This window comes from Actinobacillus vicugnae (assembly GCF_901687125.1).
GTDB classification, from domain to species: domain Bacteria; phylum Pseudomonadota; class Gammaproteobacteria; order Enterobacterales; family Pasteurellaceae; genus Actinobacillus; species Actinobacillus vicugnae.
In genome coordinates, this window is the sequence record NZ_CABFJY010000046.1 from 1 (window position 1) to 115,343 (window position 115,343).

The 115,343-nt window shown below is 40.3% G+C and carries 115 protein-coding genes and 5 pseudogenes (1 of these 120 running past the window's edge); 38 read left to right on the forward strand and 82 right to left on the reverse strand.

The window, feature by feature from the left end; genetic code table 11:
• The first annotated feature begins 430 nt into the window (after positions 1-430).
• The gene (gene tal, locus F8M47_RS09045; RefSeq protein ID WP_150539779.1) at positions 431-1,378 is read left to right on the forward strand and encodes a transaldolase; all 948 of its coding nucleotides are present in this window, start codon (positions 431-433) and stop codon (positions 1,376-1,378) included.
• A 142-nt stretch (positions 1,379-1,520) separates the two neighbouring features.
• Here tal and trmL read toward each other — a convergent pair whose 3' ends face one another.
• On the reverse strand, positions 1,521-2,000 hold the full coding sequence (gene trmL / locus F8M47_RS09050) for a tRNA (uridine(34)/cytosine(34)/5-carboxymethylaminomethyluridine(34)-2'-O)-methyltransferase TrmL (protein WP_150539780.1): 480 nt from the start codon (positions 1,998-2,000) through the stop codon (positions 1,521-1,523).
• A 58-nt stretch (positions 2,001-2,058) separates the two neighbouring features.
• Positions 2,059-4,197 (reverse strand): bifunctional 23S rRNA (guanine(2069)-N(7))-methyltransferase RlmK/23S rRNA (guanine(2445)-N(2))-methyltransferase RlmL, encoded by a 2,139-nt coding sequence (gene rlmKL, locus F8M47_RS09055; protein WP_150539781.1) that lies wholly within the window; start codon positions 4,195-4,197, stop codon positions 2,059-2,061.
• 205 nt (positions 4,198-4,402) lie between these two features.
• On the opposite strand from rlmKL, the gene narL reads away from it, so the two are divergent.
• Positions 4,403-5,032: a two-component system response regulator NarL gene (narL, locus tag F8M47_RS09060; protein ID WP_150539782.1), complete on the forward strand. Its 630-nt coding sequence runs from the start codon at positions 4,403-4,405 to the stop codon at positions 5,030-5,032.
• A 45-nt stretch (positions 5,033-5,077) separates the two neighbouring features.
• Here the strand turns inward: narL and treC are convergent, their stop codons facing one another.
• A complete protein-coding gene (gene treC, locus F8M47_RS09065) occupies positions 5,078-6,700 on the reverse strand; it encodes an alpha,alpha-phosphotrehalase (protein WP_150539783.1) in 1,623 nt (540 codons plus the stop codon).
• 123 nt (positions 6,701-6,823) lie between these two features.
• Positions 6,824-8,248: a PTS trehalose transporter subunit IIBC gene (gene treB / locus F8M47_RS09070; RefSeq protein WP_150539784.1), complete on the reverse strand. Its 1,425-nt coding sequence runs from the start codon at positions 8,246-8,248 to the stop codon at positions 6,824-6,826.
• 209 nt (positions 8,249-8,457) lie between these two features.
• Between treB and F8M47_RS09075 the strand changes: the two genes are divergently transcribed.
• On the forward strand, positions 8,458-8,718 hold the full coding sequence (locus F8M47_RS09075; RefSeq protein ID WP_150539785.1) for a YfhL family 4Fe-4S dicluster ferredoxin: 261 nt from the start codon (positions 8,458-8,460) through the stop codon (positions 8,716-8,718).
• Positions 8,719-8,753: 35 nt separating this feature from the next.
• On the opposite strand, the gene ygfZ is transcribed toward F8M47_RS09075, so the two are convergent.
• Positions 8,754-9,641 (reverse strand): CAF17-like 4Fe-4S cluster assembly/insertion protein YgfZ, encoded by an 888-nt coding sequence (ygfZ, locus tag F8M47_RS09080; RefSeq protein ID WP_150539786.1) that lies wholly within the window; start codon positions 9,639-9,641, stop codon positions 8,754-8,756.
• Positions 9,642-9,649: 8 nt separating this feature from the next.
• Positions 9,650-10,513 carry a YicC/YloC family endoribonuclease gene (locus F8M47_RS09085; protein ID WP_150539787.1) on the reverse strand — a complete coding sequence of 288 codons (864 nt, stop codon included), beginning with the start codon at positions 10,511-10,513 and terminating at the stop codon, positions 9,650-9,652.
• A 206-nt stretch (positions 10,514-10,719) separates the two neighbouring features.
• Here F8M47_RS09085 and rph point away from each other — a divergent pair, with 206 nt between their 5' ends.
• Positions 10,720-11,436 (forward strand): ribonuclease PH, encoded by a 717-nt coding sequence (rph, locus tag F8M47_RS09090; protein ID WP_150539788.1) that lies wholly within the window; start codon positions 10,720-10,722, stop codon positions 11,434-11,436.
• 55 nt (positions 11,437-11,491) lie between these two features.
• Here rph and F8M47_RS09095 read toward each other — a convergent pair whose 3' ends face one another.
• From F8M47_RS09095 to F8M47_RS09105, 3 genes are all read right to left on the reverse strand, one after another.
• Complete coding sequence (locus tag F8M47_RS09095; RefSeq protein WP_150539789.1) at positions 11,492-11,755, reverse strand: GrxA family glutaredoxin; 264 nt, start codon at positions 11,753-11,755, stop codon at positions 11,492-11,494.
• Positions 11,756-11,910: 155 nt separating this feature from the next.
• A complete protein-coding gene (typA, locus tag F8M47_RS09100; RefSeq protein WP_150539790.1) occupies positions 11,911-13,758 on the reverse strand; it encodes a translational GTPase TypA in 1,848 nt (615 codons plus the stop codon).
• Between the two features lie 170 nt (positions 13,759-13,928).
• On the reverse strand, positions 13,929-14,639 hold the full coding sequence (locus tag F8M47_RS09105; RefSeq protein ID WP_150539791.1) for a YggS family pyridoxal phosphate-dependent enzyme: 711 nt from the start codon (positions 14,637-14,639) through the stop codon (positions 13,929-13,931).
• 58 nt (positions 14,640-14,697) lie between these two features.
• On the opposite strand from F8M47_RS09105, the gene F8M47_RS09110 reads away from it, so the two are divergent.
• Positions 14,698-15,234 carry a KdsC family phosphatase gene (locus tag F8M47_RS09110; protein ID WP_150539792.1) on the forward strand — a complete coding sequence of 179 codons (537 nt, stop codon included), beginning with the start codon at positions 14,698-14,700 and terminating at the stop codon, positions 15,232-15,234.
• A gap of 64 nt (positions 15,235-15,298) precedes the next feature.
• Here the strand turns inward: F8M47_RS09110 and F8M47_RS12155 are convergent.
• The 8 genes and pseudogenes from F8M47_RS12155 to F8M47_RS09150 form a co-directional block, all read right to left on the reverse strand.
• Positions 15,299-16,345, reverse strand: a pseudogene (locus F8M47_RS12155) (aldo/keto reductase).
• Between the two features lie 10 nt (positions 16,346-16,355).
• On the reverse strand, positions 16,356-16,967 hold the full coding sequence (locus tag F8M47_RS09120) for an NAD(P)H-dependent oxidoreductase (RefSeq protein WP_150539793.1): 612 nt from the start codon (positions 16,965-16,967) through the stop codon (positions 16,356-16,358).
• 118 nt (positions 16,968-17,085) lie between these two features.
• Positions 17,086-18,033, reverse strand: coding sequence for an aldo/keto reductase (locus tag F8M47_RS09125; RefSeq protein WP_150539794.1), 948 nt, complete (start codon positions 18,031-18,033; stop codon positions 17,086-17,088).
• A gap of 26 nt (positions 18,034-18,059) precedes the next feature.
• The gene (locus F8M47_RS09130; protein ID WP_150539795.1) at positions 18,060-18,776 is read right to left on the reverse strand and encodes a putative quinol monooxygenase; all 717 of its coding nucleotides are present in this window, start codon (positions 18,774-18,776) and stop codon (positions 18,060-18,062) included.
• A gap of 16 nt (positions 18,777-18,792) precedes the next feature.
• Positions 18,793-19,539: pseudogene (locus tag F8M47_RS09135) on the reverse strand (SDR family NAD(P)-dependent oxidoreductase).
• 44 nt (positions 19,540-19,583) lie between these two features.
• Complete coding sequence (locus F8M47_RS09140; protein ID WP_150539796.1) at positions 19,584-20,717, reverse strand: amidohydrolase family protein; 1,134 nt, start codon at positions 20,715-20,717, stop codon at positions 19,584-19,586.
• A 59-nt stretch (positions 20,718-20,776) separates the two neighbouring features.
• Positions 20,777-21,061, reverse strand: a complete 285-nt coding sequence (locus tag F8M47_RS09145) for a YciI family protein (RefSeq protein ID WP_150539797.1) — start codon at positions 21,059-21,061, stop codon at positions 20,777-20,779.
• 9 nt (positions 21,062-21,070) lie between these two features.
• Positions 21,071-21,649 carry an NAD(P)H-dependent oxidoreductase gene (locus tag F8M47_RS09150; RefSeq protein ID WP_150539798.1) on the reverse strand — a complete coding sequence of 193 codons (579 nt, stop codon included), beginning with the start codon at positions 21,647-21,649 and terminating at the stop codon, positions 21,071-21,073.
• Between the two features lie 131 nt (positions 21,650-21,780).
• Between F8M47_RS09150 and F8M47_RS09155 the strand changes: the two genes are divergently transcribed.
• Positions 21,781-22,668, forward strand: a complete 888-nt coding sequence (locus F8M47_RS09155) for a LysR family transcriptional regulator (RefSeq protein WP_150539799.1) — start codon at positions 21,781-21,783, stop codon at positions 22,666-22,668.
• A 121-nt stretch (positions 22,669-22,789) separates the two neighbouring features.
• On the opposite strand, the gene F8M47_RS09160 is transcribed toward F8M47_RS09155, so the two are convergent.
• Positions 22,790-23,818, reverse strand: a complete 1,029-nt coding sequence (locus tag F8M47_RS09160) for an aldo/keto reductase (protein ID WP_150539800.1) — start codon at positions 23,816-23,818, stop codon at positions 22,790-22,792.
• A gap of 284 nt (positions 23,819-24,102) precedes the next feature.
• Here F8M47_RS09160 and F8M47_RS09165 point away from each other — a divergent pair.
• A pseudogene (locus F8M47_RS09165) lies at positions 24,103-24,573 on the forward strand (virulence RhuM family protein); the annotation flags it as partial.
• An 82-nt stretch (positions 24,574-24,655) separates the two neighbouring features.
• Here F8M47_RS09165 and F8M47_RS09170 read toward each other — a convergent pair.
• The 9 genes from F8M47_RS09170 to F8M47_RS09210 all read right to left on the reverse strand — a co-directional run bounded on the left by F8M47_RS09170 (position 24,656) and on the right by F8M47_RS09210 (position 36,811).
• Complete coding sequence (locus tag F8M47_RS09170; RefSeq protein ID WP_150539801.1) at positions 24,656-25,504, reverse strand: DNA adenine methylase; 849 nt, start codon at positions 25,502-25,504, stop codon at positions 24,656-24,658.
• A 182-nt stretch (positions 25,505-25,686) separates the two neighbouring features.
• The gene (locus F8M47_RS09175) at positions 25,687-28,473 is read right to left on the reverse strand and encodes a phage tail protein (RefSeq protein ID WP_150539923.1); all 2,787 of its coding nucleotides are present in this window, start codon (positions 28,471-28,473) and stop codon (positions 25,687-25,689) included.
• Positions 28,470-28,673, reverse strand: coding sequence for a hypothetical protein (locus tag F8M47_RS09180; protein ID WP_150539802.1), 204 nt, complete (start codon positions 28,671-28,673; stop codon positions 28,470-28,472). Before F8M47_RS09180 ends, F8M47_RS09175 begins: the two co-directional genes overlap by 4 nt.
• Before the next feature lie 4 nt (positions 28,674-28,677).
• Positions 28,678-28,929: a hypothetical protein gene (locus F8M47_RS09185; protein ID WP_005597545.1), complete on the reverse strand. Its 252-nt coding sequence runs from the start codon at positions 28,927-28,929 to the stop codon at positions 28,678-28,680.
• 17 nt (positions 28,930-28,946) lie between these two features.
• Entirely contained in the window at positions 28,947-29,756 is an 810-nt protein-coding gene (locus F8M47_RS09190) for a phage BR0599 family protein (protein WP_150539803.1), read from the reverse strand.
• Positions 29,757-29,800: 44 nt separating this feature from the next.
• Positions 29,801-31,483 (reverse strand): phage tail protein, encoded by a 1,683-nt coding sequence (locus F8M47_RS09195; protein ID WP_150539804.1) that lies wholly within the window; start codon positions 31,481-31,483, stop codon positions 29,801-29,803.
• 2 nt (positions 31,484-31,485) lie between these two features.
• The gene (locus F8M47_RS09200) at positions 31,486-32,451 is read right to left on the reverse strand and encodes a hypothetical protein (RefSeq protein ID WP_150539805.1); all 966 of its coding nucleotides are present in this window, start codon (positions 32,449-32,451) and stop codon (positions 31,486-31,488) included.
• A gap of 2 nt (positions 32,452-32,453) precedes the next feature.
• Complete coding sequence (locus tag F8M47_RS09205; protein ID WP_150539806.1) at positions 32,454-33,452, reverse strand: hypothetical protein; 999 nt, start codon at positions 33,450-33,452, stop codon at positions 32,454-32,456.
• Complete coding sequence (locus F8M47_RS09210) at positions 33,452-36,811, reverse strand: tape measure protein (protein ID WP_150539807.1); 3,360 nt, start codon at positions 36,809-36,811, stop codon at positions 33,452-33,454. The genes F8M47_RS09205 and F8M47_RS09210 overlap by 1 nt, the downstream gene beginning before the upstream one ends.
• A 14-nt stretch (positions 36,812-36,825) precedes the next feature.
• On the opposite strand from F8M47_RS09210, the gene F8M47_RS09215 reads away from it, so the two are divergent.
• Positions 36,826-37,080 (forward strand): hypothetical protein, encoded by a 255-nt coding sequence (locus tag F8M47_RS09215; protein WP_150539808.1) that lies wholly within the window; start codon positions 36,826-36,828, stop codon positions 37,078-37,080.
• A gap of 176 nt (positions 37,081-37,256) precedes the next feature.
• On the opposite strand, the gene F8M47_RS09225 is transcribed toward F8M47_RS09215, so the two are convergent.
• The 18 genes from F8M47_RS09225 to F8M47_RS09310 all read right to left on the reverse strand — a co-directional run bounded on the left by F8M47_RS09225 (position 37,257) and on the right by F8M47_RS09310 (position 49,957).
• Positions 37,257-37,667, reverse strand: a complete 411-nt coding sequence (locus F8M47_RS09225; RefSeq protein WP_150539809.1) for a DUF6631 family protein — start codon at positions 37,665-37,667, stop codon at positions 37,257-37,259.
• Between the two features lie 57 nt (positions 37,668-37,724).
• Positions 37,725-38,468 (reverse strand): phage tail tube protein, encoded by a 744-nt coding sequence (locus F8M47_RS09230; protein WP_117374158.1) that lies wholly within the window; start codon positions 38,466-38,468, stop codon positions 37,725-37,727.
• Entirely contained in the window at positions 38,468-38,725 is a 258-nt protein-coding gene (locus F8M47_RS09235; protein WP_005597522.1) for a DUF7210 family protein, read from the reverse strand. Before F8M47_RS09235 ends, F8M47_RS09230 begins: the two co-directional genes overlap by 1 nt.
• A complete protein-coding gene (locus F8M47_RS09240) occupies positions 38,722-39,174 on the reverse strand; it encodes a phage tail terminator protein (protein WP_150539810.1) in 453 nt (150 codons plus the stop codon). The genes F8M47_RS09235 and F8M47_RS09240 overlap by 4 nt, the downstream gene beginning before the upstream one ends.
• Positions 39,167-39,676, reverse strand: a complete 510-nt coding sequence (locus F8M47_RS09245; RefSeq protein WP_010945390.1) for a gp436 family protein — start codon at positions 39,674-39,676, stop codon at positions 39,167-39,169. The genes F8M47_RS09240 and F8M47_RS09245 overlap by 8 nt, the downstream gene beginning before the upstream one ends.
• An 8-nt stretch (positions 39,677-39,684) precedes the next feature.
• The gene (locus tag F8M47_RS09250; protein ID WP_010945389.1) at positions 39,685-40,611 is read right to left on the reverse strand and encodes a major capsid protein; all 927 of its coding nucleotides are present in this window, start codon (positions 40,609-40,611) and stop codon (positions 39,685-39,687) included.
• A gap of 50 nt (positions 40,612-40,661) precedes the next feature.
• Positions 40,662-41,030 (reverse strand): capsid cement protein, encoded by a 369-nt coding sequence (locus F8M47_RS09255; RefSeq protein WP_005597515.1) that lies wholly within the window; start codon positions 41,028-41,030, stop codon positions 40,662-40,664.
• Positions 41,027-42,043, reverse strand: a complete 1,017-nt coding sequence (locus F8M47_RS09260; protein ID WP_010945387.1) for a hypothetical protein — start codon at positions 42,041-42,043, stop codon at positions 41,027-41,029. The genes F8M47_RS09255 and F8M47_RS09260 overlap by 4 nt, the downstream gene beginning before the upstream one ends.
• 222 nt (positions 42,044-42,265) lie before the next feature.
• The gene (locus tag F8M47_RS09265; protein WP_010945386.1) at positions 42,266-42,757 is read right to left on the reverse strand and encodes a phage virion morphogenesis protein; all 492 of its coding nucleotides are present in this window, start codon (positions 42,755-42,757) and stop codon (positions 42,266-42,268) included.
• Between the two features lie 104 nt (positions 42,758-42,861).
• A complete protein-coding gene (locus tag F8M47_RS09270; RefSeq protein WP_150539811.1) occupies positions 42,862-44,112 on the reverse strand; it encodes a PBECR2 nuclease fold domain-containing protein in 1,251 nt (416 codons plus the stop codon).
• Positions 44,105-45,616, reverse strand: a complete 1,512-nt coding sequence (locus F8M47_RS09275; RefSeq protein WP_150539812.1) for a DUF935 domain-containing protein — start codon at positions 45,614-45,616, stop codon at positions 44,105-44,107. Before F8M47_RS09275 ends, F8M47_RS09270 begins: the two co-directional genes overlap by 8 nt.
• A gap of 2 nt (positions 45,617-45,618) precedes the next feature.
• The gene (locus F8M47_RS09280) at positions 45,619-47,238 is read right to left on the reverse strand and encodes a terminase large subunit domain-containing protein (protein WP_150539813.1); all 1,620 of its coding nucleotides are present in this window, start codon (positions 47,236-47,238) and stop codon (positions 45,619-45,621) included.
• Positions 47,238-47,777, reverse strand: a complete 540-nt coding sequence (locus tag F8M47_RS09285; RefSeq protein ID WP_150539814.1) for a DUF3486 family protein — start codon at positions 47,775-47,777, stop codon at positions 47,238-47,240. Before F8M47_RS09285 ends, F8M47_RS09280 begins: the two co-directional genes overlap by 1 nt.
• 9 nt (positions 47,778-47,786) lie before the next feature.
• Complete coding sequence (locus F8M47_RS09290; RefSeq protein WP_010945381.1) at positions 47,787-48,092, reverse strand: hypothetical protein; 306 nt, start codon at positions 48,090-48,092, stop codon at positions 47,787-47,789.
• Position 48,093: 1 nt separating this feature from the next.
• On the reverse strand, positions 48,094-48,444 hold the full coding sequence (locus F8M47_RS09295; RefSeq protein ID WP_010945380.1) for a hypothetical protein: 351 nt from the start codon (positions 48,442-48,444) through the stop codon (positions 48,094-48,096).
• A 102-nt stretch (positions 48,445-48,546) separates the two neighbouring features.
• Positions 48,547-48,987: a hypothetical protein gene (locus F8M47_RS12305; RefSeq protein WP_244298111.1), complete on the reverse strand. Its 441-nt coding sequence runs from the start codon at positions 48,985-48,987 to the stop codon at positions 48,547-48,549.
• Complete coding sequence (locus F8M47_RS09305) at positions 48,972-49,580, reverse strand: transglycosylase SLT domain-containing protein (RefSeq protein ID WP_150539815.1); 609 nt, start codon at positions 49,578-49,580, stop codon at positions 48,972-48,974. The genes F8M47_RS12305 and F8M47_RS09305 overlap by 16 nt, the downstream gene beginning before the upstream one ends.
• Before the next feature lie 2 nt (positions 49,581-49,582).
• The gene (locus tag F8M47_RS09310; protein ID WP_150539816.1) at positions 49,583-49,957 is read right to left on the reverse strand and encodes a putative holin; all 375 of its coding nucleotides are present in this window, start codon (positions 49,955-49,957) and stop codon (positions 49,583-49,585) included.
• A 217-nt stretch (positions 49,958-50,174) separates the two neighbouring features.
• Here F8M47_RS09310 and F8M47_RS09315 point away from each other — a divergent pair, with 217 nt between their 5' ends.
• Positions 50,175-50,429 (forward strand): Gp49 family protein, encoded by a 255-nt coding sequence (locus F8M47_RS09315; protein WP_150539817.1) that lies wholly within the window; start codon positions 50,175-50,177, stop codon positions 50,427-50,429.
• A 119-nt stretch (positions 50,430-50,548) separates the two neighbouring features.
• On the opposite strand, the gene F8M47_RS09320 is transcribed toward F8M47_RS09315, so the two are convergent.
• Genes F8M47_RS09320 through F8M47_RS09340 form a run of 5 tightly spaced genes read right to left on the reverse strand, consistent with a single transcriptional unit; the run spans position 50,549 to position 53,128 of the window.
• Positions 50,549-50,968 (reverse strand): hypothetical protein, encoded by a 420-nt coding sequence (locus F8M47_RS09320; RefSeq protein ID WP_150539818.1) that lies wholly within the window; start codon positions 50,966-50,968, stop codon positions 50,549-50,551.
• Positions 50,968-51,213, reverse strand: a complete 246-nt coding sequence (locus F8M47_RS09325; protein ID WP_150539819.1) for a hypothetical protein — start codon at positions 51,211-51,213, stop codon at positions 50,968-50,970. The genes F8M47_RS09320 and F8M47_RS09325 overlap by 1 nt, the downstream gene beginning before the upstream one ends.
• A 9-nt stretch (positions 51,214-51,222) precedes the next feature.
• Entirely contained in the window at positions 51,223-52,200 is a 978-nt protein-coding gene (locus F8M47_RS09330; protein WP_150539820.1) for an LAPAL motif-containing putative phage structural protein, read from the reverse strand.
• 55 nt (positions 52,201-52,255) lie between these two features.
• A complete protein-coding gene (locus tag F8M47_RS09335) occupies positions 52,256-52,675 on the reverse strand; it encodes a hypothetical protein (RefSeq protein ID WP_150539821.1) in 420 nt (139 codons plus the stop codon).
• The gene (locus F8M47_RS09340) at positions 52,676-53,128 is read right to left on the reverse strand and encodes a helix-turn-helix domain-containing protein (protein WP_018652959.1); all 453 of its coding nucleotides are present in this window, start codon (positions 53,126-53,128) and stop codon (positions 52,676-52,678) included.
• Between the two features lie 96 nt (positions 53,129-53,224).
• Between F8M47_RS09340 and F8M47_RS09345 the strand changes: the two genes are divergently transcribed.
• From F8M47_RS09345 to F8M47_RS09410, 16 genes and pseudogenes are all read left to right on the forward strand, one after another.
• Positions 53,225-53,419 carry a DNA-binding protein gene (locus tag F8M47_RS09345; protein ID WP_005597478.1) on the forward strand — a complete coding sequence of 65 codons (195 nt, stop codon included), beginning with the start codon at positions 53,225-53,227 and terminating at the stop codon, positions 53,417-53,419.
• Positions 53,420-53,519: 100 nt separating this feature from the next.
• Positions 53,520-53,642, forward strand: coding sequence for a hypothetical protein (locus F8M47_RS12370; protein WP_280177530.1), 123 nt, complete (start codon positions 53,520-53,522; stop codon positions 53,640-53,642).
• Position 53,643: 1 nt separating this feature from the next.
• Positions 53,644-53,946, forward strand: a complete 303-nt coding sequence (locus F8M47_RS09350; RefSeq protein ID WP_150539822.1) for a helix-turn-helix domain-containing protein — start codon at positions 53,644-53,646, stop codon at positions 53,944-53,946.
• 10 nt (positions 53,947-53,956) lie between these two features.
• On the forward strand, positions 53,957-54,379 hold the full coding sequence (locus F8M47_RS09355) for a hypothetical protein (RefSeq protein ID WP_244298112.1): 423 nt from the start codon (positions 53,957-53,959) through the stop codon (positions 54,377-54,379).
• A pseudogene (locus F8M47_RS09360) lies at positions 54,339-55,319 on the forward strand (transposase); the annotation flags it as partial. The gene F8M47_RS09355 and the pseudogene F8M47_RS09360, both read left to right, overlap by 41 nt.
• 22 nt (positions 55,320-55,341) lie before the next feature.
• Positions 55,342-56,514: an AAA family ATPase gene (locus tag F8M47_RS09365; protein WP_018652965.1), complete on the forward strand. Its 1,173-nt coding sequence runs from the start codon at positions 55,342-55,344 to the stop codon at positions 56,512-56,514.
• Entirely contained in the window at positions 56,507-56,755 is a 249-nt protein-coding gene (locus F8M47_RS09370) for a hypothetical protein (protein ID WP_150539823.1), read from the forward strand. Before F8M47_RS09365 ends, F8M47_RS09370 begins: the two co-directional genes overlap by 8 nt.
• Positions 56,748-57,272: a host-nuclease inhibitor Gam family protein gene (locus tag F8M47_RS09375; protein WP_018652967.1), complete on the forward strand. Its 525-nt coding sequence runs from the start codon at positions 56,748-56,750 to the stop codon at positions 57,270-57,272. The genes F8M47_RS09370 and F8M47_RS09375 overlap by 8 nt, the downstream gene beginning before the upstream one ends.
• Positions 57,269-57,481 (forward strand): ANR family transcriptional regulator, encoded by a 213-nt coding sequence (locus F8M47_RS09380; protein ID WP_150539824.1) that lies wholly within the window; start codon positions 57,269-57,271, stop codon positions 57,479-57,481. The genes F8M47_RS09375 and F8M47_RS09380 overlap by 4 nt, the downstream gene beginning before the upstream one ends.
• Positions 57,478-57,639 (forward strand): hypothetical protein, encoded by a 162-nt coding sequence (locus tag F8M47_RS12105; RefSeq protein WP_010945357.1) that lies wholly within the window; start codon positions 57,478-57,480, stop codon positions 57,637-57,639. Before F8M47_RS09380 ends, F8M47_RS12105 begins: the two co-directional genes overlap by 4 nt.
• Before the next feature lie 45 nt (positions 57,640-57,684).
• Positions 57,685-58,161: a hypothetical protein gene (locus F8M47_RS09385; protein WP_010945355.1), complete on the forward strand. Its 477-nt coding sequence runs from the start codon at positions 57,685-57,687 to the stop codon at positions 58,159-58,161.
• Positions 58,143-58,517, forward strand: coding sequence for a hypothetical protein (locus F8M47_RS09390; RefSeq protein WP_005601425.1), 375 nt, complete (start codon positions 58,143-58,145; stop codon positions 58,515-58,517). The genes F8M47_RS09385 and F8M47_RS09390 overlap by 19 nt, the downstream gene beginning before the upstream one ends.
• On the forward strand, positions 58,507-58,908 hold the full coding sequence (locus F8M47_RS09395; protein WP_150539825.1) for a regulatory protein GemA: 402 nt from the start codon (positions 58,507-58,509) through the stop codon (positions 58,906-58,908). The genes F8M47_RS09390 and F8M47_RS09395 overlap by 11 nt, the downstream gene beginning before the upstream one ends.
• A 108-nt stretch (positions 58,909-59,016) precedes the next feature.
• Positions 59,017-59,367: a Mor transcription activator family protein gene (locus tag F8M47_RS09400; protein ID WP_150539826.1), complete on the forward strand. Its 351-nt coding sequence runs from the start codon at positions 59,017-59,019 to the stop codon at positions 59,365-59,367.
• Positions 59,368-59,538: 171 nt separating this feature from the next.
• Positions 59,539-60,075 (forward strand): annotated as a pseudogene (gene rhuM / locus F8M47_RS09405) (RhuM family protein); the annotation flags it as partial.
• Between the two features lie 45 nt (positions 60,076-60,120).
• Complete coding sequence (locus F8M47_RS09410; RefSeq protein WP_150539827.1) at positions 60,121-61,890, forward strand: DUF4209 domain-containing protein; 1,770 nt, start codon at positions 60,121-60,123, stop codon at positions 61,888-61,890.
• A gap of 145 nt (positions 61,891-62,035) precedes the next feature.
• On the opposite strand, the gene F8M47_RS09415 is transcribed toward F8M47_RS09410, so the two are convergent.
• Positions 62,036-63,112: an SDR family NAD(P)-dependent oxidoreductase gene (locus tag F8M47_RS09415; RefSeq protein WP_150539828.1), complete on the reverse strand. Its 1,077-nt coding sequence runs from the start codon at positions 63,110-63,112 to the stop codon at positions 62,036-62,038.
• Positions 63,113-63,248: 136 nt separating this feature from the next.
• On the opposite strand from F8M47_RS09415, the gene F8M47_RS09420 reads away from it, so the two are divergent.
• Positions 63,249-63,878, forward strand: coding sequence for an ACP phosphodiesterase (locus F8M47_RS09420; RefSeq protein WP_208790046.1), 630 nt, complete (start codon positions 63,249-63,251; stop codon positions 63,876-63,878).
• A gap of 372 nt (positions 63,879-64,250) precedes the next feature.
• On the opposite strand, the gene F8M47_RS09425 is transcribed toward F8M47_RS09420, so the two are convergent.
• The 4 genes from F8M47_RS09425 to nadR form a co-directional block, all read right to left on the reverse strand.
• The gene (locus F8M47_RS09425; protein ID WP_150539829.1) at positions 64,251-64,769 is read right to left on the reverse strand and encodes a porin family protein; all 519 of its coding nucleotides are present in this window, start codon (positions 64,767-64,769) and stop codon (positions 64,251-64,253) included.
• 77 nt (positions 64,770-64,846) lie between these two features.
• Positions 64,847-65,563 carry a two-component system response regulator ArcA gene (arcA, locus tag F8M47_RS09430; protein ID WP_150539830.1) on the reverse strand — a complete coding sequence of 239 codons (717 nt, stop codon included), beginning with the start codon at positions 65,561-65,563 and terminating at the stop codon, positions 64,847-64,849.
• A gap of 187 nt (positions 65,564-65,750) precedes the next feature.
• Entirely contained in the window at positions 65,751-66,449 is a 699-nt protein-coding gene (locus tag F8M47_RS09435; protein ID WP_150539831.1) for a metallophosphoesterase family protein, read from the reverse strand.
• The gene (gene nadR, locus F8M47_RS09440; RefSeq protein ID WP_150539832.1) at positions 66,446-67,729 is read right to left on the reverse strand and encodes a multifunctional transcriptional regulator/nicotinamide-nucleotide adenylyltransferase/ribosylnicotinamide kinase NadR; all 1,284 of its coding nucleotides are present in this window, start codon (positions 67,727-67,729) and stop codon (positions 66,446-66,448) included. The genes F8M47_RS09435 and nadR overlap by 4 nt, the downstream gene beginning before the upstream one ends.
• Positions 67,730-68,022: 293 nt before the next feature.
• Here nadR and ribF point away from each other — a divergent pair, with 293 nt between their 5' ends.
• The 4 genes from ribF to rlmB all read left to right on the forward strand — a co-directional run bounded on the left by ribF (position 68,023) and on the right by rlmB (position 74,354).
• On the forward strand, positions 68,023-68,985 hold the full coding sequence (gene ribF / locus F8M47_RS09445) for a bifunctional riboflavin kinase/FAD synthetase (RefSeq protein ID WP_150539833.1): 963 nt from the start codon (positions 68,023-68,025) through the stop codon (positions 68,983-68,985).
• A gap of 167 nt (positions 68,986-69,152) precedes the next feature.
• The gene (ileS, locus tag F8M47_RS09450; RefSeq protein WP_150539834.1) at positions 69,153-71,966 is read left to right on the forward strand and encodes an isoleucine--tRNA ligase; all 2,814 of its coding nucleotides are present in this window, start codon (positions 69,153-69,155) and stop codon (positions 71,964-71,966) included.
• A gap of 209 nt (positions 71,967-72,175) precedes the next feature.
• Entirely contained in the window at positions 72,176-73,540 is a 1,365-nt protein-coding gene (pssA, locus tag F8M47_RS09455) for a CDP-diacylglycerol--serine O-phosphatidyltransferase (protein WP_150539835.1), read from the forward strand.
• A 70-nt stretch (positions 73,541-73,610) separates the two neighbouring features.
• Positions 73,611-74,354, forward strand: a complete 744-nt coding sequence (gene rlmB, locus F8M47_RS09460) for a 23S rRNA (guanosine(2251)-2'-O)-methyltransferase RlmB (protein WP_150539836.1) — start codon at positions 73,611-73,613, stop codon at positions 74,352-74,354.
• A gap of 84 nt (positions 74,355-74,438) precedes the next feature.
• Here the strand turns inward: rlmB and F8M47_RS09465 are convergent, their stop codons facing one another.
• From F8M47_RS09465 to argS, 3 genes are all read right to left on the reverse strand, one after another.
• Entirely contained in the window at positions 74,439-75,053 is a 615-nt protein-coding gene (locus F8M47_RS09465) for an HI_0552 family protein (protein WP_150539837.1), read from the reverse strand.
• Positions 75,054-75,130: 77 nt separating this feature from the next.
• Positions 75,131-76,309 carry an Obg family GTPase CgtA gene (gene cgtA, locus F8M47_RS09470; RefSeq protein ID WP_150539838.1) on the reverse strand — a complete coding sequence of 393 codons (1,179 nt, stop codon included), beginning with the start codon at positions 76,307-76,309 and terminating at the stop codon, positions 75,131-75,133.
• Between the two features lie 80 nt (positions 76,310-76,389).
• Complete coding sequence (gene argS / locus F8M47_RS09475; protein ID WP_150539839.1) at positions 76,390-78,117, reverse strand: arginine--tRNA ligase; 1,728 nt, start codon at positions 78,115-78,117, stop codon at positions 76,390-76,392.
• Positions 78,118-78,213: 96 nt separating this feature from the next.
• Between argS and F8M47_RS09480 the strand changes: the two genes are divergently transcribed.
• Genes F8M47_RS09480 through F8M47_RS09490 form a run of 3 tightly spaced genes read left to right on the forward strand, consistent with a single transcriptional unit; the run spans position 78,214 to position 79,603 of the window.
• Complete coding sequence (locus F8M47_RS09480; protein WP_150539840.1) at positions 78,214-78,810, forward strand: VOC family protein; 597 nt, start codon at positions 78,214-78,216, stop codon at positions 78,808-78,810.
• Positions 78,811-78,833: 23 nt separating this feature from the next.
• Positions 78,834-79,298 (forward strand): outer membrane lipoprotein, encoded by a 465-nt coding sequence (locus tag F8M47_RS09485; RefSeq protein WP_150539841.1) that lies wholly within the window; start codon positions 78,834-78,836, stop codon positions 79,296-79,298.
• A 29-nt stretch (positions 79,299-79,327) separates the two neighbouring features.
• Positions 79,328-79,603, forward strand: a complete 276-nt coding sequence (locus F8M47_RS09490; protein ID WP_150539842.1) for a deoxyribose-phosphate aldolase — start codon at positions 79,328-79,330, stop codon at positions 79,601-79,603.
• 49 nt (positions 79,604-79,652) lie between these two features.
• Here the strand turns inward: F8M47_RS09490 and F8M47_RS09495 are convergent, their stop codons facing one another.
• The 6 genes from F8M47_RS09495 to F8M47_RS09520 form a co-directional block, all read right to left on the reverse strand.
• Positions 79,653-80,099: a methyltransferase family protein gene (locus tag F8M47_RS09495; RefSeq protein ID WP_150539843.1), complete on the reverse strand. Its 447-nt coding sequence runs from the start codon at positions 80,097-80,099 to the stop codon at positions 79,653-79,655.
• A gap of 75 nt (positions 80,100-80,174) precedes the next feature.
• Positions 80,175-81,266 (reverse strand): redox-regulated ATPase YchF, encoded by a 1,092-nt coding sequence (gene ychF, locus F8M47_RS09500; RefSeq protein ID WP_039197748.1) that lies wholly within the window; start codon positions 81,264-81,266, stop codon positions 80,175-80,177.
• A 79-nt stretch (positions 81,267-81,345) separates the two neighbouring features.
• Positions 81,346-81,864: a hypothetical protein gene (locus F8M47_RS09505; RefSeq protein ID WP_150539844.1), complete on the reverse strand. Its 519-nt coding sequence runs from the start codon at positions 81,862-81,864 to the stop codon at positions 81,346-81,348.
• A 79-nt stretch (positions 81,865-81,943) separates the two neighbouring features.
• The gene (gene pth / locus F8M47_RS09510; RefSeq protein ID WP_150539845.1) at positions 81,944-82,528 is read right to left on the reverse strand and encodes an aminoacyl-tRNA hydrolase; all 585 of its coding nucleotides are present in this window, start codon (positions 82,526-82,528) and stop codon (positions 81,944-81,946) included.
• A gap of 103 nt (positions 82,529-82,631) precedes the next feature.
• The gene (locus F8M47_RS09515; protein WP_150539846.1) at positions 82,632-83,147 is read right to left on the reverse strand and encodes a DUF805 domain-containing protein; all 516 of its coding nucleotides are present in this window, start codon (positions 83,145-83,147) and stop codon (positions 82,632-82,634) included.
• Positions 83,148-83,162: 15 nt separating this feature from the next.
• Positions 83,163-83,639, reverse strand: a complete 477-nt coding sequence (locus F8M47_RS09520; RefSeq protein WP_167509615.1) for a DUF805 domain-containing protein — start codon at positions 83,637-83,639, stop codon at positions 83,163-83,165.
• A gap of 209 nt (positions 83,640-83,848) precedes the next feature.
• Between F8M47_RS09520 and prfC the strand changes: the two genes are divergently transcribed.
• Positions 83,849-85,429: a peptide chain release factor 3 gene (gene prfC, locus F8M47_RS09525; RefSeq protein ID WP_150539848.1), complete on the forward strand. Its 1,581-nt coding sequence runs from the start codon at positions 83,849-83,851 to the stop codon at positions 85,427-85,429.
• A gap of 114 nt (positions 85,430-85,543) precedes the next feature.
• Here the strand turns inward: prfC and F8M47_RS09530 are convergent, their stop codons facing one another.
• The gene (locus tag F8M47_RS09530; RefSeq protein ID WP_244298113.1) at positions 85,544-88,396 is read right to left on the reverse strand and encodes a YadA family autotransporter adhesin; all 2,853 of its coding nucleotides are present in this window, start codon (positions 88,394-88,396) and stop codon (positions 85,544-85,546) included.
• Positions 88,397-88,718: 322 nt separating this feature from the next.
• On the opposite strand from F8M47_RS09530, the gene F8M47_RS09535 reads away from it, so the two are divergent.
• From F8M47_RS09535 to F8M47_RS09550, 4 genes are all read left to right on the forward strand, one after another.
• Positions 88,719-90,293 (forward strand): ABC transporter substrate-binding protein, encoded by a 1,575-nt coding sequence (locus tag F8M47_RS09535; protein ID WP_150539850.1) that lies wholly within the window; start codon positions 88,719-88,721, stop codon positions 90,291-90,293.
• Between the two features lie 101 nt (positions 90,294-90,394).
• Positions 90,395-91,333 (forward strand): ABC transporter permease, encoded by a 939-nt coding sequence (locus F8M47_RS09540; protein ID WP_150539851.1) that lies wholly within the window; start codon positions 90,395-90,397, stop codon positions 91,331-91,333.
• Between the two features lie 11 nt (positions 91,334-91,344).
• A complete protein-coding gene (locus tag F8M47_RS09545) occupies positions 91,345-92,130 on the forward strand; it encodes an ABC transporter permease (RefSeq protein WP_150539852.1) in 786 nt (261 codons plus the stop codon).
• Complete coding sequence (locus F8M47_RS09550) at positions 92,130-93,536, forward strand: ABC transporter ATP-binding protein (protein WP_150539853.1); 1,407 nt, start codon at positions 92,130-92,132, stop codon at positions 93,534-93,536. Before F8M47_RS09545 ends, F8M47_RS09550 begins: the two co-directional genes overlap by 1 nt.
• Before the next feature lie 144 nt (positions 93,537-93,680).
• On the opposite strand, the gene recN is transcribed toward F8M47_RS09550, so the two are convergent.
• From recN to F8M47_RS09635, 17 genes are all read right to left on the reverse strand, one after another.
• A complete protein-coding gene (recN, locus tag F8M47_RS09555; RefSeq protein ID WP_150539854.1) occupies positions 93,681-95,354 on the reverse strand; it encodes a DNA repair protein RecN in 1,674 nt (557 codons plus the stop codon).
• Positions 95,355-95,510: 156 nt separating this feature from the next.
• Positions 95,511-96,431, reverse strand: a complete 921-nt coding sequence (gene lpxC, locus F8M47_RS09560; protein WP_150539855.1) for a UDP-3-O-acyl-N-acetylglucosamine deacetylase — start codon at positions 96,429-96,431, stop codon at positions 95,511-95,513.
• 33 nt (positions 96,432-96,464) lie between these two features.
• Complete coding sequence (gene ftsZ / locus F8M47_RS09565) at positions 96,465-97,679, reverse strand: cell division protein FtsZ (RefSeq protein WP_150539856.1); 1,215 nt, start codon at positions 97,677-97,679, stop codon at positions 96,465-96,467.
• A 39-nt stretch (positions 97,680-97,718) separates the two neighbouring features.
• Complete coding sequence (ftsA, locus tag F8M47_RS09570; RefSeq protein ID WP_150539857.1) at positions 97,719-98,996, reverse strand: cell division protein FtsA; 1,278 nt, start codon at positions 98,994-98,996, stop codon at positions 97,719-97,721.
• A 31-nt stretch (positions 98,997-99,027) separates the two neighbouring features.
• Positions 99,028-99,822: a cell division protein FtsQ/DivIB gene (locus F8M47_RS09575; protein ID WP_150539858.1), complete on the reverse strand. Its 795-nt coding sequence runs from the start codon at positions 99,820-99,822 to the stop codon at positions 99,028-99,030.
• Positions 99,822-100,733, reverse strand: a complete 912-nt coding sequence (locus tag F8M47_RS09580) for a D-alanine--D-alanine ligase (RefSeq protein ID WP_150539859.1) — start codon at positions 100,731-100,733, stop codon at positions 99,822-99,824. Before F8M47_RS09580 ends, F8M47_RS09575 begins: the two co-directional genes overlap by 1 nt.
• A 157-nt stretch (positions 100,734-100,890) precedes the next feature.
• Entirely contained in the window at positions 100,891-102,318 is a 1,428-nt protein-coding gene (murC, locus tag F8M47_RS09585) for a UDP-N-acetylmuramate--L-alanine ligase (protein WP_150539860.1), read from the reverse strand.
• 101 nt (positions 102,319-102,419) lie between these two features.
• Positions 102,420-103,484 (reverse strand): undecaprenyldiphospho-muramoylpentapeptide beta-N-acetylglucosaminyltransferase, encoded by a 1,065-nt coding sequence (gene murG / locus F8M47_RS09590; RefSeq protein ID WP_150539861.1) that lies wholly within the window; start codon positions 103,482-103,484, stop codon positions 102,420-102,422.
• A gap of 152 nt (positions 103,485-103,636) precedes the next feature.
• Positions 103,637-104,815 (reverse strand): putative lipid II flippase FtsW, encoded by a 1,179-nt coding sequence (ftsW, locus tag F8M47_RS09595; protein ID WP_150539862.1) that lies wholly within the window; start codon positions 104,813-104,815, stop codon positions 103,637-103,639.
• Between the two features lies 1 nt (position 104,816).
• Positions 104,817-106,127 (reverse strand): UDP-N-acetylmuramoyl-L-alanine--D-glutamate ligase, encoded by a 1,311-nt coding sequence (murD, locus tag F8M47_RS09600; RefSeq protein WP_150539863.1) that lies wholly within the window; start codon positions 106,125-106,127, stop codon positions 104,817-104,819.
• Between the two features lie 85 nt (positions 106,128-106,212).
• On the reverse strand, positions 106,213-107,295 hold the full coding sequence (mraY, locus tag F8M47_RS09605) for a phospho-N-acetylmuramoyl-pentapeptide-transferase (RefSeq protein WP_150539864.1): 1,083 nt from the start codon (positions 107,293-107,295) through the stop codon (positions 106,213-106,215).
• 155 nt (positions 107,296-107,450) lie between these two features.
• Complete coding sequence (gene murF / locus F8M47_RS09610; RefSeq protein ID WP_150539865.1) at positions 107,451-108,842, reverse strand: UDP-N-acetylmuramoyl-tripeptide--D-alanyl-D-alanine ligase; 1,392 nt, start codon at positions 108,840-108,842, stop codon at positions 107,451-107,453.
• Between the two features lie 52 nt (positions 108,843-108,894).
• Positions 108,895-110,397 carry a UDP-N-acetylmuramoyl-L-alanyl-D-glutamate--2,6-diaminopimelate ligase gene (gene murE / locus F8M47_RS09615; RefSeq protein ID WP_150539866.1) on the reverse strand — a complete coding sequence of 501 codons (1,503 nt, stop codon included), beginning with the start codon at positions 110,395-110,397 and terminating at the stop codon, positions 108,895-108,897.
• 9 nt (positions 110,398-110,406) lie between these two features.
• On the reverse strand, positions 110,407-112,467 hold the full coding sequence (locus tag F8M47_RS09620) for a penicillin-binding transpeptidase domain-containing protein (RefSeq protein ID WP_150539867.1): 2,061 nt from the start codon (positions 112,465-112,467) through the stop codon (positions 110,407-110,409).
• A 3-nt stretch (positions 112,468-112,470) separates the two neighbouring features.
• On the reverse strand, positions 112,471-112,785 hold the full coding sequence (ftsL, locus tag F8M47_RS09625) for a cell division protein FtsL (protein WP_150539868.1): 315 nt from the start codon (positions 112,783-112,785) through the stop codon (positions 112,471-112,473).
• A 12-nt stretch (positions 112,786-112,797) separates the two neighbouring features.
• Positions 112,798-113,739 (reverse strand): 16S rRNA (cytosine(1402)-N(4))-methyltransferase RsmH, encoded by a 942-nt coding sequence (gene rsmH / locus F8M47_RS09630; RefSeq protein WP_150539869.1) that lies wholly within the window; start codon positions 113,737-113,739, stop codon positions 112,798-112,800.
• A gap of 342 nt (positions 113,740-114,081) precedes the next feature.
• On the reverse strand, positions 114,082-115,343 hold the 3' portion of the coding sequence (locus F8M47_RS09635) for an anaerobic C4-dicarboxylate transporter (protein WP_150539870.1). Its footprint extends 73 nt past the window's final position; only the last 1,262 of its 1,335 coding nucleotides appear in the window; its start codon lies beyond the right edge, outside the window — the gene reads right to left on this strand; it ends in the stop codon at positions 114,082-114,084.

The window sequence follows — 115,343 nt, forward strand, 5'->3', positions numbered from 1 at the left end:
AAAAGTAAAAATGAATTTCTAGTTTAAGCACCTATTAAGACTTCAAAATTAAAAAATATTTTCAATCAAGTCAATCAACAAGTGCCCACACAGATTGTCTGATAGATTGTTAAAGAACAAAAAGAAACGACGCACTGGATAACTTAACTTCGTTCACAACAGTGCGTCGTTGTGTGTGGTGCATTATAGAGATTTTCTAAGCCTATGCAAGTGTTTTTTGCAAAAAATTTTAAATAATTTACCTTTCGAATACTTATTCTACAATCTGAACAAAACAAGAGCATTTTTGAGCGATTTTATGATAACTTTTGACTATATATCTGATTTTGTGATCTTCCTCACAAAATTATTGGTACTTTTTCGATAAGTTATTGTTATTATATAGGTCACTATCCTTATTCATCTATTTATATATAAAGAGGAACCTTTTATGAGCCAATTAGATGCTTTACGTGAAATGACTGTTGTTGTTGCTGATACAGGTGATATTGAAGCAATCAGACAATACCAACCACAAGATGCGACAACTAACCCATCTTTAATTTTAAGTGCTTCAGCATTACCACAATATGCTTCATTAATTGATGATGCAGTTGCATATGCAAAAACAAAAAGTGATGATAAAGCACAACAGCTTATTGATGCAGAAGATAAATTAGCCGTAAACATTGGTTTAGAGATTCTAAAAATTGTCCCAGGACGTATCTCAACAGAAGTTGATGCTCGTCTTTCTTATGATACAGAAGCAACCATTGAAAAAGCTCGCCAAATTATGAAGCTTTATAACGAGGCTGGCATTAGCAATGACCGTATTCTGATCAAAATCGCTTCAACATGGCAAGGTATCCGCGCTGCGGAAGTTTTAGAAAAAGAAGGTATTAACTGTAACTTAACTTTATTATTCTCTCAGGCTCAAGCTCGTGCGTGTGCAGAAGCTGGCGTTTACTTAATTTCTCCGTTCGTTGGTCGTATCTTAGATTGGTACAAAACAACCGAGAAAAAAGAATATGCGCCTGCAGAAGATCCAGGTGTAATTTCGGTAACAAATATCTATAACTACTACAAGCAATACGGTTATCAAACTGTAGTAATGGGCGCAAGTTTCCGTAATGTCGGAGAAATTACAGAAATCGCAGGCTGTGACCGTTTAACTATCGCACCAACATTATTAAAAGAATTAGCAGAAAGCAATGCGCCACTTGTGCGTAAATTAGAATACAAAGGTGAGATTAAAGCTCGTCCTGCACCATTAACAGAAGCTGAATTCTACTGGCAACATAACCAAGATCCAATGGCTGTTGAAAAATTAGCGGAAGGTATTCGTAAATTTGCGGTCGATATTGAGAAATTAGAAGCAATGCTTGCGACAAAACTCTAATTTACACCTATAAAAAATCCTAAGCATATTGCTTAGGATTTTTTTATTACTGATGATGCACTCATACTAAAAATATGCAAGCGGTCGTTTTTCTGGAATTATTTGCACAAATTATTTTAGAAATTTGACCGCTTGTTTTCGTTTAAATCGGTTGTCTAGCCACTGCACCTTGATAGCCACATTGGCGCCATGCTTCATACACCACAACCGCAACCGTATTAGATAAATTCATACTGCGACTGTCTTTGCACATTGGCACTCGAATTTTTTGGGACATCGGTAAGCTATCTAAAATTGACATTGGGATACCGCGACTTTCTGGACCAAACATCAAGAAATCACCTAATTCATAGCTCACTTCACTATGATTCGGCTCACCTTTAGTCGTTAGCGCAAATAATCGCTTCGGTTTTGCACGCGCTAAGAAATCTTCAAAATCCTTATATTTTTGAATATCAACAAACTCATGGTAATCCAAGCCAGAACGGCGTAACTTTTTATCATCCCATGCAAAACCTAGCGGTTCAATCATATGTAATCTAAAACCACAATTTGCGCAAAGGCGAATAATATTACCGCTGTTTTGTGGAATTTCTGGTTCGTATAAAACAATATCTAACATTTTTATTTACCCAAAAAGCAGAATACACGAAGCTGTCTATTCGTGTATTCCATCGTAATTAATTTTCAATATGGCGAATGATCCAACAATTGTGAATCTGCGGATTACGTTCAAAATCAAGCGGTAAGGTCTTGTGTGAAATATTTTCCGCTTGTAAACCTAATTCGGCTAATCTATCAAAATCCATTTTAAAACAGCGCTTATTATTTGAGAACACAATTGTTCCATCTGTAGTTAAAATGCGTTTTAACTGACTCATTAATTTAATGTGATCACGCTGTACATCCCAGCTGTCTTCCATACGTTTAGAATTAGAGAATGTTGGAGGATCAACGAAAATCAGTTCAAAACGCTCACGACAGTCTGCCAACCATTGTAAACAATCCGCTTGGAATAAACGGTGATTACGTAATGGTAAATTATTTAACTCTAAATTTTGCTCCGCCCAATTTAGATAAGTATTTGACATATCCACCGTTGTGGTAGATTTTGCACCATTTAATGCTGCATGAATAGTGGCTGAACCTGTATAAGCAAATAAATTGAGGAAAGTTTTGCCCTTCGCCATTTGTCCCACCATTTTACGGGTTAAGCGATGATCGAGGAATAAACCTGTATCCAGATAATCGGTTAAATTTACCCACAATTTTGCGCCATATTCAGTTACGTAAAAATAATCGCCTTTATTCGCTAATTTTTCGTATTGGTTCGTACCTTTTTGTTTTTGGCGTACTTTGAGCACAAGTTTATTGGTTTCAACACCTGTTACATATAAAGCCGCAGATACTGCATCTAATAAACGCTGACGAGCTTTTTGTTCGTCAATGTTTTTAGGTGCGGCATATTCTTGTACCACAATGTGGTCATCATAACGATCGACTGCCAAATTATATTCAGGTAAATCTGCATCATATAAACGGTAAGCGTTAATTCCTTGCTGTTTTGCCCATTTTTCAATTTTTTTGATATTTTTCGCTAAACGATTTGCAAAATCGGGGGCTACTTGGGCATTTTGTTCAAATTTAAGATTATCCGTTTGTTGATCCGCTAACGTTCGTTCACTGATTTGATAATTTTTTTGCAAACAAGCTAACGGGCCATTCTTCGCTTTAAATTGGCGATGCGAACGTAAGCGTAAGCAGTTTAGTAGCTCTGGCTCACCGCTAAAAATAGAAGCATTCCAACCGCCAAACTGCTGTTTTAAACGTTGCCCAAATACTGAATAAAGCGCAATTAATGCAGGAGTTGTGCCTAGACGTTCACCATACGGCGGGTTACAAACAACTGTCCCTACCCGCTCTGGACAAGGATTTTTAAGGGCTGCGACATCACCCTGCTGCCATTGGATTAAATGTGCTACTCCTGCATTTTTAGCATTCTGTTTTGCTTTAACAAGTACACGGTGGTCAAGGTCAAAGCCAAAGAAAAGCGGTTGAATTTCTTCATTTTTTTGCAAATACGCTTGTTCTAACACTTCTTTCCAGACTGCTTGTTGATGCCCTTTCCACGCATTGAAGCCCCAATATTTACGGTGCAATTGTGGCGCAATCCCCGCCTGCATTTGTGCAGCTTCAATCAGTAACGTACCTGAACCACACATTGGATCGACAAGAGGCGTACCTTTTTGCCAACCAGAACGTAAAATAATCGCAGCTGCAAGTGTTTCACGCAATGGCGCTTTACCTGTATCTTCACGATAACCACGCATATGTAGCGCATCACCACTTAAATCAAGCGATACCACCATATTTTCTCGATCAAGATAAACGTGAATACGAATATCCGCGTGATCTTTATCAACTGTTGGGCGCGCAAAGCCTTTACGCTCAAAATAGTCCACCACCCCATCTTTTACGCGCATTGCACCAAATTGCGTGTTGCGAATTTCTCGGTTTGTGCCGTTAAAATCAACGAAAAAGGTATCACGGGGATCAAAAATATCTGCCCAATTAATACCGACAATGGTGGCATATAAATCCAAATCACTAAAAATTTTAGTAGTGACTAACGGTAATAAAATACGAGAAGCCAAGCGGCTATTTAATAACGCTTGGTATGCGCCACGTTGGGTCGTAGTAAAATGTACCCCACCTTGAGCCACCTTGCATTCAGCTTGGCAAATCTGCTCTAATTCAGTTTTTAACATTTCTTCAAAGCCACGAGCAGCGGTGGCGAAATAAGTTGTTTGAGTTGTCATTGTTATCATTCTTTATTAGCAAAAAATTGGTGTTATTATAGCGGATCAAGCGGTCTAATAGTGGAAAAGTTTTACCAGCCCATCGGAAATTAAACTAGACAATAAATTGGTTAAGATCAAAAATGTCACAAATTACCCAAAATGGGTAACTTGTTTTAGGTAATTATAACCGTCAGAATTTACGCTATTTTTATCGGAGGAATACATGACCGAACCTTATAAAATATTGTTAATTGACGATCATCCGCTCATGCGTCAAGGGATGCGCCAAATTCTTGAATTAGAAGATAATTTTGTTGTTGTCGGTGAAGCAAGTAACGGCACTGATGGTATTGCGTTAGCATTAGATAAAGATCCTGACTTGATTATTTTAGATTTAAACATGAAAGGAATATCTGGCTTGGATACGTTGCGTTCTTTGCGTAATCATGGTGTAGATAGCCGCATTATCGTTTTGACTGTATCAGACGAGCAATCGGATATTTTTGCATTAATAGATGCTGGTGTGGACGGCTACTTATTGAAAGATAGCGATACGGCAGATTTAGTTGAAAATATCCGTAAAGCGGCAAAAGGTGAAATGGTGTTGAGTGAAGCGGTACAACAACATTTACTAGATCGCCGCCCAGAAAACGATCCATTAAGTGTTTTAACCGACCGTGAACGCGATGTTTTACAATGGATCGCAACTGGTATGTCTAACAAGCAAATTGCTGGCCAATTATTTATTTCAGAAGAAACCGTGAAAGTGCATATTCGTAATTTATTACGCAAGTTAAATGTGCATTCACGTGTTGCCGCTACTGTACTCTATTTAGAGCAACAAAAAGGCTAATATTTAATATAAAAATAGGAGCAAATCATGCTCCTATTTTTTATCTTATTCAATTAAATAAATCCCCTGATAAGGCTCAAGCCAAAAGCCCTGTTCATTTTGAATCACTTGTTGGTAATTATTCATTAAAATCTGACCGCTTGTTTCAAGTTGAACCCACTGCTTTTCCGCACTTAAATTCGCAACAACAGTGAATTTTTCTTGTGCTGTTTGACGGCGATATGCCCACACAGATGGATGCTCAGGTAATAAATCAGTGTAATCCCCTTCCGTTAATACCGCCAAATTTTTACGTAACGCAATCAAAGATTGGTAGGTATAAAAAACCGAATTTTTATCTGCTAACGCTTGCTCAACATTGATTTCACGGTAATTTTTGGCAACATCAATCCACGGTGTTCCATTACTGAAACCAGCATTGTTAGACGTATCCCACTGCACTGGGGTACGAGCATTATCTCGAGATTTTTGCGCTAGAATTTTCAAAATAAGCGGTTCATTTTCGCCTTTTTCTTGCAATTGTGCATACGCATTCAGGCTTTCCACATCTCGATATTCCGCAATCGTACTGAAGCTCGGATTTGTCATACCAATTTCTTCGCCTTGATAAATGTATGGTGTGCCTTGCATACCGTGTAATAACATCGCTAACATTTTAGCTGAAGTGGTACGAAGCTCCCCTTCATCACCAAAACGAGAAACAATACGAGGCTGGTCATGATTACACCAAAACAATGCATTCCACGCTTTGCCATGCATACCTTGCTGCCAATAGTTGAAAATTGATTTCAGTTCGACATAATCAGGCTGGGCATAAGTCCATTTTTCACCATTTGGATAATCTACTTTCAAATGGTGGAAATTAAAGGTCATCGAAAGCTCAGTCCCTGCTAAATTTGCATATTGCTGACAATGCTCCAGCTTAGTGGAAGACATTTCTCCCACCGTCATCAATCCATAAGGCGTAAGCGCTTTTTGGTTGAGCTCTTGTAAATATTGATGAATTTTATGTCCATCCGTATAAAAACGACGTCCATCGCCTTCAAGATCATCTTCATACTGTTCGGGTTTTGAAATCAGATTCACCACATCTAAGCGCAGACCATCGATGCCTTTCTCTGCCCAAAAACGGCAAATATCAAATAATTCCGCTCGCAAGCGAGGATTTTCCCAGTTTAAATCAGCTTGCTCGGTTGCAAATAAATGCAGATAGTATTTTTGTGCTTTATCCGACCATTTCCATGCCGAACCGCCAAATTTGGATTTCCAGTTAGTGGGCTCATCTCGCCAAATATAGAAATCGTGATATTCCGAATTTGGATCTTCGCCTTGCTGAAACCACTCATGGAAGGTTGAACTATGATTAAACACCATATCCATTACAATACGAATATTGCGTTTATGTGCTTCTGCAATCAGCTTTTCAAAGTCTGCCATGCTACCATAGCTCGGATCGATTTCACGATAATTTGCGATATCGTAGCCGTTATCAATTTGCGGTGAAACGTACATTGGAGTAATCCAAATGCCATCCACTCCGAGGGTTTGCAAATAGTCCAGACGCTTGATAATACCTTGAATATCGCCCGTACCTGAGCCTGTTGTATCTTGGAAAGATTTCGGGTAAATCTGATAAATTACTCCGTTTTTCCACCAATTATTGTTCATGCTGCTTTCCTAAACTAAGAACACAATAGTTCGTGCCCTATTTCATCACATAATAGACGCCAAACGTGGCGTCCCTGTCATTTGTTGTTGCAAAATTTCTAAGAATTTTGACCGCTTGTATGATTATTCTAAAGTACCCGCTTTCTCTTTACGTTTATAAACCATCATGGTTAGAAACAGTGGTACAATAATAGCCACTAACATCGCGAGTGCGAATGTTCCCCAGTAAATATGTTGAATAGATAAAATACCTGGTAAGCCGCCCACGCCAATGCCGTTTGCTAACACGCCTGCCAATCCACAAATTAAACCTGCTAGCGCTGCACCAGTCATGGCACACAACATTGGGAAGCGATATTTTAAGTTGATACCATACATTGCAGGCTCAGTTACGCCTAAATAAGCTGAAAGTGCAGCTGGCACCGAGACTTCACGTTCGTTCACTTTTTTGCTGACAAAAACAATCGCCAATACCGCAGAGGCTTGCGCAATATTCGAAAGTGCGATAATAGGCCAAACAGGCGTACCGCCAATGCTTTGGATCATTTGCATATCAATCGCAAGTGTGGTTTGGTGTACTCCTGTTACCACAAGCGGTGCATAAAGGAAACCAAATAACGCCGCACCAATTGGTGCAAAATCGCCTGTCATTACATGTTTCACCACAAATGCAATGCCGTTACCAATTTCACGCCCGATTGGGCCGATAATAGTATGCGCAAGGAATACTGCCACAATAATCGACACCACAGGCACAATGATCAGATTGAGATAATTCGGTACAATTTTTGTCATAAAACGTTCAATATACGCCAACGCAAGTCCTGCAAGAATGGCTGGAATCACTTGCGCTTGATAACCGACTTTCTCAATTGCTAAAACACCAAAATCCCATACTTCTGGAATTTGTGAACCTAAACCATAAGAATTCATTAATTGTGGCGAAACTAAGGTAATCCCTAACACAATCCCAAGAATCGGCGAAGTCCCCATTTTACGAGCAATCGACCAACAGATTCCCACAGGTAAGAAATGGAAAATCGCCTCGCCAATTAGCCATAAGAAGCTATGTACGCTCGCCCAAAATGCCGACACTTGTACCAATGTTTTGGTACCGTTTTCAAACATGGCTATATCACCAATTACATTGCGGAAACCTAAAATCAAACCTCCACTAATTAATGCAGGCAGAAGCGGGGTAAAAATTTCCGCCATATGCGAAATTAACCGTTCGTAGCCTTTCTGGTTTTGGCGTGCTGCTTGTTTTACTTGCTCTTTATCTACATTTGCCAAGCCCGTTTTTTCTAGCACAATTTTGTAGTAATCACCCACTTCTTGTCCGATTACTACTTGATATTGGCCACCAACAGAAAAGTTAGCTTTAACCATGGGTAGCGCTTCTAACGCTTTGCTATCAACTTTGGTGTCATCATTTAAGACAAAACGTAGCCGAGTAATACAGTGAGTCACGGTGGCGATATTGTCACGCCCGCCAATAAATTCGATTAATTGATCCACATATTGTGGATTGATGTTTGCTTTAGCCATAGGAAATACTCCTGTTATTAAAATTAAGCGAATTATAAATAGCGGTTATTTTTTGTAAATGGGAACGTTCCCTAGCACAATTATAAATTTGCATATTGAGAGCTAGATCACAAAAATTTTGTGTTTTAGCGTAAAATATCTGTAAATCTAAATTTATCTTTTTATTTTTAGCTGTATAATCGCTCACTTTTTAGAATACACTCAAATTTATGGCTCTACTGATTACCCACAAATGTACTAACTGCGATATGTGCTTACCAGAATGCCCGAATGAAGCGATTTCAATCGGGGATGATGTGTATGTGATCGATCCTGTGTTATGTACCGAATGTGTTGGGCATTATGAAAAACCAACCTGCCAAAAAGTTTGCCCAATTAGCAACTGTATTATTGCTGATCCTGAACATCAAGAAACACAAGAAGAATTGTGGGAAAGATTTGTGATGATTCATCATGCAGATAAGCTATAAAAAACGGAGAATGAGTTAATCATTCTCCGTTTTTGTTATGCGTCTTTAAAGCTGTAAGGTAAATCACAAATGGATAATGAAATACCGTTGATTCTAAATGCCGTATCAGCTTCCACATCGTTATTCATCACCACTTGTAGCCAAAGTCGGTTTTGGCATGTGACATGGCTTAAAATTGTACCCGTTGAGCGCCAGTTTTCACCGAGCTGCATCTCAACTGCCCCGCCAATCTCAGGTAGATTAATTTCGCCTTCAGTCATCCCCACTAAAGTAAACATTGCACGTTTGTTTGCGCCACGGTATTTCGCACGAGCTACCGTTTCTTGCCCAATGTAACAGCCTTTGGTAAAAGAAATCGCATTTTCGACCGCTTGTAAATTCGTTGCTTGCGGAATCAATTCAAATTGATTTGCCTTGAGTAAAATCGGTAACCCATCTTGAATATCCATTAAATCCCATAATTGGCTATCCGCATTGATTTCGAGTGTTTCACCCCACACAATCGCACGCTTTTGCCCCTGAGGAAGCACTAAAACAGTCGAGTTTTCGTCAACCTTTGCCAAAACTTCACCGCTTGTTACCCCATAAATTGGGGTATCTAATTCCGTGAAAGTTACTTTGGAAAATACCGCATATTTTTTCAATTGGCTAAGCGCTTCAGGTAATAAGTCAGCGTGGATCATTGCGATAAATTTATCTACAGACTGACGATATAAGCGAATCACTGCGCTCATTTTTCCTTTTGGATCACAGTGGCATGTTAAAGTGTGCTCACCGTCGGTTAGCTTGGCTACATCGCAGGTTAATTGTCCTTGAAGATATTTCTCAGCATCTACACCTGCAATTTCAATTAAACGATACTGAGAAAGCTGCACGCAGAGATCTGGGTGGCTATTGCTAATTTTGCTGCATTCACACATCATAAAAACACCTACTCTAAATTCTGAATTTGCTCACGCATTTGTTCAATTAATACTTTTAATTCAACCGCTGAATTGGTCACGTCCGCATTAATCGATTTTGATGCTAATGTATTTGATTCACGGTTTAGCTCTTGCATCATAAAATCTAATTTACGTCCGACTGCACCGCCTTTTTTCAACACATTTGTCGTTTCTTTAACGTGTAGCTGTAAGCGGTCTAATTCTTCCGCCACATCTACACGCTGTGCGGTTAACACCATTTCTTGCTCTAAACGTTGTGGATCAAGCTGTAAATTCAACTCATCAAAACGTTGTTGCAATTTATCTTTTTGCCATTGCAAAATTTCTGGCATTTGCGTCTGAACTTTCGTTGCAATTTGTGCAATTGTGTCTAAACGTTGTTGAATAAGCGCTTGTACATTTGCCCCTTCACGCGCACGCATTGCGATAAAGTCCGCTAAAATCTGTTCAAAGCCTGCCAATAAATCTTGCCCAATTTGGTCAAGATCTTGGTTTTGCGTATCTACCACACCTGGGTAACGTAAAATATCGACTAAATTAATTTCACCTTCACCCGCCATACTACGTAATATTTGTAATGAGCTGATTACCTGTTGTGCATAATCCTTATTGAGTGCTAATTCGCTGTTTTGGCTATGGCTTAATTCAATACGCAAACTACATTCCACTTTGCCTCGGGTTAATGTCGCACGCAGACGCTCACGCAAAGTCATCTCTAAATTGCGGAATTGTTCGGGTAAACGAAAATAGGTTTCTAAAAAACGCTGATTAACCGAGCGGATTTCCCACACGGCATTGCCCCATTCTTTTTTAATTTCTAAATGGGCAAAAGCAGTCATACTATAAATCATAATTATTCCTTCTTACTTATTTACTCATTACGATAAAATACACAGAAAAACACGAAAAAATTTTGCAAAAAATTCAACAAATTTGACCGCTTGTCACCAGTCTGAAAACCTTTACGTGTATTTCCGAGTATCATCGGCAATAAAAATCACATTGTACTGTTTTATTTGTTAAAATGGCGAAAATTTTTTAGTAAAAGGAAGAAATCATGCGCCCAAATAATCGTGAACTTAATCAAGTTCGTCCTGTAAAAATTACTCGTCACTATACTCGTTATGCAGAAGGTTCTGTTTTAGTTGAATTTGGTGAAACTAAAGTGTTATGTAATGCCACCATTGAAGAAAGTGTGCCTCGCTTTTTAAAAGGTCAGCAACAAGGCTGGGTTACCGCAGAATATGGTATGTTGCCACGTTCCACCCATAGCCGTATGCAACGCGAAGCGGCAAAAGGCAAACAAGGTGGCAGAACCATGGAAATTCAACGTTTAATCGCTCGTTCATTACGTGCCGTGGTTGATTTAAAAGCGCTTGGAGAGCGTACCATTACCTTAGATTGTGATGTGATTCAAGCAGACGGTGGCACTCGTACGGCAGCAATTACAGGTGCGTGTGTAGCATTACACGATGCAATAAATAAATTAGTGGCTGACGGTGTATTAAAAGAAAGCCCAATGACAGGTTTGGTTGCTGCAATTTCTGTTGGTATTGTGGATGGCAATGCCGTGTGTGACTTGGAATATGTAGAAGATTCAAATGCCGAAACAGATATGAATGTGGTGATGGTCGAAGACGGTCGATTAGTTGAAGTGCAAGGCACTGCAGAGGGGGAACCATTCTCACATATGGAGTTATTACAATTACTCGATCTTGCTCATCAAGGAATTAATCAGTTATTAGATGCTCAACGTAAAGCCTTAGCACTATAAAAAATAAATGGCACAGGTAAAAACTTGTGCCATTTTTCTTTCTGATTATCTGTAATTAAACTTCAATACCAAATTTTTCTTTTACTAACGCTTGGAAATCGGTACAACCACCCACGTGAACATTATCTAAGAAAATTTGTGGAACGGTTGCAACTGGTTTACCTACTCGTGGTTCAAGATCTTCTTTTGAAATGCCTTCAGCGATCATATCAATAAATTTAAAATCAAAATCAGCTAATTCTGTTTTCATTTTTTCCGCTAATGCTTTCGCACGTGTGCAGTATGGGCAAGTCATACGACCGTAAATTTCTACGAACATTATTCATTCCTTATAAAATCAAGATAATTTCTTATGCTAACTGCTAATTCCAAAACGAATAAGCGGTCGAATTTTAGCAGTTTTTTGCAAAAAGTTCTTAAAAAATGCCCGCTTATGAATAATTCAAAGCAGGCATTTTATCAAACTAATTTTGTTTATCTCGTGCTAGTACTTGTTGTTGTACGGCTTGCACGTTTACGATCGTTTTCGGTTAATAAACGTTTACGAACGCGAATCGATTGTGGCGTTACTTCTACTAACTCGTCGTCATCAATAAATTCTAACGCTTGCTCTAATGTCATACGTACTGGGGTCGTTAATACGATTGCATCATCTTTACCTGAAGCACGCATATTAGTTAATTTTTTACCTTGTAAACAGTTTACAGTTAAGTCGTTACCACGGCTGTGAATACCGATAATCTGACCTTCATAAACATCCACACCGTGATCAATCATCAATTTACCACGTTCTTGTAAACCGAATAATGCATAAGCAAGGGCTTTACCTGTTGCGTTAGAAATTAATACGCCGTTTTTACGCTGACCAATTTCACCAGGTTTCACATCATCGTAGTGGCTGAAGCTTGAGTAAAGTAAACCCGTACCTGAAGTCATCGTCATAAATTCATTACGGAAGCCAATTAAACCACGGCTTGGGATCACATATTCTAAACGTGTACGACCTTTACCGTCTGGAATCATATCTTTCACTTCACCTTTACGGATACCTAATGCTTCCATTACTGAACCTTGGTGTTGTTCTTCAATATCGATAGTTACTTGTTCAAACGGCTCTTGTTTTTTACCATTTTCTTCTTTGTAGATTACTTTTGGACGAGATACCGCTAACTCATAACCTTCACGACGCATATTTTCGATTAATACCGATAAGTGTAATTCACCACGACCAGATACACGGAATTCATCAGGGTTAGGTGTTTCTTCCACACGCAATGCTACGTTGTGTACCAGTTCTTTATTTAAGCGCTCAAGAATTTGACGTGAAGTCACGAACTTACCTTCTTGACCACAGAATGGTGAAGTATTTACGCAGAAAAACATCGTTACTGTTGGTTCATCAACGGTTAATGCTGGTAATGCTTCCACGTTGTTAATATCACAAATCGTATCTGAGATATTTAACTCACCTAAACCTGTGATCGCGATAATATCGCCAGCAAATGCTTCTGTTGCTTCATAACGTTGTAAACCTAAGTGCCCTAATACTTGCCCCACTTTGCCGTTACGTGTTTTGCCTTCAGAGTCAATCACCGTTACGGTTTGGTTTGGCTTAATTGAGCCACGTTTGATACGACCAATACCAATTACGCCCACATAGTTGTTGTAATCTAATTGTGAAATCTGCATTTGGAACGGTGCGTTTAATTCCACTTTTGGTGGTTCAACGTGTTCTACGATCGCTTGGAATAACGGGGTCATATCTTCAGCAAGATCTTCGTGATCTAAACCTGCTACTCCCATTAATGCTGATGCGTAAATAATAGGGAAATCTAATTGTTCGTCAGTTGCACCTAAGTTTACGAATAAATCGAATACTTGGTCTACAACCCAGTCAGGACGTGCACCTGGACGGTCAACTTTGTTGATCACTACGATTGGTTTTAAGCCGTGCGCAAATGCTTTTTGGGTTACGAAACGAGTTTGTGGCATTGGACCATCAAACGCATCCACCACTAATAACACAGAATCAACCATTGAAAGTACACGTTCTACTTCGCCACCGAAGTCCGCGTGTCCAGGGGTATCTACGATATTGATGCGGTAATCGTTCCAGTTAATTGCAGTATTTTTTGCAAGAATAGTAATACCACGTTCTTTTTCAAGATCGTTTGAGTCCATTACACGCTCATCTGCATCACCACGAGTTTCACCTAATGTGCCTGATTGTTGTAAAAGTTTATCTACGAGGGTGGTTTTACCGTGGTCAACGTGTGCGATAATTGCGATATTACGCAATTTATTAATATCTAAATTTTGCATTGATATGTCTTTATTGAGTTGAATATAGAGTGCGTTTACACGCACAGTGGAAATCTTTAATTGGGGAGTCGCCCCTTTTGTATAGCTAATACGCTATTTGTTATTGTGATCAAGATCACAATTCACGAAAGGGCGAGATTATACAGAATTTTTTATTTATTGGCTATGATTTAAGCGGCTGAATTTGCTAAATTTTTTGTAGGATAATCACGGGTACCAAAAATTGCAGTGCCAATACGAACCATCGTTGAACCACATTCAATTGCGCTTTGCATATCATCACTCATTCCCATTGAAAGCGTATCGATTCCGTCAAATTCAGCCTGCAAGCGGTCGAAAAGTTGTTGCATTTTACTTAACGCAATTTTTTGCTGTTGAGGATCTGATTCTGGCTTCGGAATCGCCATTAAACCACGCAAACGTAAATGTGGTAGTTGATAAATTTGTTTTGCAAGCGATAACATTTGCTCGGGAGCAATACCCGATTTAGAGTCTTCATCACTGATATTAATTTGAATTAGCACATTGAGTGGAGCTTTATCCACTGGACGTTGTACACTGAGCCGCTCAGCAATTTTGAGCCTATCAACCGTTTGAATCCAGTCAAAATGCTCTGCTACCAAACGGGTTTTATTCGATTGTAACGGACCGATAAAATGCCATTCCAAATCAGGCGTCTTAGCAAAATAAGCGATTTTTTCCACGCCTTCTTGTACATAATTTTCCCCAAAGGCTCGCTGTCCTGCATAAATGGCTTGTTCAATCATTTCAACAGGCTTAGTTTTCGATACCGCCAATAAACGCACGTTATCTCTGCCCGTTTGCTGAGCAAATTGTTGAATTTGTTGAGAAATACGGGCAAGATTTTCTGAAATCGACATTTTAGGCTCCAAAATTTATAATAGGGTGCATAATATCAAATACGCAAAGGAAAAGGAAATGGACTTAACACAGATTAAATTAATCATCACCGATGTAGACGGCGTACTGACTGACGGTGGCTTGTACTACTCGGCAGAAGGCGAAGCGATGAAACGCTTTCACGTACACGACGGCTTAGGGATTAAAATGTTGATGGCGTGTGGCATTCAAGTTGCGGCACTTTCTGGCGGTGATCATCCACTGTTACGTAGCCGCTTAGCAGAACTGAAAATTAAACTGGTTAAACTAGGTAAGATGGAAAAACGCTCAGCCTGTTTTGAGCTGATGAAAGAAGCGGGCGTCACACCTGAACAAACCGCCTTTATTGGTGATGACAGCCTTGATTTACCTGCGTTTGAAGTATGTGGACTGGCAATCGCCACCGCCAACGCCCGTGACTATGTGAAAAAACAAGCTGATTGGGTACTCGATTGTGCAGGCGGACACGGCGCCTTTCGTGAAGTATCTGATAGAGTGCTTGAAGCACAAGGCTTTAGCGAAATTTTCAGCAGTGCTGATGGTTTTTTAAAAGTGGCTAACAAAATGGCACAGTAATACACTCAAAGCGGTCGTAAATTTTTTGCTAAAAACGACCGCTTGTTTCAACATCAACTCAATTCTATTCTTTCACCAACTTCTCAATTTCCACAATTTGCTTATTGGTTAGCCCATTGTGTTTGCCAATGTTTTTATGCCCGTTATATTGTGGGGCGAGTAGCGGATCCGCGCCCAATGCACCGAGGGTTAACACTTCCCGCTCCTGCCAGTTGAGCAGGTCGCTGGCGAATACGTCGCCGAACAAGTGGGCTTGCAAATAGCGGTTGATTTCGGGGGCAAAGTCAAAAATGCTGATATTTTCTTTAATATGATCAGGATTGCTGGAACCCGGAATGGCGATATTGCCTGCCTGCAACTGCCAACGCAGTAAAATTTGCGCCGGCGTTTTGTTGTGCGCTTTGGCAATTGCCGCGATTACCGGGTCGGCAAATAAGGTTTCCTTGCCGCCTTCGCCGTAACTATTACGCCCGCCGAGCGGATACCAGGCTTCCATTTGCGTGCCAAATTTGGCAAGGTAGGCTTTGGTGTGGTTGTCCTGGTTGTAGGGGTGAACCTCGTTTTGCACCAAAACCAGCGTAATGGTGGCGATTTTCATAATTTCGTCGAAGGTTTTTTGTTGATAATTCGACAAGCCGATTGAGCGCACTTTGCCGGCTTTCACCGCTTTTTCCAACGCCTACCACGCCTGTTTGTCGTGTGCGCCCGGGGCGTGCAATAAAATCAAGTCGATATAATCCACGTCAAGCGCTTTTAAGCGTTCTTCAACGGCTTGTTCTGCGTTGGCATATTGGCTTGTCCATAGTTTGGTGGTGATAAAAATTTCACCTCTCGGCACGCCCGATTTTTTCACTGCGCGCCCGACCGCTTCTTCGTTATGATACATATAGGCGGTATCAATCAGGCGGTAGCCGTTTTGCAACGCCGACAGCACGGAACGCTCCGCCTGTTCGGGCGTAAGCTGCCACATCCCGATACCGATAATCGGCATTTCAATGCCGTTATTCAGCTCCACCGTGCGTTTTTCAAAATCAAAAGCGTGGAGATTTTCTGCGTAGCAACTAAGGCTTATCAGCCCCGCAAGGACAGTCATTAAAAGGGATTTTTTCATCTGATGCGCCTTATTGAGTCAAACGCTCAATCAGTTGTTTTTGGTTGCTTGGAATTTGCGAACGGCTGGCGTTTTCAAAGGCAAGTGGTTCTAAATAGGTCATTCCACAATGTAATGCACTGGCTTTAAGCGGCAGGAATACATCTTTCAGTTCCACGCCGATTCGCCCGTTTTTGCCGTAAGTGGAACGACCGCCAGCAGCTTGAGTAACGGCGAGAAATTCTTTGCCCTGCCACAAGCCCGGTCCGACGCTGCCCCAGGTATCGTTCATATAGGCTTTCATCATCGGGGTGATGTTAAACCAGTGGGTCGGGAAGATAAACACGATACGCTCGTGTTCGCGCGTGATTTGGCGTTCTTTATCGCCATCAATTGAGCGGGTATCGAAGCCGTAAATCGTTTCTAAATTGCGCACGGTTACGTTATCCACCGTTTCCGCCGCCTGTTGCAACGCTTTGGTGAACGTGGATTGTTCAGGGTATGGGTGAGAAACAATCACTAAGGTTTTCTTCACCGCTTTATTTCTTGTTTGGCTTGCCTCGCTGATTTTGCTGAAAAAAAGACCGCTCGTCAGTGCCACCGCTGCGGTAGCTTGAATGAACTCTCTGCGTGTTTTTGCCATTTTAGCTCTCCTTGTTTGCTTGCTTTTTCTTCACTATACGCCTGCTAATAATGAAGAAAAAACGAATAAAAATTACCCTTAATAGCAAAATTCACATACCATTGAGGGCAATAAATCCTTAAATCATCGGATTTTCCCACGCCCCTTTGGTATTCACACTTGCATCGTTCGCGAGTTTTTCCAAAACCTCGATTTCATCGGCATGCAATACGATTTTCGCTGCGTTTGCCGAATCTAAAACGTGGTGTGGTTTGGTTGCGCCGATTAATGGCAACGTGCCTTTGGCGATTGCCCACGCGATAGCGATTTGTGCCGGGTTGGCGTTATCATAATGTTTGCCGATTTCAGTCATTTTATCCGTAAGTGCGGTCAGTTTTGGCAGAATTTTATTGTAAGTTTCTGCACGCCCTGAACCTTCAGGCAATGGATTTTGTGCGTTGTAACGCCCTGTTAATGCGCCTTGTTCCAACACCATATAAGCGTAAAAGATCAGGTTATTTTCACGGCAATAATCCCAAATGCCTGACTCTTCGGAAGAACGATAAAGCAAACTGTAATGATTTTGCACCGCACTTAATTTATACCCTGCGCTACCGAGGATTTCTTGTACGCGTTTGATTTGTGCAAGATTGTGGTTCGATACACCGAGCTGTTTGATTTTGCCTGTGTTGAGAGCATCAATCATATACGGAGTCATTTTTTCCACATCAAACGGATTGTGAATCCAATAGACATCAATGTAATCCGTACCTAAACGGGCAAGACTGTCTTCCAGCATTTTCACCGCAGGCTGATCCACATCTTCAACAATTTGTGGGGTGAATTTAGTGGACAGGATCAACTCCTCACGAGCATAACGACGAACTTGCGCCCCCAATGCGTTTTCAGACGATCCCATTCCATACACGGCAGCGGTGTCCCATAAGTTCAACCCTGCTTGCATTGCGGTGTCGAACACGTCTGCCATTTGTTCATCGGTTAAATGATTGCCGAATACTTGATCCCCGCCTGCAAAGCCTGCGCCCCAAGACCAAGTGCCTAATGCGATTTTTGGAAATTGTTTCATTTTGTTGTCCTCTTATTTAGCTTTGGTTACTTTGTATTCTCTAACACATCAAACCACACGCCACCTTTATTGCCGAGTTTGACGGGCGTGATGTTGTAGAACACCTTATTCTTACTTAGCATTTCTGCTGTTTGGTTTAAATAGGTTTGAAAATGTGGCGTGTTACGATGTTGCTGATACGCCTGTTCGTTTCGATAAATCTCAAAGAAATACCAACGGTTTGGATTGTCTTTTTCAGTGGCGGCATAAATAGCCAGTACGCCTTCTTCCACTTTGAGCGATTGCACCATTTCGTCACGCACGATTTGGTGGAATGCGCTATTGTGTTCGGGTTTTACTTCCACCATTACCAGATTGGTTTTGGTGTCGGCTTGTTGCGTCACTTTTTTATCGCCCAGGAATTTCGGTTCAAGCGCGATACGCTTTTTATGTTCCGTTAGAATCTCGGGCGAGGCTTCTATAAACGCCTTATATTGCGGCGATTGCAAATGCGTTTGATAGGCTTGCTCATCTGCATAAAGCTCGACCATATAGTGAAATTCATCAGATTTCACCGAATACATCGCCAATGTCCCCGTTTCATTTTGAATGGAAGCGTTGATGTTGTTTTCGCCGATTTGGTTATAACGTTCGGTTTGGGTTGGTTGCACACCCAATTCAAACAGGTTGAAAATCGGGGCGGCGTGCACGGAAAGTGCGGTAGAAAATGCCAGGGTTGTGGCAAGGGTTTTAAATAATTTCATTGGTATCTCCTTTAATTTATAAGCTAAATCCGCCGTCAACGGCATAGTTTGCCCCTGTAACATATCGTGCTTCATCAGACACGATAAATGCCACCACATTGGCAATTTCCTCGGGTCGTGCAAATCGCTCCAAGGGAATAACTTGATTTACGGCTTGTTTATAGGCTTGTAATTCTTCAGCGGTTTGCGTGGTTTTCTCGTAAAGCGGTGTGTCTGTTGCACCAGCTGCAACGGTATTTACGCGAATACCCAAAGGTGCAAGTTCTTTCGCCCAGCTCACTGTCAAACTTTGAATAGTGGCTTTGCTTGCGGTATAAAGTGAAATGCCCGCTTGCGGATTGCCTACCAAGCCTGATGAAATAGTAACAATGTTGCCTTTACTTGTTTTGAGCAAAGGTAATGCTTGTTTGGTGCAATCCAGCACGGCTCGCACATTGAGTGTGAAAATATCATCAAATAATGCCAGCGTGCTGTCTTCCAAGGTTGCCGTTGGGGCTATACCCGCATTGTTAATTAAAATATCTAATTAACCAAAGCGACTTTGCACGGCGTCAATCATCTTGCTAACTTCTTCTGTTTGGCAAATATTAGCTACAACATACTCAATTTGAGGGTGAAGTGCGGTCGTTTTTTGCAGATTTTTCTCATTTCTCCCTGCAATTAACACCTTTGCTCCTTTTTCAGCTAAACGTAAAGCAATAGCTTGCCCGATACCCGAGCCACCGCCTGTAACAAGGGCGGTTTTGTTTGTTAATGTGGTCATTTTTTCTCCTTTACCGTTTTTAAAATCAGAGTCCAGTGGTGGTATTAAATGGTTAGCCCTAACAGTTTCACCGCATTTTGATAGGCGAATTTTGCTTTATCTTCCGCAGAAATCGGCAGATTTTCCACCCACGCTCTTGCACCATTGAGGGAAAGATAAGGGTAATCCACGGAAAATAACATATTGTCTATTCCCACCGTTTCCCGCACAAAATTGAAATGGGCAAGGTTGGTCATGCCGCTGTTGGTAACGAATACCTGATCACGATAGGTTTGTGCAATGGTGCGTGTTAAGCCCGTCGCCTGTTGCGGAATACTGTCGTCCAGCCGTTCCAAATAATAGGGAACCAGTTCGCCCCAATGTCCGCTAACCAATTTCAGCTGCGGAAATTCGTCTAGCACACCGGCGAGAATCAGGCGGATCACCTGAATGCCCGCTTCGTTATGCCACCCCCACGCAAACATTGATAATCTAGCCGTTACTTCATTGTTAAAACCGCCATAATAGGCTTGTTGCACCTCGGGCAATGGCACACCAGGGTGAATAAATAACGGCAGATTCAATTCATTCAATTTCGCTAAAATCGGGCGATAGCGTGGGTGATCAAGAAAATCGCCACTCGGTCTGCCATTAATTAATACCCCTTTGAAACCCAATTTAGCACAGCGTTCAGCCTCTTTTACCGCAGCCGTTACATCTTGCCACGGCAAACTGGCAAAGCCAGCAAAACGTGAAGGATATTGCAATGCTGTTAGCATTAAGCCATCGTTCGATTTAGCAATTAATTCCACCGCACTTTCACCTTGAATAAATTGCGGTGCAGCGGCGTGCAACAGCACTTGCATCGTAATGCCGTGGCGATTCATTTCCTGCAAACGCCCCTGCCCTTGGTCGAGCAGTTTTTGCATAGAATCTTTTGCTTTAATTACACGCGGACGGGTTAAATCTAATTCCCCCAAATCATCCACTTGCTTGCCCCAATCCGCAAGATAAGGGAAATTTGCCAATATCGCCTTGCCACTTGCCTGAGCCAAAGCAGAATCATTAGCGTGTTCTTCAATAGCAATTAATGCAAGCGGTTGATTTTGGCGATTTTTTTGCGATTCACTTGCAAAGCTTAGCCTCGGCATTACTGCTGATATTGCCCCAGCAAGTAAAAAATGTCGTCTTGATAGCATAAAACTTCCTAAAAAATCACCGCACTTTAATGCGGTGAAATAGCTTATTTTCCTTGGAACTATTCTACATTTTCCGCCACCATCGTGGCTTTAAATTCACGTACGATATAGCGAGCCAAATCAGGGTAATACACATCTTCGGCAAGAATGCGATCAAGCTCGGCACGGTCTGTACATTGGGCGATAATCACGCCAGCAGCGGCTTGATCTAAATATGGACCTAACATTAAAAAATTGCCTGATTGAAAGTATTTAGCAAACCATTGGCGGTGAGCGTTTAACATTGTTTCCGCTTGTTCGCCTGCTACTTTGTTTTGGTCAATCACGATGTCGATTAAATACATTTTTCCCCCTTATGCAGGCATTCTGCGAGTGGATTTTGATTTCACATTCGTGCCTAATGGTGAACCTAAACGAGCCAATACTTGATTTTGCCAGTCAGCAAGCAGTTCATCACTCACACCAGCTCCCACGCCCATAAAGACCATTGGCGTATTATAGGTCATTCCCGTATAGTAAGCAGACGCCTCGATTGAACTTAAAATATCCTCGCCTGTGCATTGTACTAAGCCATTGGGTTGATACACTTCTTCACGAGCCCCAGCCGAACAAATCACTTGTAACTCTTTGCCAGCAATAGCATAACCGCCTTCGCCAAACGCCCAGCCGTATGACCATACCGCATTCATATAGGCTTTCAGCATTGGGGTTAAGTTGAACCAATGCACGGGGAATAAGAATACAATGCGATCCGCCGCTTCAAAGGCTTTTTGTTCTTCTTCCACATTGATTGCGGTGAAATCCGTGCCGTAAAGTTCGTCAATGTTGCGTATGGTAACATCATTGCCTAAAGTTAAAATCGAACGTACAAAAGCTTTGGTAATTTCTGAACGTTCATAATATGGGTGAGAAACAATCACTAATGTTTTCATTGTTAAATTCCTTTATTGTTTGAAAGTGCGGTTATTTTATCGCTTGAATTTATGAAGAAAAAGAAGTTAAATGGCATAATAGTTGTGAGAAAAAGTTATTAATTAAGAATAATCAATGAAAGAAGAACCCTATGCAAAAAAACATCAAACATTTGATTGCCTTTGTGCAAACCGCACAATCGGGCAGTTTTACGGAAGCCGCTGTAGCCCTTGACATCACGCCGCCTGCGGTGAGTAAAAGCATTGCTATTTTGGAAAAATCCCTCGGGGTGCGGTTGTTTAATCGCACTACACGAAGCCTGAGTTTAACCCTTGAAGGGGAAGATTTTTTAAAGCAAATTCGCCCTGCATTGGAAATGTTGGAACACGCCACTGATAGCCTAAAAGCCAGCCAAAATTCGCCCGTTGGCAAGGTGCGAATCTCTTTACTGAGTGCCATTGGTCGTCATTTGATTTTGCCGTTGTTGCCTGAATTGCAACGCCTTTATCCGCAAATTCAGTTGGAATTGGATTTTAATGATCGGGTGATTGATTTTGTCAAAGACGGTTATGATTTGGTGATTCGTGGCGGTACGATTGAGGAATCTTCCATGATCGCCCGCCCTTTGATGACGATGACCACTACGCTGGTGGCAAGCCCTGAATATCTCGCCCAATTTGGCGAGCCGAAAACCATGGCGGATTTAACGCAACATCGCTTGATTGCACGGCGTTTTCTCAGTGGTAAATTGCAACTCTGGCATTTTCAAGAACAGCCTTTTGAGCCACACCAAGCGGTGCTGACTTTCTCCGATCCTGAAGCGGTGCTTGAGGCGACATTACAGCATTTAGGTATTGCTGAAGTGGCGGATTACCTCGCCAAGCCTTATTTGACACAAAAACGACTTAAGCCGATTTTACCCAAAATCTATGAAAAAAATCACTTCCCCCTTGTGTTGGAATACCCTCACCGCTCGCAACTTGCGCCACGGGTAAAAGCAATGGTGGATTTTTTGTTGGCAAAGGCGACTGATTGGTAGCGTGAAAATACCCTAAAACTTCACATTTTTGCACCGCACTTTTCCATAAAAATTAAAAGTGCGGTCGTAAATTTTTGAGAAAATTCGACCGCTTGCCGTATTTCAATTTACGGCTTACCTATTACGGCTTACCCAACGACCAAATTGGTTTTTCCGTCATATTCGGTTTGTTCACCGCCATTACGCCTACTAATTTATGTGGCACATAACATTCTTCCAAATACGCAATGTCTTCTGCATTTAAGCTGAAATCGACCGCTTTGGCGGCTTCTTCGATGTGCTGCAGTTTGGTTGCACCCACCACAGGGGAATGCACTTTGGTGAGCAACCACGCCAGTGAAATTTGAGTCATCGACACCTGATATTTTTCCGCCAGTTCCATTACTCGGGCGATAATCAGGTTGTCTTGTTCCACCGTGTTGCCGTATTTCAGTTTGGCGATTTGATCTTCCTCGTTGCGTTTGGAACTTTCGCCCAACGGACGGGAAAGACGACCCGCCGCCAACGCACTATAAGGCGTTAAGGCGATATTATTTTCATTGCAGAACGGCAGCATTTCTCGCTCTTCTTCACGGAACAGTAAATTGCGATGCCCTTGCACGGACACAAATTTCTGCCAGCCGTTTTGTTCGGCGATAAAATTCGCCTGTGCCAGTTGGTAGGCAAAGCAGTTGGAAATGCCGATAGCCCGCACCTTGCCACTTTCCACCGCCTTGTTCATCGCCTCCAAATACTCGGCAATGGGCGTGTTGTAATCCCAAATGTGGTTGATATAGAGATCGATATAATCCGTGCCGAGATTTTCAAGGCTTTGGTTAAGCATTCGCTCAACGTGCTGTTGCCCCGTAATGCCCGCTTGAATGTCCTCAGGCGTGCGAGGCAGGAATTTAGTGGCGATCACCACCTTATCACGGCTGGTTAATTCCTTGATCGCTCGCCCGACAAACTGCTCGCTCGTGCCGCCTTGATAAGCAATCGCCGTATCAAAAAAATTAATACCCAAATCCAAACTTCTAGCGATAATCTCGCGGGATTGCGTATAATCCAACGTCCACGAATGCTGCCCGCTCGCCGCCTCGCCAAAGCCCATACAGCCCAAACAAATGCGTGAAACCGTTAAATCGCTATTGCCAAGTTGTGTGTATTGCATTGTTTACTCCTTATTTTGCCCTTTTTTAACAGTATACATTTCAACCTGTTAAAAGTACATTCGTGTTTTTTATGTCAGTATTAATTTAGATTATAGTGAGAAAAAGGATGCCTTCTAAAAAGGATTTTCGGTTTTGACAAGCGGTCGTTGTTATAAAATTTTTGACGAAAACAGCCGAAAACCGACCGCACTTTTTGCTTTTATCCAGTAACAAATACACGCAGAAAATGCTAAAATTATCTGCAAAATCAGCGGTTATTTTATCAGTTTGGAAAGGGGAAAGAATGGCGAATAACGAGTTAATCCGTGCTTCTGCGGTGGAATATCTCACCTTTATCGCCGCCACAGGCGAAGGCGGAGTGAATGCGGTGTATGCCGACGAAAATATCTGGCTGTCGCAAAAAATGATGGCAGCGTTGTATGATATTGATGTTCGCACGGTAAATTATCATTTAAAACAAATCTTTGCAGATAATGAATTAGATGAAAATTCAGTTATCCGAAAATTTCGGATAACTGCCGACGACGGCAAAAACTACCAAACCAACCACTACAACTTATCCGCCATTATCGCCGTCGGCTACAAAACCAATTCCGAACGTTCCGTGCAATTTCGCAAATGGGCAACGCAAATCATTCAATCCTTTACCATTAAAGGCTTTGCAATGGACGATGAACGGCTGAAAAATGACGGCACGATTCTGGGCAAAAAATACTTTGAAGAACAACTTGCCCGCATTCGTGAAATTCGTTTAAAGCCGCTCGATATAACTGCAACAAAAAAAGCGAGATAAGTATTTCTCGCTTTTTTTACTCATAGTGTAATAACGTTACATTTTAAAACTTAAACACCATATTATCTTCATACTTACCTGAATAACTTGCTGAAGTATTAATGGAAATTTTGCCGTAATTTTCAAAAGCCTGCCAGTTATCCCATTTATCTTCTACCATAGCATCAATAAATCGTACAAACTCCGATTTACTCGAACTAAAAAAGATATAAGGCGGTCGAGTTAAATGAATCAATCGTAAAAAGTCAATTAAATCAAAATAACTCGCTTGTCTGTAGCTCTCTTGTCTAGTACACAGGTATGGTGGATCAAGTACAAAGAGAGTATTTGGTTCATCTCTGAATTTTGGTAATAGTTGATGAAATGATTCTTGAATAATCTCAATCCCATCTAAATAGCCATCTGCACGTGGATAATCAGATTGACGAACACAATGCCAAAAATCCTTATTGAATAAGTCTTCTAATGAGCCTACTTGATTTCCACTAAATAATAACCAACTCGCTAAGCAGTTTAAATCTTTATATCCTTGAAATGATTGGATTGCATTAATGACTTTTGACTTTACATCTGGCGTAAGTTTTTTATTTTTGGGTATTGCATTTCCTATCGTATCAGAAATCTTTAGCCGTAATTCATTTATTTCATCAATATGGAGTAACCGTTCTGCATAATTATCAAAGTCGTTATAAATTACCCGAGCAGCTGGTTTTATACGTTTAGCTACATGACTAAGTAACCCTGAACCACCAAATGCATCAATAATTGTCCAACCTTGACCATCACCTGGAATATATTGATTGAGAATCTCCGTATAATGTGTCAAGAATTGACGTTTTTGTCCAATAAATGGTAATGGGGCGTTTTTATAAATGGTTACATCTTTTTTCATATTTTGTAAGACCTTTTCATATAGTGAAAAAATTATGCTAAACTTACGTTTGTCTTGGCTAAGACCACGGGTCTAGCAATAGTTATTGCTCACAGGTTAGGTCTGTGGGTGATGAGGTCAGTACGCTCTGCCAAGCATACTGACTACCCGTGCTTTTGTTCCTAATAAGTGACTTCTTGCTATTAACCTCCCACTCGTAAAACAATATCTTTAAATGCAATCACATTGTTTGATATTGAGCCAACCACATTAATCTTAAATCTAATTTCTGTTGTTTCTGCCGGTAAGATTTCTGCCACTTGTTGGCTATGCCAATCATTTTTTTGCCAGTTGCCAAGTTGTTCTGAAACATATTCTTTAAGCAGCTCAGTACCTTTATAAAGTTGTACGGTAACGGTACAAAGTCCGTTGCGCTGATTATATGTACCGACTTTGTACGAGAGCGCAAAGCGTTTATATTTATTGGCTTCAATTGGATATGATTGATAAATCACATTCTCGCTTGCGCTTGAAGAGAGCATGATGTATTTACCTTCCGGCATATCATTATCATCATAACGATTCAGGTAATTATTACCTTGTGTAAATGCGTGTTGATAATCCCAATCACTTAATAATTGCATTGCGCCTTGTACGGTAAACTCATAGCGATACAGGCTTGTTAGTTGCTTATCTTTTACCGTATAGAAAGCCAGTTTGCTAAATTGCTCATCCTCAATTTTGCCCTCGTCCGGATAAACAAACTCTGTAGAATCGGTTGTAATTGACCGCACTATGTTATTGCCGTCCATTAAATCAATTTTATAACTGACACCTTGCCCCAGCGCTGTACTGTCTTCCGTATGCGTAATGAGTTGGTCAGCTTGAATATCTCTATCTCGATGCGCCCATGTAAGCGTAAACGCTGAACCGTCTGCAATCTTATCGACAAATGCACCATCTACTTTGACATTCGCCGGAGGATAAGGGCGAACTTGTCGCTGTTGTGTGGTTAGTGTTAATACACTAGCCGCATCTTCAGAGAGCGTTTCAATCTGTGTACGTGTGAGTAATTTCGCTTTGATTTGCTCATTTACGGTATATTTGGTGTCAGTATCCGATGTTGCAAACAAATAACACCATGCAATAGCACCTTGTTTATGCGCTTGCGGGATAGTGTCCGCACAACCACGACCGATAGTCATTATTGAGTTTTTAAAATCGACTGACTCAATTTTCACAATCTCGTCATCAATCATTAATGCGCCAGCGTTAGCCAAATCCACAAACTCTTCGCCTGCAGTAAAACTGACCGTAGTTTGATACGGTGTAATATCTGAACTTAATGTCACTGAAGGCGTGAAAGAACACTCTGCCACTGGAGTAAACCCTGCACCAACATCTGTGAGTAAGTCATAACCGACCGCTAATGGACTTGGTGTGCTTGCAAGCGACCAAACAAAGCAATCAGTCGGCTGAATAAATGCAAGTTCCGCTTCACTGAAAACTAATGGATAAACATGGTAAGGCAGTTCAAATAATCTGCTATTTTGAATTGCTTTCGCCGTGTAATCGGGCTGAATATAGAGCGACTCTGACTGTTGTGTTGAGTAATTCGCAGCTGGTAAACCGAACACATCTTGCATACAAGTCACAATAAATTCGCCCTCGTTGCCATTCTCAATTCCGGTGACTCGGAAAATCACACTTTCAATCCCTCGGTCAGGCAAATGTACTTTGAAAACATCACCATGTTTTAACTCGCTGGCACGCATATCAAACACAATTTTAAGACGAGTTAAACTACTGGCGACCATCTCTAAATCACGTTGTGCAAGGCGAGCTGCTAAATCAAAAGTTGGCACACCTTTATATTCAACGGTTTTTGCAATCACGCCATGCATTTGCACAGACGCAATATTATTGGCGATAGCTTGGTCTTCACGGTTAGTCACCGGGTCGCGCCATTTCACAACAATTTGATTTGCCGTTGTGTCAGTTGCAGAACTATCATCATCTTGCACATTTAAAATCCCGTTATCATAGTGAAATGTTGGCAAATCGTCGGGATTATAGTCATTACGCAATAATTTAATCGCTTGTTTACCTGTTTCTACGTTGTCGTATTGCACTGCGCCGATGTGGTCAATCACTTGTTGCATAAACTCTTTAATTGAGCCTTGACGGTTGTAACGCAAGCATAGTCCAAAGCCTTCTTCATAGAGTGTGTCGGCGGCTTTTTTGTAGCTATCTAAATCAAGATCACTTAAGTCTTTTTTACCGCCCCAGCTTTTATTTGTTGCACACTCAACAAGGATGTGTGCAGGATTCATCGCATGAATCTGACGCGCATTTTCTTCTTGTTCTTTTGTCAGTCCTGAAATTTTTAACGTATCATTGCGTAAAATAATTTTGCATTTCTCCGGATACCACACCGCACCGTTAAACCAGCCTTTTAATGCACGGCGCACACGGTAACTATGCTTTTTCGGGTAAGCGTTATAGCAACTAATCAGTCCGCTAAACACGGTAGAGACAATACCGCGAAAACCGGGAATCAAATCATCTTTTGCAAGATTGCCTTCAGTCACATTGCCTGCGGAGAAAAACGCTTGCTCGTCTTGTTGTTTTTTACGCTTATTTTTACGCAGCAATGCGTGTGTATTCTCACGTGGTGCAGGGTTATGCTTACCTTTTAATAAATTAATCAACATTTGGGTTGGCTTTTGGTCAGGTTCTCCCATTAAGATTTCAAGACGACCTTGAATACCGCCTTCGCCCCCAGTGTTTTCGCCACCAAATAAATTCGGTTTATTAATATAAATCGCTTGTGATTGCGTGAGTTCGCCCGGTTTGCCTAAGTATGCGGTTTTATCATCAATGCGTAACTCAACGATTTCATCCACCGGTCCGCGCCCTAAGCCGGAATGAATATCCCAGTAGTAACGATAACCGACCGTCACCGAACGACGTTTACGTCTACCCATTATTTTTCCCCTTCTGCTTGTCGTGCTTGTTTTGCAGCAGCGACACATTTACGCGCAAACACGCTACCGGTAGCTAAGAATTTTTCGGCATCAATCCCATTTTGCAAAAAGTCGTTAAAATCCCAGCCTTGACGCTCAAAGAACGCTTGTACACCCGCTGCACAAAAATGTACACGGCGCATATCTTGCATTGTGATGATCATCTTTTTATCCTTTTTTAATTTCTGTAGTACGATAGTTACCGTACGCCAACACTTGCCAATCTTCCGTCCAGCAGTCGCCAAAGAATACGCACTGCGGTGTACCTTCAGCTGCTTGCGGAAAATTCCACTCGTCGCTTGAAACCGCTTCCGGTCCTTGCCCACTACGTTGTTTTGGAGCAAGGGCTTGATTTAATAGATAGCTGACTGCAAGTACGGCAACGTATTTCACAATTGCCCAGCCAATGGCTGCAAACATAATGTTCTCCTTTTAAATTAAAACACCCGTGACCCGTCATAAGGCGATTTATTCGGCATGTGCGGAATGCCACCGAAATTCAGCATATTGTTAAACTTGTTAAGGCAAGTTGTTGCCCGTCCATCACAGCCGGGATACACATTGATAGTTGTGCCAACAGATAGTTTTTGCGTGCCACCCATCAGCGTAATTTGATTATTTTTATGCACTGTGACCGCCCGCACTTCACGTACGCCATCGCTATCCGTCCATTCAATAAAGCCCGCATTAAACCAGCCTTCCGGTAAATTTTCAGGCACATCTACCGTGATGGTTGTCCCGTTTAACGCTTTAATCACTAAACCGGCAACCGCAAAATTTTTCGGATTGACTCTACAATCATAGTCATAAAGCGTATAAGGGCAGTTACGTCCCCATGTCAAACGCAAGCCCGCACTTTGCATTGTGGAGGATAACCCCGCAGAAACTAATTCCGTCTTATGCACATCAGGGCGTTTCGCTTCAATAATCGTGCCAATCCACACCACGCGTAACTCTTGTTCTTGATAATGCAATCGCATAATCATTACTTTAACTGTTTGGCTCGGTGGCATGCCACGATAAAGCAATGCGACAGGGTTATTACTTGGCAGTACAATATTGATATTTTCACCGGTGCGACGACCGCTATCACTGATTGCGGTTGCCAGCCATTTTTCATTGTTTACAACAATGTCTTTGTCAGCATCACAAAAACGCCAAATCTTTTCGTCATCACCTCTGCTAAACTGATAAAGGGTAACAGGCTGACCGTCGGCGACAGAATGGGTTTTCTCTAAATAACTCACGTTTTAAATCCTTTTTAAATATCATTTAAATACCGTTTAAATTATTAAACTTCGAGTTCGTCACGTAATCCCCGAAAGCTGACCATCACACTTGCTACGGTGTCTGTATGATGTTTCCAGTCAATTGTGTCACTCTCTAAGCGTGATAGTGTTAAAAATGAAATCTTAGCCACGTGTTCACGCTTAAGATTTAACGCCTCGCCATCAAGAGAGAGTCGTTCGGTTTGGTTATCGCTTATCGTTGCCGCTAAAATTCGGCGGTAATGCACGCTGCCGTCGGTACACTCAATGCGAATATCTTGTCGTCCTGCTTGTTTCAACAAACAAGTCGTGTAATAGACCAACTCAATATTGATGCTTTTGCCGACAATATCGCTTGTAAGTGTTAAATCGTTAGTTGAACTTGCCACCCAAATTGCTTTTTGTCTGCCACGTAGAGCATAAAACAGTTGGCGAAGTTGGTGCTGTTCTGCAATCCCATTTAATAAGAAACGATGATTAGTTAGCTGGAACGCATTTTTTGCCGTGTCTAGGTAATGCGGTAATGCCGTACCGTTATCCAGTTGCTTAATCAAACGCAAGTATTGTGCGGTAATATCTTCCGACCATTCACTGGTTGGTTCTAAAACCGGATGCTGACGATAAGTCGGTAAGTGACTAATATCCGAGGCATAGCCGTTATGTTCGTGAATTTGTAACCGGATTTGTGCGGTTGCCATGCCATCACTTAAACGGGTAAGCTGTGGCATATCGGTCAGCACTGCGGAGCGCAACGGATAAACTAACGTGTTGGTATCAAAGCTATTCAGTAACGGACGCTTAACGTCGAGTTTATCCGCTGAAATACCCGTAATATCAACCATTTCACGTTTATTCCCGTTCATCAAAACCGCACGCCCACCGATATAAAAGTCAAAGCCCGTAGTTGCAAGTGAAAGGGTTTTATCGCCTTGTTGAGTCGGCTTATCTAAATAAACTTGATGGGTAAAAATCGGCATTGCCCACACTCTTGCACCGTAAGCGTAGAGCATATTTTCTAAACGCTGACGTTCTGTTCCGGTTGTTGAGACTTTAAATTCAAAAGTTCGACGAGGTGATAAGCGTTTGGCAATACGTTGTTCCGCTCCCGTAATAGACTGATGTACGGTCGTCAAAAATTCCAATTTTTCCGTTACGTCTTCCGACCAATCTGGGAAAAATTCCCAGTCGGTGGAGCGTGAACCCGTGATGCGCAACGTAACCGGATTTTTGCCGGCAATAGTAAAAGTTACCGTACAATCAATTTCCGCTGGACCATTCATTCCAACTTTAACAGTCCACTTTTTAAGCGCCAGAGCGCGCAGCGTGAGTGGCGTTTGACTACCGGTTAGCGTAATGCCTTCACCATCTTGAATATCTACTTTGGTTAAATTGACAGTGTGTCGGTTCGCATTCCAGACATGGACATCAAACACTTGCTCTGTCGAGATTGAGCCTAGATTGACGGTATGCGGAATCACAAGCACGCGGCTGTACAAATCACAGTAGTAGTTCGGCACAATATAAGCTTGCGCTGGCTGAGCTAAATCTAACAACTTGCCTTGGGCTAGCGTGCCAGCTGTTACAGGCAGTAAGTTCGGGGCAATACGTGCGCCCCCTTTGTAAATCGGTAAGCGGTCTAAATAGCCCGTATCTTTACACGAAATGCTTTTACCGCTTGTTGCAATATAACCGTTAATATTTGCCATTTTTATTCCACCATGCGGTATGCCACGGCTTGTGTCCCCGAATTATTTTTTCCTTCTTCGATGGAGCTTTGATTGCGCACATCATATTGCGCACTCGGAATAATCATCCATTTCTCCCCATTGATAGTCAGAATTTGACGGGGCGAGAGACCAACCATCGTACATTCGTAGCGGTCGGGGAGAATGCCAATGCGACGAAAAATTCCATCAATCCCATGTGCGATTAAGCTGTGCGGACAGGGTATTAACGACTGCCCGAATTTAGATTGACTGTAATAGACTAACAAGGCATCCGGGTGATAAGTATTTTCATCAGTTGTCATCGCCGCTCTGCCAAGCGTAAGCAGATATTTGCCTTTATCTGCATTACTCAAATCTTTATAATCTGAAACATTTGCAGGAGCGAAATACCATGGCGTGCGTTTATCGCCACTAATACCATCGGCACGAACTACCGCTTGATTGCCACGTGCCCCGTTAGAAAAGCCGTAAGCATGATCGCTATTTTGATAATGCGCATAGTTCTTAGTGATATAAGTACCATAGGTATATTGACCGCCGGTATAAGTGCCTTCTTTATTTAACGTACCAATCCCGAAGTGACGGAATTTTTCCGCTTCAATTTGCACGACAACGTGTAAATATTGTTCGCTGCCGAAAAAGTCATAGGACGCATAATTACCTTTTTCTAATTGAGACGTTGCCGTATCGATTTCACGATAAGCGTGCTTTCTTGATGAACCCGGCTGTTCATTGCCTTTCTTGCTTGTATCGAAGCTGGTATTCACATAAGTAAACAATTGATTAACTTCAGGCTTAAACATAAGAGACCAGTAGCCTTGAGAGTTGTGCAAACACAGTAAATTGTCTTCTGCTTTATCAATTACCCACTTTAAGCCTTGAGCAAACTCACTTAATTTTTTGAGCAGTTCATTAACGTTTTTTGCGTTACCCGTTTGATATGCCATACCTAGATCTCCGTTGTTGTCTCAATCACAAAATAATCTTTAGTTGCTACACGATAGCCACCGTTAAAGACCAAGCCTTGGCGATTATCCGCAATTTGTACACGGTCGCCTGCCGCACGCTGAATACCCGGAATCCAGTACACGCCATCGAAAGCTCCCCAGCGGTTGCGACCTTGACTTGAATCTTTAAGGCTAATAAATTCAACAGGAATTAACGGATAAGCACCGCCTTGACTTTCGCCTAGCGAGTCAATACTTCGCGGTTGTTGATATGAGCTGAACATATCGTAATTGCATAACGGATATAATTCTTGGTAACGAGAGTCCGTACGTAAATTCTTATCACTGCTACCGTAAAAATCACGCCAGCTTTGGTCAGGCGTAAAAAGCCAACAGTTGCCGTATTTAGCGTCAATAATAGAAGAGTGAAGCTCGCCTGTTTGAGAGTAGCGCACCCGCACCGCACGGTTGTTTTCATCTACCACGGGAGCGCTACCGGCAACACAAAGCGGATACGGATATTCTGTCGGTGGCACCGTTGGCAAGATAAAGCCTAGGTACGCACTTGAACACACTTGCGAAATGCGCGTGATAATTTTGCAACAACGCCCATTTGCGACAATGTGATACTCAATCGGGCGGTTATCTGCAAATAATACGACACCGGGAGAAGCATTAATTAAGCCCTTGTGAATTTCAGTCGGCATAACCGCTTTTTCATTGAAAAATGTACCACCCCAGAAGTTAAGGTTATACGTATCAGCCGAAATCAAGTTATCTGTTGAAGCGACAAGATAAATATCTTGTTCAACGCTGGTACCAGTTGATTTCCATGCGATTTGACGGATTTCTTTTTGAGTTGCGGTTTCATTTAATTTTCGGTCAAGTAATACTGTCCACGTTTGTCCATCGCGCTTCAGTGTTTCATCTTCCGTTAAAAACTTATTGATTTTATCTAATAAATCACGCTCGTTTTGTGCCGTGCCTGTTGCGTATGCCATTAGCCTAACTCCTGTTTTAATGTTTGCTTATTCGCCCGAATCACGGTCATTACCGCACGTTCGCCCGCTACCGTATTAATACCTGCCGTGAATAACTCAGCACTATCAACCGCTAAGGTTTGCTGAATATTCACGGGGCTTGCTACCGCCTGTTGTCCTGCCGTACCGTTTTGCATTTCGTGAGTCAATTTCGGCTCACTATATGACGGCATTGATGGGGCAGAGACAAGCCCACCGGTGGCATATTTGCGTAAATGACCGCGGTTAATAGCATGTAAAAAGCCCACGCCATATTTCTGCACACTCGCTGCGCGAACGACGAACTCGCCATTAGATAAGCGTGCCGGAATGGAATCCGACGTGCCTGTACCGGGTCCGGAAATAAAACCGCCGGTTGCTGCCGTGACCGCAGCACCCGCACCACCGAAAAAGCCACTAATGGCACTGGTTGCTTGCATAGCAAGTTGTTGTGCGGCAATCTGCGCCATACTGTTTATTACGGTCAGTGCTAATTGTTTTACTGCATCACCTAAGCTCATCGTGCCTTCAGCCAAACCCATTAAGGCACTTTGAATACCTTGAGTTAAACCCTGTTTAAAGGCGTTTTCAAGCTCATTTCCCGTCTGTTTAAGCTCCTGAATTTTCACTTTCATTTGCTCAAGCATTGCGCCTGCCGCTTCGCCTTGTGCGCCCGGCATTTGTGCCAATCTTTCCAGTAACGGTAATTGTTTTTCAATTTCTGCCACCGTTTGAGCATACATATCTTTTAAGCGTTGTTGTCCCTCAAAGTGAGTAATCAAACCTGTCTGGACTTGAGCTTGAATTTGCTGCTCTTTGGCACTTTGTGCCTGCATCACTTTGTTAATTTCAGCTTCAATGCCACTTAATTGAACCTTGGCTTCTTCCAGCGGTAACATTTGCTTAACTAAATTGATACCGTCTTGATTGTTCGCTTTACTAAATAAAGCGAGTAACTGATTGTATTTACTTTGTACATCAAGCAGATCTGCTTTTGCCGTTTGTCCGGTTAAGCGCAAGTAATCACTATTGAGTTCGCGTAGCTTATTTGTGGCTTCTTCTGCCGTGCGTCTTGTATCTTGTGCCGCTTTTTTTGCATCGCTTTCTGCTTTACGTTGTGCTTTATTCGCTTCCGCTTTCGCTTTTCTGTTCGCTTCTGCTTGTTCACGCAGTTTTTTCTGATTCGCATCAATGGTTTGATAAAGGGCTTCGGCTTCTTTTTTCTGTTCCGCAGTCCAATTACTATTGTTGCGAGCATTATCAATGTTTTTTTCAAGCTCAGTCATGCTGGATTGACGCGCGCGCGTACGCAGTTTTTCTAACTCATCGCCACCTTTTTTCTCAGCTTGCTTTTGTTCCAGCTGTTTTTGCAAACCGATAGCTTCATTGATTTTATTAATGAAGCCTTGCACCGCATTGCCGGACATGCCGGCTTGTGCCGCAATCCCTTCAAATTTTGTGCGCATTGCTTCTAAGCGTTCTATTGCCGTCGTAGAGGCTTGACTCAAGTCTTTTTTCAGCTTTTGAGTGAGTTCTTCCACTTCTGTTTTCATCGCAAGTGCTTCGGTTTCACTTGCTTTGATTGCTTCGGTCAGCAATTTCACTGCTTCTGGGTGTTGTGGGTCACCAATTTCCGTCAATTTTTCTGCAAGCGTACCACCGGCTTCAATGGCGGCATCCCAAGCCACAGCCAATTGCGTTTGAGTAATATTGGCTAATTCGCTGCTTGCCGTACTCATTGCGTCAATTTTTTGCTGTAGCTCGTCAATTTGTGTATTAAGCGCATTCACTTCATCGGCATTAATTAATCCGCCCATGACGCTAGTGCGGTTTTGATTAAGCAATTTATCGCGCTCGGCAATCAACGCTTCAATCTTTTGCTTCGCTTCATCTAATGATGCTGTATTGACTTTTAACTGCTCAAGGCGATCACTAAAACCGCCCATTTCGCCTAATTGAGTACGTGCTTCTACTAGAGCTTTCGTTTTCTCAATGTTGGCATCAAGCGTCGTCAAGGTTTGTGCAAATTGGCGTTCTGCTTCTTCTTCCTGACCTTTTAAATAAAAATAAGCGGCGGCTAAACCAGCAATTGCCGTGACTGCAAGCCCCAAAGTACCACCAACAAGTGAGAACAAGCCTGCACCGACATTGACTGCAGCGGCACGGGCTTTAGCAATAGCAAGCGCACTATAAGCTTGTGTTGCGCGACCAACTGAGACTGTCTCACCATTGACTGCCTGCATTAAAACCACGGTCGCTTGTGCTTGGCGTACTGATGCGGTCGCACTGGCATTAATTGCCGCCATATGCGCACTTTCGGCAATTGCCGCTTTACTTTTTACACCAATACTGGTGTACATCGCTGACAGATAGCGGGCGGTGTATACCGTACCGACTAAGAGAGCAACACTAGCTAATGCATCAAGATTATTGGCTAGCGTAGAAATCGCAGTTGAAACAAGGGTAGAAACACTAAATGTTTTATCGGTATTACCAATAAACTCAAGCCAAGCATTAGAGAGTTGCGTGACCGCTTTACCAATTGTCAGCGGCATTTGCTCATATTGCTTCTGAATAGTGTCCGCACCTTCAGCCACAGCGGTCATAATCACTTGCGTGGTTAATTGACCTTCTTCTGCCATTTTGCGTAATTCACCACGGGTTTTACCGAGCGATTTTTGCAAGAGTTCTAAAATAATCGGGGCTTGTTCCGACACGGAATTAAATTCTTCACCGCGCAATGCACCTGCTGCCATACCTTGTGAAAGTTGAATAATCGCGGCTTGCGCTTCCTGTGCGCCAGCACCGCTGACAACTAATGCTTGTGAGACGGTTTTAGTAAAACGTAATACTTCACCGGAATTTGCGGTGTCGCCTAATGAGCGGAAAACACGGGTATAAAGTTCAGCTGTTGCAGCAAATTGTGTGCCAGTATCATTGGCTACTTGCATTAACCCTTGAAAAGTCCCTTTTGCTTCATTATTGGAGCGAGAAACTAATTTGATGCGTGCTTCAAGACTTTTAAATTCGTCACTGGTTTGCACTAAATTGCCAATGGCAACTTTCCCTAAAGTAAAACTTAACGCCTGTGTTTTTAACGCAGCTAATTGCTTACTGATAGATTCAACACCGGCACGGGTTTTACCAAGTTTTGAAGTCGCTTCATCGGCTTTCTTGGCAAGACCATCTAAGCCGCCAGCACCCGCTTGCGCACCTTTGCCTAGCCCTTGGCTTGCAGCAGCGCCGGCTTGCAATTCTTTTTCAAGCGTTTTAAACTTGCTTAATGCGTCGTTTAAATCGGCTTTAATCTTTAACGCTAAATTTAATTCACTGTTTGCCATAGGAATCCGTTGTAATGATTGAAAACAAATCAACCCCAGAAAATACCACCATACCTGCAGAGCTCTTTATTGGCTTAAGTGTGTGCTTGTTGGGCTTTATGGGGCTGTCCTTGTTAGTTATGTGTTTTACCGATTTCAGCTTTTGGCAAAGTGCTAAAGCACTTTTCGGTTTGCTAGCGGTCGTGGCGGTATTAATGACGATGGTTGGCGCACTGAATAAACTTTCGGTTGGCTCACTGCTCGGATTATTCATTGGTAGCCGTTTATAGTGCCGTAAGCTGTTCAAGATAATCTTTAATTTCCTTGCCACCATTCACTCCGAAAGCCACATCCATTGTGCGACTTGCCCTTAAATTCCGTTCCCGTTTAAGGGCTTTTGTATAAAAAAGCTCTGTTTGTCGGGCGGTGTAATGGCAAATTTCCGAGAAAATATGACCGCTTGCAATTAGCTGTTCGACGATTTCTCCCCAACTGATTTCTGCACCATTTTCTCCAACATTGGCTGCACCGCCTGACGGGTAAAAAAATCGCTATTTACCGTCCACCACATCATTAACACCGTTTCTGCATCTTCGCCTGTCAGATTCTGTACCCATTCAAGCGGTTTACCCACCGAAATACTGACTAAATGCAGTATCTCTTGGTAATGTTCTGCAATAAGGTTCATTAAACCATCTAAACCAAACTCCGCTTCAGCTTTGCTTAACGTGCTGCGCAATGCCGTAACAAATGGCATAAACAACGCACGGTGCTGTAATTGTTGGATAAGTGAATATTCTTTGACTTCGATTTCTTCGCCCGCAATAGTGATTTTCTCATTCGGGAACAATACATTTAATTCATCATTTTTTTGCATAATTACGCCTTTATTGGGTTCAAAAAAGCCCCTAGTATTTAGGGGCAGGAGAATGCGTTATTTTTTAATCTTAACAACGCGCCCGAATCGACCGAGCGTGCTATCACCCGTTTTCGTCGTATCAGCTAACACTTTGGCTTTCGCGCTTAACGCATCAAGCGCGTTTTCGTTGTTAATTAAATTCAACGCTTCTGTCGGATTGAAGTTGATTTTGTACAACTCAACAAGGCTCCATTCATTCGTTTCGGCAAGGTTGATTCCCTCGAAACGCAGGAATAAATCTTTCGGGTTGGTCGTTAAAAGCGCAATAACATCAACATCACCATAGCTATAAGCAACGGTTAATTTCTTGCTTTTTTGCTCTTTCAAAAATTCAATTGTCCCGAAAACCGCATCAACAACGAAGTCCGTGTTTTCTTTTAATTCAGCAATTTTTACATCACTCACATTTTGGTGAACTAACGCAATACGGTCTCCAACTTGAATATTCTCTGGTAATGCTTCTTGCTCCACCTTGCCCGCTTTAATTGTGCTGGCTTCGCCCAAAAGCATTAAGCTCAGGTTTTCTTTGCTCATCTCATGGAATTTGATTGAAACTTCACCCGATTTACCCGTGATGATTTTCTTCACTTCTTGACGCTGACCGCTGTAAGATTCTTTGTGTGTAAATTCTTCCACGCTTAAAGACACGGATAATTCCGACACATCACCGACCCAGCGGAATGCGCCAGCTTGTCCGTTAGGCAAACGTTCAGCAAGATAAACCGCACCTTGACCGTAGCTGTAACTTTCTGTTCTCATTAATTTTCTCCTTTATCTTCAAATTGAATGTGGTTATCGGACGGCATTACACTATCTTCAGAAGCAGTGTTCTCTAGTGGAATGGCTGTTGCATTTTTCGTTTCTACTGAAGATTGGAATTCACTACAACCGATTACTAGACCGACTTGTTGCTGTATTAAGAATGCTGCATCAGCATCACTAACTTGTAATTTATCACCAGGAGAATAGGTCACACCGGCGTGAATATGAGTTTTGATTAATTTAATCTCTTTCATCTGCTTTTACCTATAAGCATTTTAGTTTGATAAGTCTCCATCCAGGCGAGATAGCTATTGCTGTAATCCAATACATCTCCACGTACAAAAAAAGTTTGTTTTGCTCCAGAAATAGGGGGAGTCCACCCCATTAATTGTTCACGGATTTTGCCAATTACCGGGTGTGAAAGTGCAAGCTGTGGATTATCCGGGCTATACTGATAAGATTGCACAATCACAATGACCGAAAAACTGACAGTTACCATTTGGCGTACAGCAATATCACTTTGGTGAGCAATTTCACTATTAGGAACCACATATACTGCCGGAGTTGGTAGTCCTGTTTGGCTTAAATTAGACATTGAACGATATTCCGCTGTGCTACCTACATGATGAATATATGTAGGCATCAGGGGCTTTAGTTTTTCAATTACTAGTTTTAAATCAAAAGGTGCGGTCGAATTAAACATAGTCTTTCAAGCTCTCGTCCGTAAATACACGGTCTTTTTTAACAAATTTGGGACGACCAGATTTCAACGTTAAGGTGTCTTCAAGCCCAAGGCTAAATTTCCCTTCTGCAACCAGTTGTAGCATTTTTAATGCATCGCGATAATCACGTACAATCGGATTATTTTTTTCTTCTGAAATTAGGTGCAAATGCAAGTTATAACGAACTATTGCTCTTGCCCATGTCGTTAAAATACGAGGTGTATTTTTAAAAGGTATGCGATAACCACGTTGGCGCAAATAACCATCAATTAATGCACAGCTATCGGCAATGACTTCATTAATCCGAGTAATGATCGTTAATCCGTATTCAACTTCTGTTGTCGGAAACTGCTTAGTTTCATCACCTTGTAACAAAGCATTTAATACCTGATGAGAAACAGGGGCTAAACCGGGTTGAGCCGTAACTTGCGCCAGCTCAACCACACCTGGTTTTTCACATAACTGTTTTAGATTGATGTACATAACAGTGCCTAAGCAATAACATTCTCAAGGAAGAAACCAAGATCAGGAGCCGTGATTAGCTCTTTCACAGATTCACCAACACGGACGTTATAGCCACCACGCATTCCCATATTTTCATCGAAAATATCACGTACTTCACGAGAGCCAAATTGTGCTGTCAGCCCAAAGGTTGTTCCACCATTGGTATCCGCTAAACGATCACGGTAAATCAAGGCACAATGATTTCCCCAAGCCTGCTGAAGGACTGCTTTTTTGGCTTGATTAACAGTATTGATTAACGCCTGACCGACATAGATATCTTCCAGTTCAAATAATTCTTTGAGATATTCAAGCGGAACAAGTCCTTCATCACCTAAAGAGCCGTTATACGCTTTAATAATAGATTTATTGGTACGTAATGCTGTTGCCGCTTTTTGACCTAACACCATAATATTCGGTCGCATAACCGGGGTATCTAATGCACTTAATAGATCTGCGATCGGTTTACTGTCATCATGTGACCATTGGTTATTGCCAGATAACGTTTTTGTTAATCCATTGGCATAGGATTTTTTGTTAAAAACTAGGTTTGCTGTACGTACTTCTCGACCTAATTCAATTAAATTTGTCGTTTGTTCTGTAGCGCGTCCTTTCGGGTTATAGTTTGTCGGCTTATTAGCAATATCTACTAATGGTACTGGGGCATCGAGTGCAAAATCTTCAGTGGATGACGTTAGTTGTGTTGCACCAAACTCCACTTGATTCGGACGTGACGTACGACCAACACGGGCATTCGGTACAGTAAAACCTTCACCGAGGTTATAGTGAAGATACGTAAATTCTTGTTTGGCAACTGGCGTTCGAGGTAACACTTCATCTGCAATCATACGGCGATTTCGATAAGCAATAGCGATTGCAGTGAGTGCGGGATCAGTAGGGAAATTAGCTTTACTCATTGTATTTTTCCTTGTTCAAAATATGTAAAAGCATTTCATTCTTGTAGAGATTACGACGCTACAAAAATACCTGGTGCAATAAATAGTGAACAGATTTCATCTTCTTCACCATCTTCTTCAGCGATACCAATATAGGCTTGTTTATCAGTCGCCTTGACCGCACGCCCTTTATTATCAGTAGTCAAGTAGTCGCCACGTTTGATTTGTTCTCCGTACACTACTGGCGCTAAGCCACTGCGTACGACATCAACGTGTTCACCTGGTTCTTTCGGTACTCGGGTAGAGACACCGAGTAATTTATCTGTAGCAGCTGTGGCTTGTTTGGCTGTTTCTTTTTCTTCACCATGACAAACAATATGGTAGCCTTCGATTTTTCCTTCAGTCAGATAAGCTATGGTTAATTGGGTAACTTGAGTCATTTTTGGGATCCTTGCATAATGTAATCAACTGCATCAGTCATTGAGATATTGATGCCTTTTTTTGCCTGTTCAGCGTGGTATTGTGCTGCTGCCTGAGCAATAGATTCACCATTGGCAAAATCTACGGCTTTACTAGAACCTACTTCCGGTGCGGATTTTTCAGCAAAATCCAATGGTTTTTGTGTAATGATTTCTTTAATCACATCTAAGGCAGATTTCGAGACAGTTTGTGAACCATCCGAAAAAGAAATCGGTTGAGCCGCATTAGCTACTAAGACTTCAATTAATGCCGCTTTTTGCGCTGGAAATACCTTGCCGTCTTTTACCATTTGTTCAGCAAAGTCCGTTGCTTCTTTTTGTTTTATTGCCTTTTCAGCTTTGGCTTTTTCAGCTTCTGCAGCCTTTATTTTTTCTTCACGTTCCTTCAGTGCGGCTTCACGAGCAGCAAAGTCAGCTTCACGTTTTGCGATTTCCTGCGCCTGTTTTTCAGCGGCTTCTTGTTCTTTAGTTTTATCCATTATGTTCTCCTTGATATCAGTTGAATTATTTTTTTCGGATAATTCATCAAAGGCAAAATCCACAAATGCATTTTCGCCTTCAACATTTTGAGCAAAATTCACATCAGCGAGTCCCTTAACTGCAGGTGGTACTGCACCCAAGAAACCTATGTGACGTAAATAATAATGACCGGGCTTCGGATTACCTGGAGTATCAGGTAAAAATATTGAAGCACTACGTTTTTTATAACGACCTTCATTGACCGCTTCAGCAAAGGCTGCATCAACTTGTCCTACGTGGGCGTAAAGAGTGCCGTCCTCCACGCTAGTTTGTTTCACCCAGCCGTATGCTGGAGCGGTCAATGTCGGATGTCCGATAACAATCGGAGATTCGGATAATTGCGGGTCATAACTGCCAGCAATGTCATTAAGCATATCTGTCGTAAAAGAAATCGCACGCCCATCCATTGCTGTATGCGTGCCTAATTTCATAATCGGCATCTTTGTGAGTTTCATTTCGATAATATATTTGTGATTAATTCAATGAAGTCAGTATGACAGGCAGGAACGCATTTGTATTTTGGACGCGTCTAGAATGTATTTGGTAGGAAAAATATAATGAGTAAGTGATGAGATGATTTATTTGAATTTAAGGCGTTTATAAATGTTTATAAACGCCTTAAAAAGTATCTAAGTAATCATTTATAGAATAAACATTAAAATAGCTTTACAAGCGTTTTATGCATTAAATGCGTTTTCAAGGTGATTACGTGCGATTTCAATTAATCGTTGTTCATTGTCTGCAGAAATACCAAGCCATGGACGAGCTGGAATTATGATACTTCGTGCATATAATGTCCCCAGCTTTAATATTTTTTTATTTTTAGGTTTTATCGTGCCACCAAATTGATGAATTGCCGCATAAGGACGGTCGGAACCAAATATCACACCATGATTATCTGCTTGATATCGTAATGTTCCGCGTAGATCACCGTGTAGGGTGAGAATTTTATCTTGATTGTATTTCTTACTATCTCTATACCAATTCGCTAATGGTTGCCAAGGTGTACCGTCAGGTGCTTGCTGTTGCGTAAATCGGATACTATGGATCTCTAATAAAGTTTCCCCCATCTCACCAAACATAGCTTTTGGATTAGCTAAAGTTTGAACTGCTTTATTTAAAATAGTAGTAAGCTGTTGGGTATTGATTTCAACCTTGACGCCACTCATGTTATCTCCTATGATACAATTAGTTCGTATCGGGTGGGCAGTCTCCGCCAAGACCTCCAATCCCACACCCGGCGAAACTCACCTGTGGTGGCGGGTGAGTTTTTTTACTCTTCATCGCGGTAATACAGCATAATGCCTGTGCGTACTTGTTCAAGATATTCGCTATTATCCGGCGCAAAAATCGTAGTACCTTCCCAACCGTCTTTGCCAACATCAAATACTGCCAGCGCAGGTACTTCTTGTTTACCGTCATCTAGCTTAAAACGGGCAATATAACGACGACGTACAATTAATAAATTTAAATGGTGATGATGTTCTGCTCGTACCCAAATTTCATCCGGTGCTTTAAGTGCCTGTGCAAGTATTTTCAAATAAACTTCACGTCCACGCTTTTTCACTTTTGTGTGACCGCTTCGTGAGGTAAATAACGCCTCACTGATCACTAAAGGCTCACCAATAATATCCTGAAAGATCACCGGATTTTCCTTTGTTGCACCAAATTCCGATAGGAACGAGTTAATATAAAATGCGTCATCCTTATCAGCCGGTAAGATTAATTTATGCGAAATCGTACGTAGTTGCGGCATTGGAATCGGCGTATCTTTACGGTGTGGATAAAACGTTACTTTGCGCGGTTGCTCATTATTATCTAGCGGTGGTAGTGTATGAGCATTAAGCCGAGAAGCACCCGGTATATGCTCAAAGCCAGGGTCAATCCCTTTTGGTACTTTAACTAAACGTGGGTTTAGACCTCGTCTACCAATCAACTTTTCTTCCCATTCAATCACTGGTGCGTTATCCGGTTTTAACCCTAATTTATCCATATAGGCTTGACTACGGGCAATGACAGTGCATTGACACCCCCAGGCATTAATAGGGAAATGTGTTTTCCACCATGGATCGTCATGGCGTAAAATCAGACCATCCCAGTGCATATGTTCAACTCTTGGATGGGTGACTACATCACTGTGAACATATTCCCAATAGGGCATGGTTTCTTTTAACTCTTGCAGTTGCGCATAACGCCCAGCTTGATAGCTACTACGTAAATTCGTTTCGTAAATGATTCGACTACGCCAGTTTCTCCCACCGTTATATTGCCAACCGTGTTTTGCCACAATTTTGTCGAAGTCCTTGCGAAAATCTTCCAGTGTTTTACCATTTTCGATGAAGTCTTGGATAGATTTGGCAAAATCTTCAATAATTTCACGGCGATTTGCCCCAGCAACAACGGCAGCATAATCATGTTCTGCATTATAAATATCAGTCCATGTAGCTGTTGGTGTCGGAATTTTACGCCGATAAAATGCAATTTGTTCGTTGAATGGGACACTGCCGTAAATGATATTATCCATTTTGTTTTGCCTCACTTACCACCGCTTCACGCCCGCTTAAATGTGCCGCACTAAGTGCAATTTCCATTGCTTCGATATAACGGGCTAAATCCATTTCAGGCATTAAGGTTAATAATTCATCACGTAACTGTTCAAGAGATTCAACATTATTTGCTAATGCCCGTACTTGGCTTACCCAGTCATCAATTACTGGTGCAAGGGTATTATCTAGCTGGTTTACCATTTGTGCGGGTATATCTTGTTCATCACTTACAATATGTGCAAAATCAACCTTATTTTTGACCGCACTTTTGTTGTTCTCTGTAGAATCGGTTAAACGTTCCGCCTTTTCCCATTCACCACCGTATGAACTTTGAATTTGTTTTAAGGTTGGACGATAACCTGTTGTCTCAAATACTTTTTTGTCTCGTTCGGCTTTTTCGTTTAAATCTTCTGATTCTTCAAACATTCTGAATATACGCGGTGGCTTAGCGTTAGAAAAATTCATTTGCGTAAGCCAGGTTACCGGACCACGGTTAAAGGATTCGCAGATAACGTCAGAGTCGGCTTTAATAATGGATCCCAGCACTTTTTCCTGTAAATCATCATTGCCTAATCTACCTGGAGTACCTCCAGATGATGATGTTTGTCCTAATACGACACGCTGGATAGTCTCATTCATGGTGTCATATAAGGCTTTATAATCACCCGTTCCGCTACGTCCAGCACTGAGTAATTCAATGGGCATATCTGCTGGCACAATAATGCCGCTATCAGATTGGATTGCGTACAAGGATTCCAATAATTTATTTTGTTCTTCAATAGACGCATTTGGTTGATACCGTCCAAGTGCGGTCGGCATACCGAATTTTTCTAAAAAAATTAGCCAAAATTTTACGCCGTTACGTTTAAATTTACTTGCCCAATAAAGCCAGTGCGCAAGCCCAATACCGTAAGGCTCATCATCATGGTCAGAACCTACGCAGAATGTCCAAAAATAGGGTGTCGGACATTCGATACCTTCAGTCTGATTTTCACGTGTTAATAAACGTAATTCACCTTTGGGCGTAAAACGAAAACGACGTCGGTTACGTACTTTAATATCCGCAATATATTTTCCGTCTTCATTGATTCGATACAGTAATTCAGCGACCGCATAACCGTAGAATATGCCGTAATGCATCAGTTTACTAATACGATCAAATCCAATTTGGTTTACCCAATCACGGATAAAATCTGCCGCTGCAATATCTTGCGGTTCATCGCTAGCAGGCTCTACCACCCATTCACGAGCGACTAATGCATCTTGTCGTTGGCTGAAAGTGCGTTTGACTTCTTCATCGCTCAATACATCTTCATATAAACTTAAATCACCGCCTCCACGACCTCGTAATACGCCGTCTTCCGGTTCTGCTAATGCACCAACATAACCTTTAGTAATATCCAATCCATCACCTGTTGCCGCAATTTCACGGTTAAGCTCCGGCTTTTTATTTTTACTTTTAAACCAGTCTTTAACTGACATATTTAATATCCTCTGAAGTCATTACCACCGCGAATTGAACCAAAACCTCGCCCTGTACGAACGCGCTCAAAACTATTGTTATTGAATAATTGAGTGGTTGTTCTTGTACCTGTAGAACGAAAATCGATCTCAAAACTTTGGTCGTTACGGTAAGCATAATGCAGCAATAGATACGCAATCGCCGCATCACCATGGCGTTTGGTTTTATTTTGTCCGACAGTGCGTTTATCCGGCAGGCGTGGAATGCCTTTTACTACTTGAAAAGCACGTAAATCTGCTAATACATCATCATTTTTTACAATATCAAAAAGCGTGTCATCTTCTAAAGCGGCTTTAAACGGGGCGGTGTGTTCGCGATACCAGCTTTCGCTTAGCATTACGCCTTCTACAATTGCGCCATAACGATCAAAAGCTTTTTCTGACAAACTTTGTCCATTGCCTCGAGCATCATTAGCGGCTTTACTAAAACGCGGTAAACGATCACCAATATAGAAATAAATCTGTTCTTGTTGCGCAAACGGTATATTAGAGAGCTCTAATAACAATACATTTTTGAGACGGAGATCAGATTGTTCCTGCCCAATAGCGATAACGGATAAGTCACCGCTACGAGCAAAGTCCATACCTAAAAAATGCCTTTGCTTTTCAGGTAGTGCCGTTAATACCGGATAAAGATTTTCATCACACCACTGTGCAATTTCTCTATTACGAATTGGTTCTGGCTGTAGGGCAAACTCATCTTTTTTCTCCAAGCAAAGTCTAGGCGTATCCGCATTCATACGGCTTTCAATTAGGGCACGTGTAAGCCAAGCACCGCCAGAGTTACGAGGAATACAATCTAATTCTTCTGCGGCTGCATCTCCGTAAGAAGCACGTATTTCAGCCACCCACTCATCTTGTGCTTGCAGTGACCAAGTACGTCCTAATCGCAGGCAAATTCGCTGATATAAACCGTCTTTAATGGCATCATCAAAAGTAATAGTATGCAAGCTGTATGGCTTCTTGCCAGCACGTACTTCATTAACCAATTCATTAAACGGATTATCTACACCGTTATGGGTGCTGATAATATGTACTTGACCGCCCCACATGAGTAATGCCATAGCAGCTTTGAGTAATTCCGGTAGATCGTCATGGAATGCAGCTTCGTCGATAATTACACGACCTTGTTTACCCCTTAAGTTTGATGGGCGAGATGACAGTGCGGTAATTCGCCAACCACTAGAGAATCGGATAACATAGGCAAGAATCGCTTTTTCTTCATCGCCTTCTTTAAAAATTTCTTCTGTTTCTTCAATTTCACCTGCAGCCAATCCATAGGCTTTAGCCCAATCGGCACAATCACGGATAAACTCCTGTGCCATATCTTTGTTATAACCTATGTACCAGGTATCCATACCTTTTTGAGACGCAGCAAACAGTGCAGAATCTGCAGCTTCACCCCATGACAAACCGATACGGCGAGACTTTTCGCACACTTTGACCGGGGTTAAATCTGCACACCATCGCTGTTGATAACCCAGTAACAACATTGGCGTTTTATAGTGTTCCTGTACTTGCAATGACACGGTAGATTGCTTAAATGGAAGCATGCCTATCGCATCTTGGTTTGGCTTAGTCATTACACAATCCCTAAAATTTGTTTTCGGATTTGGTTTGCGGTGTCTTCCGTCAAGCCGTTTTTCTTCACGACTTTCTCCACTTCTTTAGCAGCTGCCTCAGCACGAGCTTTAATTTCTGCCTGGTATTTCTTTAAGTTAATGCTTGCACTAATGAGCGGGCTAATGTTTTTCCCTACAAAAGACAGTGCAGCAAGCCGTTTCATCGGATCATCTTCTTCCTTAATTTCCTGTAAGCTCATTAATGCCTGAAATACTTCACTTTGGATCATTTCTAAAATAGCGTCGCTTTGTGCACTTTTTTCATTGCTAATATTTTCAGAAATCACCTTTGCCGCTTCTGCACTGGCTTTTATTGAAGCAAGACGTTGTTCTAGTTTTTGTCCATAACGGTGTACTGCACTTTTAGAAATATCATAACCACGGGCTTTCAAGGCTTCTTCAAGTTCACGATAGCCACTAAAATTATTTTCCACTAATGCAGCATCAAGCCAGTCTTTGACGGCTTGTGGTAGGTTTTTTACTGTCGAACGTTTCGGCATAATTATTCCTTACCAATATTTTTCAGGACGTGCGATTCCTGGGTTTGCTGGTGACGTATATTCCACAACATCTACGCCATTACTTGTTAGCTTAGCGTGCCAGCGAGCCGTATCTCGTCCCTTAATTTCGATTAATGCTTTACCTGCTAGATAATCTAATTCACGGCGAAGTTCTAATGCAGTTAGCTGCATTGGTACACATTGAATCGTACTTAAAATCAGACTTTCCGCTGCACCAATTGGACGAGCATGGTCGAGAGTAAGCAAAATTAACCAGCGTACGTGTTCACGTTTATTTTTATCAAATTCAATCATGTTAATTTCGTCCATACATTAAAATCACTTTATCTAATTTTTCGTTAATGGTATCGAACCGCGCGGAATTAACAGTTTCACTACGGATGGCATCCTCACGCCGCTGATATTCATTCGGCATCGTTACTTTTAGTTCCATAACGGTTTTATTGGCAGTTTCAGATAATTCTTTTGCTGCTTTAATGTCATCATGTAAGCGACGATAACGTTCTTCGCTAAACTTGAATTTCTCATTGAGTTTCGATTCAAATTGCGCTAGTAAAATTTTACCGAAGCCTATTAGCATACCTATAATGGTGATGACCAATCCCACAAAATAGGTGACAACCTGCCATCCACTAATTTCAATCATAGATTTTCCTTACTTATTGTTTTAATCAGCTCAAAATGCTTGCCGGCGCATTCGCCGTATAAGTCATACATTTGCTTGAGTGCGATAAATATTGCATCAACATTATTTTCTGGAAGTGGTACCGGTGACGGGCAAGTTGTCAGCAAGACCGCCGGTAGTGGCTTTTGCAGCACGATTGCGGGCGGTGTTGAGTTCCCGCATGCTGTTAATATCAAACTGACAATGGCGACGTAAATGCTGTGTTTTTGCCAAAATCTTTTGTAATTCATCGGTGGTTTTATCCCCCAGTCTTTGGTATAGCCCTAAGTTTTCAGTCAAATCTAAATTAACCATATTGGCTCGTTTTATTTGCTCATCCAGTGTTAGTAACTGTGTTTGTACTACTTGGTTTTTAGCAATCTCACATTCCAGTTTGGCAGTTTGATAGCCACTGTTATATGCCTGGTAATAACCAAAAATAGAAACGGCAATAATGGCAATGAAATTAATGAGTTGCTTACTTGTATTGGAACTGAACAAAAACTTTATTAATCGTCCAAACATATTGAATTTCCCCAATGCAAGTAGAGAGGCTGCCAACGGTAAATAATCCGTTTGGGATACCCTCGGTTTTCGATGAAATTAGCACGGCTGCGACCGGAATTAACAGATTCTACGGCATGCCAATAAGACATAGGATCAAGCCCTTGTATACGTGCTTTTCGCTTATCGCGTTGTACCCAACCTAATCTGCCGTTATAGGCGGATAAGGCAAATGCCCAACGGTCGCAGTCCGTTACGGCATGGATACGCTGATAAAGCCAATAATCGTAGCTAACTAACGCCCGCAATGCCCAACTTGGGTTAAAAGGCTGATTAGTTTTAAGTTCAGGGTATTGTGTAGCAATCCAATTTGCAGTTTGTGGCATAAACTGCGCTAAACCTTGCGCACCGACATGAGAAAGTGCGGTTACATTCCATTGAGATTCTTGATGGACTTGGGAGGCAAACATAGCAACCGGTGCATTTAATCCCCCAATAGCATAGCTATTACGGGTAAGTTCCCGTTGATATAGCTTGGCAGCTTGCGGTTCAGCCTGTGCTATAAGTGGACAAATTAAGGCAACTACAAACATCAAACGACGAATAATTTGCATAATTACAGCCCTAGTGTGACACCTAACATAACAGCCCCAACAATCAAAGCACGTCGCAATACGACTAAAGCAAAGATCAACTCATAGCCTTTATGTACAGGATATTCCGGTTTAGTTTGGTCTGAGTTTTTAGTATGTTGATGCTTAAAATAGACTTTCCAGTTTATTGCCAAATAACTCCCCGGACTGGAATAAGGAAACAATGCACGATCTAAGTGATAACCAATAATGGCTGCCATACAAACTAAGGCAAGTTTATACAGCACTACCGGCAACTGTTGTGGGGAAACTAACGCAATGACAATAAGTAATACTAATGAGGACACGACCCAAGATAACAAACGACCTTGTTTTAATGCGTTAAAAAAGCCTTTCATACATACTCCTTTATTAAAAATTGGTTGATTAGGCTTTTTTAGTGTAGCTATCTTGAGTGTATAAGTATTTTGGACACGGCTAGAATAAAGTAGTGTAGTTTTTAACTTATGATTGATGCAGAAATAAGGAGGTATGAGAATGTATCAATCTTTTTCTCATATTAACTCACGTGGCAAGAGATATGATTTGCCACCATTAACCACAACGGAGACAATTATGCAAAAACTTACTTTAGACTACATCAAAAGCCTTATTGTCAATGCTGACTATCAACGTTTCGGTGATACTTTAACGGTATGTGTTTTAACCCTGAAAAATGGATTTACCGTAACGGGAGAAAGTGCCTGTATCAACAAGGCAGATTTTGATGCTGACATCGGGCAAAAAATTGCTTACGACAATGCAGTAGAGAAAATTTGGCAGTTAGAGGGGTATTTAGCTGTACAACGCAAATATGACGCTGTCTTATGATCTAGGTATTATAGAGTTAAGTTTAGATATAAAAACTCCAGTTACTTGATTTGAATAGGTAACTGGAGTTTAGTCAATGGTGAAGCTAGCTGATTTTAAACTGAATTAAAGAAACTCAACTAAGTGTTATGTAAGGATTTACGTCCAATACCGGCTAACATTTTCCGTGTTTCTGCATAATCTTTGTGAAATTCCTCAATTTGTTCTGGAGTATAGCGATGTGGATTATCTCGAATATCATCAAGAATATTCTTCAACTCATCCAGATCTCTTTGTAACTTCCGTGTTTCTGCCATTTCTTCTGGGGTTGCTAAATACCTGTTAGTTATTACAGAAATAAGGTATACAATAAAAGGAACTAAAAAAATCAGCCCTGCGGAAATAAATTCTTGCATCATTTGTCTTTGTGCATAGTCTACTGCGCTTGAATCTCCTAATGGATAGATCAGCTTTGAAAATTGGGGCATCAATGCGCTTAAACTCCCCACAACTGCCGCATTTCTTGTAGTACTAACAGGCTTAGCAATCGTTTCAGACATTATTTTCTACCCTTAGCCATTCTCAACTGGCGAACAAGAGGCTCTTTTGCCGATAAATCCACTGTAACAGGTTCACCAACTAACTTACCATCATGAATGCGACGAATTTCAATTTGATGAATAGGATAAAGCCATCGGCTAATGTAATAGCCAATTATTCTTCCTAAATTGTGGAAAATAGGATAGCTTGCTACTATCCCTATCACTACAAATAGAATGTTTAACAATAATGTCAAATTGCTCATCTTTTTTCATTATGATTGGTCGGAAATAATTTTCCGATCTGCACTTGCCATATGATTTTTTACTTTAACAATGCTATATCGCACCGTTTCACGCTTACCTGTAGTGCGTGTAGTGGTACGTAAAGTTACGTTAAATAAATCACCTTTACGGAAACTCGCCGTGTTTTTGTTAATTTTTTTGATAAAATTTTCATCAAGCAGTTCAACAGCCACATCCGTTTTTCCATTATAGCTCATTTTCCAGCCTTTTTCAGAACCTGTAAAGCTAATTTGTGTGAGAGCAATAGTTGCTTCTTTTTCTTCAGTATGTACTTGTGGCACTAAAGAAATAGTCATTTCTTCAATCATTTTCACTTGTGAGCGTTCAAATGATACTGTCTGCACTTCTTCTGTCGTATCTTCGCTAAATTCAATCGAATCATCTTCAGCAGGTAATTGGTCTAGTAGTTTGATTTTAAATTTAGGGGAAATTTTACCTTCAAGCGGTGTTGCAATCAGTTGCTGAACATTCTCACGAACTTTGGAGTTAGTAACTAATTTTGCCACTTTTTTATCTACAGTGAGTTCTTCGCCATCAAGAATGAGCGTGGCTTCATTTGATTTACTCGTAGTTTGTACTTCAAGAATGCTTTTGCCTTTGGTTTTCTTTAAAACATCAAGCACTCCTTTACCAGTAAAAGCTGTTGCCGCTGCACCCGTAGCAAAACCTAAGTATTCCAGCACTGCCATTGCATTGGTCGCATTTTCCAATAGAAAAGGGACTTCTAATGAGCCCGCCTGCACAGGGGCTTGTAGGTAAAGCTTTACAGTACTCTGACGGCGATGGATAGTTCGGTCAGCACGGTTAATTAGCTCTTTCATATTCGTGACAATTTCGACCAACTGATCTGCATCAATACGATGCTCAGCATATTCATTGTCTTTAGCATCATAAGATACGGTAAAACGGATGCTATCGTCTTTTTTCTTTTGTTGTTTTGCTGTCATTTATTTTTCCTTATTGACCTATTGTTTTACGATTCTAAGATCTCAACATTTGTCCTTACTCAATATTCCTAATTTCTTGTTCAATATGTTGCCCAGCTTTATTAAAAATGAGAGCTAACAAACCTGCGGCAAAGAACAATACATAGCCTAGGGGATATTTACTGCCTAAAAATAGCCCTGATAAGCACAATACAAAGCCAATAATCGTGAATATGACGAGCTTTTGGCTTTGTTTTTGCAAAAGAGCTTTACGGCGTTGTTCTTTCTCCAACCGTTCTTGGTTATCAAAATACGCCTTAATGCCAAAAGTGCATTTCCCGTTATTGCAATATTCATTAAAACGATAGCTTTCTCCACCGCATTGAGGACAGGTTACAACGTGGGGACACGTCTTATCGATTTCCTTTTCGACTTGATGAAAGTGAGCTTCGTTGATGTTATTAAATTGCCCGATTTTATTGATGTGGAATGCCATTTAGTCTCCTTCTTTAAACGTGATACCACCTTCTAAATGTTGAATATTGTTTTGTTGTTTTACTTCGCCGATATGCATTTCGGTATGAGAGCTTGATTGTTTTTTAGTTGTATTTTCACTGCTCTGTAACAGTTTATTTACTGCAGACAATGCTTGTGCTGTTTGTTCAATAGCAGCTTTACCTTGTTCGTTACTTTGTCGGTAATCATCTAAAAGAGATATTTCATTTTCAGTAAGTGGAACTGAACGAGTACCAGAAAATAAGTATCCTATATCTACACCAATCTCAGTTAATGAGAACAAAACTTCACTTCCTGCTAAAGCTACACCACGTTCATATTTTCCCCACATTTCACGAGAAACCCTGCATTTATTGGCAATATCCGCTTGTGTTAAACCTAAACGATTTCGTTCATTTTTTAATCGAACAGCAAAAAGAGAACTATTATTCACAATTTATCCTTGACTTTGAGAACTTTAGTTCTCATAATGCTTTTAAAAGATTGGTTAAAAATTTAATCAATTATAACACAACGAGGAGAAGCAACAATGCAAGAAAAAGTTAAAACGCCAACTGAAGTAAAGGCGGAATTTAGAGCGAAAGGAGAAACTTTTGCTCACTGGGCAAAAGCCAATGGTTATGACCCAACCCATGTTTCAAGAGTGCTAAATGGCACGATTAAAGCAAGCTATGGCAAAAGCCATGAAATTGCCTTGAAACTTGGCTTAAAAGCGGCGGCTTAACGCACTTTGCTCTTTAACAATTTAACAGATCTGAAAAGCGATGCTTTTGTAAAAACATGGCGGAATTTAACCGCTTGTATAAATTGATAGGAGAAATCCCATGAAAAGATTGTTAATTAAGCTGGCAACGGGCTTTTTAAATCGTTGTGGCTATGTGGTGGAGCCAAAGGCAAAGCCAATAGAGAATGTGCCTGCGTTTATTCGACAAATGCGAGGGCTATAAGATGAACCGTGAGAAATTAAACACTACGCAACGGGCATTGCGGATTTTGAAAGCCTTAAAAGGCAGAAGCCTGACCGGGCTGACGAATAAAGAGTTATGTGAAGCGATTGGTGAAACGCCCGTAAATGTCACCCGTGCATTAGCATTACTGGAAACAGAAGGCTTTGTACAAAAGCTGGATACCGGGGCGTATGCGTTAAGCGTGCAGTGTTTGCAGATTGCAGTGACCTATTACCGTGAAATGCAGAAACAACGCGAACATATTGATTTGATTGACCAGCGTGTACAAGCAGGTAGTTGGTAAGGAGTGAATAATGAGCAACGAACATATTTTTAGTGAAGAAGCCGTAGCGGAAATGCAAAAAGTGCAAAATGCGACCGCACTTTCGGCAAAGGCGATGACGCAGGATTTGGCGGAAGCGTATGAAGTAATGGGAACGTTAAAAGCATTTAATTTTGTGCAAAAACTTCTGACGGTCGGAAGTTTGAAGAAATTGCAGGAAATCAAAGAAAACAAGAAATACAAAGGTTTGAGCGTAGTCACAGAAGACGGAAATCTTCTGACGGTCGGAAATTTTGCAGAGTTTTGCAAAGCCTGTGGGTTAAGTGATAAGAAAGTTTATGAAGACTTGCAAAATCTAAATACTTTTGGCGATGAGTTCCTAGAAACCAGCCAACGCCTAGGCTTAGGCTACCGTGAAAGTGGAAATCCCGAAAGCCAAAAACGCCCGAGCTAAAGGGCAAGTGGAAAAAGGCAACGATATTGTAGAGCGACAATTTGAGAGCGGCTTGCGGTTTATGAATGTATCAGGGCTTGATGAGTTAAATCAACTTGCCCATCAATGGATGCGATATTTTAACGGCAAAATGGTGCATTCACGCCACGGTCGGACACGCTATCAAATGTGGCAATTTATTCGCCCCGAGCAATTGATTATGCCTCCGAGCCGAGAAATTTGCCAAGAACTGATGATTACCGCACTTTCCGAGCGTGTAGTTAGCGACAAATTGGAAATTAGCTTTGAAAGCCGCCGTTACGATGTACGTGATGTGCCTGATGCAAAAGTGGGCGAGAAAATCACAGTGGGTAAGAATCCGTATCGCCCTGAATGTGTGCAGGTTCAATGTTTTGAGCGTGTTGTTGATGAAGACGGTTCGGAAAACCTGAAACCTTATTGGGTGGTAGTTGAGCCAGTTGAAGTCAATGAATATGGCTTCCGTGTGGACGCTGCGATGATTGGTGAAGAATATAAGGCTCATAAGAAAACCGAGTTTGAAACCCATAAAGAGCAAGCTGAACAGCTGGCTTACGGTGTAACCAATGAAGATGATTTGAAACGTGCGAAAAAGGTAAATAAACCGTTATTTAACGGCGAAATTAACCCTTACAAGCATATTGAAGAAACGAATTTGAACTGGTTTGTACCGAAAAAAGGACAAGATCATGAACTTACTACCAACGCGAGACGTGTGGAACAGAAACCTGTGAATTTGGTGGAATGTGCAAAACAGTTGAAAGAACGATTCCCTGAATGGAACGGTAAGCATTATAAAAACTTGGCAAAACATTTTTCCGAGGGCGTGCCGATAACTACGCTGGAAGATTGGTTGCAGGGCAATAAATTACCTGAAGTTTTAAACCCTGAAACGAAGATTTTACAGCTGAATGCCGCCTAATTTTGATAAATGGAGGTTCTATGTGTTAAAGCTAAAACAGGTGCTGATTGACAAGGGCGTGAGCCTGCGACAGTTGGCACAACAGATGAACGTTTCACCTGCGACGGTTTCACAGTTGATTAACCATAATCAGCGGGTGAAACAGTGGGTGGAATTTGAGAAGAATTTGGGCAGTGCGTTGCAAAGTTTGGGGATTATTGAACCGCTTGCAAGCCTGCTTGAAATGGAAGGCACTGGGGAAAGTTTGGCGACCGAGCCAGTGCCTTCCGCCCCTAAAACCACAGATGAAATTAAGGACGAGATTATGTTACTCGCAAAACAGGCTTTATTTCCAGCCACAAAGAAACATTTTGGGCTATTTCGTGATCCGTTTGCTGAAGATGTACGCAGTGCGGACGATGTTTTCAGCTCTGCCGACGTGCGTTATGTACGTGAAGCATTATTTCAAACCGCTAAACACGGTGGCTTTATGGCGGTCGTCGGTGAAAGTGGTGCTGGCAAATCCACGCTCCGCCGTGATTTGATTGATCGCATCAACCAAGAAAACGCTCCGATTACGGTGATTGAGCCGTATATCATTGCAATGGAAGACAACGACGTGAAAGGCAAAACATTGAAAGCTGCCCATATCGCCGAAGCGATTATTTCTACTCTTTCACCGCTTGAAAGCGTGAAACGTTCGCCCGAAGCACGCTTCCGCCAGTTGCACAAAGTGCTAAAAGAAAGCGTGAAAAGCGGTTACAGCAATGTGTTAATCATCGAAGAAGCACACGCTTTACCGATTCCAACGTTGAAACATTTGAAACGCTTTTTTGAGCTGGAAGATGGCTTTAAAAAACTGCTTTCTATTGTGTTGATTGGTCAGCCTGAGTTGAAAATCAAACTTTCTGAACGTAATACCGAAGTGCGTGAAGTGGTACAACGTTGTGAAATTGTCGAACTTGCACCGCTTGATGCCGAGCTTGAGCGTTATGTGGAACATAAGCTGGAGCGAGTGGGCAAAAAGCTGAGCGATATTTTTGAAGAAGATGCGTTCTTAGCAGTTCGACAACGTTTAACTGCGGTAGGACGAAACAAAACGAGCCAAAGTTTGCTTTATCCGTTAGCTGTAGGAAATTTACTAACTGCAGCAATGAATTTAGCGGAAAGTTTAGGTATTCCAAAAGTAGACGGACAGGTGGTGATGAATGTGTAACAAAGTATTAAAAACGATTTCTCGTCGAGATAAAAATCAATTTTTGGCGTGTTGCCATGAGTTTGCAGAGCTAATCAAAGATTCGCCTGAGGCTATTGCTGCTGCCTTAGCGCAAGGCATTCAGCAATTTGAATTTATTGAAGATAAAGAGGGGAAATTGAATATTCGAGCTGAACTTTATGATAAAGATGCAGATTTTTATCCCAATGCTAGTGAAATGAAGGAGACAGAAAATGGCTAAGAAAGCAGTGCGAATTAAGGCGGATGTTCACGAATTGAACCTGCAAACGGCTGATGATGTAGCGTTGGCGATTAAGGAAATCGGTGATTTGGAACGTGAACGGGTACGACTTTCTACCCTGCAAGCAGATGAGAAAGCGGCGATTGATGAAAAATATACGGAAAAATTGACCGCACTTAAAGACAAAGTGAAACCGTTGCAAAAGGCGGTACAGGCTTATTGTGAAAGCCGTCGTGATGAATTGACCAATGGAGGTAAACAGAAAACAGCATATTTTCCTACGGGTGAAGTGCAATGGCGAGTAAAACCACCGGCAGTTGTAGCAAAAGGGATTGAAGGTATTTTGGATAGTTTACGCAAGCTAGGGTTGTTCCGCTTTATCCGTACTAAAGAAGAACTTGACAAAGAAGCAATGTTAAAAGAGCCTGAGATTGCTCGTTCAATTTCGGGGATCTCTATTCGGGAAGGTGTGGAAGAGTTTGTAATTAAACCGAATGATGAGGAGGTGCGAAAATGATACCTGCCGCCAAAACTGAACGTCAGTTTATGTATAAAGAAAAAGCGGAAGCTGCAGCACGCTGTGAGCAGTTAGGTAATTATCAACAAGCCTATAATTTGTGGTGTGAAGCAATGAAATTAGCGACAACTGAAAAACAAAAGCAATGGTGTAGCACTAGAGCAAATTATTGTCATACTTGGCAAGGCAAGCGGGAGCGTGTGAGATGATTGATTCATTAGAACAATTAAAAATGCAATTACAGCAGGCAGTTCGTCAGCTTGAGCAAGCAGAAAAAGCTATTGATGAAAATGAGCTACCTTTAGCACAATGCTATGTATTTACTGCCAAGAACCTGATTATGAAATTAGGCTTGAAAATGACTTAATAAAAAACCGCCTTCGGGCGGTTTTGTTGTATTTGGAGAATAAAAATGAAAGTGAAATGTAGTGCCTGTGGTGCGGTACATTCGTTAGATGCGTTAGTGGCAAATCAGGCAGCAAGCGATGCACTTAATGCAGCGTTAATGGTAAATGGTGAACTTGGCAAGGCGTTGATTGGCTATTTAGGGTTATTTCGCCCGGCTAAAAAATCTCTGACCTTTGAGCGTGTAGCAACGATCTTACATGAGCTTACACCAATGATTACTGCTGGCAAAATTCAACGTGATGGGCGTGATTTTCCTGCGCCCGTAGAGAGTTGGATTTATGCCATTAATCAGATGTTGGCAAGTCGGCAGACGTTGAAGTTGCCGATGAAATCCCACGGTTATTTGTTGGAGATTATTGCAAGTTTCAAACCTGCCAATACTACGGTAGTTTTGCATAATTCTGAGCAAAATCGACCGCTTGTGAGTTCAAAAACAGTGAATGCAGTGAATAAGGTGGCAGAATGGATCAACAATGGTTGAAAGCAACATTGGGTAAAGGAGTTGCAATGTTGCTGATATTACGTTTAAAAAACTCTCCTCCCGAAGATTCAATTAGTGCAACTTTAGAAACGTGGTTACGTGTGCTTACTTATAAAAAGCACTATGAGCAAGAACTCGACCAATGGCGATTTGAAGAGGCATTTATGTATTTAGCACAAACTTGTGATTGGTTTCCTAATCCCAAACAGTTACTTGATGCAATGCCTAAACGCAAGATTAAAGAACTACCGCCACCACCGCCAAAAACAGTGGAACAGGAAGAAGCTGAAAGGCTAAAGGCATTGAGAAATTTACAGAAAATTAAAGCGATGTTAAGGGGATGTTATGCGAAATAAACTGTTGCAGTTAGTGCATATTGGAAAAACACAGTTGGGAATGGATGATGAAACTTATCGGAGCCTACTTTCTCAACAATTCTACCAAAATTCTGCAAAAAATATAAGCTATTCAGATCTGATTAAATTAGTAAAATTATTGCAGACAAAAGGGGCTAAAATTCAGCTGCCGAGAAGTAAATCATCTCTCTCGCCTATTCAACGTAAGCTGTGGGCAGTATGGAAACAGATGCACGCTGATAGCGTGATTGATGATGGATCTTCTCATGGACTGAATAGCTTTGTGAAGCGGTCATTAAATGGTGATGTGCAGTGGAATGAGCTGACAAATTCACAAGCCACTTTGATTTTAGAAAATTTGAAACAATGGCAAAAACGAGTAGGTAAATAAATGCGTATCGCCAAATTTGGCAAAAATATACTTTAAATTGTTGTCAAGTTTGGCGAAACATACAACTAGATTAAAGAAATAATAACTATATAAATTAGGAGAAATGTGATGATTACGCAAATGGAAATAGCACGACATGAGCTTTTGCGCGACATTGAAGATAACGTGAACACACTATGCAAAAATTACAACCTTGATACAGAAATTTGCGAACAAATTTCAACAGGTGTTGCTGACTTCTTAGCTGAACATTATGCTGGTCAAGTCATTTCTTTTCCTAAAGATTTTTATTATAAAATTGCTCAACGAGATTTAGATATTTATAATGATTTTACAGGTAATAACTGGTTCTTTTTAGTTAAAAAGTATGGCATGACTGAATCGGGTATTCGTAAAGTCATTAATCGTGTTCGAAAACGTATAGTGAAACATCAGCAACCAGATTTGTTTTGTGAATAAAAAAACAGCTTCACTATTCTAAAATGAAGCTGTTTTACTAAGTTTACTTTCTAATTTCCTTTTTCATATTTTGTAATAGCCTTTCATTTTTCTTGTCCCACTACTACACGTTGCTACCCACCAAGTCCCATTTATCTCAATTAGATTCTATTATTTATATTACTTAGTTTTATTCGTTTGTCGGAACGCAAGTTCTACCAAAAAATCACCGATATTTACGCCACATCTATCGACTACGATCGCAACGCCACCACCAAACGCTTTTTCGCCACCGTGCAAAACAAACTGCACTGGGCAATTCACGGACAAACCGCCGCGGAAGTGGTTTACCACCGAGCCAATGCGGAAAAAGAAAATATGGGCTTAACCAGTTGGAAAGATGCCCCACACGGAAAAATTCAGCAATTTGATGTGATCGTCGCCAAAAATTACTTAACTGAGCAAGAAATGGCACAATTACAACGTTTGGTTTCCGCCTATTTAGACATCGCCGAAGATATGGCAACCCGCCAAATCCCAATGACAATGGCAGACTGGGAAACCCGCCTCAACCGCTTTTTAGAATTCACCGACCGTGAAGTGCTGCAAGACGCAGGCAAAATCACCGCCGAAATCGCCAAAGCCCACGCATTAAGTGAGTTTGAGAAATATCGGGTGGTACAGGATAAGGTGTTTGAGAGTGATTTTGATCGGTTTTTGGGTGAGTAAAAATCCATCTGCTAATTAATAAAGATAACGCTTAAGGATATACTGATGACAAAATATAATTTTATTTCTAAAGAAGAACTTTGTGAAAAATGTAATACTCTCTTTCCTGATAATTTTAAAGAAAATCAGAGCTATGAGATCGCATCTATATTTAAACAAGAAATGGATAATACAAGTAATTTAGAAATAAAGAACACGTTTAATCTTTTACAAAAAATTTTTTCCTGCTGTTTAGATATTGAAAGCAGAGATTTTTTCAAACCTATATTTAGTAACGGAACACAACGTTCATTTGTTCCTGATGATTTGAACCAAAATAAATTAGACTATTTATCTGATATTGTTAACATCATTAACCAACCATTCTTAAAATCAAGAATTTCAGATATATTGTGGTGCTATAAAAAGCCTAAGAATATTCAGCATGCTCGCATAGCAATAGAAAGTTATATGAATAATGATTTTAATAAATTTTCTGTTGACAACTACATTTATTGGCATAGAGCTACTATATTAGCCATATCTACCAATCAAAAAGATCTCTTAGATAAGATTAAAGAAAAATTATTATCGGAAATAAATAGTCCGACTAGTGACTGGCACTTTCATAAACTAAAAATAGCAGAAATTTTTTTAAAAACAGGATTGGACAAAAATTCTTTTGAAAAACTGGCTGACGCAATGCAACAGGAAGGAAAAAAATTTAATGCTAAATCTGAAGACTTTCATGAGGTTGACTCTTATTTGAAACTGGCAATAGAATTATTCAGCAAGTCAGGAAACAGAGATAAAGAAATAGAATGTATTCATTTATTGGCAAAATCTACCGAAGAACATGGGGATTTTAGAGCGAACGATAGTAAACTAGCAGCTAATTGTTTCTATAAGAAATCCTTACAAATTTACCGTAAAATACCTAGCAAGTATCGACAAAAATATAATACAGAACAGCATCTAGCAAATATTGAAAGTAAAATTACTCAATCAGGAACTTTAATGCTTGATGAAATGGAAAGCTTTACTATAGATAAAGATATTTCAGAATTGCAAAACAATAGCATAAATCATGTAAAAGATAAAAAAACATTATGTGAATCACTATGTTATTTTTCAGGTGTCTCTTCTATAGATAGCAAGGCAATTTTACAAGATGCCCAAAAGCATATAGAGCAATCTGTTTTAATGCATATCGCTCCACATACAGCAATTTCACAAGATGGAAGAACAATAGAAAGAATATCACCCTTAGAGTCTGATAGAAGCAATTATGATGAAGTCCTTTTCAAAACAGCAATTCAACATTTTGGTATTAGAATGAATCTTGCTGTTAGTGGTTGTATTTTGCCTGCATTAGAACAAATTCAAAATGAATATATTGTTTCAAAAGAATTTTTGATTTGGTTATGTCACCTCTCGCCTATTGTCCCTCCAAAGAGACAAATTTTAGTTGCAACTGCTTTATATTATGGTTTTGAACGAGATTTTGCGACATCAATTCATTTGCTAGCACCACAAGTTGAGAATATGGTTAGACAGTTATTCAAAGATGAAGGAATAACAACTACTCATACAGATGAAAACGGCATAGAAAATGAAGTTGGCTTATCTTCATTAATTGATAAAGCAGAAGCTAAGGAAATTCTAGGCAAAGATATATGGTTTCAGTTGCAAGCCGTATTTACTAATCCATTGAGTAGTAATTTAAGAAATATGGTTGGGCACGGCTTACTAGATGATGGAACAAGTAATTCACCATTTAACGTATATGCATGGTGGTTGATTTTAAGAATTATTATTCGATCTATCTTAAAATAAGTTATTTATCTCTTAATTACACAAAAACGGTCGCCCCCAACAACGCAAGTTTGCAACTTATTCCTATATCACATTGATTTCTAAGCACAAGTTACAAACTTTCGCCATCTTATGTTAGTAAAATTTTACCAAAACCAACCGCACTTTACTCACCCTGAGGAAACCTCACCCCAGATAACTGCTCACAACGTGCCAACAATTCTTCTTGAAAATCCACATTATAAGCATCAGGGTTGGTGCCACTTTCCCGCATTCGGTTAAACGATTTGCCGCTAACCAATACGGCTTTATCGTCCGAGCCCGCCAACCAGATTTGCGTTGCCGCGCCCTCTTCCACGCTGCCGGGCGCGTAGGCGCCGCCCATTTTGGTACGAACCCAACCGGGATCAACGGTATTTGATAACACGTTTTGCCATTTTCTCGCCACCGCAAAGGCAAGCATTGAGTCGAATAATTTGCTTTCCGAGTAGGCTTGGTTACCGTTATAACGGCGTTTTTCCCATAATAAATCCGCCAATGCCTGTTTGCCCGATACCCCTTGTTGCATACCTGAGGTGATGTAAATCAGTCTGTCGGGGCGTTGGGTAAGGGCGGTGAGCATATAAGGAGCGAGGACGTTTACCATAAAGGTGCGAGGCAAGCCTTGTGGGGTGCGGACAAGCTCGTCTTCCAATATACCCGCATTGTGAATAACGCTGTCGAACTTGCCTAAGGCATTGATTTGTTCTGCCATTTTCGCCACTTGTTCGATGTCGGCAAAATCGCCGAATACCGAACAGATAGCATTCGGTACGGCTTTTAAGGCTTCTTCCGCACGTTTCGGGTTACGACCGTGTACCACTACGCTATGCCCTTGTTTTGCTAAGGTTTGAGCCGCTTCCAAGCCTAAACCTGATGCCGAACCCGTAATTAAAATACGTTTTTTACCCGTTTGATTTGCCATTGCCATTTTGCCTACTCCTAAACTGATTGCCACTGCCCCTGCTAATTGCAGAAACTGACGGCGTGAGATAATGGATTTCATTGAAATTCTCCTTGATGAATGCGTTGTTGCTGTGCTTTGCCAAGCCATAAGCGTAGCCCCAAGCCACACTGCACAAAGCGGCACAGCAAGTACGGCAATATTGCCTAAACTTAAGTCTAACGCCAATAAACCTGCATAGCCCCAACTGCCGATTTGATCCCCCGAGCGGTAGACCACGGTGTCGATAAAACTTTTCAATGTACACCATTTGAATTTATTGTATGCCACTTAACCAGCGAAATATATTTGTTTATTTTTATATCAGTATTCGTTTGAGTTATAGTAAAAAAATAGGCTATGATGTGCCAATGATAAGTAATAACCGAGATCCGCAATGAATTTTCTTGCCCACAGTATGATTTCCTTTGAGCTGAGAAAGATAACCTCGAACCGACCTTCACCTACGGCACATACCTTATTTGGCAATTTTGCGGGGGATTTTTATAAAGGACGTGTTGAAAACTTAGCCGTCGCACGCCCTATTCAAGATGGTGTAATGTTACATCGACTCATCGACAGCACCACTGATAGACGGGAGAATTTCTTGAATCCATTGCTTGCCAAGGAATTCGGGCTATTTAAAGGCATTGTATCGGATATTGTGATTGATCATTTTATCGCTAAAAATTTTAGCCGTTTGTTCAGCCAAGCGCTTAAATCTGTTGAAAGCGACATTTTCGCAACAGTCGGACAATATCAAGCGATCTTTCCGCAAGGATTTCCGTCATTATTTAATTGCTTGGCACAAAACAACGCGTTATCCAATTATGCGGAATTAGATTTTTTAGCCGAGCGTGTGTTTTCAGGAATGGCACGGCGAATCAAACGCGGCGAAGTGTTGCTTTCGGCAGTTGATGTGTTACAAAATCACTATGCAGAACTTGAGGTATTGGCAATACGGGAATTTAGCTACACCCAAGAAGAAAGTATCCGTAAATATTTAGCGTTAAATCCCATCAGCTAAGCAGTTGCGGATAGCGAAAACATCTCAAAATTTGACCGCACTTTTGATCAATACAACCCTATTTTATCCCAGAAATCGCATTGGTGCTGTTTGGCATATTGCCCCTCGCTGATTTCAGCGGTTGGCTGTTTCAGCACGAGATAATTGCCTTTGGCTGGATCGAATTTCTGCCATTTGGTTTGCTCGGCATTGGCTAAGTTTGCCTATAAGCCAATCATTTTGCTGGATAATTTATCTTGCAACGGATTGAGGTTTGTCAGAGAGGTAGGGAATAAAATGTGTGTTTTGTAAAAATTAAGGAAAAACAGCGAGTTAAAAAACAAGCGGTCGTAAATTTTTTATTTTTTACAACCGCTTGTTATTTAGGAAAAATTAGAAACGGTAACCTACATTTGCAGTAAATTCATTACCTTTTAATTTTTCACCGCTTTTCTTCAAGTTACTACGTGTATATTCTGCGCCTACTTCAATATTGCTTGATACCGCATATTTCGCTCCTGCGCCAAAGCCATAGCCACGGAAATTAGTATCACCAACTTTGCTTTGTGCTACATCTACTTTTACATATGGAAGTAAATCTGAGCCTACACGATAACCTTGTTGGTATGCTACTGTATATTTAGTTTTTTGTTTTACATCGCTAAATACTTTGGTGCTACCTGTTTTTACTTTACCTTGCACTACCCCAACCAAGTTATTGCCATAGTCCATACCATAATCAACCACAATTGCAGGGCCTGTAGACTGTTTACCTTTAACACCATCTACTTCGTATTTTACAGTTGTTAAATCTACACTCACACCCACACCAGTAAATGTGTTACCAACTGGCGCAGCAAATGCTGATGCTGAAAATAAACCTGCTAATGCTAATACTGTTAACTTTTTCATAGAATATACCTTTTTTGTTGTATCAGGATCTTTATTATATGCAAAAAGATCTCAGAAAGATAGGCGCTAGAAAATCCTTACTCTAATTCACCGCAGAAGCGATAACCTTCACCATGAATCGTTACTATGATCTCTGGCGTGTTTGGATGATCTTCGAAATGTTTACGAATACGACGGATTGTTACATCCACCGTGCGATCATGCGGTTTTAATTCACGCCCTGTCATCTTAAGCAATAGATCTTCACGAGTTTGAATTTTGCCAGGGTTTTCACAGAAATGTAACAATGCTCGGAATTCACTACGAGGTAGCTTATTCACCACGCCTTCTGGAGTAATTAAACTACGGCTATTAACATCAAGCTCCCAACCATTAAAACGATAGCTTTCAACTGAAACATTTCCCTTCGTTGGTTTCTCTTTTTCGCTCATTGTACGGTGTAATAGATTACGAGCACGAATCGTTAATTCACGAGGATTGAATGGCTTGGTGATATAGTCATCCGCCCCGATTTCTAAACCAAGGATTTTATCGACTTCGTTATCACGCCCCGTTAAAAACATTAATGCGACTTTGGTATTTTCACGTAATTCACGCGCCAACATTAAGCCATTTTTCCCTGGTAGATTAATATCCATAATCACGAGATTAATCGTTTTTTCCGCGAGAATTGCGTTCATTTCAACGCCATCTATTGCTTCAAAAACCTCATAACCTTCTGCTTCAAAAATACTTTTTAGCGTGTTACGAGTCACGAGTTCATCTTCAACAATCAAGATTTGTGGATTTTGCATTGTATAAGCCTTCTAAGTAATTTTAAAAATCTGTTATTGCAATGTGTTGCATTATTGTTGCAAAGTTGTGCTAATTCTAGCGCTGTTCTAACTTACTAAAAAGAGTTAATTCCAATTTTGTTATATTGAGTCAAATTTTTCAGCATAATCAGTTAGAACTCGCTAACAACCGCACAATAAATAAACATTAACGATTATCTCGATCGTCTCTCCCAACGATTAAATAATTGCCATCAATATCCGCTAAACTTCTAAAACCGATATTAAAAATGTCACATGCTTTATTATAGTTAATTGATTTATAGTCAAAATTATCGTGGTGGTGGCCATGGAATATTTTGCTCACCCCCATTTTTTTAGCTAGTTGGTTAATTACAGCAAAACCTTGTGGATGTGGTCGAGGTGCTTCATGTGAAATCAAAATATCTGCACGTTGCTTTTCTAACACTTCAATATCAGAAGGAAAAATAGAAGTACGATGCCTTAACGGCAAACCACCTCGCCAAATACGTTCTTGCGGGCAATATTGACAATAATGAATCGGATCAAAAAACATTGGGCGATTTGGTGGCATCCAAATATGTCCACGGAAAACCCCGCCTAATCCAGCGATTTTCACCCCTTGAATATCTACCACTTTGCCATGAATATTGCGATGTCTCCATTCACTATTCCAGATTGAATCAAATGCCGCCACCGTTTTACTATCATGATTGCCATGAATAAACCAAATATCGCAATACTGCGAAAGTTTATCTAACTCTTCGGGCGTAGTTAGCTGTAAATCGCCTAAAATAACCAATGCAATCTGTTCCCTTTGATGAGCCTGCAAAATGGGATAAAGATGTTGGTAACTTCCATGAGGATCGCCCGCAAAAAGTATCATGAGTTATCTTCCGTGTCTTGCTGATTATATTGTTTAAACTGTAAAGGAATCGGCTCATCTTTTAAGATTGCTTCAACCACTTCTTTAGTCTGATTATAACGATCTAAATAGCTTGGGGATTCAATCTCAATATAAGGTATGTGATGCTTTTCCAGTAATTTTTTTAGTAATTGTTGGAAACGCTGGCGCTGTTTTACCGAGCCGAGGCTACGTAAGCCATCGTCTACCCATTTGGTGTTGTTCGATAATAAAATCGTTACATCAAACGGATATTCTTTGATCATTGAATCTAAGAATGGATGAGCTTTACCTTCATACTGAATACAAAACGCTTGAGTAGTAATGTAGTCTGTATCAATAAATGCCACTTTATGAGCGTGCTTCATTGCATAATCTACATAACGCTGATGCCCTAATGCCATTTGTGGATAATCTGAATACTGCATCGCTTGCTCATCACCGCCAAGCTGTTCAAACACAAATTCACGGCCATATTCCCAAGCAGAAGTGGTATTAAATACATTCGCTAACTTGCTAACCAATACCGATTTACCACTACTTTCTCCACCTAAGATCGCAATAGTTTTCACAAAGAACGGACGCACTTCTTTCGGGATAAAGCGCCAATATTGGAATGGATTATTACGAATACGTGTAGCAGAAACATCAAATAATTCACGTTTGGGATCGACTAAATGAACTTCCAAATTCAGATACTGTTCATAAGGCTCTTTATCTTGAACTTCACTACTAAATACCACACTTGGATTAATGCTCTTTTCACTAAATAATTCTTTCACACGGTTCGCCCAACCAGCCCAACCATTTGGATAGCTTGGAATACCGTCTTCTTTTAAATGATGAATAAAAATTTGTTTTTTCTGATATTTAAAGATCTGTTGCATCCAACGAAGCCTATCTTCATTGGTTGGCATACGTTTCATTTTGCTGTCTCTAAACAGCTGTAAATCACGTTCAGTATCAGTACAAACCACTACATGTAAAACATCCACTTTACTGAATGCTTCATAAATCATATTAATATGCCCTGTATGTACAGGGTAAAATTTACCAAAAATAACCCCAATCCGCAGATTCATATCTTCAACGATATTTAATACTTTGTGTAGCGATTTTAATTTATTCGCACTTGGATTTTTGATCTTGCCGCTAACTAGTTGATTAAAATAAGCTCGTGTTACACCTGCCTGCTCACAAACATCATTCACTTTCATTTTGAGTTGTTTGCGTTTTTGCCGGAGATAAGCGAAATCCGTCATAATTCTTTCCTCAATATAAGTTAGCCTATAATAAAACAAAATGTAGCATTTGAGTATTTATTTATGCACAGGTTCCGCTGTATATGCGGTATTTTTGCAAATTTTTTGGCTAATTTAACCGCTTTTTTATAGAAAAAACGCCTCAAATACGCTTCACAAAAGCAACTAAAAAATAGACTTTTACCAGCCCACTAGAAGAAAATCCGCGAAATAGCCTCCCTTACCTTTCCATTTTTGCCTGATAAACGTTATAATCACAGCAATTTTCTATTTAAATTTTGGCAAAATTCTTAATGCAATTAATTCGAGGCTTTCATAACTTAGAGAGGGTTCACGCTCTACAAAAAGGCTGTGTGCTGACTATTGGGAACTTTGACGGTGTTCATCTTGGACACCAAAATATTTTGGCGCGTTTATGTGATAAATCGCTGGAATTAGGTTTGCCTTCAGTGGTCATGCTGTTTGAACCACAACCTCGTGAATTTTTTGCAAAAAAATCAGAAAATTTGACCGCTTCTCACGTCCCCGCCCGCCTCATGCGCTTGCGAGACAAACTCAAATATTTACAAGAAGCAGGCGTGGATTTTGTGCTTTGCGTGCGCTTTAGCAATAAATTTGCTGCGCTTTCTGCTGATACCTTTATTCGCGAATTACTAGTCAAACGCTTACAAGTACGCTACCTCAGTATTGGAGATGATTTTCGTTTTGGAGCCAAACGAGCGGGTAATTTTGAAATGTTGCATAATGCGGGGTTAAAATACCGTTTTGCCGTAGAAGAAAGCCACACACATAGCTTTGACAGCGAACGCATTAGCAGTTCGCTGATTCGCCAAGCGCTACAAAAAAATGAACTTTCATTAGCCTGTAAACTGTTAGGTAAACCTTATTCAATTGCTGGACGTGTAGCACACGGCAACAAGCTCGGTAGAACCATTGGTTTCCCAACTGCTAACATTATGTTGAATCGCTTAGTGATCCCACTACAAGGGGTTTTTGCTGTACAAATTCAAACCAAAACAGGGAAATATAATGGCATTGCTAATGTGGGTAACCGCCCCACTATCAACGGAACCAAACCTTTACTTGAAGTGCATATCTTTGAATTTAACCATTCAATTTATGGCGAAGCGATAGAAGTTTTCTTTATGCACAAAATTCGAGATGAAGTGAAATTCCCAAGTTTTGAAGCGCTGAAAACACAAATCGCAAAAGACAGAGAACAAGCGGTCGAATTTTTTAAGGAATTTGCAAGTTGATGTAAGCAATATGCTACCAAGCATTGTTGAAAAAGACGTGATTATTCGAATTGGCAGAAAATTATCAAGCTGTACTAAATCAATTAAGAAATGATCGTGCAATTGAAATAAAAGCGCTTCCATTCCAATTCAGTGACTTTACTAAATTTTAATAAACGGAAAACAAAATGACAGACTACAAAAACACTTTAAACCTGCCTGAAACAGGCTTTCCTATGCGTGGGGATCTCGCAAAACGTGAACCTGATATGCTCAAAAATTGGTATGACAAAAACTTATACCAAAAAGTACGTGAAAGCTCGAAAGGGAAAAAATCTTTTATTCTACACGATGGTCCTCCGTATGCGAACGGTAATATTCACATTGGTCACGCAGTTAATAAAATTTTAAAAGATATTATTATGAAATCGAAAACTGCTTTAGGTTTCGATACACCGTATGTACCAGGTTGGGACTGTCACGGTTTGCCAATTGAATTAAAAGTAGAAGGTATTGTTGGTAAACCAAATGAGAAAGTATCAGCGGCAGAATTCCGCCAAGCTTGTCGTAATTATGCTTCAGAGCAAGTTGAAGGGCAAAAAGCCGACTTTATCCGTATGGGTATTTTAGGTGATTGGGAAAATCCATATTTAACCATGAACTTCAATACCGAAGCACATATTATCCGCACTTTAGGTAAAGTGATTGCAAACGGTCATTTATATAAAGGCTCTAAACCCGTTCACTGGTGTTTAGACTGTGGCTCATCATTAGCAGAAGCAGAAGTAGAATACGAAGACAAAGTGTCTCCGTCTATTTACGTACGTTTTAAAGCGGTTGATAGTACTACTGTTGAAGCTGCATTTAATGCTCAAGGCAAAGGAAACGGTCAAATTTCAGCAGTAATTTGGACAACAACACCTTGGACATTGCCTTCAAATAAAGCGATCTCAATTAATCCTGAATTTGACTACCAACTGGTTCAGTTCGGTGACGAGCGTGTCATTTTAGCTAAAGATTTAGTAGAAAGTGTACAAAAAGCGGCTGCGGTAGAATCTATTACTGTATTGGGTGAAGTAAAGGGCGAAGTATTAGAATTAATGCAATTCCGACATCCATTCTATGATTATAGCGTGCCATTAATCCTAGGCGATCACGTGACAACAGATGGCGGTACAGGTTTAGTTCATACTGCGCCAGATCATGGTCAAGACGACTTTGTAGTATCGAAAAAATATAACATCGAAATGGCAGGCTTAGTTGCCAATGACGGTAAGTTTATATCAAGCACGCCATTCTTTGCGGGCTTAGGTGTGTTTGATTCAAACGAAAAAGTATTAGAAAAATTAAAAGAAACAGGTACGCTATTAAAATTAGAGCGTATTAAGCACAGCTACCCGCACTGCTGGCGCCATAAAACTCCAATTATTTTCCGTGCAACTCCACAATGGTTTATCGGCATGGAAACTCAAGGCTTACGTAAACAAGCCTTAGGTGAGATCAAATCAGTACGTTGGATCCCAAGCTGGGGTGAAGCACGTATTGATACCATGGTAGCAAACCGCCCAGACTGGTGTATCTCACGCCAACGAACTTGGGGCGTACCAATGACCATGTTTGTACACAATGAAACCGAAGAGCTACATCCGCGTACATTAGAGATCTTAGAAACTGTTGCAAAACGCGTAGAAGAAAAAGGCATTCAAGCGTGGTGGGATCTCGATCCTGCAGAAGTGTTAGGTGAAGATGCGAAAAACTACCATAAAGTACCAGATACCTTAGACGTATGGTTCGATTCAGGATCAACTTACGCATCAGTGGTAGAAGCTCGCCCAGAATTTAACGGTAAAAGTGCAGATATGTACCTTGAAGGCTCAGACCAACACCGTGGTTGGTTTATGTCATCATTAATGTTATCCACTGCAACCAACGGTAAAGCACCATATAAACAAGTGCTTACTCACGGTTTCGTGGTAGATGAAAAAGGTCGTAAAATGTCAAAATCTTTAGGCAACGTAATCGTGCCTTCAGAAGTTTGGAACAAAAATGGTGCCGATATTTTACGTTTATGGGTTGCTTCAACTGACTACACAGGTGAAATCGCTGTTTCACACAATATCTTAAATAGTGCGGGTGAATCTTATCGCCGTATCCGTAATACGGCACGCTTCTTATTAGCTAACTTAAACGGTTTTGCTCCAAAACGTGATCTCGTGAAACCAGAAGAGATGATCGCATTAGACCGCTGGGCAGTTAGCTGTGCATTAGAAGCGCAAAATGATATTAAAGAAGCATACGACAACTATCAATTCCATGCGGTAGTACAACGTTTAATGCGATTCTGCTCAATCGAAATGGGGTCATTCTATTTAGATATTATTAAAGACCGCCAATACACCACCAAAGCAGATAGTCTTGCTCGCCGTAGCTGTCAAACAGCTTTATGGCATATTGCTGAAGCACTCGTGCGTTGGATAGCACCGATTTTATCATTCACAGCAGATGAAATTTGGGGCTATTTACCACAAGTAGAAGGACGTGCAGAGTTTGTCTTTACTGAAGAATTCTATGAAGGCTTATTCGGCTTAACCGAAGCGGATAAATTAGATGATACATACTGGCAACAAGTATTAAAAGTACGTGCTGAATCAAACCGTGTATTAGAGCAAGCTCGTAAAGACAAAGTAATCGGTTCAGGCTTAGAAGCGAAAATAACCCTTTACGCCAATGATGAAATTCGTGCTATGTTAGAACAACTTGGCAATGAACTTCGTTTTGTACTGATCACATCACAAGCCATTATCAAACCGCTTAGCGAAGCAGATGTTGCAGAAGGTGAAGTAGCTGGCTTAGCGGTGAAAGTTGAACGTGCCGAAGGGGAAAAATGTCCTCGCTGTTGGCACTTCGCCACTGATATTGGCGCACATGCAGAACATAGTTCAATATGTGGTCGCTGTGTAGAAAACGTAGCAGGAAACGGCGAACAACGTTCATTTGCATAAGCAACAAGCGGTCGAATTTTGTAAAAATTCAGCATTATGTAGCTGTTACACAAGCATTTTTGTGTATTGGCTACATAATTTCGAAAAAAATGGCAAAAGTTGACCGCTTGCTAAATTAAAAATAGTAAGACACAACAGCTTGGTCTGTACTTTGAAACAATAAAACAACTTCGCTTTAGTTGTTTCAAAGTGTTAAATGGAGCAATAGAATGCTTATTTTAAACAAACCCAATCATGCCAAAAAATATCTAGAAACCCTCTGCTATCTACCACAAAATGCAGAGAAAGTAGATTTTTTAAGCAGTAGCCGAGCGTTTAAAGACCGCATTTTAACGCTTATCAAAAATGCAAAAAAACGCATTTATTTGACTGCTTTATATTTCGAACAAGATGAAGCGGGGCAAGAAATTTTGAATGCTCTTTATCAAGCAAAATTAGCTAATCCAAATTTAGAAATCAAAGTATTAGTCGATTGGCACCGTGCTCAACGAGGTCGTATTGGCGAGGAAACGCTTAGTTCAAATGCCGATTGGTATGCGCAAACCAAACAGCAATATCATTTGCCAGCCGAGCAAGAAATTGAATTTTGGGGAGTGCCTATTAACGGTAGAGAGATTTTTGGTGTATTACATCTGAAAGGCTTTATCTTTGATAATACTCTACTGTATAGTGGTGCAAGTATTAATAACGTTTATCTACACCAGTTTGAACGTTATCGCTACGATCGCTACCATGTAATTGAGAATCAGCAGTTAGCAGATAGTATCGTTAGCTTTACGCAGCAGCATATTTTAACTAACCCAGCGGTAAATCGCTTAGATCAAACAGAACGTCCTGCAACGGTAAAAATTCGCCCATTAATTAAAGCGTTTCGCAAGCAACTAAGCCAACAAAGCTATCAATTTGCAGGGCAAACGCAAAATGGTGAACTTTGTTTAGCGCCTATTATGGGATTAGGACGTAAAAACCGCTTAAATAAAACTATTGAGGCCCTGTTTTATCAAGTACACAATAAACTGACGATTTGTACACCATACTTTAATTTCCCACGTTCATTACTAACACGTATTGCATGGTTACTTAATAACGGAAAACAGGTGGAAATTATTGTTGGCGATAAAACCGCTAATGACTTTTACACGCCGCCAGAAGAAAAATTCACCATGGCATCAGCGTTGCCTTATTTATATGAAAAAAACTTGCGAGCCTTTACTAAACGCTTTAGCTTTTACATTCAAAATCAGCAACTTACAGTAAGATTATGGAAAGATGGCGATAATACTTACCACTTAAAAGGGGTATGGATTGATGATCGTTATATTCTCCTAACAGGTAACAATTTAAACCCAAGAGCTTGGGGCTTAGACGCAGAAAATGCCGTGTTAATTCACGATCCAAAAGCGGAGCTCGCAAATAAAGCCCAACAAGAGCTAAATCAAATTCGAACCTATACCCAACAGCTTAGCCATTACAGCGATTTAGAAATGATTAAAGATTATCCATATAACGTACAAAAATTACTGAAAAAATTTGGGCGTGTAAAACTGGATAAAATCGTGAAAATGCTGTTATAACGATTTAATTAACTACGGATAACTTGGAGTGAATTCTTTGTTATCCGTCGCTTATTTATAAGGAACAAAAATGAGTGAACAAATTTATGGCATCCATGCCGTAAAAGCTTTCTTAGACAACGCACCAGAGCGACTAATTGAAGTACTGGTACTAAAAGGAAGAGAAGACAAACGTTTAACGCCATTATTAAATGAGCTACAACGTTTAGGCATATCGATTCAACAAGTAAACCGCCAAACGCTAGATAACAAAGCGCAGGGTGAAGTTCATCAAGGAATTATTGCCAAAGTGATTCCGCAAAAAGAATTAAACGAACAAGATCTTGATGCAATTCTGGCACAAAAACAAAATCCATTTTTATTAATTCTGGATGGCGTAACTGATCCTCACAATTTGGGTGCTTGTTTGCGAACCGCAGATGCTGCTGGTGTTGATGCTGTGATTGTGCCAAAAGATAAATCTGCACAGCTGACTTCAACTGCGCGTAAAGTAGCATGTGGTGCAGCTGAAACAGTACCTTTAATTCGTGTAACTAACCTTGCTCGCACCATGCGAGAGCTACAAGAACAACACAATATTTGGATTGTTGGTACAGCTGGCGAAGCAGATTCTGGTATTTATCAAGCAAAATTGACTGGCGCAATTGCGTTAGTGATGGGGGCGGAAGGCGATGGTATGCGTCGTTTAACCCGTGAACATTGCGATCAGCTAATTAGCATTCCAATGGCAGGGTCAGTTTCATCGCTTAATGTTTCAGTGGCGACAGGCGTGTGTTTATTTGAAATTGTACGCCAAAAACTCGCTATGCAATAATAGATTAAAAACGGAAGAAATCAGCGTCTTTTGCAAAATTTTTGCCGAATTTGACCGCTTATCTTTTCCGTTTTCAATAGAAAATCACTCACAATGGCACGCTTCATAAAGCGGTAATAACTGGCGAATAGTTTGGTAAATAAATTCTACAATATCAATCTGTTCGAGATCCGCTTTCTCAATATTCCGCCCGATACACCAAAAATCTTCATCATCTTTAAGCGATAACTCACTGACCTCAGCGAGCTTTTTAACATCAGCATATTCACTCTCTGTACCACGCCACACCTCAAAAGCTTGGTACTGCAAGCGGTCTAATTTTTCTAACCACTGATTATATTGTGCTAACGAAATTTGGGAACGATCCGCACGGTAGCAATGCCAATCCAAACAGACTTGTAAACGACGACGGTTTAAAATCACCGATAAAATCGCCGCCGAGTTTTGATTAAATTCATATTTATAGTAAGCAAAAAAATGCGCCCGCACCTGCCAACCATTACACCATCTCTCTATATGCGGATCAGCAAAAGGTGCGCCTAACTGACGAGCGACCTCTTGATGCAACGCCTTCCACTGCGCCCACTGTGCTTTATAATTCGCTTTAATCAATGGAATATCTTCAGGACAATACTTTTTCATTTGCGCAAATTGGAAAAACGGAATTTCAAATAATTCACAGCTTTTAGCATTAAGCATCTTTTTACTCCTTAAAAAAACAAGCGGTCAAATTCGCAACTTTTTTTGCAAATTCAACCGCTTACCATTAGTAGAATTTAACTACGAGTGTAAACAAATTCCACGCCTTCTTCGTCTTCTTCTGTCCAATCATCATCAAAGTCGTCCCAATCATCTTCTTCGATAGGGTTTTGCATTGCTTGTTGGTGATAATCGTCCCATTTGAATTTCACTTCATCGGCTTCTTTATTTTCTTCTTCGACTTCGCGAGGATTTGCTTCGATAAAGTCCATAATATCACGGGTAAGATTCTGGACGTTTTGACCAGTTACTGCAGAAATTAAATAGTAATCACCTTCCCAACCGATCTGCTCTACAATTTCTTGCGCGCGAGCTTGTGCTTCTTCTTCGCCAATCGTATCGATTTTATTAAACACTAACCATGTTGGTTTTTCTGATAATTTTTCGCTGTATTGGTAAAGCTCACTTTCGATTACTGAAATATTGTGTGCAGGATCGCTTTCATCAATCGGCATAATATCGACTAAATGAATTAGCACTCGGCAACGTTCAAGGTGTTTTAAGAAACGGATACCTAAGCCCGCACCGTCTGCTGCACCTTCGATCAAACCTGGAATATCCGCTACCACAAAGCTACGATCTGCGCCCACACGAGCCACACCTAAACTTGGCACTAAGGTAGTAAACGGATAATCTGCTACTTTCGGTTTTGCTGCCGATACGGCACGAATAAAGGTTGATTTACCTGCATTCGGTAAACCAAGCATTCCTACGTCTGCAAGTAACATTAGCTCAAGTAATAAATCACGTTTTTCACCTAGTGTACCATTCGTTTTCTGGCGTGGCGCGCGGTTTACTGAAGATTTAAAACGCGTATTACCTAAACCATGATAGCCACCTTTTGCCACCAGCATTTTCATACCGTGTTTGGTTAAATCACCAATCACTTCTTGAGTGTCATTGTCAATCGCACGAGTACCAACAGGCACTCGCAATGTAATATCATTACCACGGTGTCCTGTACAGCCTGCACTACGACCATTTTCACCACGACCTGCGGCATAACGCTTTTCAAAACGGTAGTCGATAAGGGTATTTAAGTTCTCATCAGCGATAAGATATACATCACCACCATCGCCACCATCTCCTCCGTCAGGACCACCTTTCGGGATATATTTTTCACGGCGGAAACTTACACAACCGTTACCGCCATCACCTGCTTCTACACGAATCAGGGCTTCATCAATAAATTTCATTTTATTTCCTTTATATTTTTCCCCTCTTTTTACTCTCTCCCACAAAGGAGGAGAAAGTTATCTAAAAGAGAGGAAACGTGTTACATTTTTTCTACCGTTTTAATACCTAATAAATCTAAACCTTGCTTTAAGGTTTTTGCGGTTAAAGCAGCTAAATTTAAACGGCTGTTTTTCACACTGTCTTCAGCATTTAACATTGGACAAGCCTCATAGAAACTTGAGAATGTGCCTGCTAATTCATAGAGATATTGGCAAAGAATATGTGGCATACCGTCTTTTACCACACCATTTAACGCTTCTTCAAATTGCAATAACTTCACAGCTAATGCACGTTCTTTATCTTCGGTTAAGTGAATTTCACCGTTTAAGCTATTTGCATCAATACCTGCACGGTTGAAGATTGAACGAATACGAGTGTAAGCATACTGCATATACGGCGCAGTGTTGCCTTCAAAAGTCAGCATATTATCCCAATCGAACACGTAATCTGTGGTACGATTTTTCGAAAGATCCGAATATTTCACCGAGCCAATTGCGACTGCTTCTACTACCGCTGCTTTTTCTTCTGCGGTCAAATCGGTTGAACGTGCTGAAATTAATTTATTTGCACGCTCTACTGCTTCATCTAGCAAATCTTTTAGTTTAACGGTTCCACCTGAACGGGTTTTAAATGGTTTGCCATCTTTACCTAACATCATACCGAAGAACGGGTGTTCAAGGCTGAAACTGTCTGGCACATAACCTGCTTTACGAGTGATAAGCCACGCTTGTTGCATATGCTGTGCTTGGCGAGAATCTGAGAATACCAGCGCGCGATCTCCCTTCAAGGTTTCATAACGATATTTCGCTGCAGCAATGTCAGTTGTAGTATATAAGAAACCACCGTCTTTTTTCTGTACAATAACGCCCATTGGATCGCCATCTTTGTTCTTAAATTCATCTAAAAACACCACTAATGCACCGTCATCTTCTACCGCTAAACCTTTTGCTTTTAAGTCTGCCACGATTTCAGGCAACATTGGGTTGTACAGGCTTTCACCCATCACATCTCTTTCGGAAAGGGTTACATTTAAGCGGTCGTAATTTTCTTGGTTGTGGTGCATGGTAATATCGACCAATTTTTTCCACATTGTGAGGCAATATTCATCACCACTTTGTAATTTCACCACGTAATTACGTGCTTTTTCGGCAAAGGCTTCATCACTATCATAATGCTCTTTTGCGGCACGGTAGAAGGCTTCTAAATCACTTAATTCCATCGCACTTGCGTGTTCATTTTCCATTTTTTCTAGGTAGGCGATTAACATACCGAATTGTGTGCCCCAGTCGCCCACGTGATTCGCTCGGATTACGTTATTACCTAAAAATTCTAAGGTACGCACCACGGCATCACCAATAATCGTTGAACGTAAATGACCAACGTGCATTTCTTTTGCTACGTTTGGCGAAGAATAGTCGATAACAATCGTTTGTGGATTTGCAGTTTTAATCCCAAAATTAACCGCTTGTAATGCTTCGCTGGCTTGAGCTGCTAACCAAGTTTGGTTTAAGAAAATATTAATAAAACCAGGGCCTGCGATTTCTAATTTATCGGCGATACCACTTAAATCTGCGTTATCTAAAATTTTCTGCGCAAACTCACGCGGGTTCATGCCTAGTTTTTTCGCAGCGCCCATAGCGCCATTTGCTTGATAATCGCCAAATTCGGGTTTGCTTGATTGACGAACGAGCGCTTCCACATTTTTATCTGCGCCTGCTACAATCATTGCTTGTTTGATTTTGTCTGATAAAATTTGTTGAATATTCACGAATATATAACCTTTTTTAACGTGCACTATTTGCACAACTCTAATTTAAGAAATCCGAATAGCGTCTAAAAACGCACCCTAAAGGGAAAACGCTCTATGATACAAGAAAATGCAAAATTTTACGAGAAAATGACCGCTTGTTTTGGCGATTTTTCTGAATTTCAACAAAAAATTCAGCAAATTGCACAACTGGCAATGCTCGATTTAAATCAATTTAAGATCGATCATTTAGCCGTCAGAATGAATGATTGGCAAACCGCAGAAAATTGGAAAGAAATCTTGCTTGAACATGGACAATTACTCAAGCAAAGCGAGGTAAACGGGCGTCCAATTACGCTTATTAAGCTCAATCAGCCAATTTCGTTTTTAGGGCAAGCGGTGTCAATTATCGAATTGCCGTTTCCTAAAGATAAAGTTTATCCGCAGCAAGGCTGGGAACATATTGAAATTGTGCACCCAATGCAACAAAATGAAACGGTTGAGCAATGGGCTCAACGTAGTTTGAAGCAGTTTCATTTGTCAATTAACGCGAATCTTTCGATCAAAATCAGCCAGCCTAAAGTTGAGGGAGAGCAATTACCAAATCCAAGTATTGCAATTACAGTAAAGAATGCAACTTATTGCAATCCTTATTGTCTAAAGCTCCACCCTTATGATATAAATGAGGTTATTCGTTCAGAAAGCAATTTCTGAGCAATTTTTCATTGGAGAATAATATGAAAAAATTTAGTTTCGCAGCAGCTTTAATGGCAAGTTTAACACTTGTTGGTTGTGCAAATACCGATATTTATAGCGGTAGCGTATATAGCTCAAACCAAGCAAAAGAAGCGCGTTCAATTAGTTATGGTACTATCGTTTCTGTGCGTGATGTAAAAATCCAAGCAGATAACCAAGGTGTATTAGGTACAGTTGGTGGTGGCGTACTTGGCGGCGTAGCAGGTTCAACAATCGGTGGTGGTAGCGGTCGTGCCGTTGCAAGTGCAGTAGGTGCAATTGCAGGTGCAGTGATTGGTAGCACGGTTGAAGAAAAAGCGACTCAGGTTTCTTCATTAGAAATGGTGATTCGCAAAGATGACGGCAAGGAAATTGTTGTCGTACAGAAAAAAGAAGAGGGTTTCGTACCAGGTAAACGCGTTCGTATCGTAGGATCAAATGCTGACCTGAATGTATCACTTCTTTAATCTAGCTCTTTTTTAAGGATATTTACATAATGAAAAAATTTTCTCTCGCGCTGTTAGCGACAGTTGCTCTTGCGGCTTGTACACAAGACTTTTATGCAGATAAAGGTAATGCAACTGTATTAAGTTCTAAAGATCTTTCAAAAGATACGGTAGAACTAACTGTTCGTAAAGATAATGGTGAAGTAGTTACCATGACTCGTAAATATGATTCTCATGCTGCTGTTGGTGCAAGAGTAAACGTGTCAGATAATATTGAAAACAAAGATGAAGATGTAAAAACTATTCATCGCTATGAATTTAAATAATTTAAATTAGAATGAAGTGCCAAAGTATTTTGGCACTTTTTTTGTCTTTTTATAGCCAACGGCGTACCTCAGCACAATATTCTACAAACGTTTGCCCAAACTTTTCCTTGAGTATTCGCTCTTCTGGTTTAATTTGAAAACGATTTAAATAGTAAACAAAGCCAATAATTACGAGAGTACCAAAGTAACGATTTAACCAAATCAACCACGCAATCAAACAGAAAAGCAAACTTAGATACATTGGATTACGACTGAAACGATAAATCCCCCTTTGCACTAACACAGATGTTTTTTCTGGATTCTGAGGGCTAATCGTAGTGCTCTGCTGATAAAAAGCATAAAGACTGGCAATTGCTATAGCAACACCGATGAATAAAATCGGATAACTTAACCATTGCGGAACGGGATAATGTTCTGCTTTAGGCAATAAATAAATCAAGCCAGCGCAGATCATAAAAAGTAATGGTGGAGGAAGTTTGAGTTCTAAATGATCCATAAACTTTACCAAAATAGCTAAAAAAAGACCGCTTGCAACGAATACAAGCGGTTGATTTTATTGAAAATTTCACAATTATACGTTAAAGCGGAAGTGCATTACATCACCGTCTTGAACGATATAATCTTTACCTTCTAAACGCCATTTACCCGCTTCTTTCGCACCTGCCTCACCTTTATTATCGATAAAGTCTTGGTAGCCGATCACTTCTGCACGGATAAAACCTTTTTCGAAATCAGTATGGATCACAGCCGCTGCTTTTGGCGCTGTCGCACCAACCGAAACAGTCCAAGCACGTACTTCTTTCACACCAGCGGTGAAATAAGTTTGTAGATTTAATAAACGATAACCTGCACGAATTACGCGGTTTAAACCTGGTTCTTCAATGCCTAAATCTTGTAAAAATTCTACTTTTTCTTCGTCGTCTAATTCGGCAATTTCAGATTCAATCGCTGCACATACAGGCACAACCACGGCACCTTCTTTTTCTGCAATCTCACGCACACGATCTAAATATGGGTTATTTTCAAAACCGTCTTCATTCACGTTTGCAATGTACATTGTTGGTTTTAAGGTTAAGAAGTTATAACCTTTGATTGCGTGTAATTCATCTTTATCTAAATCTACCGAACGAATCATGCCCGCATTTTCAAGTACAGGTAAGATTTTTTCCATAATCGATAATTCAAATTTCGCATCTTTATCGCCACCTTTAGCACGTTTTTGTAAACGTTGAATAGCACGTTCACAGCTATCTAAATCGGCAAGTGCTAGTTCGGTATTGATAATTTCGATATCATCTGCTGGGTCAATTTTACCTGCAACGTGTACGATATCATCATTTTCGAAACAACGCACGACATGACCAATCGCATCTGTTTCGCGGATATTCGCTAAGAATTTATTACCTAAACCTTCGCCTTTGCTTGCCCCCGCTACAAGGCCTGCAATATCCACAAATTCCATTGTAGTTGGAAGCACTCGCTCAGGTTTTACAATTTCTGCTAAAGCATCTAAGCGAGGGTCTGGCATTGGCACCACACCTGTGTTTGGTTCAATTGTACAGAACGGATAGTTAGCCGCTTCAATACCTGCTTTTGTTAATGCGTTGAATAGTGTTGATTTACCTACGTTTGGTAAACCTACGATACCACATTTAAATCCCATAATTTTTCCTTTATTAGAACGAACTAAAGTCCGCCATTACTATCAAAAAAGTTTAGTGCGTTTATACGCATACTTTAGATTAATTAATACATTTTTGGTAAGGAACTTCCTTACCTAATTTCGCAGTTGCTTTAGATGTACTCGATGTTGTAGCTTCTAACTCATTAATATACATTCGACAAGTTGAGTGATCTGAATCATACGAAACCTCATAGTCTTTGCCTGCTTCAGGCATAAACTCACCTCGAATTTCACAAGAGTAAACATAAAATTGGCTACCTCGGACAACAGCTAATTTCCCTGCAGTAATAACTTGTTCCGTGAATGAGACCGTATCTGTAAATTCATCACTGTTGATGGCTTCTTCACTCATATTAGTTAGCGGCATTCCAACACTGATATTTTTTAATGTTCGACGTAGCAGATCATTATGTATATTGTCTCTACTAAATGGATTACGGCTAATACCTTTCTTAGATTTGTTGGTGAGGTCTTGACAACTTGTATCATTTAATACTTTAGTTGTAGCATTACCATTCGAATTATAAACACGAATACGCGCTTCTGTTTTTGGATCATAATCAACATTTTTTGTCACTAAAACTGCTCAAGCAGAACAGGCTGATAAGACTACAGTACAGATTAAAGTGAATGCCAATTTTTTCATTATTTTTCTCTTAGTTTTTAAAACTATTTAACCGATTTGTTGCTTTAGTTACACCCTCTTTAAACCAAATTTCCACACAGCGACTTGCTTCATCAATAGCAGCATTTATTTTTTCTTGATCTTGTGACGCAGGTTTGCTTAATACATAACTGGCGACTAATTCTTTACTACCTGGATGTCCAATCCCAATTCGAACACGATAAAAATTATTGTTATTAGCCAGTGCTGCAACAATATCTTTTAAGCCATTATGACCGCCATGACCGCCACCTTGCTTGATTTTTGCCACGCCAGCAGGTAAATCCAACTCATCGTGAGCAACTAAAATCTCTTCGGGTTTAATTCGATAGAAATTGGCCAAAGCACCTACGGCTTTACCACTTAAATTCATAAAAGTGGTTGGAACTAATAAGCGAACTTCACCGCTTGCAGTATTAATTTTTGCCACTTTTCCGAAAAATTTAGCTTCTTCTTTTAAGCTAACATTAAACTGACGAGCAATTTCATTAACCAGCCATTCGCCTGCATTGTGGCGAGTGTCTTCGTATTTAGCCCCTGGATTGGCAAGACCAACGATAAGTTTAATTTGCGACATTTTCTGTCCTATTTGATTAATAGCGGAAAGCCCTAAACGAAAAACGTCTATTGTAGGCAAAAAGGGCATTTTCTACAAGGAAAAAGCCCTTTTTTCACTGAATTTATACGCTTAATGAATTTGTAACCTCAGTCTCGTTTTTAACCGCTTTCGGATCTTCGCCATATTTATTTGCAAAGCGTTGTCCATCTTTAAACATCAAAATTAATGAGAAAATAAGGGCTCCGATTACAATCACTAGCGTGAATATATAAAGTGTACTTTCTAGTGCGCTAATTGTGCCACCTAATTCAACATCTATCGCAAATAAGCTCGCCAATACAAAAACGATGAGCAGCGCATAAGGAAACAATTGCCACCAACCAGACCAACCTAAATCATGTAAGCGACGAGCGGCTAGACTAATTGAGGTAATAGAAATCACCAACTGGTAAAGTACAAATAAAATATCTAAACCAGATGCTAAACTTTCTAGCCCTAACGCACTAGCAACGCCTGCTAACAAGCCAACTACCAAGCCAATCAGCATATTGATCAGGACAAACCAGCCATATTCTCTACGTCTAGCACGACCATTAAAATTAAATGTATTTTTAAGCGAATGTAAAAACCAATTCATAATGTTTCCTTAATTTTAGTCATTTTGATTTAATACTGAATTTTTCGGGCTTTTGCCATACTGATTAGTAAATGGTTGCCCATCTGTAAAGGTAAGATAGCAGAAATGAGCTAATATAATCATAAAGCTACTAGAAATAACTAATTCGCCTTCTTTTGAAGCGTATATTTCATCAATAATTTCCATAGGCACAAAAACCAATATGCACATTAGAATATTTACGATAACGAATAACGATTGATACCACCCCGAATAACCTAAATCATGAAAGCGACGTGCTGTCACACTGGTAAGCGGAAATAAAAGTAAAATATCTAGAGCATCATTAACAAGGTTAGCCATATCAGCAATATGTGGTAAACGTAGCGCAAATAGCACTTTCGCCAAAAAGGAAATTAACCAACTACTCCCTTCGTAAAACAGAATAAACCAACCAAATTCTAAGCGTCTTGCACGTCCTGAATAATCAAATGTATGGCGCAACACATACATACATAAACCATAGCATCTATGCCTCCTATGCATTCAAATAATAATTATTCGTTTTTTGTAAATTTTGAAGCAAATTAGACCGCTTGTCACACAATTTGAATAAATTTACCTGCGTAGGTTGTTCTAAATGCATAAATCAGCGAAAATAACCCCGTATTTTTAGGTGGCTTGCCACCCTTTTTTGTTTTAATTTTAATCTAGAGAAAAGCATGTCATACCCACAAGAAGTCAATAAACGTCGCACCTTTGCGATTATTTCTCACCCCGATGCGGGTAAAACCACCATCACTGAAAAAGTCCTACTTTACGGCAATGCAATTCAAACGGCGGGGTCGGTAAAAGGTAAAGGTTCTAGTGCTCATGCAAAATCAGACTGGATGGAAATGGAAAAACAACGTGGTATCTCAATTACCACCTCTGTAATGCAATTCCCTTACAATAATTGTTTAGTAAACTTACTTGATACACCAGGACACGAAGACTTCTCTGAAGATACTTACCGCACCCTCACCGCTGTAGATAGCTGTTTAATGGTTATCGACAGTGCAAAAGGTGTTGAAGAACGTACCATTAAACTTATGGAAGTTACGCGCCTGCGTGATACACCGATTTTAACCTTTATGAATAAACTCGACCGAGATATTCGTGATCCAATGGAATTATTAGACGAAGTAGAAAGCGTGCTAAAAATCCGTTGTGCGCCTATTACTTGGCCGATTGGCTGTGGTAAATTGTTTAAAGGCGTGTATCACATTGCTAAAGATGAAACTTATCTTTATCAGTCAGGTCAAGGTTCCACTATTCAAGAAGTACGTATTGTAAAAGGCTTAAATAGCCCAGAACTTGATGCTGCCGTAGGTGATGATTTAGCTAACCAATTACGTGAAGAATTGGAACTTGTACAAGGTGCATCAAACGAATTTGATCACGAAGCATTTATTAACGGTGAGCTAACCCCTGTATTTTTCGGTACTGCATTAGGTAACTTTGGTGTAGATCATTTCCTAGATGGCTTAACCGAATGGGCGCCAAAACCACAAGCACGCGAAACTGATCTTCGTACGGTTGAATCAAGTGAAGAAAAATTCTCTGGTTTTGTGTTTAAGATCCAAGCAAATATGGATCCAAAACACCGTGACCGAGTTGCCTTTATGCGAGTGGTATCTGGCAAATATGAAAAAGGCATGAAGCTAAAACACGTACGTATTGGCAAAGATGTGGTGATTTCTGATGCGCTAACCTTTATGGCTGGTGACCGCTCACACGCAGAAGAAGCCTACGCAGGTGATATTATTGGTTTACATAACCACGGTACTATTCAAATTGGCGATACCTTCACCCAAGGTGAAATGATGAAATTCACGGGTATCCCTAACTTCGCACCCGAGCTTTTCCGTCGTATTCGTTTAAAAGATCCGCTCAAACAAAAACAATTACTGAAAGGTTTAGTGCAACTTTCTGAAGAAGGTGCGGTGCAAGTATTCCGCCCTCTAATGAATAACGACCTGATTGTAGGTGCCGTGGGCGTGCTCCAGTTTGATGTGGTTGTATCACGTTTAAAAACGGAATATAACGTAGAAGCGATTTATGAAACTGTGAATGTTGCAACCGCTCGTTGGGTTGAATGTAAAGACGCGAAGAAATTCGAAGAATTTAAACGCAAAAATGAGCAAAACCTTGCATTAGATGGTGGTGATAATCTGACTTATATCGCTCCAACCATGGTAAATTTAAACTTGGCACAAGAACGCTATCCTGATGTTGATTTCTTCAAAACTCGTGAACACTAACTAAAACTAGCGGTCGAATTTTGCAATTTTGTTGCAAAAAATCACCGCTTATTTTGCAACAAAAAATGCGACCCTAAAGGTCGCATTTTTATTATCTGTGGTTAAAAGGAGAAATTACCAGAAGTACCCCATACCTACCGAGCCACCAAGCTCTTTACGGGTGTTAGCACTGAAAGAGACTTTCACTCCAACGCCACTTGGTAACGATTGTGAATAACCTACCGCTACCGCTGTTTGGCTTTCATATTGACCTACAGCCGCAGTTACACCTGATTGACCTGCTGGCGCTTGTAATAAGCCTGCGGTTGCAATCGCAGATGCTGTACCTGCTTTACGATCTTTGTTTAAACGGTTTAAACGTCTGTCAAAATCATTACGTGTTTGATTTAACTGACGAACATTTACTGCGTCTGTCGCATTTACCCCGTCTGCAACGTTAGTAATACGTTTGTTATTCATATTAATGCCGTTGCTATCAATTGTCGGTCCATTGTTTACTGAAACCGAATCCGCAACTACTTTCGCAAATGTTGGATTATCTACAGTTGCCACCGTAATTGTGTTTGCATCTTGGGTAATTGCAATATTTTTACCTGAATTTACCGCTACTGTTTCACCTGGTTTCACATTATGACTTGTTACTGTGCCATCAGCAGCTTTTGTAGAAACCGTTACGCCTTCAGTTGCGGCTGCTGCAGTATCAATCTTAGATTTAATTTCTTCAGATAACGCGTAGACGACTTTGCCTTTGCCATCCGTAGTTACATTTAAATCTGAGGTTGCACCAAATGTTAAGCTATCGCCTTGTTCTAATGTCCAAGTATCCGCTAAACCATCAGCGTTTAATGCAGTTTCATTGTTGCTCACATTGAAAGTATAAGCGGTTGATTTATCTGCTTTTTCATCAAGCTGTGCTTTATTTACTGCATCTGTTGCATTTACCCCAGCTGATACATTACTGATCGTGTTATCCGCAGCATTAATGCCTTCTGTTGTAAGTTTTGGACCATTCGTTACGCCAACAGAAGTTGTTACTGCCACTTGATTCGCATTTATAACATCACTGTCTATATGCGCAATATCTGAAGAACCTGCAACAATTTGATCCGCATTAACACGAGAAATATTACCTGTGCCAGCATTAATTTGATCGACATTAATGAGTGCAGTATCAGTGGTACCTGCAACAATTTGATCCGCATTAATATGAGAAATGTTACCTGTACCAGCATTAATTTGATCGGCATTAATAAGTGCGGTATCAGTGGTACCTGCAACAATTTGATCCACATTAATATGAGAAATATTACCTGTGCCAGCATTAATTTGATCAGCATTAATGAGTGCGGTATTCGTTGTGCCTACAACAGCTTGCTCTGAAGGAGAGGCAGCGACAAGCTCAGAAATTAACTCATCTGTTGAAATAGCTGAGGTTGTTGCTGTCGCTAAGCTTGTAGAAAGCAATGATGCTACATCTAAAGTATAGCTACTTGCGCTATCAGCGCTTTCAGATGCACTCGTTAAACCTGTGCTACTTACTAGTTCTGATACCGTAGCACTTGGATAATAAATCAACGAATTACTTGCTAAGATTTGATATAACTGAGCCCCATTAATTGCATCAGTACTAAATTCAGAAATATCACCTGCAGCTAAATTCGTAATACCATTAGCACTGATAGTAGGACCATTTGAAACATTGATCGTATCTACTACATTTAAATTATCCGTATCGATCGTATTTGAAGATAAACCAACTGTACGAATACGATATGCATCAACCACACCTGAAACAGCAAGTGATTCTGTTCTTACACGCGCAGCGTCCACAATACCTGTTGCTGATAAAGAGCCAGTTCTAATACGAGCAGCATCAATCACCCCTGAAGCCGCTAATGAACCTGTTCTTACACGCGTTGCATCAATAATACCTGATGCAGATAAATAACCTGTAGTTACATTTTCCGCATTCATTTGTTTTGAATTTACGGCATTTGAAGCGGTTAAATTTGCTGTATTTACTTGGGTTGCATTCACGGCATTTGAAGCCGTTAATGAAGCCGTATTAATTTGCGTTGCATTTACCGCATCTGAAGCCGTTAATGAAGCCGTATTAATTTGCGTTGCGTTTACTGCATCTTTTGCCGTAATTGAATCGCTGTTTACTTGAGTTGCATTGACCGCTTTTGCATCAATTACTGTTGATTTCACATTTTCCGCATTCACTTGTTGTGAATTTACAGCATTTGAAGCGGTTAAATTCGCCGTATTTACTTGGGTTGCATTCACGGCATTTGAAGCCGTTAATGAAGCCGTATTAATTTGCGTCGCATTTACTGCATCTGAAGCTGTTAATGAAGCGGTATTAATTTGCGTTGCATTTACTGCATCCGAAGCCGTTAATGAAGCGGTATTAACTTGTGTTGCGTTTACGGTTTTTGCATCAATTTCATTTGTACTTACCGTAAATGTATTTAAACGATTCGTATTTGATGTGGTTGCATTCAGCACATTTGCAGCCACATTAAGCGCATTGATTTGTGCTGAATTTACAGATTCTGAAGCGGTTAATGCGATAGTATTTACTTTAGTTGCATTTACTGCGCCTGACGCTGTTAATGCGGCAGTATTAATTTGGGTTGCATTTACCGCATCTGAAGCCGTTAATGAAGCGGTATTAATTTGGGTTGCATTTACCGCACCAGATGCAGTAATAGATCCCGTATTAACTTGCATTGCATTAACTGCATCGCTATGTAATGTGGTGGTATTTATTGATGAAAACTCAACATTATTCGCAGAAGAAATATTTAATGTATTTCCTTCTGCTGCAAGGTTGATATTATTATCTGAATTAACAACAACTTTATTTGCATTATCTGCAGTAACCGTTGCGGTGTTTAATTCATTTGCCATTGATGTTGCATAAAAAGATGATAATGCTAAGGCAATTATCGTTTTAGTCATTTTATTATGTACACACATATTCCACCTCAATATAAGGAAGTTGATTTTTTCAGTTAAATTTCTTTCATTATTCTTTATGGTAAAAATCATAAATAACACTCACACTTATTTATATAAATACCCAATAAAGACTTAATAGAATATATACCCTTAAACCTATATTTACTAACTAATCGGATCTGGCAATAGAAATATGTTTTTTATTACAGATCAGATGTGTACACATAGCTTTACAAAATAAACCTATACTTTTTTTATGGTTTTTATGTTAGAATCTGCGCCTCATTCACCAAATACCTGACTAAATTAAAGGGAGATTATAATGAAAAAATGGCTATTTCCGTTACTTGCTTCAGCTTTGTTAATCAGTGGCTGTAATGAAGATTCAGCACCTCAAAGCAATACCCAAAACACTTCAAATTCCGAAAAAAACACATTTAAAAACAATGAATTAAAACAAGTTACCGTAATCGCCCCCTGGGAGTTAAATAGCCTACACCCGACCCAATCTGGTGTTATTTTTCAACGAATGAATTTGGCAGAAACTTTAGTAGAAGCAAATGAACAAGGTGAATTAATTCCAGGATTAGCAACGGAATGGTTTAGCAATCAGGACGCTACAGAATGGACTTTTACCTTGCGAGATGCCACTTTCCACAATGGCGAAAAATTGGATGCTAAAATTGTTGTAAAGAATTTAAATTTATTAATGAATCAACCTAGTATTCTAAAAAAAGCATTTATTAAAGAAATTAATACAAAAGGCAATAATCAGATAACTTTTAAATTAACTAAACCATTCGTTCCATTTCCATCTTTTTTAACACACTACTCAACAATTATTTTAGCGAATGAGTCATTTAATGAAAAAGATGAAATTACTCAGCTAATTGGATCAGGGGCATTTAAAGCGACTAAAGTTGAAGCTCCCCAAAAAATAGAAGCAATTCGTTTTGAACAATATTGGGGTAACAAACCTCAAGTGATGCAAGCTAATTATTTAGCAAGTAGCCGAAGTGAAACTCGTGTATTAATGGCACAAAGCGATGCGACTTCATTGGTATTTAATTTAGATACGGCAAGTATGGCTCGTTTAAAAACTGATCCTAATTTAACATTAACCAGTGGATCTATCGCTCGTACGATTCAGTTAAAAATGGATGTAGCAAAACCATTTTTTAATGACTTAGCCATTCGTAAAGCGCTTTCTCAAGCAATCAATCGCAAAGCAATTGCGGAGCAAGTATTAAAAATTGAAGATGGTATCGCTGATCAAATTTTGCCGAAAGCCTTTGCGGACTGGCGGGTAGCAAGTAAAGATGAACAACTTGATATTGCAAAAATCAAGCAAAATTTGACCGCTTCTGGTTACAAATTTAATCAGGACGGTAAGCTCACCGACAGCTCAGGCAAACCATTTAGCTTTACACTCAGAACCTTTTCTGATCGTCCAGAGCTTCCGCTTATTGCAACGATTTTGCAAGCGCAATGGAAACAAATTGGGGTTGATGTGAATGTTTCAGTCGGAAACTTTAGTGAGATTCCTGCAGGTCATAAAGATGGTAGTTTAGAAATGGCGCTATATGCCTTAAATTACGGTAAAACCATCGATCCATTCGGTGTAATTGTGCAAGATTACGCAAAAGGTGGTAGTGATTGGGGGGTGATGAACTGGAACAATGAACAGCTTGCACAAACACTAGATCAAATTGAGACTGAACGAGATGCACAAAAAGTGAAACAGCTAAAACAAACCGTTAGTCAAATTATTCATGACGAGTTACCGATTATTCCAATTGTGTATTATCAACAAAATGTTGCGACACATAATGATATTCAAGGCGTGAAGCTCGATCCATTTGAAAGAAGATTTTTTTTAGAAACACTTAAAAAATAAATAATGGCAATTGCCAAATAAAATTCAATTTAAAAAACACGGAAACAGCACTAATGCTGAACAGATTTCCGTGTTTTTTATATACTTTAATGGTCAAAAATATGTTTAATATTATTCTTCGACGCCTATTTCAAATCATTTTGGTGGTTTGGTCAGTCGGCACTCTCACCTTTATTCTCACCCGTCAACTCTCTGGAGATATGGCATATCGCATTGCTGCCAGTCGTTACGGCTATGATCAAACCGATAGCCTCGCAGCTGAATTAGTACGAGCAGAACTTGGGCTTGACCAACCATGGTGGCAAAGCTATGGAAATTGGCTACTTGATCTTTTACAACTTAATTTAGGCAAATCATTAGTCACTGGCGATTTGGTCTGGAACGAAATTGCACATCAATTTGGGTATACCCTTAGCCTGGCAATCGTCGCATTATGTATCGCACTTATGATTGGGCCTACGCTTGGTATTCTTGCTGCTCGCAAAGAAAACGGCTTTTTTGACCGCTTAACCTTAGTATTCAGTACCTTATTCCGCTCTGTTCCTGCATTTATTATTGCAATTGGATTGATTACGATTTTTTCTGCCACATTGCGCTGGTTACCTGCAGGCGGATATGGAAAATGGCAGCACTTTATTTTACCTGCTTTCACCCTCGCACTTGGCTTAAGTGCAGTTTCGGTAAGGGTCACTCGCGCAGCAATGTTGCAAGTGAAACAATCTGAATATTACCAATTTGCTCGTTTAAAAGGGCTATCGAAATGGAAAACTTTTACACGCCACGGACTACGTAATATTGCGATTCCTATCATTGCTTATCATGCGGTACAGCTGGTTTATCTGATTGAAGGTGTAGTAGTAGTGGAAAGCTTATTTGCTTGGCCTGGCAGCGGACACGCATTAGTTCATGCGATTATTGCGCGAGATGTGCCAATGATCCAAGGTACATCTCTAGTGATGGGTGGCTTATTTGTACTGCTAAATATGGGAGCAGATATGTTAAGCGCATGGATTGACCCACGAATTACCGATAAACGTTAAGAGGCATAAAGATGAATAACATTACATTAAGTCAAAAAATTGGTGGCGTGATGTTAGCTTTGCTAGTCGCATTCGCTTTTTTACAGCCATATTTTTATCCGATGGATATCGGCTTTCAAGATCTTAGCAATATATTAGCAAAACCTAATGAATTAGCATGGTTTGGCACCGATCATCTCGGGCGAGATATGTTAGCACGTCTTGCTTCTGCGATTCGTTTATCATTCGGCTTATCATTGTTCAGCGTGTTTTGTGCGTTAGTTGCAGGTCTAGTATCTGGTATCTTAGCAGGCTTTTTTGGTGGCTGGCTTGATCGTTTATTTAGTTTTATCTGCGATTTAGTGATGGCGCTACCTGGTCTATTACTAATTTTATTGTTCGCTTCCCTAGCACCTGGTGCATTTTGGACACTTTATTTAGGGATTGCGTTAGTGATGTGGGTAGAATTTTTCCGTGTAATTCGAGCCGTGAGTCAAACACTTGCCTCTAGTGCAGAAATCGAGTCATCTCGTTTAATGGGGATGGGCTTATTTTATAGCTTTAAACGTCATCTTTTTCCTCGTTTATTGCCACTCATCGTTACCCTAAGTGCTTTCTCTCTAGGCAATGCAATTTTAGCACTCGCAACGCTTGGCTTTGTAAATGTAGGCTTACGTCCGCCTACAGCTGAATTAGGTTTAATGATGACGGAATTATTCCCTTATTACTATGAAGCACCATGGATTTTTATGCAGCCCGTTATTGCCGTCTTTTTAATGGTTTTAAGCCTGCAACTTTTGTCTGGGAGAATCAAATAATGACTTTACTGCGCATTGAAAATGTTGGCGTTCAAACCAGCACAGGTTTAACTTTAGTGGAGCCGATCAGCCTCAGTTTGGTACAAGGCAAAAATATTACCATTCTTGGCGAAACAGGCTCAGGCAAAAGCCTATTAATTCAAGCGATTATGGGCGCTTTACCTAATGGGCTTGTGACAAGCGGTCAAATTTTTGTAGAAAACTGCAAAATGGAAACGCATTCGCTTGAATCATTATGGGGTAAAACCTTAGTAATGTTGCCACAAGAGCCTCGCCGTTCGCTGGATCCAATTATGGCGATCGGAAAACAACTTTGGGAAAGTTTGTTCTTTGTTGCTAAAAAAACGAAACAAACCGCTAGAAATGAAGCAACACAAGCATTAGATCATTTAGGTTTAAACGCATGGCAAGCGGCTTATCCACACCAATTATCGGGTGGCATGGCACAACGAGCGTCTTTTGCGATCGCTACTGCAGCAGGTGGTAAAATTTTACTCGCTGATGAACCCACAAAAGGGTTAGATCCACACAGCAAAGCGAATGTGATCAAACTGCTTAAACAAGCCTATCAAAACCAAGGTGGTTTACTAACTATTACTCATGATATTGAGGTTGCCGAACAGTTAGGCGGTGAAATTTTAGTCATGAAAAAGGGCAAATTGTTAGAGAAAGGTTTGGCAGAAGATTTACTAAAAAATCCACAGCATCCTTATACAAAAGCCTTGATTGCAGCCGATCCAAAACACTGGCCAGCGGTCAAAAGTGTGCAAAATTTTGCAAAAAATCAACCGCTTGTCTCCGTAAAAAATTTAGCCGTCGCACGAGGTAAACGCACACTTTTTAGCGGACTTTCATTTGAATTGCATCAAGGCGAAATTTTAGGGCTGGTTGGACACAGTGGAATAGGTAAAAGCACTTTAGCTGATCTGCTATGCGGTTTACTCAAACCTAAAGCGGGAGAAGTGATTTGGCACAGTCAGCAACATAAGAAACATCAAGTACTAAAACTTTACCAAGATCCACCAGAGGCTTTTGCGCCAACAGTGAGCTTGCAAACATTATTAGATGACGTGATTAACAAGCACAAACTAGATCGTTCTCAAATTCCAAACTTATTGCAACAGCTTGCTCTTTCACCAGAAACTTTAGCGCGTAATGCTGAAAATGTATCAGGAGGAGAATTGCAACGAGTGGCGATCTTACGTGCCTTATTGCTCGAACCCGTTTTGCTGTTTGCAGACGAAGTCACATCTCGATTAGATCCAATTACCCAAAAAGAAACGATTGAGTTATTAATCAATCAATGCCGTGCCCGCCATTGCGCATTAGTGATTGTCAGTCATGACCCATATTTGATTGAGAAAAGTTGCGATAAAGTGATTGATTTAACCCAATTCGTGAAATAAGCAGAAAAAGCTAGCTTCAGCAAAAGTTGCTGTTCTGATAAAACTTAAGCGGTCATTTTTAGAAGAGATTTTACATATGTAATGGATAAATTCACATAATTTATTTCTTACTTATTGCAAATACTCATTAAAATGACCGCTTGATTACTCAACTAAATCTAACATTTCTTGGGCATTCGCCAATACGGCATCAGTAATCTTACTTCCCCCTAACAATCTAGCTAACGCTTGCACTCGTTCTGTTTGCGTTAATAACGACATTTGCGTTTCAGTTTGGTTATTTTCTACATACTTCTGAACATTAAAATGATGATGGCCATAGCTCGCAACTTGCGGTAAATGCGTTACACAAAGTACTTGGCATTTTTTGCCTAATTGGCGTAATAATTTTCCTACTGTTGTCGCAGTTGGTCCACTAATCCCTACATCTACTTCATCAAAAATAATAGTTGGTGTAGATAATTTATTTGCGGTTAGCACCTGCACAGCTAATGAAATACGAGATAACTCCCCGCCAGAGGCAATTTTTGCTAATGGCTGCGCTTGCTGCCCCAAATTACTACGCAAATTAAACTCAACAAAATCGGCACCATTATTTGATAGCTTCTTAGGATCATGTTGCACTTCAATAAAAAATTCACCATTTTCCATTGAAAGATGTTTAATCTGAGCTGTTACTTGTTCTGCGAGTTTATTTGCCGCTTCAAGGCGTTTTTGATAAATCTTTTCAGCAAGCTGAACAGATAGCTGATAAGCGGCTTGTTCATCTGACATTAATTGATCTTCGTTATCTGCAAAATCGACTAATTTTTGTAGCTCTTGCTGTAAGAACGAGTGATGTTGCCATAACTTTTCAGGTAAAACATGATGTTTACGCGCTAGTTGAATCGTCTTACTGATTCGTTCATCTAATTCATTTAGTAGATCTGGATCTTGTTCGATTTTACTGACTAAATCACTTACTTCAGAACTCGCTTCTTGAACCTGAATCAATGATTCATTCAACATATTTAATGCCGATTGATAGCGTGTATCTACTTCAACTAAATCTTCTAAATGACGAATCGCCTTATACAGCATTGAATCCACATTTAATTCATTCTCGCTCAACAAATCACTTACTTCCTGAGAAAGTACCGTAAGCGCTTCTGAATTTGATAAGCGACTATGCGTTTCTTCCATCTCCTCAAATTCACCTCGCTTAATCGCAAATTCATCTAGCTCATCTACTTGATATTGCAATAGCTGTCTACGAGCTTCATTTTCTTGGCATTGCTGACGGAAATTCTTCACTTGTTGATGCAATTTTCTCCAGCTGTGATATTGGCAACTCATTTCATGTAACAGTTGCTGAATACCCGCGTAATTATCCAATACTTCTAATTGATATTCACTTTTTAGTAATAACTGTGGCGCATGCTGACCATTTAAATGAATAAGGTATTGCCCCAATTCTCGTAATTGAGAAATGGGCAGGGGGCGATTATTAACAAAAGCTTTAGAGCGACCTTCCTGATTAATCATTCGGCGTAAAATACATTCTTGAGGATTATCTTCATCTAATAACTCATGCTGCTGCAACCACAAATAAGCAGGGCTTGTCGGCTGCATCGTAAAAGTAGCAGTAATATCTGCTTTATCTGCACCATTGCGAATCATACTGCTTTCGGAACGATAACCTAAGCAAAGGCTTAACGCATCAATGGCAATTGATTTACCAGCTCCCGTTTCACCTGTGATGACGGACATTCCTTCATTCAGATCTAGCATTAAATGACGGACAATCGCAAAATTATTAACGGTTAATTGAGTTAGCATAAAAACACCTGTAAAAATATCACCTGTATAGATATATACTACAACTGTTTTTTTACACAGTAAAGTGCTTTATAATTTTTTTGCAAAATTAGACCGCTTACCATAAAAAAATCCTCGCTGATTTTCATCAACGAGGATTTTTAAAATTAAAACATATTAAATAAATACTTGTTCACCAATACGGTAACCTTGTGGAGCTTGTTCTTTATCCTCAAAGGTCACAAATTCCCAAGCATTTTCATTCGCAAGTATTGCACGCAATAATTTATTATTTAAACCATGACCTGATTTATACGCACTGAAATCGCCAAGAATATTATAGCCACACATAAATAAGTCACCGATTGAATCTAACATTTTATGTTTAACTAATTCATCTTTATAGCGTAAGCCTTCTTCATTTAGAATACGATATTCATCTAATACAATCGCATTATCAAGGCTTCCACCTAGTGCTAAACCAATTGATTGAAGATATTCAACATCTTTCATAAAAGTAAAGGTTCTTGCACGGCTAATCTTGTGAATAAAGCTCTCAGCAGATAATTCCATTTTGAAATTGCGTACATCTTTACTAATTGTTGGATGGTTAAAATCAATTGTGAAATCTAATTTTAAACCTTTGTCGTAAGGTTTAATTTCTGCCCATTTATCGCCCTCCTCTACTCGTACAGTTTCTTTAATACGAATAAATTTTTTCGGCGCATCTTGTTCTTCAATGCCTGCATCTAACAATAAATAGATGAATGGGCTAGCACTACCATCCATAATTGGAATTTCAGGTGCATCCACTTCAACAATTAGGTTATCTAAACCTAATGAAGCCATTGCTGCATTTAAATGCTCAACAGTTGAGATACGTACCCCATCATCATTAATCATACAAGTACAAAGTTGCGTGTCACGAATAGATTCAGCACTTGCAGGAAAATAGACCGCTGGCTCTAAATCTGTACGTGCATAAATAATACCCGTATTTGCTGGAGCAGGACGTAACGTTAAAGTTACTTTTTTACCGCTGTGCAAGCCAATACCCGTCACTTTGGTTGCTTGTTTTAGCGTTCTTTGTTTAATCATTATTCTCTCCTTATTCCCTACATTGGGCGGTCATTACTGACCATTTCTCATAAACCCAGGAATTGAGTTTGGAGACCAAACTTGAGAAGAATCTACCTGTTGTGGTTTTGGTGCAGCCTGCTGTGGCTGGCTAAATTGTGTTGGTTGTTGCGCATAACCTTGCTGAGGTTGAGCAAATGCTGGTTGAGCAGGTTGTGCCTGTGGCTGATATGCTGTTTGCACTTGTTGCTGAACCTGTGGTTGCAACACTGGCGTTCTCGGTAAAGTTAATTCTTCTGCTTGACCAATACCTGTTGCAACTAAAGTTACACGAATTTTACCTTCCATATCTGGATTTACTGAAGTACCAAACACGATAGTTGCATCTTGTGCCGCAAAACTATGGATATAATCCATAATTACATCAACTTCATTTAATTCAATATCTAAACCAGACGCAATACTTACTAAAATACCTTTAGCACCTGACAAATCAACATCTTCTAATAACGGGCTTGCTACTGCATCATGTGCTGCTTTTTCTGCACGATCTTCACCTTCAGCAATACCTGTACCCATCATCGCACGCCCCATTTCAGACATTACTGTTTTCACGTCTGCAAAGTCCACGTTGATTAAACCAGGAGAAGTAATCATATCTGTGATCCCTAAAACAGCATTACGTAAAATGTCGTTTGCTGCTTTAAAAGCATCCATCATTTTTGTATTTTTTGGTAATACTTTTAATAATTTATCGTTAGGGATGATAATTAATGAGTCCACGTGCTTAGATAACTCTTGGATGCCTTGCTCCGCATAACTCATACGTTTGTTACCTTCAAAACGGAACGGCTTAGTTACGATAGCAACAGTTAATGAACCTTGTGATTTTGCAATATCTGCAATAACAGGTGCAGCACCAGTACCAGTACCGCCTCCCATACCAGCAGAGATAAATACCATATCTGCACCAGCAATCATATTAGACAATGCTTCACGGTCTTCTTCGGCTGCTTGGCGACCTACATTCGGGTTTGCACCAGCGCCTAAACCTTTAGTGATATTAGCACCAATTTGAATGGTTTGACGTACAGAGCTTGTACGTAATACTTGTGCATCAGTATTTACTGAGAAAAACTCAACACCGCCAACCCCTTCACTATTTAGGTTGCCATCAACCATATGGTTTAGCGCATTACCGCCACCGCCGCCAACGCCAACAACCTTGATTACCGCATCTTGCGTTGTTTCATAAATAGGTTCAAACATTTTTTATCTCCCTACGTGCCAATTTTCTGATCAGCACTATTAAAAACTCGATTTTGCCCAATTAACAGCTTTCTTCACGCCTCTGCCTAAAACATCAAGCAGCGTATCTACTTTCTCGCCAATTTCACCACCGCTACTCTTTTCGTCAGAATTGTAATGGCTATACTGTAAAAGACCGAGTACTGTTGCATATTGTGGTTTATTTACATAGTCCGTTAATCCTGTAATATTCAACGGATATCCAACTCTTACTTGAGAGCCAAAGATATTTCTTGCACATTCTACAATATCTTCGATTTGTGAACCACCACCAGTAAGCACAAAACCTGCAATTAATTCCTGTTTTATGCCTTTCTGGAACAATTCATTGCGTAATTGGGTTAATTCATTCTCTACAACCTTTAATAAATCACTATAACATTGTGAAGTTACCGTCGCAACTTGCGCTTTGGTAAAGGTTCTAGGCATTCGGCCGCCAAGTCCAGCTACCTCAATTTTTTTCTCTGCATTATGTGCTGGAGGATTAATCGCACTACCATAATTCATCTTAATGCTTTCAGCCTCACTGCGCGAAGTAGTGAAAACATGTGCAATATAGTCAGTCACATTATTACCAGCGAATGGAATCACTTTACTAAAACGCAAGGCACCATCGGTATAAACTAATACATCCATTGTGCCACCACCGATATCAATGAGGCAAACGCCTAACTCTTTTTCATCTTCGGTTAGCACTGAATAACTTGAGGCAAGTCCAGAAAAAACGACCTTATCTACTTTTAATTTTGCGCGCTCTACCGCATTTTTTAAGTTACGCAACCAGTCTTGGTGGCAAGCAATAAGATGAGCTTGTGCCTGTAAACGCATACCAGATAAACCAACTGGGTTTTTGGTCGCTGGCAGGCGATCAACTTTATATTCTTGTGGAATAATATGTAACGTTTCTAAACCATCAGGCAATTTAATTGAGCGAGCAATATGAATCGCGGAATCAATATCTTCATTTGTTACCGTACCTGCAAGTGGCACAGTGCCACTTTCATTTAAAGCAGTGATATGTTGTCCAGAAATAGCAAGCGTTACACCAATAATTTGACAGTCTGATACCGACTCTGCTTGTTCAATCGCACGTTGGATCGAATTGACTGCGGCATCTAAATCAATCACTCCGCCTCGGTCAACACCTTTAGCTGGGCAAACACCCGAGCCAATTACATTTATCACGCCATCTGGCAAAACTTCACCCACTACGGCGACAACTTTTGACGTGCCGATATCTAAACCGACAATTATTTTGGATTCTGCTATTTTTGTCATATTCACTATACTATATTATGCTTGCCAAGAATTATTGATGTACAGAACTAAAACCGACAGCTGCACCATGTTCATAGCGCAGATCCACATAAGCAAGTCGTTGTCCTTCTGGAACATTAATTTCTGGAAAAATTGTTACAAAGCGGTCAATTTTGGGCGTCCATTCTCCTCGACCAAGGCGCAGTTCTACATGATTAGACAACGTGATCTTCCAAGATCCTCTATTATCCACTGCAACAGACTGAAGCTCTAAATTTCGAGCTTTTAAATCTGCTTTAATTTTACTCCACGCATCTAGAACCACTTTTCCTTCCGAATCAGGACCATATAGTACAGGAAGCCCTGTTTTATCCATTCGATCGGCTGGTAAACTAAATACCACACCATGGTCAGAAAGAAACTGAGTGTCATTCCAAATAGCAACTGGATTATGCTCAATCAAAGTAATGCTTAAACGATCTGGGTAAAGCTTTCTCACTACCACATCTCGTACCCAAGATATACCAAGTAATTTTTCTTTTACTTGCTGGATATCTTGACCGAAATATCCTTTTAGAACAGGCTTTTGCGATAAAGTTTCCCGAACATCAGCATTTGTCGTAAATCGAGTTTTATGGGTTAGCGCATAGGCACGAATCGGAGTCTTATCCAAACTCTCTAACCACGGTTGCCAATTACTATAAATAATAAACGCGAAGATTACGCATAATAACACAATCAACGGTTTAATTAATACTAACCTATTAAAGGGATTTGCTGTAGATTTTGCTTTTAGCGGCTTAAAACGCACCGAAGGTGCCGTTTTTTTGCGTAAAACAGAAACCATTAGGCGCTTAACTCCAATACACGTTCAACTAATTTCTCAAACGAAATACCCACTGTTGCCGCTGATTTAGGGAAAATACTGTGGCTTGTCATGCCTGGGCAAGTATTCACTTCAACTAAATTAAAGCGACCGTTTGCATCTTCCATGATATCAATACGACTCCAGCCACGGCAACCAACAACATCGTAAGCAGCTTTAACTAATTCTGCCACTTCTGCTTGGCGCTCATCATTTAAGGCAGGTACAATATATTGCGTATTATCTGATACGTATTTAGCGTGGTAGTCGTAGAATTCACCATCTGGAATCACTTGCACTGCAGGTAATACTTCGCCGCCTAATACTGGCACTGAATATTCTTTACCCGCAAGAAATGCTTCTACTAATACAATAGAATCAAACTTTAATGCTTCTTCTACTGCTGGTAATAATTGTTCCACAGATTTAACTTTGGTTACCCCCACACTTGAACCTTCGCTCGAAGGTTTAACAAACACAGGTAAACCTAATTTTGCAATAATTTGCTCAGTATCAACCGCTTCCCCACGGCGTACTACAACCATTTCAGCGGTTGGAAGCCCAACGGCTTGCCACATTAATTTAGTGCGAAATTTATCTAAAGTTACCGCTGAAGCCATTACACCACAACCAGTATAAGGAATCCCCATTTGTTCTAAAGCACCTTGTAATACGCCATTTTCACCAATTCCACCGTGTAAAATATTAAACACACGCTGAATGCCTTTTTCTTTTAATTTTTCAATTGGGAAATCTTTAGTGTCAATGCCTTCGACATTATAACCAAGTGATTTTAATGCTTCTGTTACTGCAGCACCTGAATTTAGCGAAACTTCACGTTCTTGTGAAACGCCACCAAATAACACCGCAATTTTTTCGTTTTTAATACTCATTTTGTTTTCCATTATTCATTTATTGGTAGGATAAGCTAGCTCATCATTTAAATTATCATCTCTTTTAGTAGGCTAAAGCCCATCCTACGACTAATTAACAAATTTATTTACAAGCGGTCAAACTTGTAAAAAATTCTGCAAATTTGACCGCTTATTATTACGCTTTCCAGCTTTCTGCTAAACCACGGGAAATGCGACTTACACTGCCCGCACCTTGTGCAAGAATTAAATCGCCGTCTTGAATAATTTGATCTAACACTTCGCCAAGCTGTTCAGTATCTGATACTAAAATTGGATCAACTTTACCTAAATTACGAATAGAACGCGCTAAAGCTTTACTGTCAGCCCCGACAATCGGCACTTCGCCCGCGGCATAAACATCTAATAAAATTAAAGCATCAACCTTAGAAAGCACTTGTACGAAATCATCAAATAAATCACGAGTACGTGAATAACGGTGTGGTTGGAATACCATTACTACACGTTTATTTTCCCAGCCTGAACGCGCTGCTTTAATAGTTACATCCACTTCCGTTGGATGATGACCATAATCATCAACCAACATTACTTTACCATTTGGACGAATAAACGAACCTAATTGGTCAAAGCGACGACCAGCACCTTGGAAATCAGCAAGCGCGGCTAAAATTGCTTCATTAGCAATATTTTCTTCTTTTGCTACCGCAAGCGCTGCTGTTGCATTTAACGCATTATGTCTACCAGGTACGTTAAGTAGCACATCAATACGCTCACCATTTGGGCATACCACGGTGTAATGACCCTGGAAGCCTGTTTGTTGATAATCTTCAATACGGTAATCCGCTTTTTCGCTAAAGCCATAGGTGATCACTTGGCGGCCAACCTGTGGCGCAATTTCCATTACCGTTTCATCATCAGCGCACATTACTGCCAAACCGTAGAATGGTAAATTACGTAAGAATTTCACATAAGTCGCTTTCATTTGCTCAAAGTCACCACCGTAAGTATCCATATGATCAGGTTCAATATTGGTTACCACCGAAACCATTGGCTGCAAATGTAAGAATGAAGCATCACTTTCATCCGCTTCTGCAATTAAATAGCGACTTGCACCTAAATGCGCATTTTTACCTGCTGATTTAACTAAACCACCATTTACGAAAGTTGGATCCAATTTCGCCTCAGTGTAAATCATTGAAATCATTGCAGTTGTGGTGGTTTTACCGTGCGTTCCAGCCACCGCAATACCATGACGGAATCGCATAATTTCTGCCAACATTTGCGCACGTTGAATCACAGGAATGCGCGCTTCTTTTGCTGCTTGTACTTCTGGATTACTATCATCAATCGCACTGGAAGCAACAACTACGCTTGCTCCAGCAATATTTTCCGCCTGATGCCCAATAAAGATATTTGCCCCTGCATCCGCTAGACGTTTAGTCACTGCGCCTTCTGCAATATCAGAACCTGAAATTTGGTAACCTTCGTTTAATAAGACCTCCGCAATACCGCTCATCCCAGCGCCACCAATACCGATAAAATGAATTTGATTCACTCGGCGCATTTCAGGTACTAACTTTTTAACTTTATCTTGGAAATTTTTCATTTTGTGTTGCCATTTTAGTAAGAACACCACATTTGGCGTCCATTTGCAAATTAATAATAAAATCTGACCGCTTGTAAAAGTAGGAACTAAACAGAGCGTACTTACAATGATGATTTTGCTTCTTGAATAATCACTTCCGCTACGCGTTGTGCCGCAGTTGGTGTAGCTTTTGCTCGTGCTTTGATTGCCATTTCAGTAAGTTTTTGACGATCTGCAATTAACGGTTGTAATGCATTTAACAAACTTTCAGGGGTAAAATCTTGTTGTTCAATAATCATTGCCGCCCCATCGTCCGCTAAATAAGTCGCATTTAAATATTGTTGGCGATCTTTATGTTGATAAGGCACAAAAATTGCGGGCAAACCTGCGGCTGCAATTTCACATACTGTGAGAGCGCCAGCGCGACAAATCACTAAATCTGCCCAACTATACGCCTCTGCCATATCATCAATAAATTCCGCAGCGACGCCATTCCCCACAGTGTTATAAATTTCAGCGACGCCGCCTAGGTTCCCTTTTCCTACTTGGTGACTAATATAAACCTGATTCCCCAGCTGTTTTGCAACTTCTGGCACGGTTTGGTTGATCACTTTCGCGCCTTGACTGCCTCCCATCACTAAAATATTGATCGGATAGTCACGATCTGCGAAACGAATTTCTGGTGCAATAAGTTGTGACAGATCTTCTCGAACAGGATTACCAACTACTTCTGCATTAGCAAATGCAGTTGGAAATGCTTGTAAAACACGGCGTGCAATTTTAGATAACCAAACATTAGTTAAACCTGCGACTGCATTTTGTTCATGTAAAATCAGAGGTATGCCACACAATTTAGCCGCAATACCCCCTGGCCCAGACACATATCCACCCATCCCCAGTACTGCATCAGGTTGATAATTTTTAATGATTTTACGGGCTTGCATCACAGCTTTCAAAATAGCAAACGGCGCTTTTAGCAATGCGCCAATTCCCTTGCCTTTAAGCCCAGAAATTTGGATAAACTCAATTGGAATACCATGCTTTGGCACAAGATCCGCTTCCATACGATCTTGCGTACCTAGCCAGCGGATCTCCCAACCTTGTTTTTGAAGTTCACGTGCAACAGCAATTGCGGGAAAAACGTGTCCGCCTGTTCCACCAGCCATAACAAGAAGTTTTTTAGTCATTTTGATCTCTTTTGCAAAATTTTGAGCGGAATCAACCGCTTTTTAGATTTTTATAGACAAATTGTTGTTATTGTACAGGAAATTGGTTATTTACGGAAAAAGAAAGCGGTCAGTTTTTGCAAATTTTTTGCAAATTCCGACCGCTTGTTTAGCTAGATTTCTTTGATTTGTGCATGGCCAATTAAAGCAAGACGATTTTCGTAATCAATTCGCAATAAAATCGCAATTGCAATCGACATAATCACCAAACTGGATCCACCATAACTCACCAGTGGGAAGGTTAAGCCTTTGGTTGGTAATAAACCTGAGGCAACGCCTAAATTTACAAAGCCTTGTAAGAAGATCCAAATCGCAATCCCGAAGGCTAAAAAACCACGGAAACGCTCTTCTAATTTCAGGGCATCTTTACTGATTTTTAGCGCACGTAATGCTAAAGCAACCAATAAGATAACTATTGCAACAATGCCAATAAAGCCAAATTCTTCGCCGATAACTGCCATGACAAAGTCAGTATGTGCTTCAGGTAAATATTCCAATTTTTGCACCGAATTACCCAAACCTTGCCCCCAAAACTCTCCTTGTCCAAACGCCATTTGTGAATTTGAAAGCTGGAAACCATCACCATAAGCATCCGCAAATGGATCCATAAATGAGGTTACACGTTTTAATCGATATTCCGAAGTTAGCACTAAAAAAGCAAATAAGATCGCCGCTGCAATACCTAAAAACAGGAACTGAATAATTCTTGCGCCCATAATAAACAGCATCGCAAAGGTTAAAACGAATAATACAAATGTACTACCAAGATCGGGCTGCAACAGTAACAAGATACCGAAAATGGCCAAAATCACCATAGGACGAATAAAGCTTGCTCGTTTGGTACGCATTTCGTCATATTTACGCACATAGAAACTTGCGAAATAACAAATAATCGCAAGTTTTGCCAATTCTGCAGGCTGAAAGTTGATCGGCCCTAATGGAATCCAACGGGTTGCGCCATTCACATTGCGCCCAAACACTAGTACGACAACTAAAAAGATAATTGAAATTAAAAAAAACGGCACATTACGTTTTTCCCAACTTTCCGCTGGAATCTGCACCACAATTGCAAACGCAAATAATGAAGCAGCCAAATACATTCCGTCACGTACAGCAAAATAAAAGGGATCATTATTTAAACGGGTACTTACTGGAATGGAGGCTGAAGTTACCATCACAAAACCAATGATCAACAACCCGAAAAAGATCCAAACCAACGTACGATCATAAAGTGAATTACTCGGTGTTAATCGCACCCATTTATCCCATTCTGTCTTAAATTTTTCTAACATATTAAGCGGTTACTTCCTGAGCTAATTTTACAAATACTTGTCCACGTTCTTCGAAGTTTTTAAATTGATCAAGGCTTGCACAAGCGGGCGATAACAGCACCATATCGCCTTTTTTCAGTTGTGGACGAATCTGTGCTATCGCTTGTTGCATCGTTTCAACTAACACACTTTGGCTAGATAATTCCGCTAATTGTGCGCCATCTTGCCCAAAACAATAACAAACAATATTTGGTTTATTAATCAAATGGTTAAGCTCTGAGAAATCGGCAGCCTTACCGTCACCGCCCAATAATAAATAGAGCGTGCCTTCCACCTGTAAACCATTAAGTGCCGCCACGGTGCTACCAACATTGGTCGCCTTGGAGTCATTTACCCAGCGCACACCATCATTGGTTTTAACCGCTTGGAAGCGATGTTCCAAACCGCCATAAACTTGTAGCGCTTTCACAATACCTTCACGAGAGATACCCGCTGCTTCCGCCAATGCAATAGCTGCTAACGCATTCATTTCATTATGACGTCCAGAGATCAACATTTCTTTGCTTGGAATAATAGCGTTATCTGCTGAATATAAAATACCGTTACGCATACTGTATTCTGCATTATGTTCTGCAAAACGAATCAATTTTTTGACCGCTTGTGCCTCAAGTGGGTAAGTCTGCATGTCTTCACCGTTTACGATAACATTTTCGGCATTATCGTAAATGCGTAATTTAGCTGAGCGATACTCCTCAATCGAATGATTGTAACGATCCATATGATCTTCACTAATATTGAGAATAGTTGCCGCCACTGCTTTAAGCGATGATGTTGTTTCTAATTGGAAGCTTGATAATTCCAATACAAATAGCTGATAATCTTCACGTAATAGACTCAACACTGGCACGCCAATATTTCCCCCCATACCAACTTTAATCCCCGCTTGTTTCGCCATTTCAGTAACTAAAGTTGTTACCGTGCTTTTTCCGTTTGCGCCTGTAATCGCAATAATCGGCGCTTTTGCTTCACGTACAAATAGCTCAATATCGCCGACAACTTCCACACCTGCATGGATTGCTTGTTGAATTGCTGGGGTTGCTAGCGCAAGTCCTGGGCTGATTACGATTAAATCTGAAGCTAATAACCACTCACTATTTAAGCTTCCTGTGTGTAATGGCACATTCGCAGGCAATTGATCTGCACCTGCAGGGTTTTCACGGGTATCAATAACTTGTACTTTGGCTTGCTTATCAGCAAAAAACTCGACACAGGATAAGCCCGTTTTACCTAAGCCAATAATTGTAATCACTTTATCTTTATATTGGTTTTGCATAATTTGAATCTCTTTATAATTTGTAAAAAATTGCACAAATCAGACCGCTTGCAAGCGAAAAAGGTGGGACAAGCCCACCTATTGATTAACGAAGTTTTAGCGTAACTAAGCCAACTAACACCAACATTAAAGTAATGATCCAGAAACGCACAATCACACGAGGTTCTGGCCAGCCTTTTAATTCAAAATGGTGATGAATGGGTGCCATACGGAAAATACGTTTTTGGCGAAGTTTGTATGAGCCCACCTGTAAAATTACTGAAAGCGCTTCTACCACAAACACACCGCCCATAATTACCAGCAATAACTCTTGGCGTACTAACACCGCTATCGTCCCTAATGCACCGCCTAATGAAAGCGAGCCAACATCCCCCATAAACACTTGTGCTGGATAAGTGTTGTACCATAAGAAACCTAAACCAGCGCCTACAATTGCGGTACAAAGAATAACTAACTCCCCCGCGTTTGGCACAAATGGAATATGTAAATATTGCGCAAAATTAAAGTTACCCGTTGCCCATGCAATTAATGCAAACGCAGATGCAACCATAATCGTTGGCACAATCGCTAAGCCGTCTAAACCGTCCGTAAGGTTTACTGCATTTGAAGTACCAACAATCACAAAATAAGAAAGAATAATAAAGAAAATACCAAGCTGTGGCATAAAATCTTTAAAGAATGGCACGACTAACTGTGTTGCTGCCGTGTCTTTACCTACTGCATAAATACTAAACACAGCAATTAACGCAATGACTGACAGCCAAAAATATTTCCAACGAGCAATTAAGCCATCGGTATTTTTGCGTTTAATTTTCCAATAATCATCCACAAAACCAACCGCACCATATCCAAATAACACAAACAGCACAAACCACACATAGCTATTGCGTAAATCTGCCCAAAGCACTGTACTTACCCCGATTGCGATTAAAATCATAATACCGCCCATCGTTGGCGTACCACGCTTTTTAAAATGGCTTTCAGGACCATCATTACGCACTTCTTGACCAAATTTTAAAAGTTGTAAACGGCGAATCACTTCAGGCCCGATCCACAAACCGATGCCTATTGCGGTTAGCAACGCCATAATCGCACGAAAAGTAATATAAGAGACAACGTTAAATGCAGTATTGTATTGGACTAAATACTCAGCAAGCCAAACTAACATAAAAAACCCTTGTAAAAAATTAAAATAAAAAAATGATTTTCCTCTGGCTCAGCAATGCGCCCATAAATTCTAAATAATTTGCACACTTGCTCTTAGCAGGAGAAGCGGATAACAGAACTTAACAACCTAACTTCGCCTCAGAGGATTTGGGGAGCTTAAATATTCCCTAACGATTGGCGAAGCGCCTCAATTAATGTTTCCATTTTTTGGCTACGAGAGCCTTTTGCCAACAACACAAGCGGTTGTTTTTCTGCAATTTTTTGCAAAATAACAGCTAATAAGAAATCGTGCATTGCTTGTTTATCGGTAAAGTGATGTGCAGAATCACGACTAATCACTGCGCTTTGTTTGCCAAAGCTCACAACTAAATCTAACTTTGCTTCATTCACAAAATCAGCTACTTGTTGGTGACAAGCTGCACTTTCTTCGCCCAGCTCAGCCATATCTCCCACGGCAAAAATACGGAATGCTGGATAATTTTTTAACACTGCCACCGCAGATTTCATTGAATCGACATTCGCATTATAGGTGTCATCAATTAACAAACAATTTTCATTAATTTCAATCGGATATAAGCGTCCTTTCACTTGCGAATGCTGTTCTAAGCCAGCTTTTACAGCCTGTAAATCTGCCCCAACTGCCATTGCCAGTGAAGTGGCGGCTAATGCATTACTAATATTGTGTACGCCTAAATACGGCAAATTAATCTCTAATTCGCCTTGTGGCGTATGTAACGAAAAACGAGAACCCGCTAGGCCTAATTCAACATTTTCTGCCCAAAAATCTGCATACGAATCTTGGTCTGAATCTGTATAGCTAAAAGATTGCAATTCGTGATCGCCAATTTCTGTTTGCCATTGTGGATAATAGTACGCTTGGTTCACAATCGCTTTACCACCTACTTTTAAGCCTCGGTAAATTTCACCTTTTGCTTGCGCCACGCCCTCAAGCGAACCAAACCCTTCTAAATGCGCTGCTGCAACATTATTTACTAAGCAAGCATCAGGCTGGGTCATTGCCGTGGTATAAGCAATTTCGCCAATATGGTTAGCGCCCAACTCTATTACAGCAAATTTATGTTTTGGTGTTAAACGCAATAAGGTCATTGGCACGCCTAAGTCATTGTTTAAATTACCAAAAGTATAAAGCACTTCATCTTCACTCGCGGTCATTTTTTGCAAAATTTTTGCAGTCATTTCTTTTACAGTTGTTTTGCCAGAAGAACCTGTCATCGCCACCGTTTTCGGATTGAGTTCCGTTTTCAACCATTTTGCTAATTCACCAAGAGCTAAGCGTGTGTCTTGCACCACAATTTGTGGTACCGTAGTTTCACATTCACGCTCCACCACAACAGCCACACAACCTTGTTCCACTGCGTTAGCTAAATAATTATGTGCATCAAAATTTTCACCTTTTAATGCAAAAAACAGCCCATTTTCGACCGCTTGTCGAGTATCAGTACTGATAGTTTCCACTGAAATTTCACATTCGCCAATTAAACGAGCATTTAATATTTCAGCAATTTTTTGAATTGTGAGTTTTATCATTTAAATCTATCTTCAAATTTTTGTTACTTTTTATACCGTTCAACGCATAGGCTTACAAATACTTCTTCGCCGTTTCCTGATCAGAGAAATGATGCTTCGTTGTACCAATAATCTGATAATCCTCATGCCCTTTGCCCGCAATTAAAATCACGTCTTTGCTATTTGCTTGTTCAATTGCCGTTTTAATTGCCTGTTCACGGGCGTGAATCACTTGCACTTTTTCGGGTTGAATAAAACCTTTTAGAATATCCGCCATAATTTTAGCGTTATTTTCTGTTCTTGGGTTATCGTCCGTCGCAATCACTTTATCCGCCAATTGTTCCGCAACCGCCGCCATCATGGGACGCTTACCCGCATCACGATCACCACCACAGCCAAAAATACAATAAAGTTCGCCTTCGGTATGTAAACGAGCAGCTTGTAACGCTTTTTCTAATGCATCTGGTGTATGTGCATAATCTACTAATACCAGCGGTCGATTTTCTGGATTTTTTGGCGAGAATACGCATTCCATACGTCCTGCCACCCCTTGCAGAAGCGGTGCAGTTTCAATCAGTTTTTGCAAATCATGTCCAAGTACTAATAAGCTTGCCAATGCTGTAAGTAAGTTATTTACGTTAAAAGCACCGATTAAGCGACTTTGTAGCTCACCGTTACCCCAGCTTGATGCAAAACTGATATTTACGCCTTGTAAGCTAAAGCTTACCTTGGTTACTTTTACAAATTTATGTTCACTGCTGAAGTTAGCGTCAGTACTTACCGCTACTGCATTTGGTAATTTTGCCAACCATTGGCGCCCGATTTCATCATCGGCATTCAGCACTTGCGCTTTGGTATTTAACTCGCTAAACAAACGGAATTTTGCTTGTGCGTATTCTTCCATCGTGTTGTGGTAATCAAGGTGATCACGACTTAAATTGGTAAATACCGCTAGATCGTAACTTAATGCTTCAGCACGATACTGCGCTAAACCATGTGATGAAACTTCCATCGCACAAAAATCCGCGCCCAATTCAACAAAATCAGCTAAATTGCGTTGCACTTCAATTGCCGAACCTGTGGTATTTGTCGCTTCTTGCACCTTGCCATACAACCCATTGCCAATCGTGCCCATGACCGCCGATTTTCCGCCTAATAGATTGTGCCATTGTGCAAGTAGCTGTGCACTGGTGGTTTTACCGTTAGTGCCAGTTACGCCAACTAATGTAAGTTTATCCGATGGATTAGCATAAAATGCGCCCGCAATTTCCGATAAAATTCTCGGCAAATTTGGTACTGAAATCACCTTACAAGCGGTGCGATCTAAATTATATTTTGCAAATTTAGCATCTAATTCAATTTCATCCTGCCCTTCATCCGCTTCTGCCAATACTAAAGCAGCGCCTTGCTCAATCGCTTTTTGGATAAATTGGCGACCATCTACTTGATGACCATTTAGCGCAACAAATAAATCGCCTTCCGAAACTTGGCGAGAATCAAGCGTCATTTGCTTTAGCGGTTTCAATTCTGCAACCCACGCATCAAGTTCGGTAAGAAAAGGAAGTAAACGTTTCATATTTGTTCCTTAATTTACTTTTTGTTCTGATTTTATTTCACGTACAGCGCTTTCGTTGTCTGTGAGGTTATCAGGTTTGATATTTCTTGCTTTAAGTGTATAGCCCATAATACTTGAGAATAATGGTGCCGACACCGAACCACCATAATAAGCACCTGCTTTAGGTTCGTTAATCAACACAACTAACGCAAAGCGAGGATCACTTGCTGGCGCTACACCTGCGGTATAAGCGATATATTTTTCTACGTACTGTCCCTTTTCTAACTTACGTGCCGTACCTGTTTTTACTGCCACTCGGTAACCATCCACTGCGGCTTTCTGACCACCTTCGCCTTTTTGTGCTACGCTTTCCATCATATGTACCACATCACGAGTGATTTTCTCGGGTAACACACGTTCACCAATAACAGGCGGATCCACGCGAGTAATAGAAAGTGGACGATAAATACCGAAGCTACCCAAGGTTGCATACGCTCGTGCTAGCTGTAATGGCGTAACATTTAAACCATAACCGTATGCCATAGTGGCACGCTCAATATCTGACCAACGCTTCCGATCACCATTCGTCCCTTTTTGTTCGCCTAAACCTAGTCCCGTATCTTTACCAAAGCCGACTTTGGTATAAGTATCAACCAAAGCGGTAGATGGCATACGCAATGCCAAACGACTCACCCCAATATTACTCGATTTTTGCAAGATTCCTGTTAGCGATAAGCTTTCACGAGGTGCAACATCTTTGATAGTATGTCCATTAACTACGAACGGACGAGTATTAATCACTTCATCACGATAAGTTGCGCCATTTTGTAAAGCGGTTAAAACGACCAAAGGTTTAACCGTTGAACCTGGTTCAAAGGTATCGGTAATCGCACGGTTACGCATTAATTCAGGCTTAAAGCTATTGCGTTTATTTGGATTAAATGAAGGCGCATTTGCCATTGCTAAAATTTCGCCCGTTTGTACATCAACTAATACTGCCGTACCTGATTCCGCATTATTAGCAATCACCGCTTCTTTAATCTTTTTATACACTTCCGATTGTAATTCTTCATCAATGCTTAACATTACGTCTTGCGGATCGTATTGTTTTTCATCTCGAATATTTTCAATCACATTACCTCGTGCATCTTTACGGATCACTTGACGGCCATTTTTACCAATCAATAGCGAATCAAAACTACGTTCCAAACCTTCTGTACCATGTACATCATCAATATCGGTAAAACCAATCAGCTGTGAAGCTTCTTCTGCTAATGGATAAAAACGGCGAGATTCTGCTTTTAATACCATGCCATCAATCTTGAGATCTTGAGCGTAATTAGCAATGCTTTCCGATTCATGACGGGCAATATAAATAAAACGCTGGCGAGCAACTTTATACAAACGCCCCATTAAATCACTATATTTTTCACCAATTGCTTTAGCGATGGCTTCTAGTTTGGAACGATCTAATTGTGCAGCAGCAATCTCCTGTGCTACAAACTGTGAATTAGGATTATTACGTACATTCGCAATTAGTGTGTTGTAATCCAAACCTGTAGCTTGAGCGAGTAAAGTCCAATAACCTTCGCTTTTGGTGTTTAAAATATCACGAGGGTCAAATTCAACTTTTTCTTTCGATTTATTTTTCTTTTCAATAAAATCGCTCACACTTTTTTCAATTTTACTTTTAGAACTACCTGTTTCCATTGCAAGCAATTTCCAACGTTCCGATGAGCGCTTTAATTTGCTATCAAAATATTCACGAGGGTCTAAAGTGAGCGAGTACATTGGTACACTAATAGATAAGAAACGCCCGTCACGATCTAAAATGCGACCACGAGTAAATGGAAGTTCTTTAGTGCGAAGAGAGCGATTATTAGCTTCATTGATAAGGCGTTCAGAATCAAATAATTGAATATGTGCGACTTTTGCAATTAACGCACCTGCCATAATGAGAATAAGCAAGCTAACGACGCCAAAACGAATAGGTAAATAACTGGGTTCATTTTTTACGTTAACTTGTTTTTTTGTGTCGGTACTTAGTTCCTTCGGAACAGATTTACGCTTTAGTTTAACTGATTTTGCCATTATTTATTCAACCAAAATAACTTCTTGCTCTTTTTTAATTTGTTGTAACCCAAAACTTGCTGCAGCGGCTTCAACACGAGATTTCTGGCTTTTCGCATGTTCTTCTAACTGTAAATGGATATATTGATTTTCCAATTTACGATTTTGTTGAACTAACTTTCCTTGCTCTGCAGTAAGCAAGCGTGTTTGATGAGTAATCCAAATTGTTCCAATTGCAGTGAGCACTGTTGCGATCATTAAAATCAGCGCAACTTTATTATTTCCAGTTAAATCATCCAAAATAATTTGATGAAGCGGGTAACGTTCATTACTTGCCATTCGTTAAATCCTCTATCTTTTTTCCGCAATACGTAGCACTGCACTACGTGAGCGAGGGTTTGCGGCAATTTCAGCCTCGCTTGGCATAATTGCTTTACCAATTGTTTTAAGCGGAATATTTTTATTCAATTCTGATTCTAAAATTGGCAGACCTTTTGGTACATCAGCCCCCTTACTATTCTTTCTCATAAACTGTTTTACCATTCGGTCTTCCAGAGAATGGAAACTAATAATCGACAACCGCCCTTCTGGTGCAAGCACACTTAATGCAGACTGTAACGCCTTTTCTAGTTCATCCAATTCACTATTAATAAAAATACGAATAGCCTGAAACGAACGTGTCGCAGGATGTTTGTGTTTATCTTTAAACGGCACTGCCTCTGCAATAATTTGTGCTAATTGCAATGTGCGAGAAATTTTGTCTGTTGCAGATTTATTATAAGAAACGACCGCTTGTGCGATACGTTTCGCAAAGCGCTCTTCGCCAAAAGTTTTCAATACCCAAGCTAAATCATCCACCGAAACTTGTGCCAGCCATTCTGCTGCGGATAAACCTTTTGTTGTGTCCATTCGCATATCAAGTGGCCCATCTCGCATAAAGCTAAATCCACGTTCCGCATCATCCAATTGTGGAGAAGAAACCCCTAGATCTAACAATATACCGTCGATTTTACCCACTAACCCTAATTGCTCACACACTTCTGGAATCGCAGAAAATGCGGTATGCACAATTTGAAAACGGCTGTCATGAATGGTATTTGCCTCTGCTATCGCTCGAGGATCTCGGTCGGTCGCAATTAAGCGCCCGCGTTCGGAAAGTTTGGAAAGAATGAGTCGAGAATGACCGCCTCGCCCAAAAGTACCGTCAATATAAATACCGTTTGGCTTAATCGCTAACCCCTCAACGGCTTCATTTAATAACACGGTAATATGCTTATGGACTGTCTCATTCATTATTTGTTCCAACTTACTGATTTAGCTATAAAGAAAAGGTTTCTAAGGCTTTGCAATTCAAAATTTTATAAACCCACAACGCCAAGTAAAAGACCCAAATTTTATCGGTTAGTTGTTCATCGGGCAAGCTGTTTTACCGTTTTGTTAGGTAAAGATAAGTAGAAAAGAAAATTCCCTTATTTATTTCAAAATCTGGATTGTTTTAACCGTTCCAATCCCAAATTGTTCAATACTATCAAACGGTTTCATTCATTAGTAATAAACAACTTTGAGGGCTGATCAAAAAAGCGGCCGAATTTGTAAAAAATTTTGCAAATTCGACCGCTTATAAAAGGATTGAAATTAGATAATTACATTTGCTAAAGCAATACCTACGCAACAAGCAGTAATTACGCCGACTAAACCTGGTGCCATAAAGCTGTGGTTGAAGTAGTATTTACCAATTTTTGTAGTACCTGTTACGTCAAAGTTTACTGTTGCAATATCTGATGGATAGTTTGGAATAAAGAAGTACGCATAGGTTGCTGGCATTAAACCGACTAATAATGGCGCGGGTAAGCCAATGGCGATACCAACTGGTAATAACATTTTTGCGGTTACTGCTTGGCTGTTTACCACCACTGACACTGCAAATAAAGCAAAGGCGAATGTCCACGGTTGCGCTTTAATCATTTCCGTTACACCTTCTTTAAATGAAGGCATCGCATAACTAAAGTAAGTATCACTCATCCAAGCAATACCGAAAATCGCAATGGTTGCCACCATACCTGATTTAAACACTACACCATTCGGTACTTTTTTCACATCTGTTTTGGTTAGCACTAAAATTAAACCACCAAAAGTCAGCATCACAATTTGAATGATTTTATCCATACCAGCGGTTTTGCCCGTGTCTGCCATAACAGGTTTGATTGATGGAATCATTGCAATAATCACAATCGTTGCAATCGCTGCTAAGAAAAGATATACCGAATTTTTCGCACTTGAAGGTAATTGCTCATCTAATGAAGTTGAACTCGTTTCTTCAATTTGTTTACGCAATACAGGATCTTGCATACGGCGTTGATATTCTGGATCATCCTCAAGCTCTTTACCACGGCGTAAGCTATATAAAGACATAGCAAGCACACCCACAAATGTGGCTGACATGGTTACTGCCACAATATTTAACAATGTTACCCCTTCAAAGCCAGGTAATTTAGTGATTTCCGTTAAATAATATGCAACAGCAGCAGAAAGTGGGCTACCTGTGATCCCTAATTGAGAAGCAACGGAAGCGGCTGCCATTGGACGTTCTGGACGAATTTTATTTTTTAAAGCAATATCGCCGATAATTGGCATGATTGAATAAACAGAATGGCCTGTACCTAACATTAAGGTCATAATATAGGTCACGAGCGGACCAAGAATGGTAATACGTTTAGGATTGCTACGTAAAATACGTTCAGCAATTTGTAACATAAATTTCAAGCCGCCAGCAGCTTCAAGTACAGAGGCACAAGTAACTACAGCTAAAATCACCAACATTACATCAATTGGTGCTTTTGAAAGTGGCATACCAAGGAAAAACACTTCCACGAATAAACCAATTCCTGAAACTACCC

Excerpts from the sequence above, each read along its gene's own strand:
- arcA (WP_150539830.1), bottom strand. The coding sequence starts at position 65,563 with ATGCAAAATCCACAAATCTTGATTGTTGAAGATGAACTCGTGACTCGT.
- F8M47_RS09295 (WP_010945380.1), bottom strand. The coding sequence starts at position 48,444 with ATGATTGAAATTAGTGGATGGCAGGTTGTCACCTATTTTGTGGGATTG.
- F8M47_RS09465 (WP_150539837.1), bottom strand. The coding sequence starts at position 75,053 with ATGCTTAATGCTAAAAGCTGTGAATTATTTGAAATTCCGTTTTTCCAA.
- F8M47_RS09575 (WP_150539858.1), bottom strand. The coding sequence starts at position 99,822 with ATGGTTTCTGTTTTACGCAAAAAAACGGCACCTTCGGTGCGTTTTAAG.
- F8M47_RS09520 (WP_167509615.1), bottom strand. The coding sequence starts at position 83,639 with ATGTATGTGTTGCGCCATACATTTGATTATTCAGGACGTGCAAGACGC.
- murC (WP_150539860.1), bottom strand. The coding sequence starts at position 102,318 with ATGAAAAATTTCCAAGATAAAGTTAAAAAGTTAGTACCTGAAATGCGC.
- F8M47_RS09380 (WP_150539824.1), top strand. The coding sequence starts at position 57,269 with ATGATACCTGCCGCCAAAACTGAACGTCAGTTTATGTATAAAGAAAAA.
- F8M47_RS09540 (WP_150539851.1), top strand. The coding sequence starts at position 90,395 with ATGTTTAATATTATTCTTCGACGCCTATTTCAAATCATTTTGGTGGTT.
- rsmH (WP_150539869.1), bottom strand. The coding sequence starts at position 113,739 with ATGAATGAGACAGTCCATAAGCATATTACCGTGTTATTAAATGAAGCC.
- F8M47_RS09420 (WP_208790046.1), top strand. The coding sequence starts at position 63,249 with ATGAATTTTCTTGCCCACAGTATGATTTCCTTTGAGCTGAGAAAGATA.
- mraY (WP_150539864.1), bottom strand. The coding sequence starts at position 107,295 with ATGTTAGTTTGGCTTGCTGAGTATTTAGTCCAATACAATACTGCATTT.
- F8M47_RS09105 (WP_150539791.1), bottom strand. The coding sequence starts at position 14,639 with ATGTCGATTTCAGAAAATCTTGCCCGTATTTCTCAACAAATTCAACAA.
- F8M47_RS09110 (WP_150539792.1), top strand. The coding sequence starts at position 14,698 with ATGGACTTAACACAGATTAAATTAATCATCACCGATGTAGACGGCGTA.
- F8M47_RS09515 (WP_150539846.1), bottom strand. The coding sequence starts at position 83,147 with ATGAATTGGTTTTTACATTCGCTTAAAAATACATTTAATTTTAATGGT.
- F8M47_RS09580 (WP_150539859.1), bottom strand. The coding sequence starts at position 100,733 with ATGAGTATTAAAAACGAAAAAATTGCGGTGTTATTTGGTGGCGTTTCA.
- F8M47_RS09150 (WP_150539798.1), bottom strand. The coding sequence starts at position 21,649 with ATGAAAACATTAGTGATTGTTTCTCACCCATATTATGAACGTTCAGAA.
- ftsL (WP_150539868.1), bottom strand. The coding sequence starts at position 112,785 with ATGGCAAGTAATGAACGTTACCCGCTTCATCAAATTATTTTGGATGAT.
- rlmB (WP_150539836.1), top strand. The coding sequence starts at position 73,611 with ATGAGTGAACAAATTTATGGCATCCATGCCGTAAAAGCTTTCTTAGAC.
- F8M47_RS09310 (WP_150539816.1), bottom strand. The coding sequence starts at position 49,957 with ATGAAAGGCTTTTTTAACGCATTAAAACAAGGTCGTTTGTTATCTTGG.
- F8M47_RS09085 (WP_150539787.1), bottom strand. The coding sequence starts at position 10,513 with ATGATTTATAGTATGACTGCTTTTGCCCATTTAGAAATTAAAAAAGAA.
- F8M47_RS09330 (WP_150539820.1), bottom strand. The coding sequence starts at position 52,200 with ATGACAGCAAAACAACAAAAGAAAAAAGACGATAGCATCCGTTTTACC.
- F8M47_RS09245 (WP_010945390.1), bottom strand. The coding sequence starts at position 39,676 with ATGTACATCAATCTAAAACAGTTATGTGAAAAACCAGGTGTGGTTGAG.
- F8M47_RS09155 (WP_150539799.1), top strand. The coding sequence starts at position 21,781 with ATGCAAAAAAACATCAAACATTTGATTGCCTTTGTGCAAACCGCACAA.
- murG (WP_150539861.1), bottom strand. The coding sequence starts at position 103,484 with ATGACTAAAAAACTTCTTGTTATGGCTGGTGGAACAGGCGGACACGTT.
- rlmKL (WP_150539781.1), bottom strand. The coding sequence starts at position 4,197 with ATGACAACTCAAACAACTTATTTCGCCACCGCTGCTCGTGGCTTTGAA.
- F8M47_RS09200 (WP_150539805.1), bottom strand. The coding sequence starts at position 32,451 with ATGGCATATCAAACGGGTAACGCAAAAAACGTTAATGAACTGCTCAAA.
- F8M47_RS09395 (WP_150539825.1), top strand. The coding sequence starts at position 58,507 with ATGCGAAATAAACTGTTGCAGTTAGTGCATATTGGAAAAACACAGTTG.
- F8M47_RS09355 (WP_244298112.1), top strand. The coding sequence starts at position 53,957 with ATGAGCAACGAACATATTTTTAGTGAAGAAGCCGTAGCGGAAATGCAA.
- F8M47_RS09275 (WP_150539812.1), bottom strand. The coding sequence starts at position 45,616 with ATGTCAGTTAAAGACTGGTTTAAAAGTAAAAATAAAAAGCCGGAGCTT.
- F8M47_RS09305 (WP_150539815.1), bottom strand. The coding sequence starts at position 49,580 with ATGCAAATTATTCGTCGTTTGATGTTTGTAGTTGCCTTAATTTGTCCA.
- nadR (WP_150539832.1), bottom strand. The coding sequence starts at position 67,729 with ATGACGGATTTCGCTTATCTCCGGCAAAAACGCAAACAACTCAAAATG.
- F8M47_RS12370 (WP_280177530.1), top strand. The coding sequence starts at position 53,520 with ATGAAAAGATTGTTAATTAAGCTGGCAACGGGCTTTTTAAATCGTTGT.
- F8M47_RS09095 (WP_150539789.1), bottom strand. The coding sequence starts at position 11,755 with ATGTTCGTAGAAATTTACGGTCGTATGACTTGCCCATACTGCACACGT.
- F8M47_RS09140 (WP_150539796.1), bottom strand. The coding sequence starts at position 20,717 with ATGCTATCAAGACGACATTTTTTACTTGCTGGGGCAATATCAGCAGTA.
- F8M47_RS09210 (WP_150539807.1), bottom strand. The coding sequence starts at position 36,811 with ATGGCAAACAGTGAATTAAATTTAGCGTTAAAGATTAAAGCCGATTTA.
- typA (WP_150539790.1), bottom strand. The coding sequence starts at position 13,758 with ATGCAAAATTTAGATATTAATAAATTGCGTAATATCGCAATTATCGCA.
- F8M47_RS09495 (WP_150539843.1), bottom strand. The coding sequence starts at position 80,099 with ATGGATCATTTAGAACTCAAACTTCCTCCACCATTACTTTTTATGATC.
- murE (WP_150539866.1), bottom strand. The coding sequence starts at position 110,397 with ATGAAACGTTTACTTCCTTTTCTTACCGAACTTGATGCGTGGGTTGCA.
- F8M47_RS09350 (WP_150539822.1), top strand. The coding sequence starts at position 53,644 with ATGAACCGTGAGAAATTAAACACTACGCAACGGGCATTGCGGATTTTG.
- F8M47_RS09335 (WP_150539821.1), bottom strand. The coding sequence starts at position 52,675 with ATGGCATTCCACATCAATAAAATCGGGCAATTTAATAACATCAACGAA.
- murF (WP_150539865.1), bottom strand. The coding sequence starts at position 108,842 with ATGATAAAACTCACAATTCAAAAAATTGCTGAAATATTAAATGCTCGT.
- ileS (WP_150539834.1), top strand. The coding sequence starts at position 69,153 with ATGACAGACTACAAAAACACTTTAAACCTGCCTGAAACAGGCTTTCCT.
- ftsA (WP_150539857.1), bottom strand. The coding sequence starts at position 98,996 with ATGACAAAAATAGCAGAATCCAAAATAATTGTCGGTTTAGATATCGGC.
- F8M47_RS09435 (WP_150539831.1), bottom strand. The coding sequence starts at position 66,449 with ATGATACTTTTTGCGGGCGATCCTCATGGAAGTTACCAACATCTTTAT.
- F8M47_RS09255 (WP_005597515.1), bottom strand. The coding sequence starts at position 41,030 with ATGACTCAAGTTACCCAATTAACCATAGCTTATCTGACTGAAGGAAAA.
- F8M47_RS09410 (WP_150539827.1), top strand. The coding sequence starts at position 60,121 with ATGACAAAATATAATTTTATTTCTAAAGAAGAACTTTGTGAAAAATGT.
- F8M47_RS09370 (WP_150539823.1), top strand. The coding sequence starts at position 56,507 with ATGTGTAACAAAGTATTAAAAACGATTTCTCGTCGAGATAAAAATCAA.
- F8M47_RS09125 (WP_150539794.1), bottom strand. The coding sequence starts at position 18,033 with ATGAAACAATTTCCAAAAATCGCATTAGGCACTTGGTCTTGGGGCGCA.
- F8M47_RS09230 (WP_117374158.1), bottom strand. The coding sequence starts at position 38,468 with ATGAGAACAGAAAGTTACAGCTACGGTCAAGGTGCGGTTTATCTTGCT.
- F8M47_RS09425 (WP_150539829.1), bottom strand. The coding sequence starts at position 64,769 with ATGAAAAAGTTAACAGTATTAGCATTAGCAGGTTTATTTTCAGCATCA.
- F8M47_RS09550 (WP_150539853.1), top strand. The coding sequence starts at position 92,130 with ATGACTTTACTGCGCATTGAAAATGTTGGCGTTCAAACCAGCACAGGT.
- F8M47_RS09290 (WP_010945381.1), bottom strand. The coding sequence starts at position 48,092 with ATGATTGAATTTGATAAAAATAAACGTGAACACGTACGCTGGTTAATT.
- treB (WP_150539784.1), bottom strand. The coding sequence starts at position 8,248 with ATGGCTAAAGCAAACATCAATCCACAATATGTGGATCAATTAATCGAA.
- F8M47_RS09390 (WP_005601425.1), top strand. The coding sequence starts at position 58,143 with ATGGATCAACAATGGTTGAAAGCAACATTGGGTAAAGGAGTTGCAATG.
- rph (WP_150539788.1), top strand. The coding sequence starts at position 10,720 with ATGCGCCCAAATAATCGTGAACTTAATCAAGTTCGTCCTGTAAAAATT.
- F8M47_RS09215 (WP_150539808.1), top strand. The coding sequence starts at position 36,826 with ATGATTGAAAACAAATCAACCCCAGAAAATACCACCATACCTGCAGAG.
- F8M47_RS09145 (WP_150539797.1), bottom strand. The coding sequence starts at position 21,061 with ATGTATTTAATCGACATCGTGATTGACCAAAACAAAGTAGCAGGCGAA.
- F8M47_RS12305 (WP_244298111.1), bottom strand. The coding sequence starts at position 48,987 with ATGTTTGGACGATTAATAAAGTTTTTGTTCAGTTCCAATACAAGTAAG.
- pth (WP_150539845.1), bottom strand. The coding sequence starts at position 82,528 with ATGTCGCAAATTAAACTTATCGTTGGTCTTGCCAATCCAGGGGCTAAA.
- ftsW (WP_150539862.1), bottom strand. The coding sequence starts at position 104,815 with ATGTTAGAAAAATTTAAGACAGAATGGGATAAATGGGTGCGATTAACA.
- ftsZ (WP_150539856.1), bottom strand. The coding sequence starts at position 97,679 with ATGTTTGAACCTATTTATGAAACAACGCAAGATGCGGTAATCAAGGTT.
- F8M47_RS09375 (WP_018652967.1), top strand. The coding sequence starts at position 56,748 with ATGGCTAAGAAAGCAGTGCGAATTAAGGCGGATGTTCACGAATTGAAC.
- F8M47_RS09120 (WP_150539793.1), bottom strand. The coding sequence starts at position 16,967 with ATGGCAAAAACACGCAGAGAGTTCATTCAAGCTACCGCAGCGGTGGCA.
- recN (WP_150539854.1), bottom strand. The coding sequence starts at position 95,354 with ATGCTAACTCAATTAACCGTTAATAATTTTGCGATTGTCCGTCATTTA.
- F8M47_RS09345 (WP_005597478.1), top strand. The coding sequence starts at position 53,225 with ATGCAAGAAAAAGTTAAAACGCCAACTGAAGTAAAGGCGGAATTTAGA.
- F8M47_RS12105 (WP_010945357.1), top strand. The coding sequence starts at position 57,478 with ATGATTGATTCATTAGAACAATTAAAAATGCAATTACAGCAGGCAGTT.
- F8M47_RS09130 (WP_150539795.1), bottom strand. The coding sequence starts at position 18,776 with ATGAAATTATTTAAAACCCTTGCCACAACCCTGGCATTTTCTACCGCA.
- F8M47_RS09265 (WP_010945386.1), bottom strand. The coding sequence starts at position 42,757 with ATGAGTGGCGTCAAGGTTGAAATCAATACCCAACAGCTTACTACTATT.
- F8M47_RS09315 (WP_150539817.1), top strand. The coding sequence starts at position 50,175 with ATGCAAAAACTTACTTTAGACTACATCAAAAGCCTTATTGTCAATGCT.
- F8M47_RS09480 (WP_150539840.1), top strand. The coding sequence starts at position 78,214 with ATGATACAAGAAAATGCAAAATTTTACGAGAAAATGACCGCTTGTTTT.
- F8M47_RS09170 (WP_150539801.1), bottom strand. The coding sequence starts at position 25,504 with ATGAAAAAAGATGTAACCATTTATAAAAACGCCCCATTACCATTTATT.
- ribF (WP_150539833.1), top strand. The coding sequence starts at position 68,023 with ATGCAATTAATTCGAGGCTTTCATAACTTAGAGAGGGTTCACGCTCTA.
- F8M47_RS09180 (WP_150539802.1), bottom strand. The coding sequence starts at position 28,673 with ATGATCATCACAATGCAAGATATGCGCCGTGTACATTTTTGTGCAGCG.
- F8M47_RS09250 (WP_010945389.1), bottom strand. The coding sequence starts at position 40,611 with ATGAGTAAAGCTAATTTCCCTACTGATCCCGCACTCACTGCAATCGCT.
- murD (WP_150539863.1), bottom strand. The coding sequence starts at position 106,127 with ATGCAAAACCAATATAAAGATAAAGTGATTACAATTATTGGCTTAGGT.
- cgtA (WP_150539838.1), bottom strand. The coding sequence starts at position 76,309 with ATGAAATTTATTGATGAAGCCCTGATTCGTGTAGAAGCAGGTGATGGC.
- F8M47_RS09195 (WP_150539804.1), bottom strand. The coding sequence starts at position 31,483 with ATGGCAAATATTAACGGTTATATTGCAACAAGCGGTAAAAGCATTTCG.
- F8M47_RS09285 (WP_150539814.1), bottom strand. The coding sequence starts at position 47,777 with ATGCCGAAACGTTCGACAGTAAAAAACCTACCACAAGCCGTCAAAGAC.
- F8M47_RS09320 (WP_150539818.1), bottom strand. The coding sequence starts at position 50,968 with ATGTCTGAAACGATTGCTAAGCCTGTTAGTACTACAAGAAATGCGGCA.
- F8M47_RS09490 (WP_150539842.1), top strand. The coding sequence starts at position 79,328 with ATGAAAAAATTTTCTCTCGCGCTGTTAGCGACAGTTGCTCTTGCGGCT.
- tal (WP_150539779.1), top strand. The coding sequence starts at position 431 with ATGAGCCAATTAGATGCTTTACGTGAAATGACTGTTGTTGTTGCTGAT.
- F8M47_RS09535 (WP_150539850.1), top strand. The coding sequence starts at position 88,719 with ATGAAAAAATGGCTATTTCCGTTACTTGCTTCAGCTTTGTTAATCAGT.
- F8M47_RS09240 (WP_150539810.1), bottom strand. The coding sequence starts at position 39,174 with ATGTTTAATTCGACCGCACCTTTTGATTTAAAACTAGTAATTGAAAAA.
- F8M47_RS09545 (WP_150539852.1), top strand. The coding sequence starts at position 91,345 with ATGAATAACATTACATTAAGTCAAAAAATTGGTGGCGTGATGTTAGCT.
- F8M47_RS09530 (WP_244298113.1), bottom strand. The coding sequence starts at position 88,396 with ATGACTAAAACGATAATTGCCTTAGCATTATCATCTTTTTATGCAACA.
- F8M47_RS09620 (WP_150539867.1), bottom strand. The coding sequence starts at position 112,467 with ATGGCAAAATCAGTTAAACTAAAGCGTAAATCTGTTCCGAAGGAACTA.
- F8M47_RS09325 (WP_150539819.1), bottom strand. The coding sequence starts at position 51,213 with ATGAGCAATTTGACATTATTGTTAAACATTCTATTTGTAGTGATAGGG.
- F8M47_RS09485 (WP_150539841.1), top strand. The coding sequence starts at position 78,834 with ATGAAAAAATTTAGTTTCGCAGCAGCTTTAATGGCAAGTTTAACACTT.
- F8M47_RS09205 (WP_150539806.1), bottom strand. The coding sequence starts at position 33,452 with ATGGCATACGCAACAGGCACGGCACAAAACGAGCGTGATTTATTAGAT.
- narL (WP_150539782.1), top strand. The coding sequence starts at position 4,403 with ATGACCGAACCTTATAAAATATTGTTAATTGACGATCATCCGCTCATG.
- pssA (WP_150539835.1), top strand. The coding sequence starts at position 72,176 with ATGCTTATTTTAAACAAACCCAATCATGCCAAAAAATATCTAGAAACC.
- F8M47_RS09225 (WP_150539809.1), bottom strand. The coding sequence starts at position 37,667 with ATGCAAAAAAATGATGAATTAAATGTATTGTTCCCGAATGAGAAAATC.
- treC (WP_150539783.1), bottom strand. The coding sequence starts at position 6,700 with ATGAACAATAATTGGTGGAAAAACGGAGTAATTTATCAGATTTACCCG.
- lpxC (WP_150539855.1), bottom strand. The coding sequence starts at position 96,431 with ATGATTAAACAAAGAACGCTAAAACAAGCAACCAAAGTGACGGGTATT.
- F8M47_RS09235 (WP_005597522.1), bottom strand. The coding sequence starts at position 38,725 with ATGAAAGAGATTAAATTAATCAAAACTCATATTCACGCCGGTGTGACC.
- F8M47_RS09260 (WP_010945387.1), bottom strand. The coding sequence starts at position 42,043 with ATGAAACTCACAAAGATGCCGATTATGAAATTAGGCACGCATACAGCA.
- trmL (WP_150539780.1), bottom strand. The coding sequence starts at position 2,000 with ATGTTAGATATTGTTTTATACGAACCAGAAATTCCACAAAACAGCGGT.
- F8M47_RS09400 (WP_150539826.1), top strand. The coding sequence starts at position 59,017 with ATGATTACGCAAATGGAAATAGCACGACATGAGCTTTTGCGCGACATT.
- F8M47_RS09385 (WP_010945355.1), top strand. The coding sequence starts at position 57,685 with ATGAAAGTGAAATGTAGTGCCTGTGGTGCGGTACATTCGTTAGATGCG.
- ychF (WP_039197748.1), bottom strand. The coding sequence starts at position 81,266 with ATGGGATTTAAATGTGGTATCGTAGGTTTACCAAACGTAGGTAAATCA.
- F8M47_RS09160 (WP_150539800.1), bottom strand. The coding sequence starts at position 23,818 with ATGCAATACACACAACTTGGCAATAGCGATTTAACGGTTTCACGCATT.
- F8M47_RS09270 (WP_150539811.1), bottom strand. The coding sequence starts at position 44,112 with ATGGATAATATCATTTACGGCAGTGTCCCATTCAACGAACAAATTGCA.
- F8M47_RS09185 (WP_005597545.1), bottom strand. The coding sequence starts at position 28,929 with ATGTTTGCAGCCATTGGCTGGGCAATTGTGAAATACGTTGCCGTACTT.
- ygfZ (WP_150539786.1), bottom strand. The coding sequence starts at position 9,641 with ATGATGTGTGAATGCAGCAAAATTAGCAATAGCCACCCAGATCTCTGC.
- F8M47_RS09280 (WP_150539813.1), bottom strand. The coding sequence starts at position 47,238 with ATGACTAAGCCAAACCAAGATGCGATAGGCATGCTTCCATTTAAGCAA.
- prfC (WP_150539848.1), top strand. The coding sequence starts at position 83,849 with ATGTCATACCCACAAGAAGTCAATAAACGTCGCACCTTTGCGATTATT.
- F8M47_RS09075 (WP_150539785.1), top strand. The coding sequence starts at position 8,458 with ATGGCTCTACTGATTACCCACAAATGTACTAACTGCGATATGTGCTTA.